103 protein-coding genes (1 of these 103 running past the window's edge) are annotated in these 115,343 nt (G+C 34.0%); 52 read left to right on the top strand and 51 right to left on the bottom strand.

Going from position 1 to position 115,343, the window contains the following annotated elements; translation table 11 throughout:
- From NPX36_RS00515 to NPX36_RS00450, 14 genes are all read right to left on the bottom strand, one after another.
- Positions 1–88 carry the beginning of a rhodanese-like domain-containing protein gene (locus NPX36_RS00515; protein ID WP_257499499.1) on the bottom strand. Its footprint begins 230 nt before the window's first position, so the window shows 88 of its 318 coding nt (coding positions 1–88); its start codon is at positions 86–88; its stop codon lies off the left edge, out of view.
- Positions 89–92: 4 nt separating this feature from the next.
- Positions 93–347, bottom strand: a complete 255-nt coding sequence (locus NPX36_RS00510) for a hypothetical protein (RefSeq protein ID WP_257499498.1) — start codon at positions 345–347, stop codon at positions 93–95.
- 20 nt (positions 348–367) lie between these two features.
- Positions 368–1,786: an MBL fold metallo-hydrolase gene (locus NPX36_RS00505; RefSeq protein ID WP_257499497.1), complete on the bottom strand. Its 1,419-nt coding sequence runs from the start codon at positions 1,784–1,786 to the stop codon at positions 368–370.
- Between the two features lie 82 nt (positions 1,787–1,868).
- A complete protein-coding gene (locus NPX36_RS00500) occupies positions 1,869–2,672 on the bottom strand; it encodes a sulfite exporter TauE/SafE family protein (protein ID WP_257499496.1) in 804 nt (267 codons plus the stop codon).
- A 135-nt stretch (positions 2,673–2,807) separates the two neighbouring features.
- On the bottom strand, positions 2,808–3,437 hold the full coding sequence (locus tag NPX36_RS00495) for a Crp/Fnr family transcriptional regulator (RefSeq protein ID WP_257499495.1): 630 nt from the start codon (positions 3,435–3,437) through the stop codon (positions 2,808–2,810).
- A gap of 10 nt (positions 3,438–3,447) precedes the next feature.
- Positions 3,448–3,861, bottom strand: a complete 414-nt coding sequence (locus tag NPX36_RS00490) for a YeeE/YedE family protein (protein WP_257499494.1) — start codon at positions 3,859–3,861, stop codon at positions 3,448–3,450.
- Positions 3,862–3,878: 17 nt separating this feature from the next.
- The gene (locus NPX36_RS00485; protein WP_257499493.1) at positions 3,879–4,436 is read right to left on the bottom strand and encodes a YeeE/YedE family protein; all 558 of its coding nucleotides are present in this window, start codon (positions 4,434–4,436) and stop codon (positions 3,879–3,881) included.
- Positions 4,437–4,576: 140 nt separating this feature from the next.
- Complete coding sequence (locus NPX36_RS00480; RefSeq protein ID WP_257499492.1) at positions 4,577–5,221, bottom strand: MarR family winged helix-turn-helix transcriptional regulator; 645 nt, start codon at positions 5,219–5,221, stop codon at positions 4,577–4,579.
- Positions 5,222–5,349: 128 nt separating this feature from the next.
- The gene (locus NPX36_RS00475) at positions 5,350–6,048 is read right to left on the bottom strand and encodes an SDR family NAD(P)-dependent oxidoreductase (protein WP_257499491.1); all 699 of its coding nucleotides are present in this window, start codon (positions 6,046–6,048) and stop codon (positions 5,350–5,352) included.
- A 7-nt stretch (positions 6,049–6,055) separates the two neighbouring features.
- On the bottom strand, positions 6,056–6,337 hold the full coding sequence (locus NPX36_RS00470; protein WP_257499490.1) for a TIGR03643 family protein: 282 nt from the start codon (positions 6,335–6,337) through the stop codon (positions 6,056–6,058).
- 128 nt (positions 6,338–6,465) lie between these two features.
- Entirely contained in the window at positions 6,466–7,764 is a 1,299-nt protein-coding gene (locus tag NPX36_RS00465; protein ID WP_257499489.1) for a DASH family cryptochrome, read from the bottom strand.
- Positions 7,716–7,871 (bottom strand): DUF2256 domain-containing protein, encoded by a 156-nt coding sequence (locus tag NPX36_RS00460; RefSeq protein WP_143883645.1) that lies wholly within the window; start codon positions 7,869–7,871, stop codon positions 7,716–7,718. Before NPX36_RS00460 ends, NPX36_RS00465 begins: the two co-directional genes overlap by 49 nt.
- A 306-nt stretch (positions 7,872–8,177) precedes the next feature.
- A complete protein-coding gene (locus tag NPX36_RS00455; RefSeq protein WP_257499488.1) occupies positions 8,178–9,494 on the bottom strand; it encodes an ABC1 kinase family protein in 1,317 nt (438 codons plus the stop codon).
- Between the two features lies 1 nt (position 9,495).
- Positions 9,496–10,155, bottom strand: a complete 660-nt coding sequence (locus tag NPX36_RS00450; protein ID WP_257499487.1) for a TetR family transcriptional regulator C-terminal domain-containing protein — start codon at positions 10,153–10,155, stop codon at positions 9,496–9,498.
- Positions 10,156–10,566: 411 nt separating this feature from the next.
- Here NPX36_RS00450 and NPX36_RS00445 point away from each other — a divergent pair, with 411 nt between their 5' ends.
- On the top strand, positions 10,567–12,969 hold the full coding sequence (locus NPX36_RS00445; protein WP_257499486.1) for a heavy metal translocating P-type ATPase: 2,403 nt from the start codon (positions 10,567–10,569) through the stop codon (positions 12,967–12,969).
- A gap of 72 nt (positions 12,970–13,041) precedes the next feature.
- Entirely contained in the window at positions 13,042–14,124 is a 1,083-nt protein-coding gene (gene gcvT, locus NPX36_RS00440) for a glycine cleavage system aminomethyltransferase GcvT (RefSeq protein WP_257499485.1), read from the top strand.
- A 631-nt stretch (positions 14,125–14,755) separates the two neighbouring features.
- On the opposite strand, the gene pruA is transcribed toward gcvT, so the two are convergent.
- From pruA to NPX36_RS00425, 3 genes are read right to left on the bottom strand one after another with little or no spacing between them, the layout of a single operon-like run.
- On the bottom strand, positions 14,756–16,381 hold the full coding sequence (gene pruA, locus NPX36_RS00435) for an L-glutamate gamma-semialdehyde dehydrogenase (RefSeq protein WP_257499484.1): 1,626 nt from the start codon (positions 16,379–16,381) through the stop codon (positions 14,756–14,758).
- Between the two features lie 14 nt (positions 16,382–16,395).
- Complete coding sequence (gene apaG, locus NPX36_RS00430; RefSeq protein ID WP_257499483.1) at positions 16,396–16,782, bottom strand: Co2+/Mg2+ efflux protein ApaG; 387 nt, start codon at positions 16,780–16,782, stop codon at positions 16,396–16,398.
- 35 nt (positions 16,783–16,817) lie between these two features.
- On the bottom strand, positions 16,818–18,053 hold the full coding sequence (locus tag NPX36_RS00425; RefSeq protein WP_257499482.1) for a type IX secretion system plug protein: 1,236 nt from the start codon (positions 18,051–18,053) through the stop codon (positions 16,818–16,820).
- A gap of 134 nt (positions 18,054–18,187) precedes the next feature.
- Between NPX36_RS00425 and NPX36_RS00420 the strand changes: the two genes are divergently transcribed.
- Positions 18,188–18,691: a hypothetical protein gene (locus NPX36_RS00420; RefSeq protein ID WP_257499481.1), complete on the top strand. Its 504-nt coding sequence runs from the start codon at positions 18,188–18,190 to the stop codon at positions 18,689–18,691.
- A gap of 189 nt (positions 18,692–18,880) precedes the next feature.
- Here NPX36_RS00420 and NPX36_RS00415 read toward each other — a convergent pair whose 3' ends face one another.
- Entirely contained in the window at positions 18,881–19,774 is an 894-nt protein-coding gene (locus tag NPX36_RS00415) for a hypothetical protein (RefSeq protein WP_257499480.1), read from the bottom strand.
- A 189-nt stretch (positions 19,775–19,963) separates the two neighbouring features.
- Here NPX36_RS00415 and NPX36_RS00410 point away from each other — a divergent pair, with 189 nt between their 5' ends.
- From NPX36_RS00410 to NPX36_RS00390, 5 genes are all read left to right on the top strand, one after another.
- A complete protein-coding gene (locus NPX36_RS00410) occupies positions 19,964–21,697 on the top strand; it encodes an aromatic amino acid hydroxylase (RefSeq protein ID WP_257499479.1) in 1,734 nt (577 codons plus the stop codon).
- 120 nt (positions 21,698–21,817) lie between these two features.
- Positions 21,818–24,631, top strand: coding sequence for a M16 family metallopeptidase (locus NPX36_RS00405; protein ID WP_257499478.1), 2,814 nt, complete (start codon positions 21,818–21,820; stop codon positions 24,629–24,631).
- 151 nt (positions 24,632–24,782) lie between these two features.
- Positions 24,783–26,816: an adenylate/guanylate cyclase domain-containing protein gene (locus tag NPX36_RS00400; RefSeq protein ID WP_257499477.1), complete on the top strand. Its 2,034-nt coding sequence runs from the start codon at positions 24,783–24,785 to the stop codon at positions 26,814–26,816.
- Between the two features lies 1 nt (position 26,817).
- Positions 26,818–29,478 carry an adenylate/guanylate cyclase domain-containing protein gene (locus NPX36_RS00395; RefSeq protein WP_257499476.1) on the top strand — a complete coding sequence of 887 codons (2,661 nt, stop codon included), beginning with the start codon at positions 26,818–26,820 and terminating at the stop codon, positions 29,476–29,478.
- Positions 29,479–29,489: 11 nt separating this feature from the next.
- Positions 29,490–30,359 carry a YitT family protein gene (locus tag NPX36_RS00390; protein ID WP_257499475.1) on the top strand — a complete coding sequence of 290 codons (870 nt, stop codon included), beginning with the start codon at positions 29,490–29,492 and terminating at the stop codon, positions 30,357–30,359.
- Between the two features lie 42 nt (positions 30,360–30,401).
- Here the strand turns inward: NPX36_RS00390 and NPX36_RS00385 are convergent, their stop codons facing one another.
- From NPX36_RS00385 to NPX36_RS00375, 3 genes are read right to left on the bottom strand one after another with little or no spacing between them, the layout of a single operon-like run.
- Complete coding sequence (locus NPX36_RS00385; RefSeq protein WP_257499474.1) at positions 30,402–31,133, bottom strand: tyrosine-protein phosphatase; 732 nt, start codon at positions 31,131–31,133, stop codon at positions 30,402–30,404.
- On the bottom strand, positions 31,126–32,250 hold the full coding sequence (locus NPX36_RS00380; protein ID WP_257499473.1) for a lipoprotein N-acyltransferase Lnb domain-containing protein: 1,125 nt from the start codon (positions 32,248–32,250) through the stop codon (positions 31,126–31,128). The genes NPX36_RS00385 and NPX36_RS00380 overlap by 8 nt, the downstream gene beginning before the upstream one ends.
- A complete protein-coding gene (locus tag NPX36_RS00375; RefSeq protein WP_450091405.1) occupies positions 32,243–33,325 on the bottom strand; it encodes a putative type IX sorting system protein PorV2 in 1,083 nt (360 codons plus the stop codon). Before NPX36_RS00375 ends, NPX36_RS00380 begins: the two co-directional genes overlap by 8 nt.
- A 108-nt stretch (positions 33,326–33,433) precedes the next feature.
- On the opposite strand from NPX36_RS00375, the gene NPX36_RS00370 reads away from it, so the two are divergent.
- Complete coding sequence (locus NPX36_RS00370; protein ID WP_257500765.1) at positions 33,434–34,171, top strand: CDP-alcohol phosphatidyltransferase family protein; 738 nt, start codon at positions 33,434–33,436, stop codon at positions 34,169–34,171.
- A 77-nt stretch (positions 34,172–34,248) separates the two neighbouring features.
- Here NPX36_RS00370 and NPX36_RS00365 read toward each other — a convergent pair whose 3' ends face one another.
- From NPX36_RS00365 to NPX36_RS00355, 3 genes are all read right to left on the bottom strand, one after another.
- Positions 34,249–34,941, bottom strand: a complete 693-nt coding sequence (locus tag NPX36_RS00365) for an AIM24 family protein (protein WP_257499472.1) — start codon at positions 34,939–34,941, stop codon at positions 34,249–34,251.
- Between the two features lie 161 nt (positions 34,942–35,102).
- On the bottom strand, positions 35,103–35,498 hold the full coding sequence (locus NPX36_RS00360) for a VOC family protein (RefSeq protein ID WP_257499471.1): 396 nt from the start codon (positions 35,496–35,498) through the stop codon (positions 35,103–35,105).
- A 2-nt stretch (positions 35,499–35,500) separates the two neighbouring features.
- Entirely contained in the window at positions 35,501–35,911 is a 411-nt protein-coding gene (locus tag NPX36_RS00355) for an SRPBCC domain-containing protein (RefSeq protein ID WP_257499470.1), read from the bottom strand.
- Positions 35,912–36,062: 151 nt separating this feature from the next.
- Here NPX36_RS00355 and NPX36_RS00350 point away from each other — a divergent pair, with 151 nt between their 5' ends.
- A complete protein-coding gene (locus NPX36_RS00350) occupies positions 36,063–36,611 on the top strand; it encodes a ferritin (protein ID WP_257499469.1) in 549 nt (182 codons plus the stop codon).
- A 50-nt stretch (positions 36,612–36,661) separates the two neighbouring features.
- On the opposite strand, the gene NPX36_RS00345 is transcribed toward NPX36_RS00350, so the two are convergent.
- The 3 genes from NPX36_RS00345 to NPX36_RS00335 all read right to left on the bottom strand — a co-directional run bounded on the left by NPX36_RS00345 (position 36,662) and on the right by NPX36_RS00335 (position 42,401).
- Positions 36,662–40,312 (bottom strand): ABC transporter permease/M1 family aminopeptidase, encoded by a 3,651-nt coding sequence (locus NPX36_RS00345; RefSeq protein ID WP_257499468.1) that lies wholly within the window; start codon positions 40,310–40,312, stop codon positions 36,662–36,664.
- A complete protein-coding gene (locus NPX36_RS00340) occupies positions 40,312–41,187 on the bottom strand; it encodes an ABC transporter ATP-binding protein (protein WP_257499467.1) in 876 nt (291 codons plus the stop codon). The genes NPX36_RS00345 and NPX36_RS00340 overlap by 1 nt, the downstream gene beginning before the upstream one ends.
- Before the next feature lie 176 nt (positions 41,188–41,363).
- On the bottom strand, positions 41,364–42,401 hold the full coding sequence (locus tag NPX36_RS00335) for a PLP-dependent cysteine synthase family protein (protein WP_257499466.1): 1,038 nt from the start codon (positions 42,399–42,401) through the stop codon (positions 41,364–41,366).
- Between the two features lie 204 nt (positions 42,402–42,605).
- On the opposite strand from NPX36_RS00335, the gene NPX36_RS00330 reads away from it, so the two are divergent.
- Both NPX36_RS00330 and NPX36_RS00325 read left to right on the top strand, forming a co-directional pair.
- Entirely contained in the window at positions 42,606–42,902 is a 297-nt protein-coding gene (locus NPX36_RS00330; RefSeq protein ID WP_257499465.1) for a type II toxin-antitoxin system HigB family toxin, read from the top strand.
- A gap of 12 nt (positions 42,903–42,914) precedes the next feature.
- Positions 42,915–43,271 carry a helix-turn-helix domain-containing protein gene (locus tag NPX36_RS00325; RefSeq protein WP_257499464.1) on the top strand — a complete coding sequence of 119 codons (357 nt, stop codon included), beginning with the start codon at positions 42,915–42,917 and terminating at the stop codon, positions 43,269–43,271.
- 61 nt (positions 43,272–43,332) lie between these two features.
- Here NPX36_RS00325 and NPX36_RS00320 read toward each other — a convergent pair whose 3' ends face one another.
- Positions 43,333–45,396, bottom strand: a complete 2,064-nt coding sequence (locus NPX36_RS00320; RefSeq protein WP_257499463.1) for a S9 family peptidase — start codon at positions 45,394–45,396, stop codon at positions 43,333–43,335.
- A gap of 136 nt (positions 45,397–45,532) precedes the next feature.
- Here NPX36_RS00320 and NPX36_RS00315 point away from each other — a divergent pair, with 136 nt between their 5' ends.
- Complete coding sequence (locus NPX36_RS00315; protein WP_257500764.1) at positions 45,533–45,856, top strand: YbaB/EbfC family nucleoid-associated protein; 324 nt, start codon at positions 45,533–45,535, stop codon at positions 45,854–45,856.
- Between the two features lies 1 nt (position 45,857).
- Positions 45,858–46,559 carry a DUF4369 domain-containing protein gene (locus tag NPX36_RS00310; RefSeq protein ID WP_257499462.1) on the top strand — a complete coding sequence of 234 codons (702 nt, stop codon included), beginning with the start codon at positions 45,858–45,860 and terminating at the stop codon, positions 46,557–46,559.
- 149 nt (positions 46,560–46,708) lie between these two features.
- Here the strand turns inward: NPX36_RS00310 and rplS are convergent, their stop codons facing one another.
- The 3 genes from rplS to trmD form a co-directional block, all read right to left on the bottom strand.
- Entirely contained in the window at positions 46,709–47,065 is a 357-nt protein-coding gene (rplS, locus tag NPX36_RS00305; RefSeq protein ID WP_257499461.1) for a 50S ribosomal protein L19, read from the bottom strand.
- A 161-nt stretch (positions 47,066–47,226) separates the two neighbouring features.
- On the bottom strand, positions 47,227–48,087 hold the full coding sequence (locus NPX36_RS00300; protein WP_257499460.1) for a TraB/GumN family protein: 861 nt from the start codon (positions 48,085–48,087) through the stop codon (positions 47,227–47,229).
- A gap of 16 nt (positions 48,088–48,103) precedes the next feature.
- On the bottom strand, positions 48,104–48,784 hold the full coding sequence (gene trmD / locus NPX36_RS00295) for a tRNA (guanosine(37)-N1)-methyltransferase TrmD (RefSeq protein ID WP_257499459.1): 681 nt from the start codon (positions 48,782–48,784) through the stop codon (positions 48,104–48,106).
- A gap of 73 nt (positions 48,785–48,857) precedes the next feature.
- On the opposite strand from trmD, the gene NPX36_RS00290 reads away from it, so the two are divergent.
- The 7 genes from NPX36_RS00290 (at position 48,858) to NPX36_RS00260 (ending at position 54,652) form a co-directional block, all read left to right on the top strand.
- Entirely contained in the window at positions 48,858–49,226 is a 369-nt protein-coding gene (locus NPX36_RS00290) for a hypothetical protein (RefSeq protein ID WP_257499458.1), read from the top strand.
- Between the two features lie 47 nt (positions 49,227–49,273).
- Positions 49,274–50,131 carry a helix-turn-helix domain-containing protein gene (locus tag NPX36_RS00285; RefSeq protein ID WP_257499457.1) on the top strand — a complete coding sequence of 286 codons (858 nt, stop codon included), beginning with the start codon at positions 49,274–49,276 and terminating at the stop codon, positions 50,129–50,131.
- A 112-nt stretch (positions 50,132–50,243) separates the two neighbouring features.
- A complete protein-coding gene (locus NPX36_RS00280; protein ID WP_397376474.1) occupies positions 50,244–50,585 on the top strand; it encodes a hypothetical protein in 342 nt (113 codons plus the stop codon).
- Between the two features lie 138 nt (positions 50,586–50,723).
- Complete coding sequence (locus NPX36_RS00275; RefSeq protein WP_257499455.1) at positions 50,724–51,575, top strand: MbnP family protein; 852 nt, start codon at positions 50,724–50,726, stop codon at positions 51,573–51,575.
- Between the two features lie 81 nt (positions 51,576–51,656).
- A complete protein-coding gene (locus NPX36_RS00270; RefSeq protein ID WP_257499454.1) occupies positions 51,657–52,721 on the top strand; it encodes a cytochrome-c peroxidase in 1,065 nt (354 codons plus the stop codon).
- Between the two features lie 4 nt (positions 52,722–52,725).
- A complete protein-coding gene (locus NPX36_RS00265; protein WP_257499453.1) occupies positions 52,726–53,673 on the top strand; it encodes a transporter in 948 nt (315 codons plus the stop codon).
- Positions 53,674–53,719: 46 nt separating this feature from the next.
- Positions 53,720–54,652, top strand: a complete 933-nt coding sequence (locus NPX36_RS00260; protein ID WP_257499452.1) for a peptidylprolyl isomerase — start codon at positions 53,720–53,722, stop codon at positions 54,650–54,652.
- Positions 54,653–54,711: 59 nt separating this feature from the next.
- On the opposite strand, the gene NPX36_RS00255 is transcribed toward NPX36_RS00260, so the two are convergent.
- The 3 genes from NPX36_RS00255 to NPX36_RS00245 form a co-directional block, all read right to left on the bottom strand.
- Positions 54,712–56,925: a thioredoxin-like domain-containing protein gene (locus NPX36_RS00255; RefSeq protein WP_257499451.1), complete on the bottom strand. Its 2,214-nt coding sequence runs from the start codon at positions 56,923–56,925 to the stop codon at positions 54,712–54,714.
- A complete protein-coding gene (locus NPX36_RS00250; protein ID WP_257499450.1) occupies positions 56,922–57,836 on the bottom strand; it encodes an ABC transporter ATP-binding protein in 915 nt (304 codons plus the stop codon). The genes NPX36_RS00255 and NPX36_RS00250 overlap by 4 nt, the downstream gene beginning before the upstream one ends.
- Positions 57,837–57,921: 85 nt before the next feature.
- Positions 57,922–60,330: an outer membrane beta-barrel family protein gene (locus NPX36_RS00245; protein WP_257499449.1), complete on the bottom strand. Its 2,409-nt coding sequence runs from the start codon at positions 60,328–60,330 to the stop codon at positions 57,922–57,924.
- Positions 60,331–60,521: 191 nt separating this feature from the next.
- On the opposite strand from NPX36_RS00245, the gene argS reads away from it, so the two are divergent.
- Entirely contained in the window at positions 60,522–62,309 is a 1,788-nt protein-coding gene (argS, locus tag NPX36_RS00240) for an arginine--tRNA ligase (protein WP_257499448.1), read from the top strand.
- A gap of 49 nt (positions 62,310–62,358) precedes the next feature.
- Here argS and drmB read toward each other — a convergent pair whose 3' ends face one another.
- Genes drmB through NPX36_RS00225 form a run of 3 tightly spaced genes read right to left on the bottom strand, consistent with a single transcriptional unit; the run spans position 62,359 to position 70,321 of the window.
- Positions 62,359–64,287 carry a DUF1998 domain-containing protein gene (gene drmB / locus NPX36_RS00235; protein WP_257499447.1) on the bottom strand — a complete coding sequence of 643 codons (1,929 nt, stop codon included), beginning with the start codon at positions 64,285–64,287 and terminating at the stop codon, positions 62,359–62,361.
- Entirely contained in the window at positions 64,288–67,896 is a 3,609-nt protein-coding gene (locus NPX36_RS00230; RefSeq protein ID WP_257499446.1) for a helicase-related protein, read from the bottom strand.
- Complete coding sequence (locus tag NPX36_RS00225) at positions 67,886–70,321, bottom strand: hypothetical protein (RefSeq protein WP_257499445.1); 2,436 nt, start codon at positions 70,319–70,321, stop codon at positions 67,886–67,888. The genes NPX36_RS00230 and NPX36_RS00225 overlap by 11 nt, the downstream gene beginning before the upstream one ends.
- 308 nt (positions 70,322–70,629) lie before the next feature.
- Between NPX36_RS00225 and ffh the strand changes: the two genes are divergently transcribed.
- The 11 genes from ffh to NPX36_RS00170 all read left to right on the top strand — a co-directional run bounded on the left by ffh (position 70,630) and on the right by NPX36_RS00170 (position 81,629).
- Positions 70,630–71,973 (top strand): signal recognition particle protein, encoded by a 1,344-nt coding sequence (ffh, locus tag NPX36_RS00220; protein WP_257499444.1) that lies wholly within the window; start codon positions 70,630–70,632, stop codon positions 71,971–71,973.
- A 105-nt stretch (positions 71,974–72,078) separates the two neighbouring features.
- On the top strand, positions 72,079–72,966 hold the full coding sequence (locus NPX36_RS00215) for a bifunctional 5,10-methylenetetrahydrofolate dehydrogenase/5,10-methenyltetrahydrofolate cyclohydrolase (protein ID WP_257499443.1): 888 nt from the start codon (positions 72,079–72,081) through the stop codon (positions 72,964–72,966).
- Between the two features lie 70 nt (positions 72,967–73,036).
- Positions 73,037–73,768, top strand: coding sequence for a hypothetical protein (locus NPX36_RS00210; protein ID WP_257499442.1), 732 nt, complete (start codon positions 73,037–73,039; stop codon positions 73,766–73,768).
- 97 nt (positions 73,769–73,865) lie between these two features.
- Positions 73,866–75,530 carry a S8 family peptidase gene (locus NPX36_RS00205; protein ID WP_257499441.1) on the top strand — a complete coding sequence of 555 codons (1,665 nt, stop codon included), beginning with the start codon at positions 73,866–73,868 and terminating at the stop codon, positions 75,528–75,530.
- A 71-nt stretch (positions 75,531–75,601) separates the two neighbouring features.
- A complete protein-coding gene (locus tag NPX36_RS00200; protein WP_257499440.1) occupies positions 75,602–77,362 on the top strand; it encodes a MutS-related protein in 1,761 nt (586 codons plus the stop codon).
- A gap of 13 nt (positions 77,363–77,375) precedes the next feature.
- A complete protein-coding gene (locus NPX36_RS00195) occupies positions 77,376–77,924 on the top strand; it encodes a HutD family protein (protein ID WP_257499439.1) in 549 nt (182 codons plus the stop codon).
- A gap of 59 nt (positions 77,925–77,983) precedes the next feature.
- A complete protein-coding gene (locus NPX36_RS00190; protein ID WP_257499438.1) occupies positions 77,984–78,598 on the top strand; it encodes a hypothetical protein in 615 nt (204 codons plus the stop codon).
- Positions 78,599–78,889 (top strand): winged helix-turn-helix domain-containing protein, encoded by a 291-nt coding sequence (locus NPX36_RS00185; RefSeq protein WP_257499437.1) that lies wholly within the window; start codon positions 78,599–78,601, stop codon positions 78,887–78,889.
- Between the two features lie 61 nt (positions 78,890–78,950).
- A complete protein-coding gene (locus NPX36_RS00180) occupies positions 78,951–80,321 on the top strand; it encodes a DUF4153 domain-containing protein (RefSeq protein ID WP_257499436.1) in 1,371 nt (456 codons plus the stop codon).
- A gap of 258 nt (positions 80,322–80,579) precedes the next feature.
- Complete coding sequence (locus NPX36_RS00175; RefSeq protein ID WP_257499435.1) at positions 80,580–80,861, top strand: outer membrane protein assembly factor BamE; 282 nt, start codon at positions 80,580–80,582, stop codon at positions 80,859–80,861.
- Positions 80,862–81,188: 327 nt separating this feature from the next.
- Positions 81,189–81,629, top strand: a complete 441-nt coding sequence (locus NPX36_RS00170) for a hypothetical protein (protein ID WP_257499434.1) — start codon at positions 81,189–81,191, stop codon at positions 81,627–81,629.
- A 27-nt stretch (positions 81,630–81,656) separates the two neighbouring features.
- On the opposite strand, the gene rluF is transcribed toward NPX36_RS00170, so the two are convergent.
- The 4 genes from rluF to NPX36_RS00150 are packed head-to-tail and all read right to left on the bottom strand — an operon-like array spanning position 81,657 to position 85,291.
- Positions 81,657–82,511 carry a 23S rRNA pseudouridine(2604) synthase RluF gene (gene rluF / locus NPX36_RS00165; RefSeq protein ID WP_257499433.1) on the bottom strand — a complete coding sequence of 285 codons (855 nt, stop codon included), beginning with the start codon at positions 82,509–82,511 and terminating at the stop codon, positions 81,657–81,659.
- Positions 82,512–82,520: 9 nt separating this feature from the next.
- Positions 82,521–83,381, bottom strand: coding sequence for an alpha/beta fold hydrolase (locus NPX36_RS00160; RefSeq protein WP_257499432.1), 861 nt, complete (start codon positions 83,379–83,381; stop codon positions 82,521–82,523).
- A gap of 33 nt (positions 83,382–83,414) precedes the next feature.
- Complete coding sequence (locus tag NPX36_RS00155) at positions 83,415–84,194, bottom strand: zinc ribbon domain-containing protein (protein ID WP_257499431.1); 780 nt, start codon at positions 84,192–84,194, stop codon at positions 83,415–83,417.
- A 2-nt stretch (positions 84,195–84,196) separates the two neighbouring features.
- Positions 84,197–85,291: a Nif3-like dinuclear metal center hexameric protein gene (locus tag NPX36_RS00150; RefSeq protein ID WP_257499430.1), complete on the bottom strand. Its 1,095-nt coding sequence runs from the start codon at positions 85,289–85,291 to the stop codon at positions 84,197–84,199.
- Between the two features lie 73 nt (positions 85,292–85,364).
- On the opposite strand from NPX36_RS00150, the gene NPX36_RS00145 reads away from it, so the two are divergent.
- The 5 genes from NPX36_RS00145 to NPX36_RS00125 all read left to right on the top strand — a co-directional run bounded on the left by NPX36_RS00145 (position 85,365) and on the right by NPX36_RS00125 (position 91,578).
- Positions 85,365–86,021 carry a hypothetical protein gene (locus tag NPX36_RS00145; RefSeq protein ID WP_257499429.1) on the top strand — a complete coding sequence of 219 codons (657 nt, stop codon included), beginning with the start codon at positions 85,365–85,367 and terminating at the stop codon, positions 86,019–86,021.
- 3 nt (positions 86,022–86,024) lie between these two features.
- Positions 86,025–87,023 (top strand): tetraacyldisaccharide 4'-kinase, encoded by a 999-nt coding sequence (lpxK, locus tag NPX36_RS00140; protein ID WP_257499428.1) that lies wholly within the window; start codon positions 86,025–86,027, stop codon positions 87,021–87,023.
- A gap of 74 nt (positions 87,024–87,097) precedes the next feature.
- Positions 87,098–88,591, top strand: a complete 1,494-nt coding sequence (locus tag NPX36_RS00135) for a gliding motility-associated C-terminal domain-containing protein (RefSeq protein ID WP_257499427.1) — start codon at positions 87,098–87,100, stop codon at positions 88,589–88,591.
- A 391-nt stretch (positions 88,592–88,982) separates the two neighbouring features.
- Entirely contained in the window at positions 88,983–91,055 is a 2,073-nt protein-coding gene (locus NPX36_RS00130) for a T9SS type B sorting domain-containing protein (protein ID WP_257499426.1), read from the top strand.
- A gap of 127 nt (positions 91,056–91,182) precedes the next feature.
- Complete coding sequence (locus NPX36_RS00125; protein WP_257499425.1) at positions 91,183–91,578, top strand: hypothetical protein; 396 nt, start codon at positions 91,183–91,185, stop codon at positions 91,576–91,578.
- Positions 91,579–91,816: 238 nt separating this feature from the next.
- Here NPX36_RS00125 and NPX36_RS00120 read toward each other — a convergent pair whose 3' ends face one another.
- Together NPX36_RS00120 and NPX36_RS00115 are read right to left on the bottom strand one after the other, a co-directional pair.
- Complete coding sequence (locus NPX36_RS00120) at positions 91,817–93,325, bottom strand: PspC domain-containing protein (RefSeq protein ID WP_257499424.1); 1,509 nt, start codon at positions 93,323–93,325, stop codon at positions 91,817–91,819.
- Positions 93,318–93,656: a PadR family transcriptional regulator gene (locus NPX36_RS00115; RefSeq protein WP_257499423.1), complete on the bottom strand. Its 339-nt coding sequence runs from the start codon at positions 93,654–93,656 to the stop codon at positions 93,318–93,320. The genes NPX36_RS00120 and NPX36_RS00115 overlap by 8 nt, the downstream gene beginning before the upstream one ends.
- Before the next feature lie 284 nt (positions 93,657–93,940).
- Here NPX36_RS00115 and NPX36_RS00110 point away from each other — a divergent pair, with 284 nt between their 5' ends.
- Genes NPX36_RS00110 through NPX36_RS00100 form a run of 3 tightly spaced genes read left to right on the top strand, consistent with a single transcriptional unit; the run spans position 93,941 to position 96,503 of the window.
- Positions 93,941–94,393: a DUF4442 domain-containing protein gene (locus NPX36_RS00110; RefSeq protein ID WP_257499422.1), complete on the top strand. Its 453-nt coding sequence runs from the start codon at positions 93,941–93,943 to the stop codon at positions 94,391–94,393.
- 2 nt (positions 94,394–94,395) lie between these two features.
- Positions 94,396–95,304 carry a TIGR01777 family oxidoreductase gene (locus NPX36_RS00105; protein ID WP_257499421.1) on the top strand — a complete coding sequence of 303 codons (909 nt, stop codon included), beginning with the start codon at positions 94,396–94,398 and terminating at the stop codon, positions 95,302–95,304.
- A complete protein-coding gene (locus tag NPX36_RS00100) occupies positions 95,301–96,503 on the top strand; it encodes a hypothetical protein (protein ID WP_257499420.1) in 1,203 nt (400 codons plus the stop codon). The genes NPX36_RS00105 and NPX36_RS00100 overlap by 4 nt, the downstream gene beginning before the upstream one ends.
- Here the strand turns inward: NPX36_RS00100 and rsmG are convergent.
- Positions 96,500–97,129 carry a 16S rRNA (guanine(527)-N(7))-methyltransferase RsmG gene (rsmG, locus tag NPX36_RS00095; protein WP_257499419.1) on the bottom strand — a complete coding sequence of 210 codons (630 nt, stop codon included), beginning with the start codon at positions 97,127–97,129 and terminating at the stop codon, positions 96,500–96,502. The two genes, NPX36_RS00100 and rsmG, sit on opposite strands and share 4 nt — an antisense overlap.
- Before the next feature lie 129 nt (positions 97,130–97,258).
- Between rsmG and NPX36_RS00090 the strand changes: the two genes are divergently transcribed.
- Together NPX36_RS00090 and NPX36_RS00085 are read left to right on the top strand one after the other, a co-directional pair.
- The gene (locus NPX36_RS00090; protein WP_257499418.1) at positions 97,259–98,506 is read left to right on the top strand and encodes a T9SS type A sorting domain-containing protein; all 1,248 of its coding nucleotides are present in this window, start codon (positions 97,259–97,261) and stop codon (positions 98,504–98,506) included.
- A 132-nt stretch (positions 98,507–98,638) separates the two neighbouring features.
- Positions 98,639–99,835 (top strand): pyridoxal phosphate-dependent aminotransferase, encoded by a 1,197-nt coding sequence (locus NPX36_RS00085; protein WP_257499417.1) that lies wholly within the window; start codon positions 98,639–98,641, stop codon positions 99,833–99,835.
- 209 nt (positions 99,836–100,044) lie between these two features.
- On the opposite strand, the gene NPX36_RS00080 is transcribed toward NPX36_RS00085, so the two are convergent.
- Positions 100,045–100,707 carry a YceI family protein gene (locus NPX36_RS00080; protein ID WP_257499416.1) on the bottom strand — a complete coding sequence of 221 codons (663 nt, stop codon included), beginning with the start codon at positions 100,705–100,707 and terminating at the stop codon, positions 100,045–100,047.
- 178 nt (positions 100,708–100,885) lie between these two features.
- Here NPX36_RS00080 and NPX36_RS00075 point away from each other — a divergent pair, with 178 nt between their 5' ends.
- The 6 genes from NPX36_RS00075 to NPX36_RS00050 all read left to right on the top strand — a co-directional run bounded on the left by NPX36_RS00075 (position 100,886) and on the right by NPX36_RS00050 (position 106,707).
- Positions 100,886–101,419 carry a nucleotide exchange factor GrpE gene (locus tag NPX36_RS00075; protein ID WP_257499415.1) on the top strand — a complete coding sequence of 178 codons (534 nt, stop codon included), beginning with the start codon at positions 100,886–100,888 and terminating at the stop codon, positions 101,417–101,419.
- Positions 101,420–101,428: 9 nt separating this feature from the next.
- A complete protein-coding gene (gene dnaJ / locus NPX36_RS00070; RefSeq protein ID WP_257499414.1) occupies positions 101,429–102,550 on the top strand; it encodes a molecular chaperone DnaJ in 1,122 nt (373 codons plus the stop codon).
- Positions 102,551–102,690: 140 nt separating this feature from the next.
- Positions 102,691–103,614, top strand: a complete 924-nt coding sequence (locus NPX36_RS00065) for an ABC transporter ATP-binding protein (protein WP_257499413.1) — start codon at positions 102,691–102,693, stop codon at positions 103,612–103,614.
- Positions 103,614–104,903 carry an ABC transporter permease gene (locus NPX36_RS00060; RefSeq protein ID WP_257499412.1) on the top strand — a complete coding sequence of 430 codons (1,290 nt, stop codon included), beginning with the start codon at positions 103,614–103,616 and terminating at the stop codon, positions 104,901–104,903. Before NPX36_RS00065 ends, NPX36_RS00060 begins: the two co-directional genes overlap by 1 nt.
- Before the next feature lie 2 nt (positions 104,904–104,905).
- Positions 104,906–106,069 (top strand): sigma-54-dependent transcriptional regulator, encoded by a 1,164-nt coding sequence (locus NPX36_RS00055; RefSeq protein WP_257499411.1) that lies wholly within the window; start codon positions 104,906–104,908, stop codon positions 106,067–106,069.
- A gap of 5 nt (positions 106,070–106,074) precedes the next feature.
- Positions 106,075–106,707: a DEAD/DEAH box helicase gene (locus NPX36_RS00050; protein ID WP_257499410.1), complete on the top strand. Its 633-nt coding sequence runs from the start codon at positions 106,075–106,077 to the stop codon at positions 106,705–106,707.
- 60 nt (positions 106,708–106,767) lie between these two features.
- Here NPX36_RS00050 and NPX36_RS00045 read toward each other — a convergent pair whose 3' ends face one another.
- A complete protein-coding gene (locus tag NPX36_RS00045; RefSeq protein WP_257499409.1) occupies positions 106,768–107,157 on the bottom strand; it encodes a DUF1573 domain-containing protein in 390 nt (129 codons plus the stop codon).
- 192 nt (positions 107,158–107,349) lie between these two features.
- Between NPX36_RS00045 and NPX36_RS00040 the strand changes: the two genes are divergently transcribed.
- Positions 107,350–109,980 carry a valine--tRNA ligase gene (locus NPX36_RS00040; RefSeq protein WP_257499408.1) on the top strand — a complete coding sequence of 877 codons (2,631 nt, stop codon included), beginning with the start codon at positions 107,350–107,352 and terminating at the stop codon, positions 109,978–109,980.
- Between the two features lie 39 nt (positions 109,981–110,019).
- Here NPX36_RS00040 and prfB read toward each other — a convergent pair.
- A protein-coding gene (prfB, locus tag NPX36_RS00035; protein ID WP_257499407.1) for a peptide chain release factor 2 occupies positions 110,020–111,118 on the bottom strand; the annotation gives its coding sequence in 2 pieces (ribosomal slippage) (positions 110,020–111,054 and positions 111,056–111,118; 1,098 coding nt in all).
- A gap of 62 nt (positions 111,119–111,180) precedes the next feature.
- Here prfB and NPX36_RS00030 point away from each other — a divergent pair.
- Positions 111,181–111,582 (top strand): DUF6146 family protein, encoded by a 402-nt coding sequence (locus NPX36_RS00030; protein WP_257499406.1) that lies wholly within the window; start codon positions 111,181–111,183, stop codon positions 111,580–111,582.
- 34 nt (positions 111,583–111,616) lie between these two features.
- Positions 111,617–111,928, top strand: coding sequence for a DUF6787 family protein (locus NPX36_RS00025; protein ID WP_257499405.1), 312 nt, complete (start codon positions 111,617–111,619; stop codon positions 111,926–111,928).
- Positions 111,929–111,947: 19 nt separating this feature from the next.
- Here the strand turns inward: NPX36_RS00025 and NPX36_RS00020 are convergent, their stop codons facing one another.
- The 4 genes from NPX36_RS00020 to dnaA are packed head-to-tail and all read right to left on the bottom strand — an operon-like array spanning position 111,948 to position 115,253.
- Positions 111,948–112,661, bottom strand: coding sequence for an SAM-dependent methyltransferase (locus tag NPX36_RS00020; protein ID WP_257499404.1), 714 nt, complete (start codon positions 112,659–112,661; stop codon positions 111,948–111,950).
- 9 nt (positions 112,662–112,670) lie between these two features.
- Positions 112,671–113,312, bottom strand: coding sequence for a hypothetical protein (locus tag NPX36_RS00015; RefSeq protein WP_257499403.1), 642 nt, complete (start codon positions 113,310–113,312; stop codon positions 112,671–112,673).
- A 43-nt stretch (positions 113,313–113,355) separates the two neighbouring features.
- Positions 113,356–113,814, bottom strand: coding sequence for a low molecular weight protein-tyrosine-phosphatase (locus NPX36_RS00010; protein WP_257499402.1), 459 nt, complete (start codon positions 113,812–113,814; stop codon positions 113,356–113,358).
- Positions 113,814–115,253 (bottom strand): chromosomal replication initiator protein DnaA, encoded by a 1,440-nt coding sequence (gene dnaA / locus NPX36_RS00005; protein ID WP_257499401.1) that lies wholly within the window; start codon positions 115,251–115,253, stop codon positions 113,814–113,816. The genes NPX36_RS00010 and dnaA overlap by 1 nt, the downstream gene beginning before the upstream one ends.
- Positions 115,254–115,343 lie beyond the last annotated feature (90 nt).

Raw genomic sequence — 115,343 nt, 5'->3', positions numbered from 1 at the left:
CATCGACCAAAAACACATCTTTTGACGCAAATAGATCTTTTAAATCTGAATTGTTGTTTCCCAACAAACTTTTAAATATAGTGAACATTGTTTTATTTTTTATTTAATTGAACTTCTTCATAAATTACTGGTTTCTCTGCGGCTTCCTTTTTGTTAATTCTGTGCTTGGTTCCGCATTGTTGGGTTCCGCAACATCCTATATTGAACAAAGCCAAAAGTGAAAACACAACCCCAATGAACACCGCAAACCATGTTTTCGAAGCAATACCCGTTACAAGGAAGTAGATTCCAAAGCCCAAACGAATAATCCGCATGGTATTCCAATTTTGCAAGATGTTTTGTAACATATTGTTGATTTTATTGAAAATTAAAGCATAGTGCTTGGACACACATAATTGCTCACAGCGAATTTTCCGGAAGCTTTAATAGCAGAAAAACCACCTTGAATATCGATTAATTGCTCATATCCACGCGCTTTTAGTATCGAAATAAAAATCATGGAACGGTAACCGCCCGCACAATGCACATAATAGGTTTTGTTTTTATCAACTTCCGAAATGTGTTGGTTGATGTAATCTAAAGCAATGTTTTCCGACCCAATTACGTGTTCTGAATAATGTTCGCTGTTTTTACGAACATCTAAAATGTTTAAATCAGGATTTTGAGCAAGTCTGTTTTCCAATTCATCTACCGAAATAGATGTAATGTGATCAGTTTCTTTACCTGCATTTTTCCATGCATCGAATCCACCTTTTAAAAAGCCAATGGTATTGTCGTAGCCTACACGAGCCAAACGGGTAACAATTTCTTCCTCACGACCTTCATCGGCAATCAGTAAAATAGCTTGTTGAATATTCGGAATCAAAGCTCCAGCCCAAGGTGCAAAATTACCATCAATGCCAATATTTATCGAGTTCGGAATAAATCCTTTTGCAAAAGTTTGTGCATCGCGGGTATCCAATAATAGGGCATCGGTTTCGTTTGCAATCGTTTCAAATGCTTCTGGTGAAAGCGCTTTTGTTCCTTTATCTAAAACGCGGTCAATACTTTCATATCCTTTAATGTTCATTAATACATTTTCAGGAAAATAAGCAGGAGGCGGCATTAATCCATCTAAAACTTTTTCAATAAAAGCCTCTTTTGTCATGGGTTGCAATGCATAATTTGTTTGTTTTTGGTTGCCCAAAGTGTCAAAAGTTTCTTTGCTCATGTTTTTTCCACAAGCCGAACCCGCTCCGTGTGCCGGATATACGATGATGTCATCGGCCAAAGGCATAATTTTGTGGTGCAGCGAATCATACAAATGTGCCGCTAATTTTTCTTGAGTTAAATCGGCTACAACTTTCTGAGCCAAATCGGGTCTTCCCACATCGCCAATAAACAATGTATCGCCAGTAAACAAGCTGGTTTCTTTACCATTTTCATCGATTAGCAAATAACAAGTGCTTTCCATGGTGTGCCCAGGTGTGTGGATAACTTTTATTTTGATGTTTCCAATAGTTAGCATTTCATTGTCGGCAGCAATATGAGCCTTAAAATTAGGTTTGGCAGTTGGTCCAAATACAATGGTAGCGCCGGTTTTTTCGGCTAAATCGAGATGTCCACTCACAAAATCGGCATGAAAGTGGGTTTCTAAAACATATTTAATTGTTGCCCCATCTTTTGTTGCTTTTTCGATATATGGTTGCACTTCACGCAATGGATCAATAACTACTGCTTCGCCATTACTTTCAATATAATAAGCACCTTGTGCTAAACATCCTGTATAAATTTGTTCTATTTTCATGATTGATTGATTTTTAATATTTATAGTAAAGGTATTACTTGTTGATTTTGTGTACAGTAACAAAAGTTACACAATGATAATTTTATAGAAATAATTCTTTGAACAGTATATAAACGCCCATTGCCAATACAAACCATCCGAAAGCTGTTTTTAATTTATTTCCTTCGATTTTTTTAGAAAGATACATTCCTATAAATATACCTATCACGGCAGAAGTTGTAAAAGCAAGTAGCACATACCAATTGATGGGTTGCCCATTTATAAGATCGCCCGAAAATCCCAAAAGAGAATTGAATGCAATGATAAAAAGCGAGGTGCCTACTGCCATTTTCATTGGCATTTTGGCCAACAGAACCAATGCAGGAATAATTAAAAAGCCACCGCCGGCACCTACCAAACCTGTTAATGTACCAACCAAAGTGCCTTGAAGCAAAATCATTGGATAATTATATTTCAAAGTACTATCGTTTGATTCTGTACAATGCGGACAAGGGCGAATCATAGATACAGAGGCTAAAATCATTACAATTGCAAACAACACCATAAGTGCAATAGGCTTTGTAAATTGAAAATTGTTTACCGTGAAAAGAATATCAGGAATTACAGGTAATACAAACGATCGAACAATATAAACAACCACAATAGATGGAATTCCAAAAATGAAAACTGTTTTAAAGTCCACCTTTTTTTGTAAGGCATTTTTTGTTCCGCCCACCAAAGCAGAACTGCCCACCACAAAAAGCGAATACGCAGTTGCCAAAACCGGATGAATTCCCATGATATAGACTAGAATTGGAACCGTTAGAATAGATCCGCCGCTGCCAATTAATCCCAGCGAAATACCTACAAGAATTGCTAAAAAATAGCCCATTAAATCTGTTGCCATATCTTTTTGAATGATTTATACAGCAAAGGTAGATCAGCCTAAAAAGCTGTGCAGTAACAATTGTTACACATCATAAAATAAAAAATAGACCGCAGTGAAAAAACTGGGTCTATTATCTTTTAATCGGTAATATAGTTATTTTATTAATTCAATGGTGTTTCGGTTAAGCTTAATGTGTCCTTCGTTTTCTAAAGCTTTTAGCAACCTTGAAACCACCACGCGTGAACTGTTTAATTCATAAGCAATTTCTTGATGTGTTTTTGAAATAATGTTCGATTGGTTTATTTTGCTTTTTTCATGCAGATAATTCAGTAAACGTTCGTTCATATTCATAAAAGCAATATTGTCTATGGCAGCCAACATTTCATTGAAACGGTTGTTGTAGCTTTCAAAAACATACGCGCGCCAACTTTTGTATTTTGCCAGCCATTCTTCCATTTTGTTTACAGGAATCATTGCCACCATACCGTTGTTTTCGGCTACTGCTCTAATTTCACTTTTTTTATCGCCCAAGCAACAGTTCAACGTCATGGAACACGTGTCGCCTTTTTCAATAAAATACAAGAGAAGCTCACCGGTATCAAAATCTTCGCGCATAATTTTAATGGCACCCCGAATTAAAAGCGGCATGGTTTTAATATACTTGCCAATATCAATCAATACATCACCTTCGTTAAATTCCACTAATTGCGCAACCGACACAATTTCATCTAATAAATCCTTTTCAAAAACACTTCCGTAGGTTTCTTTTATAACATCTTCCATTGTAAAAAAATTAATGAGGCAGCTTGTTTTTTAGCAAACCATAAAACCATGTGCCCAATACTGCACCTAAAATTACAATTAAAATTGGAAAGTATCCAGCACCTGTTAAAACAAACATCGGCCCGGGACAAGCACCAGCTAATGCCCATCCTAAACCAAACAAAATCCCACCAATTAAATAACGAGCGATGCTTTTTTCTTTATCGGCAATAGTGATTTGATTTCCGGTAATATCTTTTATTTTTTTGGATTTAATGTACTGAACAAGCACAATTCCCACAGCTAAAGCACTGCCCATGAGTCCATACATATGGATGGATTGAAAGTTAAACATTTCGTATATTCTAAACCATGAGGCAGCTTCGGATTTATACATTACAATTCCAAAGAAAGTTCCGATGATTAAATAGATCACATTTTTCATTTGAGGGTGCATTTAAGTTAAAAAATAAACGGAAAAATGATATGTACCATAAGCAATCCGCCAATAAAAAATCCAATGGTAGCTATTAATGAAGGCAGTTGTAAATTACTGATGCCCGAAATAGAATGACCAGAAGTGCAACCGCCTGCATAGCGAGCTCCAAAACCTACTAAAACACCACCAATAAGCAATATTGCCAATGTTTTTGGGTTGGATAATGCTTCTGAACCAAAAAGTTCGGTAGGCACATATGCGGTACCAGCACTTTTTATCCCCATTTGATGTAATTGCTCGATGGTTTGTGGATGAATGTTAGGTGTTTGATTTTCAGAAAGATAATTAGCAGCGACAAAACCGCCGATAACAGCACCTAGCATTACCAATAAATTCCAACGTTGATTTTTCCAGTCAAAGCAAAAGAAATCACATGTTTTGTCGGCTCCACACATGGTGCAAAGTGTTCGAAGGTTTGATGACATTCCAAAGTTTTTACCCACATACAGCAAAGCAAACATGGTTAAAGCAATTAAAGGACCACTTACATACCACGGCCAAGGTTCTAAAATCCATTCCATACTATTATTTAGTTTATTTTCGGAACAAATTTCAGAATTATATCTCACAAATTATGTAACAAATGTTACTGAGAAGTCTTTTTTTGATTTGCTAAAGGAATAATAATCGTTTACATCTTATAAATAATCATTTGCAAGCATTACAATAAATTCGTTAGTGCTGAAATATCCTCATTCTTATACTCCAAATAAATATGCGAATGAAAATCATTCAGTTTCTTCAGCAATTCCAGCAGTTCGATTTTTTCTTTGTTTTCAAGTTTTCCGGCGAGAATTCTGGAAGTCATATTCACTTTTTCAACGGAGCGGTGGAAATAATCTTCGCCTTTTTCGGTGATGTTCAAACGTTTGCTTCTCTTATCTTCGTTGTCATTTTTTTCTTCAATTAAACCATATTCAAGCAGACGTTTGATAATCTGCGTACCCGTTTGTTTTTCGTGACCGTTCCTTTCAATCAACTGAATTTTAGTCAAATTCGGCTCATCTTTCAGTCGGTAAAGGTAGGTGAATTCTTCATTGGCGAGTTCAGGGAAATCATTGAGTCCTTTTCTAATCAATTGTTTAGAATACCGTCCCAAAAGCAAAACCTGTTTGCAGATTTCATTCTCTGTAAATGAAACCTGATGCTGTTCATTTTTAAAAAGCTTGGTAGGACTTTCTTTTCTGTATTTTTTATCGTTAAGCCAAAGCCGGAAATCCTCAACTGTGGAGTGAGGTTTATAGGCTTCGGAATTTTCAAATTCTTTGACCTGATGAAGCAAATCAATGAAAAAATCAGTATTCATAGCGCAAATTTAATCTAAGTATTTTAATAATGTATTAATTTATCAGTGTAGCAATGTAACAATTTAACAAAGTCATAATTCAAAAACTCTCAAACCCTCAAACTCTCAAACTCTCCAACTCTCTAACACTAAAGCTTAACACTTCCCATTCCACCATCAATTCCGAAAATCTGTCCGGTAATCCACGAAGATTTATCCGAAACAAGGAAAGCCGTCATTTCCGCAATTTCTTCAGCCGTTCCTACTCTTTGCAACGGATGTCTTTTCGCAGAAGCTTCTCTTTTTTCGGGGGTTGCCAAAAGTTGTGATGCCAGATTCGTGTCCGTTAATGAAGGCGCAATGGCATTGACCCTGATTTTCTGAGCCGAAAATTCTGCCGCCAAGCTTTTTGTAAGACCTTCCACCGCATTTTTGCTCGCCGCAATCGAAGCGTGAAAAGGCATTCCCAGTTTTGCCGCCACCGAACTGAAAAGCACAACTGAGGCACTTTCCGACTTTTTGAGATTCGGCAACAGTTTCTGAATGATTTTTACCGCTCCCAAAACATTAATTTCAAAATCATTCTTAAAATCATCCACAGAAAGTCGGTTAAAAGGTTTCAGATTAATACTTCCCGGTGCATAAACCAATCCGTCCACAACTTCCGGAAAGCTGATTTCGTCTAAATTTCCCGAAAGAATATCCATTGTGTGAAATTCAATATTCGGATGATTCAATTCTGGATTTTCCGTTCTGGAAATTCCGATAATTCTATTTTGTTCTGAAAGGATTTTTGCCGTTTCCAATCCAATTCCTTTTCCGCAACCGATGATGACTATATTTTTCATATTCAATTTATCTTTTAGAAATTTTATTATTGCTGATAACTCGCTGTCTGCTGCATTTAAAACGGTTGATTTCTTCGCTTCTTTTTTTTAGGTGTTTCTGGCTCACTCCCGAATTCACTCTTTTTCGCCAAAGCTTAAAACTCGATTCTTTCAGTTCCGAACGCATCAGTCTAATCACTTCCGATTCACTGACTCCGAACTGAAACTGTATCGCTTCAAACGGCGTTCGGTCTTCCCACGCCATTTCGATGATTCTGTCAATTTGCTGTATGTTGAGGTTTTTATTCATTTTTTTGATTTTAACGCAAAGTCCGCAAAGATTTTTCTTTAAAATTTTAAAAATATTTTTTGTTCGCAAGGGCGTTTCACTAAGCAAAGGATAATTATAATGCGGAAAAATCAATTGGGCGGTATGTTTTACTTTTTTAGCCATAAACGTCTGAATTTTTGATTGGAATCAAACATTTCTGCCTGTTTTTCAGGGTTAAAAGTCCGGTCACGATTGTCATTTCCGACTCCGGCGAGATACACCCAGTTGCCGTAATTGCTGTGAACATCATAATCAATCAGCATTTCCTCAAAATACGCCGCCCCGATTCTCCAGTCCTGTTTCAGAATTTTGCAGAAATAGGAAGCTACATTTTGACGACCGCGATTGCTCATCCAGCCTGTATTTTTCAGTTCGAGCATATTCGCATTCACAAAATCGGAATCCGTTTTTCCATTCTTCCATTTTTGAATCAATGCTTTATTGTTTTCAACGAAATACTTTTGATGATTAATTCCGTTTTTCCAAAAAATCAAATCCTTGTACTGCAAAGAAATATATCTGAAAAAATCCCGCCAAAGCAATTCAAAAATCAACCAATAGGTCGAATCATTGGCTCCGAATTCCTCTTCATATTTCTTAATTTCATAGTAAATCGTGACAGAAGAAAGACTTCCGTCCGACAGCCAAGCCGAAAACTTTGAACTGTAATCTCTTCCCACCAAACCGTTTCGGGTTTGCTTGTATTGACTCAGATTCTGCGTTTCCGAGAAATAATGATGCAATCTTTTCAATGCTTCATTTTCTCCGCCCGAAAAAGGAAAAGCAGTTCTTTCGTCCGTTTCAAAATCTTCAAAACAGAGCGATTTTAACGAAATGGTATCGCTTTTAAAATGAATTTCTGGTTTATCGTACATCAGATCTTCCGATTCAAATTCAGGGCGAATCAGCAGATTTTTTTCAATTTTTTGTCTAAAACTGGTAAAAAGCATCGGAATTTTATCCAAAGTTTTAAAAACAAAAAGCGGATGAACCAGAAACTGTGAATACGATTTTTCCCAAATGGCGTTCGGAATTGCTTTTTCAATTTTAGCTTGTAATTCAACTTCTTCCTTTGTCCATTCTTCCTGACAGAAAATCTTCACGATTTCAAATTCCTCGGAAATTTCTTTGAAAACATCTTCTGTTTTGCCGTATTTGATTAAAAAAGGAATCTTCTGTTTCGCTAAATTCTGCTTTAAATCTTCTACACTTTCCAGCAGAAATTTCGTACGGTATTTTCCGATTTTTCTGAAACCAAACTGTTTTTGAACAAAAAAATCAGCGTCAAAAACATACAGCGCAAGAAAAGGTAAATCTTCCTGCATCGCTTTGTACAAGGATTCTGAATCGCTCGTTCTCAAATCTTTGGTGAACCAGAGGATGTTGATTTTTTGTTTTTCCGGCATCTTTCGCTGCAATATTTTACTTCGTCCCAGTTTTTCTTCCACTTTTTCCGCCAGTTAAAAGGCAGTCCACAGACTTCACAGATTTTGGAGGGTAATTGTGAAGGCATATTTTTTTTATATTAAACTTTAATTCAAATACAATTGTAATATTAACAGGTCGCTCCTACGGAGCTTCCTTTTTACGGCTCTCTACTTTCTATTAACAGTACATTCCTACGGAATTTTGTGATGCTCCGATAGGAGCGAACTGTTAATAAGAAAACATTTTTATAAGATGAGAGCTCCGTAGGAGCGACCTGTGAATGATTCATTCATTCCAACAAAATCGTTTTCAAAACTTTTTTTGCATTTTGAATAACTTGTAAATTCATCAAAATCTTTTGTTACGTTTGATGTCGATTTGCGGTTAAATATCACTTAAAATAGTTTTTAAAATTATTAATTGCTACATCTTTCGCTTTCAAATCGTGCATCATATTATACAAACCGAAAAACGTTCGGTTCAGGTAAATAAAATGTCGGGAACCACGGTTGGTATTCATTCCCTTCATATCACTTGCTTTCGCATATTTTTGTCCCAAATCGGCAATCTCCTGAAAGAAAGACTCATCCGAAAAATCAAATTTTTCCTGATTAAATGGTCTTGTAAATAGTTCCAGCAATTCGTAGAATAATTTGGCAAAAAACTCTTTTTCTTTTTCTGAATCATCTTCACGCAAAATTTCCAGAATAAATAATTTCTCACGGAAAATTTCAGGATTCTTTAAATTTTCTTCTTTTGCCAGCTCAAAATACGGAATGTAAAAATCTTCCGGAATCTCTTTGATACAGCCAAAATCGATAACCAACAATTCCTTGTTTTCAGAAATCAGGAAATTTCCCGGATGCGGATCGGCGTGAACCTTTTTTAGAATATGCATCTGATACATATAAAAATCCCAAAGCGTCTGTCCGATTTTATTCAAATCTTCCTGCGAATTCTGTTTTTTAGTAAATTCCGAAAAATGAATTCCCGACATCCAATCCATCGTAATGATTTTCTCACATGAAAATTCAGGATAATAATGTGGAAAATTTACATTCGGAAGATGACTGCATTCTTCTGCAAAATGCTGACTGCGTTTGAGTTCCAGATTATAATCGGTTTCCTCAAACAATTTGTCTTCCACTTCCTGAAAGTAAGATTCCGAACCCTCTTTTTTGATGTTGAACATCTTCATCGCAATCGGTTTTACCATTTTAAGGTCGCTCGAAATACTTTCTCTTACGCCGGGATACTGAATTTTGACCGCAAGTTTTTTGCCGTCTTTTTTTGCGGTATGAACCTGTCCGATACTCGCTGCATTAACCGATTCGGCGGAAAATTCATCAAAAATATCTTCCGGATTTTTCCCGAAATATTTTCGGAAAGTTTTCTTCACTAAAGCACCCGACAAAGGCGGAACCGAAAACTGCGAAAGTGAGAATTTCTCTACATATTCCACCGGAAGAATATTTTTTTCCATACTCAGCATTTGAGCAACTTTCAGCGCGGAACCTTTCAATTCTTTTAACGAATCGTAAATATCTGTTGCGTTATCTTCATTCAGGATTTTGCGGGCTTCCTCTTCCTCTTTCGTGATTTTATTTCCGTAATATTTCAGGTAATTAACTCCGACTTTTGCCCCTGCTTTCAAAAGGCTGCTTGTCCGCTCAATTTTTCCTGTGGGAATTTTATCTAATGTTTTCATTTTAACTCCTATTAAATTTTTCCTTCCAAAGAAACTTTCCAAGGTCGAAAACTTTTCTCAACGGTTCATTGTCCATCAGTTCAAAACCTGTGTCAATGGTTTTTTCGATGAAAATATCAGTTTTTTCAAAATCCGGAGAAAAGTCATTTTTCCAAAATTCAATGGCAGAAACGAGATGCAACCACAACACATTTTCACGTATTTGCTCATGGGTATTTTTAATGTCCTCCTTGGCTTTCTCTAAGATTTCCCAAGAACTAAAATCCAATGTTTTGATATATTCCTGATGGATTTTTTTCAGTGAAAGCAAATTTTTAGAAAGAGGTAATTTGTGCTTACCTAAAATCATCAAAACCAGCGAACGATTCATGGTAAGGTTTTCAAAAAAGATATAGTAAACATTCAGGAGTTTTTCTTTTGAAGTCATACCCTCTGCATTGTTTACATCTTCTGCTAATTCTATAGATTTACTAAAAAGTTTGACCAAAATATGTTTTTCAACTTGATCAAAACTTGTAAAAAAAGTATAGAATTTTTGCTCTTCAAACTTATTTTCTTTAGCGAATTGATATACACTTTTGGGCTGTTCACCATGGGTAAGAATATAATCCGAATATAACTCGAAAATTTTGTCTTCTGTAATGGAAATTTCTTTTTTCATGATACTTATTGTTTGTTCAAATTTATGAAATATTTTACTTGTTTTTATTTTTTGGTAAAATATTTAACTTTATTAAAAGCTTATTTTTGAGCTTAAATAAAGAGGATAGTAATTATTCTTTAAAGAATTAAAACTTTAAAAGACTATGACTCCAGAAAATGGTTAACGTTCTATATTGTCTTTCCATTAAATGTGGTGGATTCTGCTATAAAGGTAAGTTTTGAATAAATTTTAGAAAATTTTTAGCTTCATTTATTTAGGATTTAAACCTGTTTATGATTCAGGTCAAAAATTCAGAGGATATTTATAAAAAGTGATGTAGTTCAATTTACAAAATAATACAAACCATTTTTGTAATTGTGTAAGTCTGTTTTGTGCTATTCGTTGTAATTTTACATAAAAAGTAAGATTATGAAAACCCGATATAAAATAAACGAGATGACATGCAGCGGCTGCCAAGCAAAAGTTATGGAAGCCTTGCAAACCTTTGCTGATAACGTAGAAGTGAGCCTGCATCCTGCTGAAGCTGTTATAGAATCAAACAAACGAATTGATTTGGAAGATTTGCAGCATGCACTTTCAAAAAAAGGTCCTTATACCATTCAAGAAATTACTATAAGCGCAAATGGGGCTGAAGAACTCTCTGAAATTGCCCATCATGCGGTTCACAGCCACAACAATAATAACGAACCACCAAAACAATTAGAGCATTTGAAGGGTAAATATTATTGCCCAATGCTGTGCGAAGGCGATAAGGTTTATGAAAGCAATGTAGGCTGCCCAATTTGCGGAATGGATTTGGTTCAAATTGGCGGTTCAACCAATAATAACGAGGAACAAAATCATTTAAAAAAGCTATTGATACAATCTGCAATCATAACCATTCCTGTGTTTTTTATTGCGATGTTTGGGATGAGTCACAATAGTTTTATCTACAAAATACTTCCGTACAATGTTGCGCTTTGGTTGCAATTTATTGGTGCAACTAGCGTGTTGTTTTTGGGAAGAAAATATTTAAAACGTGCGTATATATCCTTTAAAACCTGGAATTTAAACATGTTCAGTTTAATTGGTTTAGGAGCAATTGCTGCTTATTTATTTTCGGTTTATGTACTTTTAAATCTGCATACATTTCACACAAACGATCATTTACCTATTTATTTTGAAAGTGTTGCCGTAATTTTTACACTGATGATTTTAGGACAATGGTTAGAAGCCCGTGCGCATCAAAAAACCAAGTCATCATTAGAACATTTATTGCATCTTGTACCACAAAAAGCAACCCTTTTAATCAATGGAAGTACAACTGAAATTGCTATCGATAAAGTACAGATTGGCGATGAGTTGTTAGTGAAACCTGGCGAGAAAATTCCTGTTGACGGAATTATACTGTCTGGGAAAACATCTGTAAACGAAGCATTATTGACAGGCGAACCTTTACCTGTAAACAAAGAAGGAAACGATGAGGTTTTGGCAGGAAGCATCAATACCGATCAATCTTTTACCATGAAAGCAACCCGAATTGGCCAAACAACAACAATTGCACAGATTGTTGAAATGGTGAACAAAGCCAGTCTTTCGCGTGCACCGATTCAACGTTTAGCCGATAAAATATCGGGTTATTTTGTACCAATCGTCGTTTTAATTGCACTCTTAACTTTTATCTATTGGGGATTTATTTCAACAGAAGCATCGCTTTTATTTGGTTTACAAAACGCCATTGCGGTATTAATCATTGCGTGTCCGTGTGCATTGGGATTGGCTACGCCAGTTTCTATTTCGGTGGGCATTGGAAAAGGAGCCGAATACGGAATCCTTATAAAAAAAGCCGAAGCTTTGGAATTGTTGCAGAAAACAAATGTAATTATAACCGACAAAACCGGAACGCTAACCGAAGGAAAACCATCGTTGGAACAAATTATTCCGATGAAAAATTTTTCTGAAGAACAATTGATTAAAATTACTGCCGATTTGAATGCAAACAGCGAACACCCAATTGCCAAAGCATTTACCGATAAAGCAATAGATCAAGATATTGCCTTTAAACCAACAAAAATGGTGGCAAATGTTCAAGGAAAAGGCGTGCAGGGGATGATAAACGGCAAAAAAGTTTTGTTAGGTAACGAAGCATTGCTCAAGCAAAATCGTTTAGAAATATCGTTAGAAATAAAATCGAAAGTAACCGAAATTCAAAATCAAGGAAAAACAGTTTCATACATCGCTATAAACAATGAAGTGGTTGGTTTGGCTGTTATTCACGATGCTCTAAAACCCGAAGTGAAAGAAACCATAGCGTATCTTCATTCAAAAAACATAAAAATCATCATGTTAACGGGCGATCATCAGTTAACAGCAAACGCTATTGCAAACCAAATAGCAATTGATGAAGTTTTTGCGCAACAGCTTCCTCAAGATAAATTAGCCATGATTGAATCCATCCAAAAAGAAGGAAAAATCATTGCTATGATTGGCGACGGAATCAACGATGCGCCCGCACTTGCAAAAGCTGACGTGGGTATTGCAATGGGCAGTGGGTCAGACTTGGCACAAGATTTTGCTAAAATCACGCTGCTAAACAATTCCTTTTCAAATTTAAAAAAAGCATATAACCTTAGCACACACGTTATGAAAAACATTCAGCAAAACCTATTTTTCGCTTTTGTTTACAATGTGGTGGGCGTAGCATTTGCAGCCGGAGTGTTCTATTACGCAATTGGGATGTTGCTTTCACCCATGATTGCTGCTTTGGCAATGTGTTTAAGTTCGGTTTCGGTAATTGCAAATGCGTTGCGTTTGCGAAATGTGAAATTATAAAATCAATAAAATTGTTAATCGTTTAAAATTGATGTAATTTCGCTCAATAAAAAATAATATCAGTCAAAAAATATGAAACAAGTACCTTTAAATGACGTTCACGTTGCTTTAGGAGCAAAAATGGTTCCTTTCGCAGGATTTAATATGCCGGTTCAATACGAAGGCGTAAATATTGAACATGAAACGGTGAGAAACAATGTGGGTGTTTTTGATGTATCGCACATGGGATTATTTAAAATTTCGGGCGATAAAGCTTTAGATTTGGTTCAAAGAGTAACAAGTAACGATGCTGCTGTTTTGGTTCCCGGAAAAGCGCAATACAGCTATTTACCAAACGATAAAGGGGGAATTGTTGACGATATAATCACTTATAAATTAAACGATACGGAATATTTAATGGTTGTAAATGCATCGAACATTGATAAAGATTTTGAATGGATTTCTTCTCAAAACACAATGAATGCTGCATTTGAAAATTTATCAGATCAATATTCTTTATTGGCAATTCAGGGGCCAAAAGCCAACGATGCCATGCAATTATTAACAAATATTGATTTGGAAGAGTTGAAATTTTATACGTTTGAAGTGGGAACTTTTGCAGGAATTGATGACGTTATTGTTTCGGCAACGGGTTACACAGGATCAGGCGGTATTGAAATTTATGCTAAAAATGAAGATATAGTACATATTTGGAACGAGGTGTTGATAGCGGGTAAATCATTCGGCATTAAACCAATTGGATTGGCAGCACGCGATACCTTACGTTTAGAAATGGGTTATTGTTTGTACGGAAATGAAATTAACGATACCACTTCGCCAATTGCAGCAGGATTAGGTTGGGTTACCAAATTCACCAAAGATTTTGTGAACAGCGAAAACATTAAAGCTGATAAAGAAAACGGTGTAGCCACAAAATTGATCGGTTTTGAATTGATTGACCGCGGCATTCCGCGTCACGATTATGAAATTGTTGATGCAGCAGGAAACATTATTGGGCATGTTACTTCTGGAACACAATCTCCGTCTTTAAACAAAGGAGTAGGGATGGGGTATGTAAACAAAGAGTTTGCAAAAGAAGGAACAGAAATTTTTATTCGCATCCGTAAAAACGATGTAAAAGCTCAAGTTGTTAAAACACCTTTTTATAAGAAATAATTAATTTTTATTACAGATATTTAAAGAAACCGTCTCAGTACTATATTATTGAGTCGGTTTTATTATTATATTTTTATTAATTTTTTTTGAGTAAGTATTTTTACTCGTGGATTCAAGTTTTAAATTTTACAAAACTTTTTTTGTTCCGATATGGCTTTACATCGACTTATTCTAATTTTTTTGTATAATATCTTTACTAATTTCTGTAAAACTATCTTTTAATTTGTAATTGCTAAAATTATTGTCCGTCAAATGTCATACAATAGTCTTTCTTATTAACTTGATTTAAATTAATGTTTTATCTGATGAATTATTCTATTTTTAAATAAATATTGTTTATTTAAACATTTTAGCTTTGCTTTAAATAGTGTTTTTTTTTGATAATCAAGATTCTCCTCTTTTACAGTATGTTTTAAAAAAGGTTGAATGTTGTGGAATCCTAGAACTTAATCAACCGTTCAAACAAAATATTTATCAATTCTAAAATAGTCAAAGGAATAAGGTATAATGGGCGTTTAATATTCATTTATGTCTTAAATGTTTGTAAATTATATGTAAAAGAAAGAATATTTATAAGCATGAATATGGTATAAAAAAACCAGCTGAAAATGCTGGTTTTTTTAGTTTTATTTTATCCTAAGAACGGATATCTGTAATCTGTATCAGGTACAAAGGTTTCTTTAATAGTTCGCGGAGACACCCAACGCAACAAATTAATCATAGAACCTGCTTTGTCATTTGTTCCAGAACCTCTTGCACCACCAAATGGCTGCTGACCTACAACGGCTCCAGTTGGTTTATCATTAATGTAGAAGTTTCCTGCTGCATTTTCTAATGCTTTGGTTGCTGTTTCAACTGCATAACGACATCCAGAGAAAATAGCGCCTGTTAAAGCATATTCAGATGTACTGTCAACCAATTTTAAACTTTCTTCCCACTTTGCATCTTCATAAACATAAACCGTTAAAACAGGTCCAAACAATTCACGCTCCATGGTATCGTATTTTGGATTTGTTGTTACGATAACGGTAGGTTCTATAAACCAACCTTTTGATTTGTCATAACCTCCACCAACAATAATTTCTGCTTCGTTTGATGCTTTTGCATCATCGATTGCTTTTGCCAATTTATCAAAAGAAGATTCAGAGATTACTGCCGACATAAAATTACTCATGTCTTCTGGTGATCCCATTTTAAAAGATTTCACGTCTTCAATTACAAAGTTTTTAATTTCTTCCCACAAAGATGCCGGAATATAAGCCCGAGATGCTGCAGAACATTTTTGTCCTTGGTATTCAAAAGCTCCACGAGACAATGCTGTGGCTACTTCCTTAGCATTAGATGATGGGTGTGCCCAAACAAAATCTTTTCCACCAGTTTCGCCTACGATGCGAGGATATGTTTTGTATTTGTGAATATTACTGCCAATGGTTTTCCAGAAATCATTAAAAACGCCTGTTGAACCAGTAAAGTGAATTCCTGCGAAATCTGCAGAATCTAAAACAGTGTTAGTAATCATCGCCGAATCACCATAAATAACGTTGATAACGCCATCTGGCAAACCTGCTTTTTTGAATATCTCTACAATTACGTTTGCAGAATAAATCTGTGTTGCAGCCGGTTTCCAAACCACAACGTTCCCCATCATTGCCACACACGATGGTAAGTTTCCAGAGATTGCTGTGAAGTTAAAAGGAGTAATTGCATAAACAAATCCTTCTAACGGGCGTTGTTCTACGCGGTTCCAAATACCTTTTGCTGAAATGGGCTGTTGTTTGTATATTTCGGTCATGTATTGCACATTGAAACGCAAAAAGTCAATCAATTCGCAAGCTGCATCAATTTCTGCTTGGTGCACCGTTTTTCCTTGGGCAATCATTGTTGCAGCATTTATTTTGGCACGGTATGGACCTGCGATTAATTCAGCAGCTTTTAAAAAAATCGACGCACGGTGTTCCCATGCCATTTGCGACCATTTTACACGAGCTTCTAAAGCTGAATCAATAGCTTCTTGAATTAAATCTTTGCTTGCTGTGTGATATGTTCCCAAGTGATGTTGGTGATCAAATGGTGGAAATAAGTTTTTGGTATTTCCGGTTTTAATTTCTTTACCACCAATATACAATGGAATATCAACTGTAGATTGATACATTTCCTTGAACGCTTTTTGCACTTCTTCACGCTCTGTTGTTCCCGGAGCGTAGGTTTTTACGGGCTCGTTCACTGCAATTGGAACGTTAAAAAATCCTGTAGCCATTAGTTAAATAATTTTTAGTTGAATATATATGGAACACTCATATTAAATAAAGGAATCTTTACATAGAAAATCTGCGAATTGCTAAAATTAACAAATGTAAAATAGCCTTGCATGCTTCCTATAAATCCTAAAATATAAGCACCTGATGTGTATTGAAAGGTTTCGTTGGGATTTACGATTGGTTTTTTTCCAATTACCCCTTCACCATCTACTGTTTCTACTCCGTTTAATGAATCTTTTATAACCCAACAACGTCGCAGAAGTTGCACCACATCGTTTCCTTGATTTTGAATACTTATTTCGTAATTAAAAAAATTCACAAGATTGTTTAAATGCAAACTTTGTTTTACATATTTTACTTTAACGATAATCTTTATTCCTCTTGTGATTTTTGAAACCATTTTTTAGAAATTTATTCAAAATTACAAATAAATTTTTAATTGGTAATAAGTTTGCTGTCTGCTTTTCCTAAACCAATAATGCGATCGTATGGGTCGCTTTCGGTTTTGTAGTAAACCAATGTGTGGTATTGATTTTCTGTTTCAAAAAAATTACCATCGGGGTTTAGTTCTTCCAAAACTTTTCCATTTGTCGTTGTCACTACATATTTGTAATTTGTAAATCCTTGTTTTAAAAGCAATGCCGTTTTATATGCTTTTTCGCTTTCGTTGAATTTTAATTCAGAATCCGCATTTATTTGATAATCGTTAAACATGCCCACGATGTGCAATTCTTGTGAGTCAGGTAACTGCTCTAATTTATAAGTAAAATACACCCAGGCATAATCTGCTTCGGTGATATTGTTTTGTCTTAAAGCATTTCTGGTTTTAAAACCACCGTTTATATCTTGATAAAAAGTGTAGAAATTGCTATTTTTTAAAGGAAATTTAGGTCGAAGATAAACCTGAAATAAATCGGTTCGTGTGATTCGTTCTACATTGTTGTTCACTTGCCGAATGTCGCTATCATCAAAAAACAAATATTCATTTCCAGCCCAAAAATTAGTTTCTTGGTCGTATTGATATTGAAATTGATTTCCAATCATGTATTGCGGTTGCAGATTGGTTAGGGCGTTAAACCATTGTCCATTTTGCAAAATCACTATTTGCACATTTTTTTTAGGGTTTTGCAATTGCATTTCGCCAAAATCAATAGTTAGATATACGTTCTGCTTGGCAGGAGCAACATCCAAATTACGTGTTTTTTTAATTTCCATTGCTACCGTTGTTAAGTCTTCATACAATACAAATCGGCGTTCAATAACTTTTTCGTTGGCATCATTGTAAATTTCCAACATATAATTCCCAGATAGTAAAATTTTGGTATCCCGATTTGGAAACCGCACCGTATAATGAACAAAAGGTTGTAAAGTGTTAAACGATGTTTGATACGACGCAATTCGCAACGGTTGAATACCTCTGATGTACTGAGTTACTTTAAGGTTTGATGGTTTCCAATCTCGTGTATAATGCACAATTTTGTAGTAATAATCAGCTTCAATACCAGTTAAATCATCAAAAGAAAAAACAAAAGATTCATTCAATCTAAAAATGGGAATTAACGACTCGTTTCCTTGATGAAACGAAACCGATTTTATATAGTAAGGGTCAGCGATAGCATAGCTTGTTGTTGTTAAAATGAAGAATAAAAAGAAGAGTATATTTTTTTTCATACCATCAATTTTAGGTGATTGTTGTAAAGATACTAATCATTTACAAATCATGGGTTTAAATTTTTTTAATATTTTTTACGAACACTCGATTAAATTGTTTTATTTTGCAGTTAAATTTAAATAAAATATTTATTATGAAAAAAATCGTTTTATCATTAGCAGTTATTGGTGGATTAGTTTTCACATCTTGTAAAAAAGATGCAGCACAAGAAAACTTAGACAATAAATTAGATTCAATTACAGAACAAGCAAAAGACACATTGAATGAAATTAAAGAAGAAGTTGCTGAAACAGTTGAATCTTTAGAGTCTAAAATCAAGGAAGCGGAAGAAGAATTGAAAAAAGCTGTAACAGTAGAAGAGAAACAAGCAGCTACTAAAAAATTAAATGATGCAAAAGCTGCATTAGCTACATTAAAAGGAGAAGCAATTTCTACAGCAGAAGAAGTGAAACAAGAAGCTACTGCTGCAGCAAACAAAGCTGGGGCTGCTGCTAAAAACACTGTAAAAAATGCAGAAAAGAAAGTAGAAAAAGCTAAAGAAGAAATTAAAACGAAAACAATTACAGTTAAGGATGGTGCTATTAAAAAAGCAGAAAACAAAGCTGTATTGACTAGCGATGATTTAAAAACCAGATAATAGGACGTTTCAACGAAAAAATTGGACTGCTTCAAAATATAATTTTGGGGCAGTTTTTTTTATCAAATAAAAACACTTTAAATTTATCTAAAAATTTTATTAAGCACTACTAAATAAAAAAAGTTGAGTTAGAAAATTATTCTAACCCAACCTTAACTTCAATATCTTTATTTAATTAAAGACTCTTAATTATTTAACAGTAATCGTATTGCTTAAGACAGAAAGTTTCCCAGCATTCATAGAGTTTCTAGATGAAACAAAATTAGCAACACCTTTTGCAGCTGATTTTCCTGAACTATTAACTCGAGGTGTTTTTCCATCGAATGTTAAAGAAAATGGATTTCCGTTGATGTTTCCAGAAGAAGCAGAATATGTTCCTACGAAAAATGGATCAGCAAAAGGAGCGTTAAAGTTAATAACTACATTTTCGTTAGATTGTCCAGCTAATGTAGTACCTTCAAAAACACCTGTAACTGTACCCGTTGTGTTTGTAGTTGTAGGCTCTTCATAAGTGTATTGATCACCACCAGCAGGAGTTGCAGGAGTAGTAAATCTAGCAATTGCAGTTGTGTTTCCTGAAACTGACTCTATTTGCCAGCTAGCAATTACTGCGGTTTGCGTGTTATCTTTGTAAAATAAGCCTCTAAAAACAACAACACTATTGTCAATGTCATACGTAGTTCCATTGTATGTAAAAGTACCTGTTCCTTCAGAAGGTACCACAACAGCTTCTTGAACATTAACTACAACTTCATTACTCATTTTGTCATTATACATAGCACTAAGGGTAACTTCACCAGCAGGTCCATTGATAACGAATGATCCATCTTCTGATTCGATATCTGTTTCTTCTCCATTAGCATATAGAATAGCACCTGTAATTGGTGTGCCGTCAGCTTCTTGAATACTTAATTCAAATGCTTCACCTGCATAAACATCAGCAGGATCAGTTACCAAAGCTAACTTAATATCCTGTGCAACAGGCGTCACTGGTGTAGAATCATCACCTCCACAAGATGTTACTGTTAAAGATCCTGTCGCAACAAACGTAAGAGCTGCTAAAGATAAAAATACTTTTTTCATAATAGATTTATATTATTTTATTGTTAATTTATAAGTGCTAATTTAGGCATTATTTTTTAATAAACAATACTCAAAGCAAAAAAAATACAATTTAACATAAATGAACTAGTGTTTATAACTTAAAAATTGCAGAAAATACTGTACATTTGAAATTCAAAACCTTATAATAACAAACCTTTTATATTAAATATGAACGAGCATTTTGAAACCAATCCGTTACTTGATCGTTTACCAAAGCATCTAAAACAATTTATAAAACCACAAAACTACGAAGATTATACCCCTATAAACCAAGCTGTATGGCGCTATGTAATGCGCAAAAATGTAGATTATCTTTCTAAAGTTGCTCATTCTTCGTATTTAGAAGGTTTAAAAAAAACAGGTATTTCTATTGAAAGCATCCCAAGCATGTACGGTATGAACCGTATTTTAAAGGAAATTGGCTGGGCTGCAGTGGCGGTAGATGGTTTTATTCCCCCAAACGCTTTTATGGAGTTTCAGGCTTATAACGTTTTAGTTATTGCTTCCGACATTCGTCAACTTGAAAACATTGAATATACACCCGCTCCTGATATCATTCATGAAGGTGCAGGGCACGCTCCTATTATAGCAAATCCGGAATATGCAGAATATCTAAGACGATTTGGCGAAATTGGTTGCAAAGCTATTTCCTCTGCCCACGATTATGAAATTTATGAAGCCATACGCGAATTATCTATTTTAGAAGAAGCAGAAGGCACACCTGAAAGTGAGTTGAAACGCATTCGCAATAAAGTAGATGAACTGCAAGCCAAAGCCACCGAGCCATCTGAAATGGCTTTAATTCGAAATTTGCATTGGTGGACCGTTGAATATGGTTTAATTGGGACTGTTGAAAATCCAAAGATATATGGTGCCGGATTATTGTCATCAATCGGGGAAAGCGAATGGTGTATGACAAATAAGGTAACAAAAATACCTTATAGTATCGATGCTGCTTATCAAGGTTTTGATATTACCAAGCCACAACCTCAACTTTATGTGACTAAAGATTTTGCGGAATTGAGTATGGTTTTGGAAGAATTTGCCAATAAAATGGCTTTGAGAACCGGAGGTTTAAGTGGTGTTGAAAAATTGATTCATTCTAAAGCTTTGGGAACTATTGAACTTTCAACGGGTCTGCAAATTTCGGGTGTTTTTACTAATGTGATTGAGCACGACGGCAAACCTGTTTATATTCAAACAACAGGAAAAACAGCCTTGGCTTATCGAGAAAAGGAATTGGTAAACCATGGAACAGCTTATCATTCCGAAGGTTTTGGAAGTCCTATTGGTCGTTTAAAACATATCAATTTAACAATTGAAGATATGGGACCGCGCGATTTGCAAGCATACAATATATATGAAGGAAATTACGTGGAGCTTGAGTTTGAAGGAGATATTAAGGTAGCCGGTGAAATTATTACAGGTTCCCGAAATCTGCGTGGTGAAATCATTTTAATAAGTTTTAAAAATTGTACCGTTACTCATAATGAAACTGTTTTGTTCCAACCTGAATGGGGTACTTATGATATGGCGGTTGGCAAAAAAATTGTTTCTGCCTTTTCCGGACCGGCTGATGTAAACAGTTTTGATATGATCACGCATGTCCCAACCACTCAAACCATTAAATCGAAAAAAACCAATGAACGAGCGGCTTTAGAAAGTTTGTATCAAAAAGTGAGAAGTCATCGCGAACAACAATCATCTGAAAATTTGGAAGCTATTTTAAATGATTTAATCCATGAACATCCGCAAGATTGGTTGCTTACTCTTGAGATAGTTGAACTATCCAAACAGCAAAACCCAACACTACATGAGCGTGCTTTAGCGCATTTGTTGCAAGTAAAAGCAAACAGACCCGAAGTGGCTCATTTAATTGCAAACGGATTGAATTTATTGTAATATTTTATTAAAGACTCTCATAAAAAAGAGTCTTTTTTTATATTTTAACACTTTGTTACCACTTTCTAATTTTATTTTTAGAGAAATGTTTCTATTTTTGAGAAATTTAAAATACTACAAATGAACTTAAAAAAACTTACTTTAGGTCTTTTGATCTTACCTGCATCAATTTGGGCACAAGTTGCAGACTTAAACCAAAAATTACCAACAGACCCTGATGTACGTATTGGAAAATTAGACAACGGATTAACGTATTACATCCGTAAAAATGGAAAACCAGAGAAAAAAGTAGATTTACGTTTGGTTTTAAACGCTGGATCTATCTTAGAAACCGACAAGCAAGTTGGTTTGGCGCACTTTATGGAACATATGGTTTTTAACGGAACCAAAACGTTCCCTAAAAATGAATTAATCAGCTACCTTCAAAGCATTGGGGTGAAGTTTGGGCAACACTTAAATGCCTACACCAGTTTTGATGAAACGGTATATTTCTTGCCAATTCCTTCAGATGATCCTGTGAAATTGGATAAGGGTTTCCAGATTTTAGAAGATTGGGCATTTAATGCCAATTTAGATGGAAAAGATATTGATGATGAGCGTGGTGTGGTTATTGAAGAATACCGTACACGTTTAGGAGCGAATGAGCGAATGATGAAGAATTATTTGCCAAAAATGCTTTACAATTCAATGTATGCGAAACGTTTGCCAATTGGTACAAAAGAAAATTTAGAAACATTTAAACACGAAGAAATTCGTCAGTTTTATAAAGATTGGTACCGCCCCAATTTAATGGCTGTTATTGTGGTTGGAGATATCAATGTTGATGAAATGGAAGCTAAAATTAAAAGCCATTTCGGAAAATACAAAAACCCTGCAAATCCAAAAGAACGCAAATCATTTGATATTCCAAATCACAAGGAAACCTTTGTATCTGTAAACACTGATAAAGAAGCCACCTCTTCAAACGTACAAATTTTTTATAAAGACAACGAAAAGGCAAAACCTTCAACAACGGTTGGCGATTATAAAAAAGATTTAATCGAAGGATTGTTTTCACAAATGCTAAACGCGCGTTTAGAAGAATACACTAACGATGCAAATCCACCATTTGTTTATGGATACAGCTTTCACGGCAGCATGTATGGGCGCGAAAAAGAAGCTTTTCAGTCTATGGCTATGACAGGCGAAGACAAACAATTAGAAGCTTTACGCGTTTTGGCTATTGAAAACGAACGTGCAAAAAGATTCGGTTTTACACAGTCTGAATTAGAGCGTGCAAAAACAGAATATTTAGCGTTTTATGAAAAAGCATTTAACGATAAAGATAAAAACAATTCATCTGCTTACCTTGGCCAATATCAAGGAAACTTTTTAGAAGGTGAAGCGATACCATCTATCGATTATGAATACAACTTGGTGAAAGATTTGTTGCCAACTATCTCATTGAAAGATGTAAACAACGTTATTCAATCATACATTAAAGAAGAAAACCGTGTGATTATCTTAACCGGACCTGAAAAAGAAGGATTAAAAACACCTACCGAAAAAGATGTATTGGCTGCTTTAGATGTATCAAAAGTTGAAATTACACCTTATGAAGATGCTGTAGTTGCTGAATCATTAATTCGCAAAGAAATCAAGCCAGGTAAGGTTACTAATACAACTAAAAATGATAAGTTGGGTACTACTACTTTAACGCTATCAAACGGCGCAAAAGTTACCTACAAAAAAACCGATTTTAAAAATGATGAAATTGTGTTTGGTGCAAGAAGTTTTGGTGGTTTTAACTTGATAGACAATGAAACCTATAAAAAAATACAACACGCATCAGGTTCTGTTCCGCAAGCAGGTATTGCAGGTATGGATCAAAATGCTTTGGCTAAATTCAATACAGGTAAATTGTATCGTGTATCCCCTTATGTGGGTGGCATCACCGAAGGTTTCTCTGGAAATGCAACACCAAAAGATTTAGAATTTTTATTCCAATCAGTACACGCATATTTCACTGATTTGAATTACGATGAAAAAGCGTTTGAATCTGAAAAAAACAAAACAAAATCTTATTTAGCAAACATTATGGCGATGCCGGAAGTATTCTTCCAAATAGAGCTTTCAGATTTTATGTATGGCCACAATGCGCGTTACTCGTCACCAATTCCTACAGAAAAAGATTGGGACAACACCGATTATAAAAAAGCTTACGAATTGTATAAAGAGCGTTTTGCAGATGCAAGCGACTTTGAATTTTTCTTTGTTGGAAATGTTACCGATGAGCAAATGAAATCGATGTCTGAAAAATACATTGCTTCATTACCTGCTTTAAACCGCAAAGAAGCACCTAAAGATACAGGCTTCCGTGCAAAAACAGGAATCCACAAAAAAGAAGTATTTAAAGGTACAGACGACAAAGCTTCGGTTCGCATTTCTTACGGTGGCGAAACTACTTATTCACAAAAAGAAAACTTGGCAATGCAAGCTTTAGGCGAAATTTTAACGATTAAATTGATCGAAGAATTACGCGAAAAAGAAGGCGGTGTGTATGGTGCTGGTGCAAGTGGTAGCTTAAGCAAATTGCCTTATGGTTCTTACGATTTCTCCATTTCGTACCCAACCAATCCAAAAGATGCTGATAAATTAATTGAATTGACTTTGAAAGAAGTTGAAAAAATTCAGCAAAACGGACCAGAAGCTAAAGATTTAGACAAGTTTAAAGAAGGTGAAATGACCGATTACACAAAATCTTTGAAAGAAAACAGATATTGGTTAGGCGTTTTAACAAATGCATTCTCTGAGCAAGAAAACCCAGAAAAAGCTTTAGATTTTGAAAAGAACTTAAAAGCTTTAACGGTGAAAGATGTACAAGAAGTAGCTAAAAAATACTTAACTAAAAACCGTGTGATAGCTGTTTTAAAACCAGAAACTGCTAAAAAATAGTTTTTAAATTGAATGGTATAAAAACTCCGATTGAAATTTCAATCGGAGTTTTTTTATATAATCAATCTTATTTGAATTGAAATTTGTTGATTTTCACAAAATTTTAGTACTTTTATTTCCTTTTAACATCCTTTAAAAATCCAAGTCAAAATTGAAAAATATTCTATGGCTTTTCGTGCTATTTGTTGTAAACACTTGTTTTGCGCAAGACAGCATTCAAACAGAAAAAATCTATTCTCTAAAAGATTTAGAGCAAGAAATAAAAATTAGTGGGAAATGGCGCACCCAAATGGGCAACAATGCTGTATGGAAAAATCCAAATTTTGATCACAGCAGCTGGGATTCACTTCCAAGTGCTTTTTTAAAAAATAAAACACCCCATTTTAAAGGCCAAATGTGGTTTAGAAAGCAAATTGCTATTGATTCATCATTAGTAAATGTACCTATATCACTGCTTGTCTATGCAAGAGGCGATGCAAAGGTGTATCTAAACGGAAAATACTTAGGAGGTTTTGGTAAAGCAAACACACCTGCCGATAGTTTAACAAATCTGCCTAAAATATTTGTCTTTTCACAGCCAGGCACACAAACATTTGCCGTGCATTATACAGATGCACTTTATGAAAAACAAAGTGCTTTTCAGCAAAATGGTTTTAAGTTTTCTTTAGTTTCGGTAGATAAGTATGTAGAAAAGATGGAATTCAACAACTATTTGTGGCTTGTAATTACAGGTGTTGGTTGTATTTTTATCACTTTAGGAGTTATCCATTTTATTTTGTTTGGGTTTTATCGCAAATTCATTGCCAATCTGTTTTTTGGAATTTTTAATATATGCTCTGGTCTAAGTAATCTTTTTGGATATGCACCGGCATTGCAAAATGGTTTTGAAGGAATACAATTTGCGGAAGTGACAAACCCAATTTCTGTTGTATTCTCTTTAATTGGTGCATTGGCAATAAGCGGAACTGTGAACTTTTTATTTAGTAAAAGTAAACTACGTTTTATCATTTTAAGTATTTGTGTAGTTATTATTTTGCTATTAATGTATTTTGTTTCGTTTGATATATCCTTTTTCGCTTCCATCTTAACTACTTTCATTTTTTTAGAAGCCATCATTATTGTATTAATTGCGGCAATCAACAAAAAACCGGGCTCAAAGATCATAGCCATTGGACTTATTTGTAGCTTTGGTTTTGCTATGCTTCTAGGTATGCTGGTTGGAGTAGTTTTCGTTACACAAACCATGAATACGATTTCGCTGAGTATCCTTTTCTTATTAGGAATTTTATCTTTCTTTAGCACTCCTTTTGCGATGTCTGCCTATTTAGCATCAAATTTCGCTGCGGTTAGCCGTAAATTGAAACAACAGCTAAAACATGTACAGCAACTCTCTGAAAAAACCTTGCAACAAGAACAAGAACGAAAAGAACTTCTTGAAAACAAAATGAATTTCTTGGAAACCGAAGTAAAAGAACGTACCAAGGAAATTGAAATTCAGAAACAAGAAATCGAAAAACAACAAAGTGAATTGCTTGCCGAAAAACAAAAATCAGAAGATTTATTATTGAATATCTTACCTAAAGATGTAGCCGATGAATTAAAAGAAAGTGGCGAAAGCAAAATCAAGCAGTTCAGCAGTGTTTCTATTTTATTTTCAGATTTCACCAATTTAGATACGGTTTCCAATCAACTGAATTCTCAAGAATTATTAGACGAGTTGAATCATTGCTTTAAAGCATTTGATGAAATTACAACCAAACATCAAATCGAAAAAATTAAAACAATCAGTTATTCCTACATGGCAGTAAGCGGACTTCCGTTGGTAAATGATAATCATGCTAAAATGATGATCGAAGTGGCTTTAGAAATGTGCCATTTTATCAAAACCTATCAAGAAGAAAGAAAAAAAGAAAACAAACCTTATTTCGAAATTAAAATCGGAATTAATTCCGGTGAAGTGGTTGCCGGAATTGTGGGTATCAAGAAATTTGCTTACGACATTTGGGGCGATGCCGTAAACACCGCTGCCCGAATGAAAGCCAAAAGCGAAAACGGTAAAATCAATGTGGGGCATACCACCTATGAATTGGCCAAAGATTATTTTGAGTTTACTTATCGCGGAGAGCTGGAAATTAAAGGAAAAGGATTGGCAAAAATGTATTTTGTAGAAACTAAAAATGATTAAGATGAAAAAGCTCATACAATTTATAGTGTTTTTGCTGTGCATTTCTTCATTTGCACAAACCAACGATTCTTTGCCGAAGTTTTCTATGAAATCGATAAATGAAAGCGAAAGTTATTTCACAAAACTGCATGGCTGGAAATTTCAGCAAGGCACAAACGACGAATGGAAAAATAGCGACTTTAATGACAACAGCTGGACAATCATTAAAACAGATACTTTTGGGAACACCATTAAAACCAAAATAAATTTTGATAAAATTGGTTGGTTCCGAAATTCATTCGTTGTAGATTCCACAATTGTTGGTGTGCCTCTGGGGTTTTCTGTTAACCTGAGTGGTGCATATTCTATCTATTTAGACGGAAAACTTCTTAAAACGTTTGGTAAATTTTCAAGCGAAAACAACGCAAAAGTAGGCGTTTTTACGATTAATGAATTAAATACACCTTATATTGACTTCGTTTTTGAAAATCCTGGCAAGCATACCTTTGCCATAAAGTATGAAAATGATGAAATAAAAACAACCGATTCATTTTTTGATTTTGAATTTAAAATTACTAAAATTGGAAATGCACTAGGAAACACGCAGTCTAAAAATATGACATCGTCCGTGATTATGATTATTGGAATGGTTTTTTTAACCCTTTCTGTGTTTCACCTGATATTATTCCTTTTTTACCGTGAATTTAAGCCCAATTTGTTTTTTAGTCTGTTTAGTTTTAGTATGGCAGGAATATTTATAGGCCTTTCTTCTATTTTCATGGTGTCAAATGTTATGTATGAAGATGTTCTAAACAAGTTTGTTATTTTTCTGGTATGCTTGGCAGGTTTTGCCTTGAGTGGGTTGGTAAACAAATTGTTTTCCAAAGATAAACGCCGATTTAAAGTTTTCTCTATACTTTCAGCAGTGGCGGTCGTTATTTTGTTTTTTAGTATTGATGTAAGTGGTTTTATGGTTCCTTTCTTGTTTTTCTTTGCTTGCATTGAATCTACAGTTTTGCTTATTAAAGCCATATTAAAAAAAGTGAAAGGCGCACGTATTTTAGCTAGCGGTATTTTTCTTACCATCTTTTTTTTCGTATTAGCAATAATTGTATTTATGATTTTCTCTAAAAACGGCACCTTAAAATTAGGAAATGCACAAAGCGAAACGGTCAACATTTTACTAGTAATTGTATTTTTTGGATTTATCTTATCCATTTTTAGCATTCCGTTTTCCATGTCGGCCTATTTGGCATGGTATTTTTCATATATAAATAAAGAAAACGAAGAAAAACTGCTAGAGGTTGAAGAGCTTAATGCACATCATTTGCATCAAGAAAAAGAAAAATTAGTAATTATTGAAAACATCAACCAAGAACTAGAAACACAAGTTGAAAACCGAAAAAAGGAAATTGAAATTCAGAAAAACGAAATTGAAATTCAAAACGGAAAATTAGATGTAGAACGTTTAAAATCAGAACAATTATTGTTGAATATCTTGCCAGAAGAAATCGCTTTGGAATTAAAGGAAAAAGGAAAAACCCAATCCAAATTTTTCGATAGTGTCACTATTCTTTTTACAGATTTTAAAGATTTTACGAAATTAACCGAAAAAGTTTCTTCTACCGAATTAATTGAAGAATTGAACTATTGTTTTAAGGAATTCGACAGGATTATCAGCAAATACGGCATCGAAAAAATAAAAACCATTGGCGATGCCTACATGGCGGTAAGCGGATTGCCCGCAAAAGACGAAAAGCACGCAGTTAAAATGGTGTATGCTGCGTTAGAAATTCGCGATTTTATGGAAACATACAAACAAAAGCGCATAGCCGAAGGCAAAGAATATTTTGAAATGCGCATTGGGATCAACTCCGGTGAAGTGGTTGCAGGGATTGTAGGTATCAAGAAATTTGCATATGATGTTTGGGGCAGTGCCGTAAATATTGCTGCAGAAATGGAGGTACACGGAGCAATTGGCAAAGTAAACATTAGTGAAAACACCCAAAAATTGATAAAAAACATTTTTGATACTGAATTACGCCCAGAAAAATTGCAAGATTCTCAAGTAAATATGTACTTTGCAGAATATAAACAACCAAGTGTGAATTTTAAGAAAGTACAACAATTTATTGTGGAAAAACAAATAAACGAACTTCCCAAACATTTGCATTACCACAACATTAACCATATTTTAGACGTGCACGACGCCGTAATTCGGTATGCCCGATTAGAAGGTATTGACAGTAAAAACACCGAACTGCTGCAAGTTGCTGCTCTTTTTCACGATTCCGGATTTATTGTGCAAGCCGAAGGGCATGAAGAAATTTCGTGTGATTTTGCAGCACAATACTTGCCCGATTTTGGATACAGTACCAACGAAATTGAAAAAATAAAAGGAATGATTCGCGCTACAAAAATACCGCAAAGCCCTACCAGTCATTTAGAACAGATCATTGCAGATGCCGATTTGGATTATTTAGGAAGAACTGATTTTGAAGAAATTTCAAACGGACTTTTTGAAGAGTTAAAGGCAGAAAACAAAATAGCCGATGTGGATACCTGGAACAACATCCAAGTTTCATTTTTTGAAAAGCATAATTATTTTACCGAATCAGCCAAGAGATTGCGCAACGACAAAAAACAACAAAATTTAGAAACAATTAAAAAACAAATTTCATAGCCACCCTAATAATGGAAAAAATTTTATCAAAAGACCGTTTTAAAGATTACATATTCATGCTTTTGGGAATTCTTTGCATTAGTTTTGCATTGAAAAGTTTACTGATTCCTAACCATTTTTTCGATGGTGGTGTAACGGGTATTGCATTACTGCTTTATAAAAAATACCATATTAATATTGCACTCATATTTGTGGCTTTAAATATTCCGTTTTTGCTTTTAGGCGGAAAATTAATAGGAAAATCATTTGCCATAAAATCAATTATTTCGGTTATAGTTCTGGGGCTTTGTTTGCTATTTATACCTTTTCCTGAAGTATCGCACGATAAATTAATTGTTTCTGTTTTTGGCGGATTTTTTATAGGATTAGGTGTTGGTTTTGGTATGAAAAGCGGCATTGCTTTAGACGGAATAGAAGTTTTGGCCGTTTACACAGGAAAGAAAGTCGGTTTTTCAATGAGTGAAATTATTTTGGGAATTAATATCTTAATTTTCCTGATAGCAGCTATTTTCTTTGGTTTAGAAACAGCGTTCTATTCCATGCTCACCTATTTTGTAGCATCAAAAACGATTGATTATGTGGTGGAAGGTTTTGAAGAATTTACAGGCGTTACCATTATCTCCTCTAAAAGCGAAGAAATTAAAGCCTTTTTAGTGTTACAAATGAGCAAAGGAATTACAGTTTATAAAGGCGAACGCGGTTTTATGAAAGATAGTTTTGATGTGAGTACCGAAACAGATATTGTTTATACAGTGGTAACACGTTTAGAAGTGCGAAAACTGAAAAATGCAATCCATGAAATTGATGATAAAGCGTTCATATTCTCAAGTTCCATTAAGGAAACAGCGGGCGGAATTTTAAAGAAAAAACACGCACACTAAAACATAAATCCTGATATTAATCGAACATATCAGGATTTTTTTTTACATCTTAAAAAATGCATTATTAGGTATTAGTTTTTCTAATTTATCAATGTTTTTAATCTTTAAATCATTGCTAAATGCATCGATATGTTTGCTGTGATGCACATCGCTTCCAACAAAATCGTACATATTTTCTTTTAATAAATAATCGGCTACTTCAGTGATTCCGCTGCCGTAATATCCTGTGCTGCTCAGCAAATTCATTTGAAACAAACATCCTGCACTTTTTAACTTTTTAAAACTTGCATAATCTCTTTTATAGAAATTATAGCGTTCTGGATGTGCCAAAATGGGTTGGTAATTCTGGGATTGAAGTTCCATTATTATTTCGTATAGCTGAATAGGCGGATTTATATAAGACATTTCAACCAACACATAATTGTCTTTTAAACACAATAAACGTTCGTTTTCTAAACGTTTTAAAAAAGAATCATCCATTAAATATTCAGATGCTACTCTGAATTGTGCGGTTGAAAAACCCAATTCGCTTTTCACTTTTTCATATTGCTGTGTAATGCCTTCTTTTGTGTTCTCCCAAACCAAAGGTGTGGTGTGGGGTGTAGTTATAAATTGCTCAAAACCAAACGACTTTAAGTTTTCAATTAATTTTTTTGTATCGTTTAACGATTTGCTTCCATCGTCTAAACCATATAACAAGTGTGAATGTATATCCACAAACGCATCGGGCATTATTTCTTTAAGTGCTTTCTTTTTTTTTAAAAAACTAAACATTGGTTACTTTTAACTTTGGTAATATCTTTCTCATTCTCAAAAATAGTGCCACAATATAGACCAAATGCAGTGTTATCAAGGGTGCAGCAACCTGTAATAATTCTATTCCCATAAAAATCAACCCTATAACGGTTAAAGCTATTGCAATAAACAGCATTTTTATGTTACGGAATTGAAGCGCAAGAAAAAATAATGGATTGTAGAAAAAAATCCACATATTTAAAAATAATTCCTCGTGTTGGCTGTAAAGACTTATTGCTAAAAAAAACAAACTAAAAGCGGCTGTGGCTAGAAAGTAAATTTTTTGAGCTGTATGTTTCAACGCAAACAAAGCAATTAAAAGTACAATGACCCACAATGTGTAAACCGAATTCAGCGAAATTCCTTTTTGCTCTATTTTTTTTGCATACAATATCTTTTCCTTTTGCACAATTTCTTGATTAAATTGAAGGGCATCTTGGAGCTTTACCGGCAAAAAAATCAACTTATTTTGCTGGTTAGTTGGGTATCCAAACAGCAGGTTTATGCCTAATTTTTCAAAATAATGCGCATTTAAACCTTCATTCAAAATAAATCGATAGGAATGATTGTTAGCCGGAAAGTTTGCATTCAAAGGTTTTTGGATTGCATTATTTATCACATCAACCACCTTTGTGGTACAATTGTTTTTAATAAAACCGTAGGTGTAATAACGCTTTGGACCTTTTAACTGACTGTTGATGTTGTTCCAAATTGCCATTTTTTCGTTGTATGACAAACGAAGTTCTTGCTCTATAACCTGTCGATTGTCTAAAGTATAGCTGTTCAAAAAGTCACTGAAAGAAGATACATCAAGATAATAAAGCAAATTGCCTTTTACAAATTTGCTGTAGAAATTGGGCGTTCTAAAATCAAACATTCCCCAATTGTAAACCACATCCAAATTTTGATTAAAATCTTTTACTCGCAACGCCGTGTGCCCAAAAAGGGTGTACATTTCATCGCCTGTTCCGCATGTTAAAACGCTAATTTCTGCTTGCTCTGTTAAATAGGAAGGTTGTGATTGGGTGTATAAAAATGAAAAACAACAAATAATACATAGCATTTGTTGTTTAAACGTGTGAATGAAATTAGTCATTTGATTTTGAAAAAATACCTAGATCTAGTTTTAGTGAAAAGATGTTTGAATACAGCGATGCACTTTGATCACCGATGTCGGTCAATGCGTAATCTACCTGAATTCCTTTGTATTTGAACCCTAAACCAATGTTGGGTTGAAAGGTTACTTTTTCAGAATTATCAATTTGTAATTCGTTTTGGAAATTACCCACACCGGCACGCACAAACACCATTTGATCATACCCAAATTCAAATCCTGCAGAAGGTTGAATACTGAAAGCTGAAGTGGAAATTAAAGCATTTGTTTCGTAAAATTCCGTATGCAAAACTGCAGCTGTTGTAAGGTTAAATTTTTCTGTTAATGCAAAATCTCTTGCCACACCTAGTTGTAGTTTAGGCAACGTTAGTTCGGTAGTTTCAGGGAGTGTTTGGTTTTGACCTTCAACGGCTCCTCTAATTTTTTCAAATTCGGCTTCATTGATATTCCAAACGTTATAAGTGGTCGTGATATCGCGAGCCATTAATCCAAATTTCCATTTTTCGGTATGGTATTGCAGCCCCACGTCTAAGCCAAAACCCCATGATTTTGCAAAATCGCCAATCACTCGTCGCACAATTTTGGCATTGGTACCTAAAGATAAACCCTCTACCGATAATTTGCGGGCATATGAAACATTAAAAGCATAATCTGCAGCAGAGAAAAGTGAAATTCTATTGTAATCAATGTTTCCGTTTTGATCGATTAATTCGGTGGTATTCATAATGTCATCTACCCCAAAGCGAATGGCAGAAAAAGCCAAAGCACTTTTTTCATCGATAGGCATTGCGAAAGCTGCATAATCATACTGGGCAATATTGGCAAAATAACTGGCATGCATTAAACTGATTTGTTTGTCTTGCAAATGTATCAATCCTGCCGGATTCCAATAGCCCGAATTTACATCGCCGGTTTGTGCAATCACACTGTTTGCCATACCAAATGATGCGGCATCAACCCCAATATTTAAAAATTCATTAGAGTATTTTCGTGCAGTTTGTGCCTGCATAAAAGCCGTACCAAAAAGTAAAGGCAATATATATAAAGCTTTTTTCACTTAGATAATTTTTACAAATATTACAAAATTTTACAATATATAAACTCTAAAAACTTAGAAGTTATTGTGTACTTTTGTTTAATAAATAAAAATATAAAATTCATGGCAATAAAAAAACACATTCCCAATGCAATTACACTTTTAAATTTACTTTCAGGATTAATTGCCTTAGTTTATGCTTTTGATGACAATTTGCAAATGGCTTTTTTCTGGGTTTGTTTAGGAATTTTCTTTGATTTTTGGGATGGATTTGCCGCTAGAGTTTTAAAAGTTGCAAGTCCGTTGGGCGTGCAACTAGATTCGTTGGCAGATATGGTCACATCGGGAGTGGTGCCAGGAGTGGTGATGTATCAAATGTTGGCACATATACAGCAAAACAATACCGCGTATATGGTGACCAATGACACATTTTATATGAAATTGGTACCTTTTATTGGCTTTGTAATAACATTAGGAGCATGTATGCGTTTAGCAAAATTTAATATTGATGTTCGCCAAACAAATAGTTTTATTGGCTTGCCAACCCCTGCAAATGCTTTGTTTATACTAAGTATTCCGCTTATTTTGAACACCACAATCAGTGATTTTGTATTTAATTTTTTCAGCAACCCGTATGTTTTGGTAGTAATCAGTTTTTTGAGTGCTTTTATAATGAATGCAGAGTTGCCGTTATTTTCACTCAAAACAAAAAACAAAAATTTAAGCGATAATAAACTCATTTTTTTATTCTTAGGAATTTGCGCATTACTGCTATTGTTCTTCCGTTTTGAAGCTATTCCGTTAATTATTGTTTTTTATATTATACTATCAGTGATTTTGAATAAAACGAAGAAAGTATCTATATAAAATACGCAAAGAATACTGTTAAAAAACTGAAACCCTACTGCAATTAGTAGGGTTTTTATTAAAACATTTTTAAGATTTTATTTTTGTTGAAAATATACTTCTTCATACGGCTGAATTAGAACCCAACCTTCGCCCTGAAACATCATCTGAAATTCCTCTCCGCTACCTCGACCAAGCAAACTTTTAAAGGATACATTTGTTTTTAGTTCAGGCTTTAAATTACCAGCCCATGCCACGGTTGCGTTTGGATCTGTAAAAACAGGTTCGCCGGGTTTCACTAATAATGTAAGAGGATCTCCATGGGTAGTGATTGCCACATGTCCTGTACCGGTTAATCGCACTTGAAACAAACCACCAGACATCATTCCGGCAATACTCTTTAACATTGTTATTTCATTTTTAACGGATTGATCATGTGCTAAAATATCATTTCCATTTACACAAATCGATTCATTCTGTAATTGTAATATTTGTACTTTTTTTCCAGAATCGGCAACATATAAACGTCCGGTTCCGCTTGCTTTCATCAGTTTAGCACCTTCTCCGGTTAAGGTTTTCTTTAGTAAATTACCCAATCCGCCAGAAAGCATACCTTCTCGTTCAAACTTGATATTACCAACATACCCCACCATACTTCCGTTTTTGGTCCAAACAGCTTGGTTGTTTAAATTAATTTCTAGCATTTGAGGCTTTTCCAACTCAAAATAATCGTGTTCTTTTTCGTTTTGTCTGGTTTTTTCTACAAACGAAGCAAGTGAGTATTCTCCCATAATTTCTAAATTTTATTTGTACAATAAATATAATAAAAAAGATGTATTAAACAATGAAAATTGACTTCTCTGATAGACTTTGTAATAGAAAATTTATTTCAAAGTTGAAACACACACATAGCAATGGACAATTAAAGTTTTCATAGCGATTAGTTCATACATTATTGCGCTTTTCCTAAACCAAAAACAGCACCTTCCGGATCTTCAACAATTACATAATTATAAGTTCCGTCTTTCTTTTTGCTTTCTTGGATGAGCTTTCCGCCTAAGCTTAATGCTTTTTTTAAACTTTCTTCTACATTTTCTACGTTAATATACATTACCCATTGGGGTGGAATATTTTTATTAACGCCTCTTTGATGGCAAATGCCACCTGCAGGTGTTTCATTGTTAATCATCATGGCGTAATCAACATAGCTGTCGCCTTGATCATCCATTGTAATTTCTTGTACTTGCCAACCTGTAACCTCTTTATAAAAATCTTTTAAGTTGTTGGCATTTGGCACAGTTAAATCACTCCAAAAAAACTGACCTATTTTGTATTTAGATTCGCTCATAATTAATTGTTTTCTACATGTTTTTTAAAACTATTCAATATGGCTTGCCAACCTGCCTTTTGCAATTCTTCTGAATTTTGATTTTCGGCGTCAAAGGTTTCTGTAACAAGCACTTGGTTGGTTGTTTCTTGAAAGGAAATTTCAACCATTCTACCATCTAACAAGTGGTATTTAATCAACTCATTGGGAATTATGGTGTCATAAATTGCTTCATAATCAAAAGAACTGCTTCCATCTTTGGCAGCCATGGTACTTTTTAACGTTCCACCTACTTTTAAATCATTTGATGCATTCATGCAATGCCAATCGGCTGATGCTTGGTTCCATTGCTCTATATCTTTGGGATTGTTTAGTTGATTCCAAACTTTATCAATAGAGCTGTTTATGATAACTGATACGGTTATTTTTGCCATTTTTTATTTTATGATTTTTATCAAATGTAGTAAATTACTTAATTTAAAATGATTTTATATTGGTTTTAAACCTCCATTTTTTACATTTTTTTTGCAAAAAGCCATTTTAAGATGTGTAACTTTAGGTTGCTAATAGAAAAAATAAATGTATATGAACACAGTAAGAATATCCCCGGCTTTAGAAAAAGCATTAAACGATCAAGTGACATTGGAAGCTTATTCCGCGCAAATGTATTTAATGTTGGCGTGTTGGGCTGATGAAAATCAACTTGATGGAGTAAAAGATTTTATGATGAAGCACTCTCAGGAAGAGCGTATTCACATGGCCAAGATTATTGAATATATTCAAGAGCGTGGTGGAACCGTAACTATTGATGCCATTGCAAAACCTGAACCTAAACCGCAAAATGTTTTAGAATGCTTTGAAAGTGTATTGAAACAAGAAATTGAAAACACCACTGCGATTTATAAATTGGTTAAAATGAGCATGGATGAAGAGGATTGGGCTTCGTGGAATTTCATGCAATGGTTGGTAGCTGAACAACGCGAAGAAGAGAAATTGGCGTTGGATTTATTAGATAAAGTGAAACTTGCAGGAGGAGAAAACATGAGTAATACTGCCAAGTTTGAGTTGAACAAGGCTATTGGAGACACCCAGCAAGATTTTCCTATTGCAGATGATGTAAATCCTTTGCAGTAAGATTAAGAACATAAAAAAAACAGAGCTTAACGGCTCTGTTTTTCTTTGTGTTAATTTGCGTTTTTGCGGTTGTCATTGGAATCGCGATCAATTAACTTGTTGTAAGGATCAACGCCTATTTCAACTGGCTTTTTATCAACAATGATGCGTACTTTGTTGTTTATTTTATTGATTAAGTACTTTTTGTTGTAAAGCTCATTTTCATATTCGTGGTTTCCTTTCAAGGTTTTCTCTCCAAAAACACCCACTTCGATATAATCATTTAAAGGATACGATTTAATTTCTTTATCGCCGTCTTTTCCTACTAAAGTATTTCCTTTAGCATCGGTATAAATTTGTGTACCTTTTGGTGTTGTTCGATATTTTGAAACAATAAACGAAATATCAACCTGATAGGTGCCGTTTTTTAAAGGCGTTACTTCTACTTTATTCACCTTATTGTCATACAGCGTAATGGTTTCAAACATATCGGTAATTAAATACTGTAAATTTGCAGGTGTGTTCGCCTTCAAATGGTTCACAAATTCAATAGAATTGGTATAGGGCGCTTCTTGAAACTTCACTTTGGACACATATTCCTTTAATATATCATTGAAACGTTTCTCTCCTAAATAATCGCTCATGGCATACAATACCAATGATCCTTTGTTGTAATGAATATATTGCTGGTTTTCGTTGTACATTAACGGATTTTCTTCTTTCCATTCCCAAGTTCTTCCTTGTAAATAACTATCTAATGCTTCTTTTAAAAATTTGCGCATTTGGAATTTTCCGTATTCTTTTTCTAAAACTTTTAACGAACTGTATTCCGATAAAGATTCCGAAAGCAAAGTGGCTCCTTTCACATTGGCACCAATCACCTGATGCGCCCACCATTGATGTGCCATTTCGTGTGACACAACCGAGAACGGATAATCAACTCCTTCGGGATCGTCTTCATCCACATTGGCAATAAATCCAATTGCTTCAGAAAAAGGCATGGTGTTAGCAAACGCCTGTGCAAAAGTTCCCATGGTTTTTGGAAATTCAATAATGCGCGCTTGTTTGTGCTGGTATTCGCCAAAGTTTTCGCTGTAATAAGCCAACGATTTTTTCAAGGCATCCATCATGCGGTCTAAATTGTATTCATGCCCTTTGTGATAGTAAATTTCCAGATTCAGATTGTTCCATTTTTCTTTTTTAACTTCATATCTTGCCGAATTAAACGCATAGAAATTCAGCATTTTTTGATCCATTTTGTAATGAAAATAGTTTCTGCCGTCTTTCTGCCATTGTTTTTGAAGGTATCCCGGAGCAATCGCCGTTTGATCGCCTGCAGTGCTCACAGTAGTTTCAAACGTAATCCAATCGGCTTCGTTTGAAATATAAGTGTTTTGGCGTGCTTCCATATCATCGGTAGCAGCCATGCGTTCGCGCGGAGGCAAATTGTACTTTTTCCGCACATCATTATCTTGAATTTCTACACCTTCATTGTATCCAAACGAAGGAAAAATACTGTTGTTGATAAATGTACCGTTTTCAATAATCGGCGAGCGGTCTTTCAGCCAAGTGTTTGGTTGATTTTGTACAACCATTTCCACTTTTAAGGAATCGCCCGGATTTAATGGTTGATTCAATCGGTAAATATCAAAGTCCATCACGGTATCATTTTTCACCAATTGATAATCTTTGTTGAATTGTATCGATTGAAAGTTTTTACCGTAATTAAGAAATAAAGAATCAATCACTTTGTTTGATTTATTCACCATTACATAGCGAACTACTGCTTTATAATCGCGTTCGTTTGGAAAAATATCTATATCAACCTTTACATCAACAATGCGGGGTTGGGCATATTTTTCGTATTTTTTATATTTCTTTTCAAAATCAACCTGTTGTTTTTCAATCTCTTGTGAAGTATAATAAGGTTCTAGTTTTACTGCCTGATAATACAAAGCATAGCCCAAACCAACAAATGCTAAAGTTGTAAATATTAACGGAACTGCAATTGGCATTTTAAAGCGTTTTACAAATAATTGCAAGCGTTCTTTTGCGTTAGACAATATTCCGCGACGCCAAAAAAGCAAGGTTAATCCGTATAAAATAAAACCAAAAAGCAACCAATACAGTTTGTAATAAAAATAATCGCGTACGATTCCAAAACCATTCATGTCTGAATAACTGTAACCAGGATCTGAATTAAAATGGAATACCGATTGTTCAATCCCTAACTTGCTTAATCCCATTGGTAGAAACTTTACAACTATAAAAATCACGAAAAATCCTACAAAATAATTTCTAAAAAAGGATTGTATAAAAAGGGCTAATAGAATAATAATTACATAGTCAATCAATTGAAAAGCAAAGAAATTGGCAATGTATTGTCCTAGTTCGAAGTTGTAGTACCCTAAATAAGCTTGAATTAAAACGCCTGTTAAAATTCCAACTAAAAACACCACACAAACCATTCCTATTAAAGCTATGAATTTTGATAAAAGCAAACTCCAATTTGGAACTGCTGTGGAATCAATCAATAAATTCATTCGCGAAGACAAAGCATTGTTTAGTAATATTCCTGCAAAAAGATAAATTAAAATGGATAGGAAAAAGCCAATGTTGCCGCGTATCATTTCAATTATTTTCCAAGTAACAGGATAGGTGTTGGTGCCATACATTTCACCTAAATTCAGGCTGGATATGGCAATAAAAAGAACAGTGATGATCATTAAGATTATGAAAATCCAGTTTTTAACAATGCTTGCAAATTCAAATTTCGATAAGCGGAAAGCCGTTTTTAGGTTGGATGCAAACGAATAATTGTAAGCTACTTTCGGAAGATTGATTCTAATAATACTGCCAAAATTGTTTTTTATAACTCGTTCTGCTTTTCTTTTCTTGCCCAAAGTGATAGGTGCATGCGAGAAGCTAAATGAGAAATAAGTTACCGCCAATGCCAAAATACCAACACCAATCCAGATCAAACGGTTATAAATAATCACTTTATCCAAAGGAATCAAAAGCGTGTTTTGCTCGTCGATGGTCCAGTATTTTGCAACATAGCTCAGCGCTTGGTTTCCAAATGGTTCAAAAAGTGAAGCTACAAATTTATCATCAACTTTAGCTGTTAAGCTGCTTATGATGCTTGGAACAATCAACAAAATAATGACAAAAATAATCCCAATATATTGATTTCTAGTTAATGTGGTTAACATAAAAATTAGAGCTCCCATAAAGAAAATATTGGGCACTATAAACACTAAATAGCTTTGAAAATATGCCAATAGATTAACCGGCCCTAACAAATCAGGGTTTGCAAAAGGCAATGAAGTGGCTAGTAAAAAACCAAAACCAATAGAAAAGGTGATGATAAAAGTGATTAAAAAGCCACTTAAAAATTTACCCATTAAATATTGAAACTTATTAAAAGGATAAGCAAACAATAGCGTGTGGGTGTTGAATTTATAATCGCGATATACGGTGGAGCCAATTATCACCGGGATGATAAAGTTTATAAAAGTAGCAACTCCGCCCATAATACTATTTATGGCAATAGGTGAATTAACGTAGGTGTTGGAAGATGTGGTTACTGTAAACGCATCAAAATATCCCGAAGCACCAGCCATTAACCCAAACGATAGGGCAAAAAAGAGTATAAAATAGAGGTAAAACTGCCAGTTTTTAAACCAGCGTTTTGTTTCGAATTTAAAAATAGTTCCTAGCATTAGATATCATTTTTTAATGAAACAAAATAAACGTCTTCTAAAATAGGTTCTGCTTCTACAAACGTTTCGTTGGGTTGTGCGTCGTTGTACACACGAATGTTCAGGGTGTTATCCGGATTAAAGTTTGATGAAAGAATGTTGTATTTTTGGTTGTATTCATCATATTCTGCACGATTGATAATACGCACCCAAATTTTACCTTTCAGCATTTCCTCTCCGCTTGTTGGTGTGCCTTCAAACAAAATTTTACCACCGTTTAAAATAGCAATTTCGTTACATAATTCGCGCACATCATCCACAATGTGTGTTGAAAAAATCACGGTGTGGTTGGCACCAATTTCGCGCAAAACATTCAAGAAACGGTGACGTTCCGCAGGATCCAATCCAGCAGTAGGTTCATCAACAATAATTAATTGCGGATTGTTTAAAAGCAGTTGCGCAATACCAAAACGCTGTTTCATACCACCCGAATAGCCGCTTACGCTTTTGTGGCGCACATCGTATAAATTGGTTAAAGTAAGTACTTCGGTAATGATTTTTTTACGTTCTGCTTTATTTGTAATACCTTTTAATTGGGCAAAATAATCTAACAATGTTTCTGCAGACATGTTTGGATACACACCAAATTCCTGTGGTAAATAACCTAAAACTTTGCGCAAGCTGTTTTTATCTTCCAAAACATTGATGTCGTTAAACATAATGGAACCCGATGTGGGGCTTTGTAAACTAGCAATGGTGCGCATTAACGATGATTTACCAGCACCGTTTGGTCCCAATAAGCCAAACATTCCTTTGCCTATTTCTAAATTTACATTATCTAACGCTTTAACGCCGTTTTTGTAGGTTTTTGTTAACCCCGAAATTTTTAGACTCATAACCTATTTTTTTATATTTTTTTTATGTGAAGTTTTTTAAGAATGAATTTTACCGTAAGTACAACTATTTACTTAAATGTTACAAAAAACACCAAGTTTTTGGTTAGAAGTTTTTAAAGTAAAGCAATAAAAAAAGGAAAACCTTCGCTTTCCTCTTTTATCTATTCTTTGATTTCTTACTTAACGTATTCAATTTGGCTTTCTTCCACTTTTTGATTGTCAAAAAAACCTTGTTCGCGCATCCAGTCATCACTGTAGATTTTACTCATATAACGCGATCCATGGTCAGGAAAAATAACCACCACATTACTATTTTCGTTAAATTCACCTGTTTCAGCAAATTGACGAACAGCCTGAAAAGCTGCGCCCGATGTGTATCCAACAAAAATACCTTCGGTTTTAGATATTTCGCGAGCTGTGTGTGCGGCATCTTCATCGGTAACTTTCATAAATTGATCAATTACAGAAAAATCGGTTGCTGTAGGAATCAAATTTTTTCCCATTCCTTCCACTCGATACGGATAAATTTCTTTAGGATCGAATTCATGCGTTTCGTGGAATTTCTTTAAAACCGAACCGTAAGCATCCACGCCCAAAACGCGAATATTGGGGTTTTGTTCCTTTAAAAAGCGTGCAGTTCCCGAGATAGTTCCCCCTGTACCCGAACAAGCCACCAAATGAGTGATTTTTCCTGCGGTTTGTTTCCAAATTTCAGGACCGGTGGTTTTGTAATGTGCATCGATATTCAGTTCGTTAAAATATTGATTGATATAAACCGAACCTGCCGTTTCTTCATGAATGCGTTTTGCTACGCTGTAATACGATCTTGGGTCGTCTGCAGAAACATTTGCTGGGCACACATATACTTTGGCACCCATTGCCTGCAACATATCAATTTTATCTTTTGACGATTTAGACGATACCGCCAAAATACATTCGTATCCTTTAATAATACTTACCATTGCAATGCTGAAACCGGTGTTGCCCGATGTGGTCTCCACAATAATACTGCCTGGTTTTAAAATACCACGGCGTTCAGCTTCTTCCACAATATGCAGTGCAATACGGTCTTTTGATGAGTGCCCCGGATTAAAAGCTTCTACTTTAGCAAAAAAGTTGCCTTTTAAACCTTGAGCTATTTTTTTTAATTTAATAAGCGGTGTATTGCCTATAAAATCTAAAATATGCTCATGCGCCTGGATCTCTTCTTTCATTTTTTTTGTTTTTAGCGATTTTTATCACCGCCCTTTCACCGTGCAAAAGTACTATTTTTTTATTTAATGTTGAAAATCAAAAGGCATATTGTAAAAACTTTCGTTAATTCAATGATTGGCTTGTAGTGTCCTAACCTATAAAAAGTATAATTAGAAGTTCTATATTTGGGAACTTTTTGTGTATTTGTATAAGATTTAAAGTCAATGGAAAGAATTTTTGCGAAAAGTACACTGCGTGAGTTTTGGGAAAAGCATTCGGATTCTGAACAATATTTGAAAACATGGTATGACACTGTAAAAAATTCTGTTTGGAACAATCCAAATGAAGTGAAAAAAACCTACGTGAACGCAAGTATTCTGAAAAGCAACCGAATTGTATTTAACATTAAAGTAAATAGTTACAGATTGATTGCTAAATTTAATTTTGAAAAACAATGGGTTTTCATTCGTTTTATTGAAACACTTACAGAATATGATAAAATTGATGCGAACACCATTTAAAAGATTTAAACCATGAATATAAAACCTCTGAAAACGGAAGCAGATTATATAGAAGCATTGTCAAGATTAGAAGTTCTTTTTGATGCAAAAGTCGGCACGCCTGAAAGTGATGAGGCAGATATTCTTGCTATATTGATAGATGAATATGAAAAGAAAAACTTTCCGATAACAGCTCCCGACCCAATTGAAGCTATAAAAATAAGAATGGAAGAAATGCAGTTGAAACAAGCAGATTTGATTGATAAGATAGGCGGAAAAAGTAAAGTGTCTGAAATATTAAACAGAAAAAGAAAACTTACTGTTAAAATGATTCGTAATTTAACAGTAAAACTAAACCTTTCGTCTTCTTTATTGATTGAAGAATATTAGTTTTTACAACTAAAAATAAAAAAGCCCTTTCGAATTTTGAAAGGGCTTTTTGTTAATTTTTTCACTTCTTAATACCTTCCAAATCTAAGATAAAAGCAAATTCTTTAGCCACTTCCTTTAAAGCTTCAAAACGACCTGATGCACCGCCGTGGCCGGCATCCATATTGGTGTCTAAAAACAATAAATTTTTGTTGGTTCGCAGCGTTCGCAGTTTTGCAATCCATTTTGCTGGTTCCCAATACTGCACTTGCGAATCGTGGAAACCTGTGGAAATATATAAATTCGGATAATCTTGCGCTTTTACGTTATCATATGGCGAATAGGATTTCATATACTCATAATATTCTTTTTCGTTGGGGTTTCCCCATTCATCGTATTCCCCAGTAGTCAACGGAATGGAATCATCAAGCATCGTAGTAACCACATCTACAAACGGAACCTGAGCAATCACACCATTGTACAATTCAGGTGCTTCGTTTAAAACCACACCCATTAACAAACCACCGGCAGACCCACCTTCGGCATACAAATGTTTAGGCGATGTATATTTTTGATCAATTAAAAACTTTGAACAATCAATAAAATCGGTAAATGTGTTTTTCTTTTTAAGCAGTTTTCCGTTTTCGTACCATTCTCTGCCCAAATCTTCACCTCCGCGAATATGTGCAATTGCATAGATAAATCCACGGTCTAACAAACTTAAACGAACGGTTGAGAAATAAGGTTCCATGGTTGAACCATACGAACCATAAGCGTATTGCAGCAGCGGATTGGTTCCATCTTTCTTCAAATCTTTTTTGTAAACCAACGAAATTGGAATTTTAGTTCCATCGGCAGCCGTTGCCCAAACGCGTTCTTCGGTATAATTGTCTTTATTGAATGTTCCGCCTAAAACTTCTTGTTCTTTTTTAACCGTTTTTTCTTTGGTACGCATGTTAAAATCGATTACTGAAGAAGGTGTTGCCAACGATTGGTAGCCAAAGCGAAGAATTTCTGTATCAAAATCAACATTTGTAGTTGTATAAACGGTGAAGGTTTCGCTGTCAAAAGGCAAATAATATACGCCATCGGGGTTTTGCCAAGGCATTATTTTTATTTGTGACAACCCATTAAATCGTTCAGAAACCACTAAATAATCTTTAAAAATATCGATTCCTTCTAGCAACACTTCTTTGCGATGCGGTATTAAATCTTTCCAATTTTCTTTGGTGGTAGCTGTTTCGGGCGTAATCATCAACTTGAAATTGGTAGCATTGTCTTTATTGGTAACGATATAGAAATGATCGTTGTAATGCGAAATCGAGTATTCCAATCCGCGGGTGCGTTTCTGAAAAACGCGAAAATCTCCGTTGGGGTTCGATGCTTCTAAAATCTGATATTCAGATGTAAGAGTGCTTTCAGAAGCAATAATTAAGTATTTACGCGACTTTGATCGATATACATAAGTAGAAAAAGTTTCGTCTTTTTCATTAAAGATTAGTTCATCTTGTGCCACATTGGTCCCTAAGGTATGTTTAAAAATACGGTCGGCACGCAAGGTTTGTTCATCTTTACGCGAATAAAACAACGATTTATTATCGGCAGCCCATGTGCTTCCACCTGTTGTTTTTTCTATTTTGGTAGGCAAAATTTCACCTGTTTCCAAATTTTTAATCTGTATGGTATATTCTCGGCGCGAAACGGTATCCACCCCAAAAGCAGCAAATTTATTATCGTCGCTAATATTTAATCCACCTAATTGAAAATAAGCATGCCCTTTTGCCAGTTCGTTGCAATCAAACATGATTTCTTCCGGCGCATCTAAAGTACCTTTTTTACGTGAATAAATAGGATATCCTTTGTCTTTTTCAAAACGTGTAATGTACCAATATCCGTTTTTAAAATACGGAACAGAAGCGTCATCTTCTTTAATACGGCTTTTCATTTCTTCGAACAAATCTTTCTGAAAATCTTTGGTATGCGCCGTCATTTCATTGTAATAAGCGTTTTCTGCTTCCAAATAATCAATCACTTCTTGGTCTTCGCGCTGATTCAGCCAATAGTAATTATCTGTGCGAACATCGCCGTGTTTTTCTAAATTGGTAGGTTTTATTTTGGCAATAGGTTCTTTTATAGTGTTTTTCATTTTATCTTTTGTTGTTGAACATGCTGCAAAAATACTACAAAAAGCCAGCATAAAAATACTTGAGTGTTTCATAAATTTATAATTAATGATTTCGGTTGAATTTAATACTTTTGTAGGAAATTTTAAAATAAAAAATATGTTTGGAGATTTAATGGGTATGATGGGAAAATTACAGGAAGCCCAGAAAAAAGTAGAAGAAACAAAACAACGTTTAAATACGGTTTTGATTGATGAACAATCGGCCGACGGATTATTGAAGGTTACGGTCACAGCAAACCGACAAATTAGAACCATAGATATCAATGATGAATTGTTAAGCGATAAAGAACAACTAGAAGATTATTTGATTTTAACGTTGAATAAGGCATTAGAAAAAGCCGGAGCAATTAATGAAGCCGAACTCGCTGCTGCTGCAAAAGACGGAATGCCAAATATTCCAGGAATGGATTTATTTAAGTAGAATGAAAAAGTTATTTTTACTACTAATAAGTGTGGCTGCGATGGTTTCGTGTAGCGACAAAAAAGCGGGAAACACACACATAACCGGCGAAATAAAAGGGTTGAAACAAGGAACCTTGTACGTGCAGCAATTAAAGGACAGTATGTTGATAACGCTAGACAGTGTAGTGTTGAAAGGAACTTCTACTTTTGAAACATCATTTGATTTGCAAGAACCCGAAGTTTTGTATTTAGGATTGAACCGTGGAACGACACAGTCTATGGACAACCTGATTTTGTTTTTTGCTGAACCAGGAGATTTAAAAATCAATAGTTCGTTAGATAATTTCTCAAGCGGAGCAGTAGTAGAGGGTTCTAAAAACCAAGATTTATATGCAAAATATTTAGAAACAAGAGCTATTTATACCAACAAACAAACCGATTTGGTTCGATCTATTATTTTGGCTCAACAAAACCAGCAAACAGCTAAAGCAGATAGTTTAGAAAATGTATTGAACCGCACCAAACGCAGGTATTATTGGAATGCAGTGAATTTTGCACTGAAAAATAATAAAAACGAAGTAGCTCCGTACATTACATTGACCGATGTTGCCACTATGAACAATAACCATTTAGATACTATTTATAATAATCTGTCGCCCGAAGTTGCAAAAAGTAAATACGGTGTTATTCTTAAAAATTATTTGGAATTGGTTGGGAAATAACAGTAGCATTGTATAATTTATGTTGTAAAAGAAAATTTTTGTGAATCTGTGAAATCTGTGGTTAATTCAAATAAAAATATTTAAGACAGTTAATAAAACAAAAAACACCATTCAAACGAATGGTGTTTTTTATGATCTTAATTAAAAGATTACTTTCTACGTAATTCTTTAATTTTAGCTTTTTTACCTGTAAGTTCTCTGAAGTAGAAAATACGTGCTCTACGAACTTTACCTCTTTGGTTCAATTCAACTTTTTGCAAAGCTGGCATGTTCATTGGGAAAATACGTTCAACACCAACGTTACCAGACATTTTACGGATTGTAAAAGTTTCAGTAGCGCCAGATCCTCTTCTTTGGATTACTACACCTTTAAAGAACTGCGTTCTTGTTTTTTCACCCTCTTTAATTTCATAGTAAACAGTAATAGTATCACCTGCACTGAAATTAGGAAAATCTTTTTTTGTAACAAACTCGTCTTGTACGAACTTTACTAAATCTAAAGACATTGTATAAATTTTTTAAGTTAATTCAAACCAACATACACGGTTTTCGCCAGAGGTTGATCCAAAAGTGGGGCAAATATAATATTTTTTTGTAATATTAACCAAATTGTTTTTGTGCTATTTTTTTAAAGATTTTTCAATGTAACTGTTTGTTTTAAAACAGTTTATTGTATCTGAATAGGTTTTATGGTATAGCCTTCTTTTTTTAATAGTTCTAAAACGCCATTACTTCCGCTTAAATGACCTGCGCCAACTGCGAAAAATACCGATTGGTTTTTCATAAGCTGTGGCATTTCTTGCATCCAATTGTGGTTGCGTTTGGTAAGTATTTCATTATAAACACTATCGGTCATATAGCTATTTTTTTTCATAAGCTCATATAAACCTTCAATGTTTTGGGCTTTGTAAAATTCAACCATCTCTTTTGTGGAAGAAAAACCATCATTTGCAAGTTCTTTTAGCATTTGAATAATGTTATCTTCATTTAAAGAATTGCTCATAATCTCTATTTGCTGCTCAATTGTTTCTAAACCACCTAGCTTTTTTTGTTGTTTCAAGGCGGTTTGCAACAATTCCATTTCATACATTTTAAAATCTGTACACGGAAACGATTTAACAGTAATCATGCTAATGATCGCTGTGTTTGAAAGGTTTTCAAATTGGGCTATATCTATATCAAGAACATCTTTTAAAAGTCTTTTCATTTCTTGATATTGATTAGCATTTAATCTTTTAGAAAGAGAAACGTTGCTGAACATTGCCTTTTGCATGGTCATCATACCTTCAGGATCGCCTAGATTAATCTCTGCGTAATATGCATCCGCATTTTGTAAAGTATTCTCAATGGTTTCCGTCATCAAATAATCGTCTTGGCAAATTATGTGGATGGTTCCAAAAACATACGATGGTTTTTCTAGACCTTTACCTGAAATTTCCCATAATAGACTGTTTTTAGTTTGGGCAGATGCTACCAGCGAAACAACTGTTAATGTAGCTGTAAAAATGGTTTTTACAATTTTTTTCATGTTTTTATTTTTTATATCAATCGTTTTTTAACAAATCAGGTCTGCGGTTTTGGGTGTGCTCGTAGGCTTTTTCTTCGCGCCATTTTTCAATTTCAGGGAAATTTCCACTCAACAAAACATCGGGCACTTTCCAACCATTGTATTCTGCCGGGCGTGTGTAAATGGGTGGTGCCAGCAAATTATCCTGAAAACTATCGGTTAGGGCAGAGGTTTCGTTCGATAGAACTCCGGGAATCAACCGAATTACGGCATCGCACAAAATGGCAGCACCTAATTCACCACCCGAAAGCACATAATCGCCAATAGAAATTTCTCTGGTTATAAAATGATCGCGCACGCGTTGGTCAACGCCTTTGTAATGACCGCACAAAATAATTATGTTTTTAAGCAACGACATACTGTTTGCCATTTGCTGGTTCAGCGTTTCGCCATCGGGTGTCATGTAGATAATTTCATCGTAAGTGCGTTCGGCTTTCAGTTTGGTAATACATTTATCTATTGGTTCAATACTCATCACCATTCCCGCACCGCCGCCAAATTGGTAATCGTCAACATTTTTATGCTTATTGGTACTGTAATCTCGTAAATTATGAAAATGCACTTCTACCAAACCTTTGGCAATGGCTCTTTTTAAAATCGATGCTTCAAACGGACTTTTGATTAATTCGGGTAAAACAGTTATAATATCAATACGCATAAAAAAATATTTGCTGCAAAATTACACAACATTATTTATATGTTTTGTTTTTTAAAAGAAGTATCTTTGCATTGTGAAAAAAATTATTGTACTATTTGCTTTTTTTATGTTGATAAAACCCATAATTCCGGTAGTGGAATATGTGGTTTTTTACGACTATATTAAAAACGAACTTTGTGTCAATAAAGAAAATAAAGCTTTGCAGTGCAATGGTAAATGTCATTTAAAAAAAGAATTGGCAAAAGCAGCAACCACGGAGGAGAAAAGCTCATCACACAGTTTTTCGGTAGAAAACATACTTGTTTTTTGTGAAGAATTGCTTTTTTTACAATGGAATCATTTTTTTTCGGATGATTTGTTTCAAAACTATTTTGATCGCAGCAATTTATACCAAAGCACTTTTTATCAATTCCTTTTAAAACCGCCGGCTTCTGTAAGTTAAATATCGATTTAATCACATTTTATTTAACTTATAATATACATTTATATATGCAGATAGGTAATATACCCGTTTGTACTATTGACATGTTTGCTGGCAACGCCCACGATTTTTGGATGGGTTCTGTTGATGATGCACTAAAAAATCCGGTGTTTCGGTCGGCACATCAAGCACGGTTTTATATGGTGTTTATCAACGAGAATGCCAGTGGAACAATTGCGATTAACAATCAATCGTATGTTTTAAGCGATTTTCAAATTGCCGTTGTAAAACCAAATAGTATCAACCAAATAGATTGTAAAACAACTTCAAATAGCCAAGTAATTTGTTTTGCAGAAGCCTTTTTTTCGTTGCGTTATCACGAAAATATGTTGGATCAATTTTCTTTTCTAGAAAATGAAAACGCCGCATTTATCTCGGTTTCTAGTCAATGCTTTTATTCATTAAAAGAGATGGTTGGTCTTGCCGAAAAAGAATTTTTATCAAACAAAAAAGACGCTTTAAAAGCGTTGCGTTCATATCTCAATATCATTTTAATTGAAATCAACCGAAACTACAAACCTTTAAAAGTTTCTATATCTCAAGGTTTTGCCAAAGATAAGGCCTTAAAGTTTCAACAGTTAATTAAAAAGCACGCTCATGAAAATGCACTGCCATCGTTTTATGCCGATAAATTGCATATAAGCACTAATTATTTAAACCGAATCAGCAAACAACATTTTGGTGTGTCGGCAGGTGCTTTTATCCGAAATCATATTATTTTAGAATCAAAACGAATTTTACACTTTACTAGTTTAACGGTCAGCGAAATAGCTTTTCAGTTAGGATTTGATCATGTTTCCTATTTCAGTGCATTTTTTAAAAAGGAAACAGGAGAAACGCCAGAACAATTTAGAAAATCAAAATAAGTTTTTGGTTTTCAATCGAATTGTTTAGATAATCGTGCCATAATTTGGAATAAAGAGAAACAAAAAGCAACTTTGCAACGTGAAAACAGCTACACTTATATTATCATTATTTATGCTGCTAAAGCCCGTGCTTCCGGTTTTAGAGTATGTGGTGCTGTATGACTATATTAAAAACGAACTTTGCGTAAATAAAGACAAACCCGAACTAGAATGCAACGGAAAATGCCACCTTAAAAAAGAAATGGCAAAAACTGCTGCAACAGACTCATCAGAAGATAAAAGGCATTCTTTTTCGGTAGAAACATCTGTTGTTTTCTATCAAAACTTATCGGTTTTAGATTTTTTAATTCCTACAGAAATTATTGAACTTCAAAAGAATCTAGAAAACAATCAAGACCAATACCAATTCACTTTTCTTACTCACATCTTCAAACCACCTATTTTTCATTTTTAAGATCAAGATGCTTCAACATCCATTATATTTCTTCTAAACTTTTAGAAGAATAAAGCTGTGTGCCAAAACAAATGAGTATTTACAAAAACACAGCATCAATACCATAAAAAAAAATACCTCTTAAAAATAAAATTAAAAATGAAAAATAATAAAAAAGCAATCATAGCGTTTTTCGCATCTAGTTTATTTCTAACAGCTTGTAACAGCGACGACAGTTCGACAATCATTGAAGAAAACACATTTGGCGATGCCGAGTTGTATTTTGATAACGGTGTGAACGGTGACAAACTTATTTTGGGCAATTCTTACACAAATTCAAACGGCGAAACACTAACTATTAACCGTTTCAACTATATCATTAGTAATGTGATATTGATCAAGGCAGACGGAACCGAATATGTGTATCCAAAAGCAAAAAGCTATTTTGTGGTGAGTGAAGAAGCCGATTTGCACACAATTAGTTTAGAAAACATTCCAGCAGGCGATTACGTAAAAGTAAAATTTGGTTTGGGCGTTGATAACCAACGTTATTTAGAAGGCGAAACCGCTCAGCAAGAGTTTTGGAACTATGCTGCAAGTCATAACTTAACATGGACGTGGAGCACTGGGTATCGTTTTATTAATTTTGAAGGAACATTTACCCCTGCAACTGCTGCAAAACATGAAGAACCAGGAACGGGCGCTCCAGGAATGTATAACTTTCAAATCCATCAAGGCAGCAACACCGCTACCGATAATTACCGTGAAATTACCCTAAATTTACCAACCACAGCACGCGTGCGAAAAGGCGACAAACCAAGCATACACATTATAACTGATGCCAATAAAATTGCAGACGGAACCAATAAAATTGTTTTAAAAGACAATTTAAACGCAGCTGGAACCAATGCAAGCATCATGGGCGGTGAAAACTTAATCAAAATTGCAGAGAATACGCTACAAATGTTTACAGTAGATCACGTGCACAACGGCGGTGGTACACAGCATTAATAGTTTTTAGTTGTTAATTTAATGGTAGCTATTCCGGGTTTTTTTAGAACAACCCGGAATGCTTCTATATAAACCATTTATATGTTTTATAGTAAATTTTTCAAGAAAGCAGCTGGTGTTTTGTTGGTTTGTGTGTTTATGTCATGCAGTGCCGATGAGGCGTATGAAGATATTCCAGCAGACAGTTTATTTCCGTTAGAAATTCCAGCTAATTTTCCTTCGATAAAACAAGATATTTCAAATAATATGCCCACACAAAACGGAGTGGCATTGGGTAGAAAATTGTTTTACGATCCGCGTTTGTCTCGCAACAATACCATTTCGTGTGCTTTTTGTCATGAACAGCAAAGTGCATTTACTCATCACGGACACGATTTAAGTCATGGTATCGATAATTTAACCGGCACACGCAATGCACCATCGGTTCAAAATATGATTTTTCAAACCGAATATTTTTACGATGGCGCTTCAAACAGTATCCAAATGCTGTCTATTGTTCCTATTCACAACCCGGTGGAGATGGATGAGAATTTTCCTGCCATTATTGCAAAGTTAAAGCAAGATCCAACGTATGTGAAAATGTTTCAATCAGCATTTTCTAATGGCGAAGTTAGCTCAGCAAATATGTTAAATGCCTTGGCACAATTCATGACCATCATGATTTCTGCCGATTCAAAATACGATAAATATGTTCGAAATGAACCGGGCGGCGATTTCACAAACCAAGAATTGCAAGGGTTGGCATTGTTTGAAAACAATTGTGCTTCGTGTCATGCAACTGATATTTTTACCGATAATTCGTTTAGAAACAACGGTTTGCCGCCCAATCCTAAATTAGATGATTTAGGCAGAGAGCATGTTACGGGATTTCCTGAGGATCGATATAAATTTAAAGTGCCCAGTTTGCGAAACGTAGCCCTAACAGCACCTTATATGCACGATGGGCGTTTTGGATCGTTACAATCGGTGTTGAATTTTTATACCGATGGCGTTCAAAACACACCCAATTTGGATCCATTCATACAGCAACATCAAAAATTAGGTATTCCGCTCACAGCCGAAGAAAAAGAAGCATTGATTGCCTTTTTAAAAACCTTGACCGATGAAGCGTTTATTACCAACCCGCTTTTTTATCACAAAACTTAAACAAATGAAAAAAATAATTGTATTTCTGTTGCTTGTTCACCAAACGGTTTACAGTCAATTCACTGCCCATTTATTCGATGATTCTCAACAATCAAACACCTATTTCTTAGAAGATTGCGATGCGTGTGGCTGCTCTGCGAGCGGTGGTAGTATGGGGTTTAACTCGTTAATTGGCGAAAAATTTGTTGGTGTGCGTTATATGTTTCAAAGCTACAAAAGCAAAGACGGGGTTTTTAATAATTCTCCGTGGATTGATGAGAATTTCAACACAGTTCAACTCTGGGCACGTGTTCCCGTTACCCAAAAAGCCGAAGTGATGGTTTTAGCTCCGTATCATATTTTAAACCGTGTTAAAACTACTGAAAATCAAAGTTTAAGCGGAGTGGGCGATATTACCATTATGGGGTTTTATAATGTATTGCAAACCAAAAACGATTCGGCAACCATTCAGCAAAAATTATTAATTGGTGCAGGAATAAAAGCACCCACAGGAAGTTTTGATAATAAAAACAACGGCAGTATTAATCCTAGTTTTCAGTTAGGAACCGGCAGTTGGGATTACAGTTTGGCAACCGAACACATCATTCGTTTCAAAAAATACGGACTCAATACCAATTTAAGTTACATTTTTAAGACCGAAAATAAAAAGAATTATCAATTTGGAAATCAATTCAATTATGGCACCTCGCTTTTCTTCAACACCAATTTTAATGATATAGCTTTTGTGCCACAATTGGGTGTTGCCGGAGAAACTTATCAAGCCAACAAAGAATTTAGCGAAGAAGTACCAAGAACCGCAGGCGACATATTCTTTGGAAAAATAGGGGTAGAGGTAGGTTATAAAAGGTTTTCTGCCGGGGTGAATGCCATGTTGCCAATCAATCAAAATTTAACAGGAGGTAGGGTAGAAGCAAATTACCGTTTGGCGTTTAATATCAATTATGTGCTGTAATACAGCTATAATTTTATACCTTTGTAAGTAACAATATTAATTTTTTATGGATAACGGTATATACGCAAAATTCACCACTCCAAAAGGTGAAATAGTAGTAAAATTAACACATGATAAAACGCCGGGTACAGTAGGAAACTTTGTAGCTTTGGCAGAAGGAAACTTAGAAAACACGGCTCGTTCACAAGGAAAACCGTATTACGACGGATTAACCTTTCACCGTGTAATCAGCGATTTTATGATTCAAGGGGGCGATCCAACAGGAACAGGTTCGGGTGGTCCGGGTTATAAATTTGATGATGAATTTCATCCGGAATTAAAACACGATAAACCTGGAATTCTTTCAATGGCAAACGCAGGTCCGGGTACAAACGGTTCACAATTTTTCATTACACACATTGCAACGCCTTGGTTGGATAACAACCATACCGTTTTTGGTCATGTGGTTGAAGGACAAGATGTTGTTGATGCGGTGGAACCAGGTGATAAAATGGATAAAGTGGAAATTATCCGTGTGGGTGCTGAAGCAGAAAAATGGAATGCAGTGGAAGCTTTCAGAACTTTTGAAGGATCTCGTTTAAAAAGATTGGCAGAAGAAAAAGCAAATGCCGAAGCAGAATTGGATAAAATTGCAGCTGGTTTTCAAAAAACAGATAGCGGTTTGCGTTACCAATATATTCAAAGAGGATCAGGTAAACAAGCTGCAAAAGGCAACAAAGTAGCGGTTCATTATAAAGGACAATTAACCAACGGACAAGTTTTTGATGATTCGTACAAACGCAAACAACCTATTGAATTTAATGTAGGCGTTGGTCAAGTAATCGAAGGTTGGGATGAAGGAATTCTTTTGTTAAACGTTGGCGATAAAGCACGTTTTGTAATTCCATCGCATTTAGGTTACGGTTCGCGTGGTGCAGGTGGCGTGATTCCACCAAATGCCACTTTAATCTTTGATGTGGAGTTGGTTGATGTTAAATAATGCGCCACACCCCAAACAATAAACAAAAAAGCGAGATTCTAGAAATCTCGCTTTTTTGTTTATTGTTTTGGAAGGAGTTGGTCTAACATGACTTTAAAATTGGAGTCGTCAGGAAACGGGAAATTACTATTCACAATTTTTCCTTCGGGATCAATAACGATAAAACGTGGAATAGCATTTAATCGATAAAAATTATTCAATGCATTTTGATTTTTTGCAAATAACTGTACCACATTTTTATCGTTTAATTTTACTTTTTTTCGCCAAGCATTTTCCTTTTGGTCAATGCTTAAAGAAATAAACACGACATCGCCCCTTTTGTTGTATTCAATAGCATGTTTTTCAAAATAATCTGCTTGATAAATGCACGGACCGCACCAAGTTGCCCAGAAATCTAAAATGATAAATTTACCTTTAAAGTCGGCAAATGTTTTCGGTTGATTATCAGTAGTGATTGCTTCGAAAGAAAGCGCTTCCTTGCCTGATGTTAATCGTTTTTTATCTTGAATAAATTTAAAATAGTAAGCATTGGTTCGCTGGTCTTTTATTAATGGAAGAAACAAAGTTTCGTAACGATTAATTTCGTTCAAATCATTCACGTTTGGCAGTTGGTCTTCTAAAATAATTTTTGCCAATTGCGTTTCCAATGTTGAATTTTTCAAACCATTCAAACCGTTTTTGTACTTCGTTAAAACATCTTCATCTGATGAATCTTTGCTTAACAATTCGTAAATTTTAAAACGATAATAGGCCACATTTTCTGCTTTTGCTATAAAATCTTCGTTGGGTTTAAAGTCAATATCTAGAACATCTTGAATACTTTTATTTTTATATTCGTTTTTAGGATTAGATCTGGCTAAGGCATCTTTATATTGCATCCAAATTAAATTGTATTTGTAATATAATTCGTTCTTAATAATCTCGGTATAATCATCTCTAATCACATAATTATCGCTTGTGTTAAAACTTTTTAATGTTTTTAAATCTTCTTTGTAATTTCTTTTCAAAAGGAAAATAATGGTTTCTGCATTGTCTTCACTTCCTTGATCGGCTAATTTTTTAATATAATCAACATTGTCACCAAGTTCCACATTTAAAGCGTTTTCTGCTAAACGAGTACCTAAAATTTTAAACGATTGATCTTTTGCTTCATCGGGAAACTGAATTTCTACCACATCATTTTTAGAAAATAAAACAGTTGCTTGCACTTCTCCTTTAGCACTCCACCATGCTAATCTGTATTTTTTCAAAGGCAAATCATCTTTAATTACTTTATGAAAATGGTTATTTTTTACCTCAATAGTTTGTAGCGTATCGTTCATCGTTCCATCCAAAAGATAAACTGTTCGAATCATCTCATTTTCTGGAACGCTGCCTTTTATTACAGTTTCGTTGCTCGATGTCATTTGTGTTGGATGGTTCACGTATAAAAACAAACCCAACAAAAGCAATACAGGCGCAGCATAATTTATAAGAATCGTGTTTTTATTGTTCCACCATTTTTTGTTTTTAAAAACGTACCAAAATGTAATTAAAAACAAAATAATTACGGTTGCAATCACACTTAAATACTCGTTATAGGTGAGCCAATAACCCAAATCGCTCGATGCTTTTAAACTGTTTTCTAATATTGTGGTTGGAAACCATTTGGGCAACAATTTCAGTCCGTTTAGTATAGGTGCAACAAGCAAAGCGCCAACGCCAACTATTATCGAAACAAATAAATTAGAAAACCGTACCGATACCGCATAAATTAGCGCCAACAAAAAACCTGTTCCCAATGATAAACTTATGGTTTTTTTTAGTAAAAACAGCCATTGAATATCTAAAATATACAATTCTGTTTTTGGGGAAATTAGATAATTGAAGGTTGCCAATGCTGCAACGCCTAACATGAATATTAGAATACTGTAGATACAAATTTGATATGCTTTAATAAATTTAGCATTTAGTAAAACAGCACGCTTTAAGGGTTGTGTTTCTATTAATTGCCAAGTGTTGTTTTTGTGTTCTAATTGTGTGATTCTAGACGCAGTTACAATAATAATTAACGGATAAAACAATCCTATAAATGGTAAAATAAGCAGGTTGTAAGTGTCAAAAAAGAAATAAACAGGATTGGTAGCTTCTGTTTTTTCACTAAAATAGCTGTAAATGCTTGCTCCTATACTGATTAAAAATGGAATCAAAGCTAGAATATATGCGGTTGTTTGGATGCCCGAGTGTTTAAGCTTTAGATTTTCGGCTTGAAATGCTTTTATAAATTTTTTCATAGTGTTTTTATTTGTTTTGTTAAATCAATAAACCATTCTTCTAATCCGCCTTGTGGTTGAATTTTATAAACAGGTATGCTATGTTGTGCTAAAAAGTTTACAAACACCGGAATTTCTTCTTTGCTTGAAAACTTAAGCTGCAACTCGTTGGCATTTATTTGCATACAATTTGGATATTGCTGTTGGATAAGATTTAAATGTTGATCTAAATTTCCCACTTCCACCACAATTGATGCTTGACTGTTTTTAGCTTTTAATTCGCTCATTGTACCTTGAAACTGCAATTTGCCGTTGTGTAAAATTCCAACGTGCGTACACAATTTTTCAACTTCGGCTAAAATATGGCTCGATATAAAAATAGTAATGCCTTTTTCGCGATTTAGTTTTTGAAGCAACAACCGCATTTCAATAATACCCTGTGGATCTAAACCGTTTACGGGTTCGTCTAATATTAATAATTTAGGGTTATTAATCAAAGCCATTGCAATGCTTAATCGCTGTTTCATTCCCAGCGAATATTTTTTAGATTTGATATTTTTAGCAGATTCCAATCCTACTAAATCCAACACTTCGCTGAATTTGGAACCATCGGTGTTTTGCAATTTTGCAATAAATTTTAAATGTTCCAATCCGGTTAAATGTCCATACAATGTAGGTGTTTCAATAATACAACCTATTTGCGAAAAAACCTCAGGAAGTTGTGTTTCCAGCGGTTTATCGAATAATGATATTTCCCCCGGATTTTGCTCGCCTAATAATCCTGTTATCAGTCGAATAGTGGTTGATTTTCCCGCTCCGTTTGGTCCTAAAAAACCGTAAATACTTTTTTCGGGAACTTGTATCGATACTTTGTCTAGTAGTTTATGATTTTTATGGAACTGAAAACTCAGCTCATGTGTTTCTATAATCATTTTTAAGAATTTGGTACTTTGCTAAAATAAGATTTTTAATGCAATAAAAAAACCGACTGAATTTTCATTCAATCGGTTGGTATTTTTAGAAAAACCCTCCTGAGTTTTGCACCTCGTTTTTATCGCGGGCTTTACGTTGTAATGCTCGGTTTTTTCCTGAACCAAACATATATTGAAACCCTACGAATAGCGATTGGCTTTCCCAAGTAAATGTACCTGATTGGCGGTAAGGCGCATCGCTTTCAAACCTTGCTCTCATGTTGTTGAACACATCATTAAAACGCAAACTTACATTGGCTGTGTTTTCCCAGAAACTGTAACGCACCCCGGCATCCATTTTATACATGGCTTTCATGGTTCCGTTTACACCTACTGCATCGCCACGGTAAAAACCAAACAACGAAGCACGCAACTGGTTGGTTATCTTGAAGTTGTTGTTTAATCTGCTGTTAAAAACACCGTTGTCCACCTCGCGTAATTGCAATTCACCTTCGTTGGTATCTGGGTTTAAAACGGTTACCACACCACGCTGCACTCTATGATAATATTCTATACTTGGTTGCACATCCCACCATTTAGTGATTTTGTAGTTTGCAGATAATTCGGCACCATAAGCAGTAGATTTGTCAAAGTTTCCAAAACTCATAACCATTCTTCGATCTGCAATTGCATCTTCTGATGAGGTATCTAAATAAAACGTGCGTTCAATTGGATCGTTAATCATGCGGTAGTAGGTGCCTAATGTAGCACTTCCTTTCACACCAAAAATTTTGGTATAGTTAAATTCTACCGAATTGGTAAACTGCGGACGCAATTCAGGGTTACCTATTTGCACCACGCGCGGAGTGCTGTAATCGCGAACCGGTCTGGTTTGCCAAACATTCGGACGATCTACACGGCGGCTGGCACTAATCTGGAAAAAATCGGTTTGTGTGGGTGTGTAACTCAAAAATGCCGATGGATAAATCGTTAAATAATCATCGTTGAATGTCGCGGCTTCGTTACCAATTACATAGTTGGCATTCACATCGTATTTTTCTAAACGTGCCCCAATCTGATAACCCCATTTGTTGAATTTTGATCCAAAAGTAGCGTATGCAGATGCAATGTCCATATTGTATTCAAAATTGGTTTGATTGCCAATAGTATTTGTAGTGGTATAGGTATTGTCTATTGTTGTGGTGCGGTATTCAGCACCTAATTCTAACTTTGTTTTTTCACCAATTGGATGCACATAATCTAAGTTGGCTTGCACTGCATCTACTGTATTGTCGCTGTTATCGTTGTATCGAGTGGGCGAATTTCCGGCAATGCCAAAATCGCCACTTTGGTCGTTGTTTGTTTTGTTATAATTGACCTCAAGATCTAAGGTTTGCCCTGGTTTAGCAAATAATTTTTTCCAAGCCGCATTATAGATTTGCGATTCATTTGTTCCATCGTATTGATCGGTTTGTAAAAACAATGGGGTGTTTGGCGACGAAATGGTATTTGCTACCGTTCCAATTCCATCTGCATAGGTTTGATTGGTGTAAACAGAGAACGTGTTCTTATCGTTTGCATAAAAATCAAAACCCACTTTGAACACATGAGTGATGTTATCGTTCACAATATCAAAAATTTGCTGACTCATATCATCTAATTGCGTCATTGTGCCCCCATTCAGCGTTTTTTGGTCGGAATAATTATAGTTTCCAAAAAAATTGATTTTTCCTTTGCGATAATTCAAATCTAAGCCTTGATTAAACTTTGGAACTCTTGCAAACGTAATGTTTCCGTTATAACTGCCATTAAATCCATCTTTCATATTTTTCTTCAACACAAAATTAATCATACCGCTCATTCCTTCTGGGTTATATTTTGCCGATGGATTGGTGATTAATTCAATTTTATCAATAGCGTTTGACGGAATTTGCTTTAACAACGTTTTTGGGTCTAACTGCGTAGGTTTTCCATCAATCAAAACACGAACATTTTCATTGCCGCGCATTGAGATATTTCCATCTTGATCTACGTTTACCGAAGGAATATTGTTCATAATGTCCGAAGCTGTGGCACCTGCGGTAGATAAATCTTTCCCCACGCGAATCACTTTTCGGTCAACCAACTGTTCCATGGTGCTGCGTTCGGCATTAATCACCACTGCATCAAGCACTTCCTCATCTACTTCCAAAGCAATCATTCCCAAATCTTTTGTTTTTTCGGTCGATAAATTAATCGTGTTTTTATAGGTTTTAAAACCGATATATTCCACCGAAATTTCTACCGAAGTATTTGGCAAATTGGTAATGGTAAACGATCCGTCTTCATCGGTTAAATCGCCCGAAATAATTTGACCGTTTGCCGAAATAGCTACCGATGCAAAACCCACCGCGTTTTTGGTCGATTTTTCGGAAACTTTTCCCTTAATAACTCCATTACCTGCTGGCTGCTGCTGTGCCCAAGAGCTGAACGATACAGCTAAAAGTAAAGATAAACTTACGTATCTCTTTTTCATTTTTTTTTATTTTGTATGATTTTGAAGGAACTTCCAAATAAGTGTTCCTCTTAAATTATTGTTTGATGAATTAGTGTGCAATTGATTTAAAATGTTACACAAAACAAAAAATAATTCTACACCGCATTTTTTGTAAATTAAAAGCCACTGAAAAGTTTTATCTTTGCACCTTAATTAAAAATTTTAAAACAATGTCTTTACAAGAAATTTTAACGCCGTACATTCAGCAAGCAGTTCAACAATTGTTCGATTTAACGATCGACCGAGTAGAATTTCAGGCTACGCGCAGGGATTTTGAAGGAGACATTACCATGGTGGTTTTTCCGTTGGTAAAGCAATTAAAAGGCAATCCTGCCGAAATAGGAACTAAAATTGGCACCTATTTAGTAGAAAATGTTGATGTTGTTTCAAAGTTCAACGTGGTGCAAGGATTTTTAAATATTGTGATTAGCGATAGTTACTATAGCCAATTTTTTAATGCTATTTTAAATCATAAAACCTACGGATACCAACCAACCAACTCCGATGCTAAAGCGGTAATGGTAGAATACGCATCGCCAAACACCAACAAACCTTTGCATTTAGGGCATGTTCGTAATGTACTTTTAGGTTATTCTGTAGCCGAAATTTTAAAAGCTTCGGGCAAAAAAGTATATAAAACACAGGTTATTAACGATCGTGGCATTCATATCTGTAAATCCATGTTGGCTTGGGAAAAATTCGGAAACAACGAAACACCAGAATCTACCGGATTAAAAGGCGATAAGCTGGTTGGGAATTATTATGTGGAATTTGATAAAGCGTACAAAGCAGAAATCAATCAATTAATAGAAAAAGGTCTAACCGAAGACGAAGCCAAGAAACAAGCTCCATTAATTTTAGAAGCTCAAGAAATGCTTCGTAAATGGGAAGCTGGCGATGAGCAGGTTGTGGCGCTTTGGGAAAAAATGAACAATTGGGTTTATGCTGGTTTCGAGTCAACTTATAAAAACATTGGCGTAGATTTCGACTGTAATTATTACGAAAGCAATACCTATTTGTTGGGGAAAGATGTGGTGGATGAAGGTTTGGCAAAAGGAATTTTCTATAAAAAAGAAGATAATTCGGTTTGGATTGATTTAATTCCAGATGGTTTAGATGAAAAATTAGTGTTGCGTTCAGACGGAACTTCAGTTTACATGACCCAAGATATCGGAACAGCCATTCAGCGTGTAAAAGATTTTCCTGATGTGGGCGGAATGGTTTATACCGTTGGAAACGAACAAGATTACCACTTTAAAGTGTTGTTCTTAATCTTGAAAAAATTGGGGTATGATTGGGCAGAACATTTGTATCATCTATCGTACGGAATGGTTGATTTACCTTCGGGAAAAATGAAATCGCGCGAAGGAACCGTTGTTGATGCCGATGATTTGATGAACGATATGACGGTGACTGCCAAAGAAATTTCAGAAGAATTAGGTAAGTTAGATGGATTATCAACCGAACAAAAAGACAATTTGTACCAAATGATTGGTTTAGGCGCTTTGAAGTATTACATTTTAAAGGTAGATCCTAAAAAGCGTATTTTGTTCGATCCAAAAGAATCGGTAGATTTTGCAGGAAACACCGGTCCGTTCATTCAATATACCTATGCACGTATTCAGTCTATTCTTCGCAAAGCCGATTTTGATTATAGTTCTGTCATATTGAACGATAGCAAAGTATCTCTTCACGAAAAAGAAAAAGAGTTAATTAAAATATTGGCACAGTTTCCCGAAGTGATTCAGCAAGCCGCCAAAACATACAGTCCAGCATTAATTGCCAATTACACCTACGATTTGGTTAAAGAATACAATTCGTTTTACCAGTCGGTTTCTATTTTAGGAGAAGCAAATCACGATAAAAAAGTATTCCGTGTGCAATTGTCCAACAAAGTAGGGCAAACGGTTAAAAACGCCTTTGCTTTATTGGGAATTGATGTTCCGAATAGAATGTAAAAAATACGAAAACGCCTCTTTTGAAAGGGGCGTTTTATTGTTAATCTCTTTATAGATTTTTAAAATAACCAAAACCATCATCAATTAGTAATCTTCTATCTAAAAAACTATTAAATAGCTCACATGATGTTTCGGGTAATAAAGAACAACTAAAACAAGCTGACAAATTTAGATTTCCAACTCCTTGACCATTTGTGTGATAACAAATTGGATCTGTGGCACAATCTTTAGCTCTCATAATTGCGGATTGAATTAGTTTACCAATCTTATCATCATCACATAATGAAGTTAAACCACCATAACTCCCTTCGGAACCTGCAATAGTATAAATTAAAACACCATTCATATTAGGGGTTTCACTAACGTAAATTCGTTCTTGAATTGATGTTGAAGGATAACCACATAAATATTCTAATTCTTTTATTATCAAATGTGAAAAAGTATGTATGAGTATCAGTTTAGGGTTTACTTCTATATCTTTATTAAAAGCAGAATCAAAATTATGATAGTTGTTTAAAATTGGTTCAACTCTTGTTTTAATCAATTGTGATGAATTTAACCAATTAGCTAAAATATCATTGTCAAATTCAAAAAATATACCCTCACCAAAACTTTCAATTGCAGGTAAATATTTTGTTGTTAATCCTTTATTTGATGTATATTTTTTTCTTATTGCATCAACTTTATCATTTTCAATATCTTCTTCTTTCAATGCTGTATCAATTGAAATAGGTTCTTGTCTGGTGTAAGATGTTTGAACAGATGTAAATTTTATTTTATCCATTCTGAAAATGGATTTTATTAAGTCATTTTGAAAATAATTTGAATCTACTTTGTCAAAAATCAATAAGTCTTTTATTTCATCATTTCCTTTACTTGTAATGTATTTAAATTCATCAAAACGGTACTCATTCTCACTTTTTGTTATTTCTGCATCTCTTTCGACAAAATCATTATCGATTAGTCTTTGAATAGAATTTACCTCTATTGAAAATGAATTAGTTGCTAATAAAACACTTGAAATAATATCAGCCGAAAGACCATTATCAAATAACTCTCTAATCATCTTGATTTTTGATTTATTTAATTCGTCTTTTGCTGGAATATAAATACTTGATAAAATATTTGGATAATATACACTATTACTAGAACGAATAACTGGTTTAAAGAGTATGTCTTTAATTTCAGCATTTGGTATTAATTCTTGATTCTTAATTCTTAAATTAAACAAACCTGATAATGTTGTAAAGTTTAATGTTTCACCCTCTTTATTTTTTGCAATAATATTAATACCACTTAAATCATCTAATTTGTCTGAGGTGCGATATTCTAAAAATAAATCACTAGGTACTTCTACATTGGATAAAGAGAGAGTTTCGTCATTAGCATCTATATCTTTATTTTCATTGTTAGATTTTTCTCTTTTTTCTCTTTTTAACATTGACCATTTATCCCAAGGAATATCAGCAATCTCTCCATTAGGAGCAGTTAAAATAAAACGTACTTGTTCTAAGTCAAAGAATTTTCGTCTACTATTTCTATTTTTAGTATAACACTTATAACATTTAGGAGGAAAAAAATTATCTCTATGATTAATTTCTACATTATTTAACCAATTGTATTTCCAATTTGAAATTTTATCAAATTTATTACAACTACTACAATAAAACCATTCTGGAAAATAGGATGCAGCAATTGTATTATCATCTCCATTTTGCAGTTGAAAACCATTTTTTATATCATTCACAGGGATTTTTACTAATCGTTCAAGATTGATAAAATATTTACTTAATCTGTTCTTGAAACGAACATCTTCAATATTATTATGGTCTTGAAAATCACCATCAACACTTTTAAAAAAAGGCCATTCGTCAAATGGTTTTATTATTATTGAACCGTCTCTAGTTTCAATAATAGAACCTACACCTCCATAAGCACTTATGGTATTTCTAGTTTGTATTTGTTCGTATTTACCCATTTAATTTGCTAATTTTATTATACTATTGGTGTCTATTTCCCTCATTGACATCATTAAGCTCCATTCATCGAGGTCTGCAATTTTTTGAATTAATAATTTGTATGTAAGTCCTTCCTCTTTTGTCGTCCATTTTTTTACATATTCATCAAGTTTATTTATTGCATAATCACGTTGCTTTATGTTTTTAATTCTTTCAGATAAAAATGTTTTTAACTCATAAATATTACCATCGAAATCATTTGCTTGATTGTTTTTGTACAACCCTTTTTTATGTCTAACATAAGCAACTAAAAGACTTGCCATAACTTTATCTACTGCAATTTCAGTAAATGGTGTTACACTTAATGGTTCCACATATTTGTAGTAAGCATTGTGGAAGCTAACATAGTTCTCGAAATATGATTTATCTCTTGAACGGTTTGCATCTAAGAGATTTATCACTATACCCATATCTTCACGACCAACTCTACTGGATGCTTGGATATACTCCGCTACATTTTTAGATTGCCCATTCATTAACATCACATTTAATCTTTTTATATCAATACCAACAGAAAACATATTAGAAGCTAATACTAAATCGACTGTCTTTTGAACATAATCCCTGCCTTCATATCTATTCAAAGTAAATGATTGTTCTAATTCATCTAACAGTTTTTTAATTGAATTACTTTCAATTCTACTTGTTAGTTCTTTTGTTCTTGATGGTAAACCAATCCAATTAAAAGCATATTTATCTCTACTAATATTATATCTGCTGTGAAGTAATTTTATCAAGGAAAGTATTTCAGCTGGAACTTTATTGTATATTTTACCAACGTCTCTTAAACTATTATAGAATGAAACAATTGTCCAGAAGTAGTTCATTTTATTTATGCATTCTTCATGGGATAAATTTTCATTTTCAATTAAATATTTGAATAATTCAATACGAGCTATGAAAAGATTACCTAGTATTTGAATTTGTGAATTTAGACCTGTTTTACCTGTTGGCATGAAACCTATGTGCTTTCTTTTACTATCATTTGATACAAACGAGAAAAAGTTGTCGTTATAGCTTAATCCCATTGGTGGGAATATATTTAACTTTCTATTTCCATACAACATTTCAATTTGATGAGCCGTATTTCTTGTTGTAGCTGTTGAAGCAATAATTTTTGGTTTTCTATTTCCTTTTGTAGATAGTAACTCGACAATAGATTCGTAAATGCCAGTTATAGAACCAAGTGGACCACTAAGCAAGTGCAACTCATCTTGAATAATTAAATCAGGAGTTAACTTATCTTTATCAATAGAATTAAATAACTTATGTGCTTCTTCTCTGTGTGAAATCATAGCAAATTTATCTACTGTAGCGAAAAGTAAAGTTGGTGGTGTATCATAGATTTTATCATCTACAAAATATATTGGCAATTCATTACTGAATGTACAAGTGTTATTTATACATTTTATTTTAAATGAATTTGTAGTTGCATGATAACCTTGTTCAAAAAAATTAAATTTGTTTTTTGATATTATTTTGCAACCACACCACGAACAATTCTCAATTGGGAATTTATTTGCTTTTTGAAAATCGTAATTTTTACTAGTGTTTGCACGAACTAAATTTTGAGAAATGTCATCAAATATTTTTTTTGCATCTTTAAATGAGTTAGGTGTTGATGAAGCACCAACCCACATACCTATTGAAATAGGAGTGTCACCAAAATAATAATCATCTTTATATTTATATTGTTTTCTTAGAAAATCTAATGATAAGATAAGTTTTGTAGCACGTTCAAACTGTTGGGCTGTTAGAAGTCTTAATGTATAACGCATTATTACTGCTACACCGTCAGCTTCATCTTCATTTAAGATTCTTCTGCTAATGATGGTAAATGCTGTTAAAGCTAAGTAAGCTTCAGTTTTACCACCACCAGTAGGGAACCATAATAAATCAACTATATTATTTCTATCCTCCGAATCGGGATTAATTAAAGATTCTAGATTTAAAAGAAAAAAAGCTAATTGGAAAGGTCTATATTTTGGATTGAAAGTTGAATTTTCTCTGAAATAATCAAGATTATTATAATTTATATTTTCATCTATTTCTGTTAGTTCTATATTCTTTTTACCAAACTGTTTTTCATTTGAAACAAACATTTGAATATACATTGCAGTGTTTGCTAACTTAAATGATTTGAATGCTTCTTCGTTTTCTTTTAAAAATTTAATATTCTTTATTAGTCTTTTGAAAGTTTCAGATTGTTTTCCAATTATATTACTTTTAATATTTTGAAAACTATCAGCTGTTTTAATGGTAATTTGTTTATCAATCCATTTTTGATATTCATTAACAAATAAATAGAGTTTATCTATAATTTCATCATTATTTAGATCTGACCAAATAGATAATTTTCTTAATTCTGTAATTGATTTTAAATCTTCTGGAAAATCTTCTTTAAATTCATTGCTATAACTCTTAATGTCTACTTCTGGCAAGAATGTTGTGTTTAGTTCTGTGGGTTGTTTATCGTCATTCCATTTTACAGCACATCCATGTCCAATAGCAAATGAAAATTCTTCTCTATATTGGAAGTTTATTGTATTTAATTCTTCATCAAAAGGATTGTTTTCACTAAATTGTTTATAAGGTAAGAAAGTTGTTCCATTCACTTTTATTTGTGCTTGAAACATAGCTTTGGAATTTAATCTCTCATTGCTAAATGAAAATTTCTTTTTTGAATGTTGTAATCTATTAGCTAGTAAAATTTTAATGAACTTTCCGTGATTTGTTTGTAAAACCTTTTTAAAAAAACAAGTGATTGTATCTTTTGTTTCTTCTTCAATTTCTAAAGGTATTGGTGTAGCTTCATTTGAATAATTATCTTCAAGATTAATTTTGATTATTTTTTGTTCACAAGGAAAACGTTTCCATAGACGCCCTAATAGTAACTCTACTTTTTTATAACCAACTGAATCTATTAATTCCCTTTGTTGTTCTTGTTCTTGAAATGTTTTTTTATAGTTTCTTACATTTAATCCGCTTTTACCAAAAGTTTCTTTATTGAACATTAGAAAGCCATTTTCAAAAATCAAGTGTTGTTTAATTGGATTAAATGGATGATTGTAAAATTTTTCAAAATCTTCTTGAGAGATTTCTACTTTGCCTTCAAGAGGTTTTAATTGTTTGTATTTAGCATAAATAAACTCTACTGTAATTTCCTTTTGTTCATTAGGAACACAAAAAGTTAAGCCAAAATTTGTTGGAAAATATTGATTAGCTTCGGAATATTCGCTATCAGTATTTATTTGAGCTTTCTTTTCTGTATTATCATCTTCTGCTAGAATGGAATCATTGTTATCTACTAATCCATTTGTAATTAAATCATTATTATCTATTGTTTCAGCATTCGCATTTGATTCATTTTCAAAACCAAAACTATCTTGAACTGGGTCAACAATTTTTTCTGGAAATACAATACCTGAAAAGTATCTACTTAAAGGATAATCGGATATGATTTCGTTATCAGCATCACTAATTAAAATATCAGAACCTGGTCCAATCAAGTTCTTTTGAATTGTATCTCTAAAAATTAATCTTGGTTCTTCTATATACTTATCCTTCATTATAAATCTTTTTTTGTTTTATAACTTTCTCGACTATTGTTCCGATTAGTTTTTCTATTATTTCATCGTTAAGCTTTGTTAGAGCATCGCTTTTTTCAGTTTTATCAGAAGTAACATAATCTAATAAATCACTACCGAGTAATCTACCAGCTTGTTGTCTAATTGAATGGTCTTTTTTTGAAAAAACAATAAATTTATCATAATCGGTAACAATTAATTCATTATCTAAACCAATGCTTATACAATGATTTTTAATAGCATTTAAAACCTTAATTCTAGGAAATCTTGTACTTGAATTTTTATCAAAGTAATTTTTAAATGTTACTAGATTGATTCTATTTGAGTTGTCAAATAACTTTGAATGTAAATCTTCAATACTTCTGTATTTGGATAATAACTTCATTAAAGTTGTTTTCCAACTTTGAGAATAACTATCAAATGATTTTAATAAACCCTCTGAATCAAATATTTTGAGAATTTTTTTAAATACTTCTGGGTTATTGTTTTGATAAAACCTGATTTTAGCACCTTCGTATATTTCCCCAATTGTTGTTTTAATTTGTTCACTATTTTCAATTAAGAAAATACCTTTTGTTGATTCAAATTTTTCAATAGAACCATCGGTAAAGACTATTTCATAAAGAATTTTATCTTTAGGTAATTCTAATTCTTCATTTGTTGTATTCGATTTATGGCGAAAATTATTTTCTAAATCAAAAAGACTATCTAGTGGGTTTGGTTTTAAATATTCTTCTTTTAGGTTATATCTTGTTTTAATAAAACTATTTCTATCCTTATGACTAATTCTTGAATTTTCGTTAGCTAATTTATTTTTAATAAGCTTGTCAAACACAATTTCATCAATGTTTTCATAGCATAAAATAATAGTTTTTCCTTTCAATTCATATAATCTATTTAAAGTGTCATAATTGCTTAAATAAGGAATGATAAATGTTTTATCTTCTGAATTAAACTCATCATTAAAACATTTTTCCCAATAAAGAACTTTATTGTCAATTCTTTTATCACTTACTAATACAACATTATTAATACGAAACTTTTGTAATTGGTTTAGTATAATGTCATAACTTTTCTTCTCAACTAATAAATAGAATTTTTGTAATTCCCGACTTTTACGAACTATTGTTTCCCATTTAGGATTTCTTTCTTGTAGAGTATTAGATATTGATTTAAAATGTTGAATGATATTTTCTTTACATTCATTTATTTCGGTAGGATTATATACATCATTTTTATAGAAATTATTTTTTAGTTCTTCATCAAAATTATCACTAGAAAAATAATGTAATAGCCTGTCAGCATATTCTTGATACATTCCTTTCGAAATATTAGAATCAACAACGATTATCTTATAAAAAAAGTTTAAATATCTAAATACGAATGAAAGATTGATATTTCTTTCAGTTTTGTATTTTTCTATTAAAGTTGAAAATTTTTTTAATTCATTATAGAGATCCTCAAATTTTACAACTTCTTTACTTATTATTTTTAAATTCTCATTGTTAGAAAGTCTAATTTCTTGATTTGACCATAACCATTTTTTAAAAGGATATTCGTTTGAAGGTTCGTTTGTTCCTATAATGATGATGTTTTTTGCTTTCCCTTTCCATTTGCTTTCTTGCAATAGTTCTGTGAAACAATCCCTATACTTTGTATCTCCAATTACAACAACTTCATCAAAGGTATAATCATTGTCTAATAGATAATTTTTAGCGGTTTTGAAATCGTTGCAACACTCAATTAGATAATTAAAAAATGGAAGTTCATTTTTGTTTTTACCTTTTTTATTTGTGTAGTTTACGGGTAACGAGTCATTTTCTTTAAAAAATTTAGTTTCTGAAATAACTAAAGTTCTATTTCGAAAATCTGAAATAAATGGAAAATCTAAACCAAAGTTCAATTCTAAGAAGGTTTGATAATTTTTTATGTTCTCTTGAGTTGTTTTATTGATTATTAGATTTGAATTTAATTTAGTGTAGTTTTTTTTATATATGCGTGTTTTTAAGGAGCTATTAATCTCAAATTTAGGTCTAATATAATATCTATCTTGTGTTATGTGGTATATTTCAAAAATTCCATTTAAGTCTCCATGGTTTACAAAAATTAAATCATCTTGAGTTAGCAGAGGCTTTACTTTTTCAAATGAATAGTAATTTTGAAACAATTTTATTAACACTAATGAATGAAAAATAGAAGCAAAGAAATTTGGTCTATATTCATCTTCAGGTATGCTAATAAAAAAATCATCCTTTTCTTCATTTAAAATATATTTATAAATCAAGTAGAAATTAATATAATCAAAACTGGAAAAGTTTTTAAAAGCTATATTATTTAGGTTAAAATCATTTTGTATGTTTGATTTTACTTCTTCAGATAATAGATTAATATATTGATAAATTTTCATAAATATTTTCTTGATAATATTATTAATCGAATATGAAACTTTTGGTTATCGTTCTATAAAAAATATGTTTTTCTCAAAAATAAAAAAATTAACATAAAAAGCACACAAGTGTCAAAAAAATATTAATCGTTGTATGCGTATTTTTTTATTAAGTCGTTTAATTTAAAATTAAATTCTTTTTTTGTCGTTATTTGTCGTTCTCATTTGTTTTTGTACTTCATAGATAAAAAAATAGTAACTGAAACAAAATCTTGATACATCTTTTACTTTATTGTATATTTGCACTTTAGTTATAATACCAAAAAAGTATGTTTGATAATTTAAGCGATAAATTAGACAAAGCCTTTCATATATTAAAAGGTCACGGAAAAATCACCGAAGTTAACGTTGCCGAGACTTTAAAAGAAGTGCGTCGCGCGTTGCTTGATGCCGATGTGAACTTTAAAATTGCCAAAGAATTTACCAACAGAGTAAAAGAAAAAGCGATTGGTCAAGACGTTTTAACCACGTTGCAACCAGGTCAATTAATGGTTAAAATCGTTAAAGACGAATTAATCGAATTAATGGGTGGCGATGCTGTTGGGGTCAATCTTTCGGGCACGCCGAGCGTTATTTTAATGTCGGGTTTACAAGGTTCGGGTAAAACCACTTTCTCGGGCAAATTAGCAAACTATTTAAAAAACAAGAAAACCAAGAAACCTTTATTGGTTGCGTGTGATATTTACCGTCCGGCGGCTATTAATCAGTTGCATGTGGTGGGCGATCAAATTGGTGTGGAGGTTTATTCTGAACCAGAAAACAAAAATGCGGTTTCTATTGCAACAAACGCAATTGAATATGCAAAGAAAAACGGTTTTAACGTAGTAATTGTCGATACTGCCGGTCGTTTAGCCATTGATGAAGAAATGATGAACGAAATTGCAAACGTGCATGCGGCTATCAAACCACACGAAACCTTGTTTGTGGTAGATTCTATGACCGGGCAAGATGCAGTGAATACGGCAAAAGCGTTTAATGACCGATTGAATTTCGATGGGGTAGTGCTTACCAAATTAGATGGTGATACGCGCGGGGGAGCTGCTATTTCTATTAAATCGATTGTAAATAAACCCATAAAATTCATTGGTACGGGCGAAAAAATGGACGCAATTGATGTGTTCTATCCAGACCGTATGGCAGACCGTATTTTGGGAATGGGCGATGTAATATCGTTAGTAGAACGTGCACAAGCACAATACGATGAAGAAGAAGCTAGAAAAATTCAAAAGAAAATCGCCAAAAACGAATTTGGTTTCGATGACTTCTTAAGTCAAATCCAACAAGTAAAAAAAATGGGTTCGATGAAAGATTTAATGGGAATGATTCCAGGTGTGGGAAAAGCTTTAAAAGATGTTGAAATTGAAGATGATGCTTTTAAACATATCGAAGCAATTATCCATTCCATGACACCAATAGAGCGCAAAAGACCATCGCTTCTAGATGCCAAACGCAAACAACGAATTGCAAAAGGTTCCGGAACCGATATTCAGCAAGTAAACCAATTGTTGAAACAGTTTGAGCAAATGAGCAAAATGATGAAAATGATGCAAGGTGCTCAAGGCAAAAATTTAATGCGCATGATGGGGCAAATGAAAGGCATGGGCATGCAATAATGTGCACCCAACAACTAAAAATCAGCTTCACTGATATAAAATAAACCTGCAAGACGCTCTTGTAGGTTTTTAAATTCATACAATAACTACAAACAACAACACAACATGCAATTATTAGACGGTAAAAAAGTTTCGGAAGAAATTAAAAACGAAATTGCAGCCGAAGTAGCTCAAATGAAGCAACGTGGCGAAAAAGTTCCTCACTTAGCGGCTGTTTTGGTGGGAAGTAATGGGGCAAGTTTAACCTATGTGGGCAGCAAAGTGAAAACCTGCGAAAAAATTGGTTTTGATTCTACTTTAGTTTCATTGCCCGAAGAAACTACTGAGGAAGAGCTATTGGCAAAAATCAACGAATTAAATACCAATGATGCTATCGACGGATTTATTGTTCAACTGCCTTTACCCAAACACATCGATGAACAAAAGGTTTTAAACGCGGTTGATCCAGATAAAGATGTAGATGGTTTCCACCCTGAAAATTTTGGTAGAATGGCATTGGAGTTAGAATCTTTTATACCAGCAACACCTTTTGGAATTTTACAATTGTTAGAACGCAACAAAATCGAAACAAAAGGTAAAAATGTGGTGGTGATTGGTCGATCTAATATCGTTGGTAAACCAATGAGTTTGTTAATGAGCCGCAAAGCGTATCCGGGAAATGCGACCGTTACTTTAACGCACTCTGCAACGCAAAACATAGAGGAGATTACACGCGAAGCGGATATTGTGATTACTGCTTTAGGAGTTCCTGAGTTTTTAAAAGCAGAAATGATTAAAGAAGGTGCTGTGATTGTTGATGTTGGAATTACCCGCGTTGCCGATGAAACCAATCCAAAAGGATACGTAATTAAAGGCGATGTAGCTTTTAACGAAGTTGCCGAAAAAGCTTCATGGATAACGCCTGTTCCAGGTGGCGTTGGTCCAATGACTATTGCGATGTTAATGAAAAACACGCTGATTGCAAGAGAACGCAGAGCAAAGAAAAATAACTAAATCATAAAAACCATCTTTTTAAAGGTGGTTTTTTTATTGAAAAACAGTATTTTAGACTAAAAAAGGTATAATGAAAAAAATAATTGTATTTATTTTTCTCTTTTTAGCACAGGTTATTACTGCTCAATTTGCTTTAATTAAAGATAAGGATGGGATTGTAAATGTACGCGAAAAAGCTGATATTAAAGGTGGAATAGTTGGTACAGTAGCAACAAACGAATTAGTTTATCTAACATTGACAGATGCAATTACGCCTAATCCTAATTGGGAATATGTGTTTTACGAGAACCTTGTCAACAAGGAAAGTGTTGTGGGATATATTCACCGCTCAAGATTGCAAAAAATCGACGATTTTTTAAAGATTAATTATTTTAAAACAATCAATAATACTGTTTATTTTAGGAATGATATCGAAAAAATTGAAGTTGAGATTACTATTCAGTCATTTAATTCCATCAAACAAATTAATAAGTTTAAGATAAAAGATGGTTTTTACTATGCTTATAAGGAAAAGCAGATTTGGGGAACCGATGGCGGCTTGCCCAATAGCTGCTATAAATCAGTAAAGTATAAAAAAGGTAATCAAAAGGCAGAAGTTCCACAAAGCGAATTAGAAAATTTATTCCAACCAACAATTATTGCTAATTCTTCTGATTTTGAGTTTATTAAAGTAAACTATGATAAAGAAAATGATGTGCTGTATATTAGTTCTTTAAATTCTGATGGAGCAGGAGGATATTTGGTTTTATTTGTTTTTGAAAAGGGAAATTATAAGGAAATAAAACCAATTATTCCTTTTTAATGAAGTGCTTTTTTTAAGCTGCGCATAAACTACCTCATAAAATGTAAGGTCAATCAACTTTATTTGTACTTTTGCAGAAATTTAGAATTTGTTTATTATGAAAAAAATAGCAGTTTTATTGCTAGTTGTTGCTGGGTTTTCGGGTTACTCTCAAAATCGGAAAGGGCAATTTGAATTGATGAATCAAGAAAAGCATCAATTATTGGTTTCTTTTGAAATTCCTGAACAAACAGAGGAAATTTATAGTTATTATTACAATTCCAATCAAGATTTTAAAAGCTTTGTAGATGCGCATAATCTGCAAATAAAAGAAGCTTTTACTTGGAATGAAGAACATTTCCAATCATTGCGTGAAAGCGCTATTAAATATTCTAAAACAGATGAGGCTGTATTGGTTTTAAAAGGAATGTATGTTATAAATAATGAGTTGCCCAACGAGCAATTGTATCAATTAGCAGAACAATTGGAACGCTTTTCATTTGTAAGATATGCCGAATTAAATGCTCTTACACCTATTCAACCGCCTTTTATAGACATTCCGCCAACAACACCAAATTATTTTCAAAATCAAGGGTATATTCAAGCAGATCCTGGGGTTAACATGCAATATGTATGGAACCAAGGAATAACTGGGCAAGGCATCCGGGTGCGCGATGTGGAATTCGGAATGAATGTATCGCACGAAGAGTTGACTGATCCCAAATTTTCAAATCAACCTTCATTGAGCTCTGCTGGTGACCCTTCATGGATTGATCACGGTACAGCTGTGGCAGGAGTAGTAGCTGCGCATGACGGAGCTTATGGCGTGACAGGAATGCAACATGGTATTCCAGAGTATAAACTTTTTACCGAATTTACTTCTGCAGGATACAACAGGCTTCTTGCTATAAATTCTGCTATTAATCAATCAGTAGCTGGTGATGTAATTATGTATGAATTACAAACTAATGGGGCGAATTCTACTTCAAGTTCCCCAAATTTTGTGCCAGCAGAATATGTTAATAGTGTTTGGGATGTTACAAAGGCAGCAACAGATGCAGGAATTCATATCGTGGCAGCAGCCGGAAACGGAAATCAAAATTTAGACAGTAGTAGTTATAGTGCTTATATGAACCGCGGCGACTCCGGAGCTTTGATGGTTGGTGCAGGATCAAGTACTACCACTCACAGCCGATTGAGTTTTAGTACTTATGGGCAGCGTGTAAATGTGCATGGCTGGGGTGAAAATGTACTAACAACAGGCTATGGAACATACTCTAAAATAGGAAACGACTCCAATCAATCTTATATCTTATTTGCCGGAACTAGTTCGGCTACACCTGTAGTTGCTAGTTGTGTGGTTGCTTTATTGGCGCGTGCAAAGGCTTCAAATTATGACTTGTCTCCTGCGGAAATCAGAACAATATTAGTTGCAACAGGTATTGCTCAAGGTGGCGACACCACAAAACCAATTGGTCCTTTGCCCGACATGCAAGCAGCTTTTAATTATTTAGACAACTATTTACTTTCAAACAATAAGATTGATGCAATACCAATAAACGTTTTTCCAAATCCGGCAACAAGTGAGTTATTTGTAACTTTCCCAGAGCAATTTGCAGATAATGAACTAGCACTTTTTGACACCGTTGGAAGAAAAGTACTTTCGCTTAAAAATTATACAAGCAACACACCGCTTCACATTGCCACTTTAAAAAGCGGAATGTATATTTTGAAAATGAAATCAAATAATGCAGAACAGTCTAAAAAAATTATCATAAAGTAATCAACCTAAAACCATCTCATTTGCGAGATGGTTTTTTTGTGCGTATTTTTATTCCCACTTAAAACCACATTATGTATTCAAAAATAAGCCAAGAACAAGAGGTCATCTTAAAAAAGTTATTAAATCAAAAAAACGCTATCAGCTTTGCACGTATTGTTTTATTAGCAGCTTCGGTTTATTTTTTATATTTAATGCTCTACCGCAAACAAGAAGTTTTTGGCTGGGTGGCATTGGTTTTTATTGTTTTGTTTATATTAGTGGTAACGGTTTACTTAAAATTGCAAAGCAAAGTTGCCTATCACAAAACGTTAAAGCAAATCAATACCAACGAACTTGCATTTTTATCGGGAACTTATCAGTTTACCGATGGTTTGGCGTATCAAAATCCGCAACATGCTTTTTCTTATGATTTAGATTTGTTTGGATCGCATTCTATTTTTCAGTTCATCAATCGAACGGGAACATTTTTAGGAGAAGAAGCTTTGGCCGAAAGTTTACAGCAAATTCCCACTGCCGATTACATCCTTCAAAAACAAGAAGCAATTAAGGAATTAGCTCCGAATTTAACATTTCGCCAGCATTTTCAAACCTTATCACACTTGGCTGATACTGCAAAAGAAGATGATTTGGCCATAAAAAAATGGAGCGAATCATCCATTCAAACCCCACCAAAAAGCAATCAAATTTTAGCAATTGCTTTTCCTGTTTTACTATTTCTATCGGTTCTTGGCTGGATTTTTAATCTGCACGCAGTTTTTCCAAAATTGGTATTCTTGTTTTTTACCCTGAATTTAATTGCCATGGGAAGTTTTAGCAGATTCATCATGAAAGAAATCGGTAAAAGTGACAAAATTTCCAACGCATTAATGCAATATTCCAAAATGCTACAAGCTTTTGAAAATCAATCTTTTCAATCAAAACACCTTCAATTGCTGCAAAATCAACTAAAATTCAAACAAAATACAGCTTTCGAAATTGTAACCCAATTGGCCAATCACTTTGAAAAATTGAACACAATTGCCAATTTATTTGTTTTTATAGCGTTTAATGGTTTGTTTCAGTATCATTTTTGGGTGTATAAAAAGTTGCAAAACTGGAAAAATAACCATCAAAAACAATTGTGGGAGTATATGAAAATTCTAGGTGAGGTAGAGGCGTTAAACAGTTTGGCAAATTTTGCCTATAACAATTCCGATTATCAATATCCCAACATTTCTTCAGACCAAATTGCTTTTGAAAATTTAGGTCATCCATTAATTCCAAAAGACAAAAGAGTCCGAAATTCGATAGATTTTCACAAAAAACGCTTTGTGATTTTAACAGGAAGCAATATGAGCGGTAAAAGTACTTTTTTGCGAACCATTGGTATTAATTTGGTTTTAAGTTATTGCGGTGCGCCAATCGATGCGCAACAAGCAAGCGTTTATCCTTTGCCATTGTGGGTTTCGATGCGATTAACCGATTCGCTTTCAGATAGTGAATCGTTCTTTTTTGCCGAAGTAAAACGATTGAAACAAATTGTTACCGAAGCAGAAAAACAACCCATTTTTGTTTTACTAGACGAGATTTTAAAGGGCACGAATTCCAATGACAAGCAATCGGGAACCATTGGCGTGATTGAAAAACTGCATCAGATGAATGTGTTGGGAATGATTGCAACACACGATTTGGAAGTGTGTGAAACCACAAATAAATATCCCGAAACTATGGAAAATAAATGCTTTGAAGTGGAAATAATTGCCAACGAATTGCATTTTGATTATTTGCTGAAAAACGGAATCTGCCAAAATAAAAATGCTACTTTTATCATGAAAAAAATGGAAATTATTTAAAAATTGCTGCGAAATGAAAATTACTAAAGTTTCAAAAAATGCTTTAAATCCAACAATTTGGGACGGAGGCGAAACCTTTGAATATTTCATATATCCAGAAAACGCCTTGTATGTCAACCGCAATTTTTTGTTTCGAATAAGCGTGGCAACCATCACAAAAGCACCATCTATTTTTACTCGGTTTGAAAATTACCAACGTTTTTTGTTGATGTTAAATGGCGATTTGCATGTGTATCAAAATGGAACAGAGGCATTTTACAATCCAAACACTATTTTTAAGTTTGATTCCAACGATACCATTCAATCGTTTTCCGAAGGCGCTGATTTTAATTTTATGGTGCACAAAAACGCAATTGCCCACATGATACAGGCTAATAACACGCAGGTTTTATCAAACAGTTTTGTATTTATCTTTGCCAAAGAATCCATGAATTTAAGCATAAACAATCACGAATACCACCTTCAACCCAATGATTTATTGGTCATCAATAATGAGCAGCAGCAAGAAATACAGATAAATCTGCATGCAATGGCAATTATAGGATATTGCAACAAAATTTAATGAAAAAAAATTGGAATAATTAAAATTTCAAATAACTTTGTATTTCAAAGTGAATTACAATGAATCAAAAAGTTTCTGACGATTTAGCACATATCCGTTCTATGATGGAACGTTCATCCAGGTTTTTATCTTTAAGCGGATTATCTGGAATAGGAGCAGGCATTGTTGGTTTGGTAACTGGATGTTTGGCAATGTATTTAACCAATGGAAAAATGCAATACGTTAGGAGTAATCATGTGCAACCTTACGAAAGTTACATGGTAAACCTTCTTTTAATTTTGGGAATATCAGCCTTAGTATTAGCCATTTTTTGTGGATGCTATTTTACAGTCCAAAAAAGCAAAAAGTTGGGTTTACAAATTTGGACGGCTACCACCAAGAAAATTCTGGTTCAATTGGCAATTCCATTACTCGTTGGCGGTGTTTTTGTTTTGGCGTTGTTGCACTATCATTTATATGGATTGGTTGCTGGCACCACGTTAATATTCTATGGATTGGCTTTGGTTAATGCCGAAAAATATACGTATTCTGATATTAAATATTTAGGATTTCTTGAAATAATCCTCGGATGTTTATCTTTATTTTTTATTGGCAAAGGATTGATCTTTTGGACAGTTGGTTTTGGGATTTTACACATTGTTTATGGGGCAATTTTATACCGAAAATATAAGTAAATGAGTATTATTAGCGGTTTAAATAAGGAATTTGAAAGCAGAGTGCGCTTGGGAATGATGTCGGTTCTTATGGTGAACGATTGGGTAGATTTTACCGAAATGAAAAATCTGCTACAAGTGACCGATGGCAATCTCGCAAGCCATTCTACCGCCTTAGAAAAACACGAATATATCGAAATTAAAAAAGAATTTGTGGGTAAAAAACCGCGAACATCCTATAAAATTACAGAAACAGGCAAGTTGGCATTTCAGCAACATCTTGCTTTCCTCGAAAAAATAATGAGACAGTAAACCAGTCTTATTTTTTTACGAATTAACTTTGAAATACAAAGTACTTTTAAATTAATATATTATGAAAAAACAATTTTTAATTTTTGGCAGCGCTATTTTGTTTACCATTTTGTTCTACGATCAAGAATTGGGGTTAAATCTATCTGTTTTTGCCCTACTTTTGGTAGTGACACAATTGGTAATGCACCCTAAGTTGATTCACAATAAAAAAGCGTTAGTGTTGGCAGCATGTGTTGTCGCAGCAAGTGTTTCAAATGCTTGGTTACTTTCGGTTGTAACTGTTTTTACCGTTGTAATCACCTCGTTTGTGTTTCGCTATTTCGTGGTGGATCCACAAATGAAATTAATTTCCAATGCGTTTAATTTTGTATTGAGTTGGCCGGCGTTTGTGGTTCGGTTTTTTAAGGTAGATGAATGGTTGGATTTTAAAAAAGATGATTCCAAGAAAACAATTATCAAGCTGTTTTCCTATGTGGTTATTCCTTTGGTTATTCTTTCGGTTTTCTTCGGATTATATGTTTCATCAAGTGAATGGCTTAGTAAATGGTATAATCGGTACGAATGGAACATTAACGGATTAATTATTTTCACCATATTATTGGGGTTTTATATCAGTTTTGTTTTTTGGCACATCAAAAGCTTCAACTTTATAAAAGTGATTGATAAAAACCTGAAATTTCACTTTTCACGCACCGAGCAAACTGCTTTAAAACCCACATTCAATTATATTCCTGTAGCTTTTGAAATGCGAAGCGGTGTTATTACACTTGCTAGTTTAAATGCAATGCTTTTATTTTTCATTGTGGTTTTCAATATAGAAAATGCACAGCAAAGCATCCAACACATTTCCGAATACAGCAGTCGTACGCACAGCCAAATCTATTTAATCATTGTATCGGTTTTTCTGGCAATGGCAGTTGTTTTGTTTTTCTTTAAGAATACTTTGAATTTTATTAAAAACAATAGGTGGTTGTTGCAACTTACAAAAATTTGGATTGCATTGAATGCACTGCTTATTTGTTCCGCATTTTATCAAAATTCAGTTTATATCAGCTCACTGGGGTTGACCTATAAACGATTAGGTGTGTATTTGTTTTTAATTATTTGCTTTGTAGGATTGCTTTATTCCTATCTAAAAGTGCAGCATAAAAAAACTAATTTTTATTTAATAGACCGTATGTCGTGGGTGCTTTTTTACAGTTTGGTTGGTTGTTCGCTTTTTAATTGGGGCAATATTATGACCCATTACAACTTACAAAAAGACACAGCCGATTTGAATTACCTCATGTACTTGTCAGGAAACGAAAAAGCATTGATTGATTATTACAAAGAACAAAATAGGGAAATCCCTGAGTTTCTGTTAAACAGAATAAGATATCATGAAGACTTACCACTTTTATCGAAGCAATTGTATTATAGTTCTATAAAATAATAGCAATGTATTTGAATTACTATCTTATAATCGATACTAAAATGATGATACCACTTTATATACCTACATTTTTTGGAATAAGTATTGAAGTTTATTTCATTCTTTTAATTCTTGGTTTTCTGCTTTTTTTTATTTGGCGTTGGCTTTTAAAAAAAACTTATTAAAACTGACAATACAAGAAAAATTGCAACATGGATTGCAACCGTTCTTACTGCACCACTAATTTACATTGGAATAATTATGTTGTGGCTTTTTAGTATGAGTTATAACCCCAACTATCCATTTGACAAAGAAAAGTGGTTGACAAACAAGGATAAACGCTATGAACTATCTGCTGATATTATTGAAAGTAAAATGTTAATAGGAAAAACGAAATCAGAAATTAAGCAATTGTTAGGTGACGAAGGAAATTCAGACAATAGTGATTATTGGAACTACTATCTTGGTTTTAGATCTGGTTTCGCTATCATTGATGCAAGTGTTCTTTACAATGAATTTGAAGACGGAAAAGCAGTAAAAATTGGTCAGCGCGAAACATAAAAAGTTTGTTAGATTTTTACAAAAAGCAAAATAGGGAAATTCTCAAATTTCTTTTAAACAGCATAAAATATCATGAGGATATACCATTTTATCGAAGCAATTGTATTACAGTAATTTTTAAGACGTATGATTAAGGCATTTATTAAAAAATTCAATATAAAGGGATATCTAACTTTATTAGTTGTTTGGGGGCTTATTCAAATATTCACATTTTATCTCTTTCCGTTTTTTGTAATTCCGTTCATTTGGTTGTTAGTGATACTATTTTTTTTAGTAATAATAATCAGAAACTTAATTATTTCGATTAAAAACAGAAAAGTTGCTAAAATGTTCAATCAAAGGATTTTAAAATTAGCGGTTGTATTGATTTTGTTTAGTTTAACTTTTTTTAAAGCAAATCATATTCCGCAGATGCTTATAGAACAGATGGATTGGTACCTTCTATTTAAAAAAAGAACACATATTATAGAGCAAGTAAAGAACAAAGAGTTGCAACCAAATGTTACATATAATGGTTTTATGTGCGAGCTTCCTTTTGAATTTCCAATAGTTTCGAATGGAGGAAATGACATTGCGATTTATTATAATGATAAAAAACAATATACCATTCTATTTTTTGTATTTAGAAATTTTTTTGAAGCACCATCCACTAAAATAATATATACTGAAAATCCAGAGAATATGAATTATTTCGAAGAAAAGACTAAACGAAACCCTGATGATAATTGGAAAATTAAAGAAAATTGGTATCGAATTTATGGCGATTAAAAAATCCGAGCATTTACTCGGATTTTTTTATTTTCTATTCCCTCTGCGTTCGTTTCTTAAGGGGCGCTGCTCGGTAAATTTCTTTTTAAAATCTTTACGGTCTTTGGTTGGCGCTGGGTTTTTATTGACCAAAGGTTTATTGGGTTTTGGTAAACTTCCTTCTTCGGTTTTAGTACTTTCGCTAATTAATCGGTTGAGTTCGTCCATTTCTTTTTTTGAAATTTCACGGTATTTCCCAACGGGAACATCTAACGAAATATTCATAATACGGATACGCTTCAATGCCACTACTTCATAATCAAAATATTCGCACATTCTACGGATTTGACGATTTAAACCTTGTGTAAGAAAAATTCTGAAAGTGGTACTACTGATTTTTTCCACCCGGCATTCTTTAGTAACGGTATCTAAAATGGGTACACCGGCACCCATTCTGCTAATGAAACGATCGGTGATTGTTTTGTTTACCGTTACAATATACTCTTTTTCATGGTTGTTTCGTGCTCGTAAAATTTTGTTTACAATATCGCCATCGTTGGTCATGATGATCAAACCTTCTGAATCTTTATCTAATCGTCCTACTGGAAAAATGCGTTCTGGATAATTCACAAAGTCAACAATATTCCCCTTTACCGATTGGTTGGTGGTGCATTCAATACCCACAGGTTTGTTTACAGCCAAATAAATTTTAGGATCTTCTTTCTCGTGAATCAATTTTCCGTTGACGCGTACTTCATCAGTTGACAACACTTTTGTTCCCAATTCAGGTATTTTTCCATTGATGGTGATACGTCCTTGTTCCAATAATTTGTCGGCCTCACGACGCGAGCAATAGCCAACTTCCGACAAAAATTTATTAATACGAATTCCTTCTTGTTCCATAGCACAAAATTACGACTTAAACCGGTTGTTTTCTAAAAAATAAACAATTTGTTGGTTCACTGTATCGTCATACAAACTGTGGCCTAAATTGTGGGTAGTGTGTATGGGAATTTCGGGATGTGTTTTTAAAATTTCCCTAGCATCGCTGTATGGCACCACTTTGTCTTCTTTATCATGAATGATACCAACAGGAATTTTAATCGATTTAATAAACGTGCTGCTGTTAAAATCGGTAGGGTCAATTGCAAATCGTTTGGTGAATTCTTTCAAAAAAGCATTGTATGATTGATTGCTTAGTGAGATTAACTTCTTATAATTCTCGGTGATTCGCAAAAAGCGATTGGGCGCACCCAACGATACTATTTTTTTTACAAAATTGGGTTGATAGGTTGCCATATAATACAACATGGTCATTCCGCCTAAACTATGCCCTACTAAGAATTTGGGCTTAAAGTGGTTGCTCACGGTATTTACAAATTGACTGTACAAAACAGCATTTAGTTCTTTACCATCGCTTAAACCCTGCCCCGGCGCATCTAATGCAATAATGTGGTAATTCAATTTTTTAAGATAATGAATCACACCTTGCCAGCGATTGGCGTTGCTTTCCCAACCGTGAATCAGCAAAATGGTTTCCCGTTCGCCATACCACTCATAGGTTTGGATATGGTACTGCTCAAAAGTTAACTTTTTCATGGAACTTGATCCTAAAAAAGTGGGCAGCGATTTTAAAACACCATCTCGCGGCACTGAAAATAAGGTGTACGCAGTATTTGCTGCAAACTTTGCGTTTAAATAATGCAGTAAATTAATGTACACACCAAAACCTTTGGTGAGCAGTTTATATTTTAAATTGTTCCAAAAAGCCATAAAAAAAGCCTCTTTTTTAATAGAGGCTTAAATTTATTTTATTTTTTTGATAATTGCATCAATTTTTTCTCTTTCTTCTGTTGCCAAAGCAGCATCAACCAAAATACGACCACTGTGCTCGTCGGTCATGATTTTTTTGCGAGCGGCGATTTCAACCTGAACTTGAGGCGGAATGGTGAAAAATGAACCTGCCGATGCGCCACGCTCTATCGAAACTACTGCCAAACGGTTTTTTACACTGTTTCTAATTCTTTTGTAGGCATTCAACAAACGGTCTTCGATTGCTGCTGCAAATTCTTCCGATTTTTCTAACAACGCTTTTTCCTCGCGCTCTGTTTCGGTTAAAATACCATTCAACTCGTTTTCTTTGTGCTTTAAGTGTTCTTTCTTAAGCGCTAATTTATCAGAAGTTTGATCAATGATGTTCTTTTTATACTCGATATTTGCCTTAAACTCTTTGATGTGTTTTTCAGCCAATTCAATTTCCAATGTTTGGTATTCAATTTCTTTTGTTAAAGAGTTGAATTCACGATTGTTGCGAACATCTTTTTGTTGATCGGTATATTTTTTAATTGCAGCTTTGTGTGATTCAATTTCGTTTTTCTTAGCTTTAACTTGTTCTTCGATTGATTCCACTTCGTTGGTAAGCTTTTCCAAACGGGTTGTAAGCCCGGCAACTTCATCTTTTAGATCTTCTACTTCAAGAGGTAATTCGCCTCTCATGTTTTGAATTTCATCTATTCTAGAATCAATTAATTGTAAGTCGTACAACGCTCTTAATTTTTCTTCAACAGTTTCTGCTTTCTTTGCCATACTTATATGTAGTTAACCGGATTTGTTTTAATGTTGGATAAAATAATTGCAAAAGTAGGAATTTTTTTGGAAAGATAATCAAAAATATAATTTTTTACATAACGTTCACTTTCAAAATGTCCCACATCTGCCAATAAAATGCTGTTTTCTGCTTGAAAAAAATCGTGGTATTTTAAATCGGCAGTTACCAATATATCAGCATTTTTGGCTTTTGCAGCAGTAATTGCAAAGCTGCCTGATCCACCCAAAACGGCTACTTTTTTTATTTTTTTATTTAAAAAGTTGGAATGACGAATGCCGCCTGTTTGTACTTTTTCTTTTACAAAATGCAAAAAATCAATTTCGGAAATTTCATGCTCTAATTCGCCAATCATTCCCAAGCCAATGTTTTGATGCTGGTTTTCTAATTTTGTAACCTCATAGGCTACTTCTTCGTACGGATGATTATCAAACAATGCTTTTAAAATCTTGTTTTGCAGGTGTTTCTCAAAAGTAACTTCCAATTTTGTTTCTTCTACTTCGGTATAAACATTTTGCGAACCAATTACGGGGTTGCTTTCGTTATTTCCTGTAAAACTGCCTATTCCTGTAGATTGAAAACTGCAATCGTAATAATTTCCAATGGCACCTGCACCCGCTTTGAACAACGCTTTTTGAACTTGGTGCGCATTTGCTGTTGGTGCAAAAGTGGTGAGTTTATAGATAAAATCTTGTTTTGGAAGTAGAATTTTTGTGTTGATCAAGCCTAAAGCATCACACAAAATTTTATTTACACCCATTTGGTGATTGTCCAAACCTGTATGAACGGCATAAATCGCAATGTCGTTTTTAATGGCTTTTATAACGGCACGTTCCACATAATTTTTGCCAGTGATTTTCTTCAAGCACGAAAAAAGAATCGGATGGAAGCACACAATTAGGTTGCAATTTTTTTCAACAGCTTCGGTAACAACGCTCTCTAAAGCGTCGTGACAAACCAAAATGCCTGTAATTGTGGCGTTAGCATCGCCCACAAGCAAGCCTACATTGTCAAAATCTTCGGCAAAGGCAGTAGGAGCCATTTCTTCTAAAATCGGAATAAGTTGTTTTAACTGCACAATATCATTTTTAATGTATTCAAAGATAAAAATAATCGTTATTTTCGTACAAAATCTTATGAAATAATTATTAATGAAATATTTACTCCTAATTTTTATTGCTACACTCGTTATAAATTGTGCAAAAGAAAAAGATACGATAGCTGAAATGAATGCCGATGATTACACCATTGAATGGGTAACTATAAACTATGATTCAGTGGAAGGTTTAAACAAGAACTACGAATTAGTTGAACTATTTATTCCTAAGGATAAAAGTAAAGATACTTTGTATAATCAAACACAATTGTATGTAAATGGTAGTTTGAGCAAAAAGCATAGTCAATATTATGATATTGATGTTACAGCTACAAATAAAAAGCATATTTATTTAGCAAAGATTAAAGTATATTCAGAATATTCAAAGTTGATGACAGATCAACATAACGAAAGAAAAATATCGATATTTTATATGAATTACTATAAAGATAGCTTATGGTTTCAAATAAAAGATTTTGAAGATACTAATGTTTTTGAAATTGAATTTGAGAATCATCATAACGATAGATTTACTGGAAGAATAACTGAAGGAGTTTATCGCGATACTATCGTTAATGACAAAGAAATGCTAAATGCAAGAATTACCAAAATGATTTTGACAAATAAAAAAATGATTTCGAGTTCATTTATTGAGAAGGATTCAATTCTTGAAAGACAGAAATTTAGTGCAAAAGAGTTAATTAGAAATTGATAAATGAAAATCCTACGCAAAATATTAGTTCCTTTTTCGTTGATTTATGCGGCTGTAACCGGTTTGCGGAATTTTTTGTACGATAAAGGTATTAAAAAATCAACAGGTTTTAATTTACCAATTATTGCTGTGGGAAACTTGTCTGTGGGCGGAACGGGCAAAACCCCAATGATTGAATATTTGGTGCGTTTGCTTTCGGTTGATAAAAAGTTGGTTGTTCTAAGCCGCGGTTACAAACGTAAAAGCAAAGGATTTTATTTAGCAAATGCTGCAACAACCATAGAAGAAATTGGTGATGAACCTTTTCAGTATCATTCCAAGTTTAAAAACATTCGTGTGGCTGTAAATGCAGACAGGGTAGAAGGAGTGAATACTATTTTAAAAACATTGCCAAAAACCGATGTTGTTTTATTAGACGACGCGTTTCAGCACCGAAAAATAAAAGCAGGTTTTTATATAATGTTGACTGCTTTTGACGATTTGTTTTACAACGATTTGGTGTTGCCTGCCGGAAATTTGCGCGAATGTAAAAGTGGAGTGAAAAGAACCGATATTGTGGTGGTTACGAAATGCCCCAAAGATTTATCGGAACAAAAAATGCTTGAAATAAAAAAGAAAATAGCCATTGATAGTGATAAAATTTTCTTTTCAACGATTAGTTATCATCATTCCATTACAAATAATACAGAGGAAATTGCGATTACCGATTTAAAAAACGATTTTATTGCCGTTGCCGGAATTGCAAAACCCGAGTATTTTTATGCGTTTTTGCAATGCCACACAACAGACTGTTTGACCTTTCCCGATCACCACTTTTTTTCAAATAAAGATATAAACAATATCCTTCAAAAGGCAAACGGACGAAAAATCATTACCACCGAAAAAGATTATATGCGCTTGCAAAATTTACTACCCAAAAATCAGTTGTTTTATTTACCAATTGAAATGTTGTTTTTGAAAAATCAAAAAACTTTTCTAAATATAATAAAAAACAGCATCTAAATTCTTAGCAGAAATGTTGCTTTTTTTAAGATTTTTAATATTTTTGTGCGATTGTAAAAAAATAACCAAATAATATGTTAAAAACATTTTTTCTCTTTGCGATAACGCTTCTGACTTCATCAATTTATGCTCAAAAAGTATCGTTTTATAAACAGTTTTACGGTAGTTACGATTACACGATGCTTGGTAATACTATGAATGTTCAAGCAAATGGTCAAGGTTTATGTGATATTTTGACAGCGTCTTCAGCAACACTCAATATTCCTGGAACTAAAGAAATAGAAGCAGCTTACTTATATTGGTCTGGAAACGGAAATCAAAAAGAAGCTGACTTAAATGTTAAATTAAATGGAGTTGATGTTCAATCTGAGCGCTTATATTTTTTAGTAGCAGATGCGGTTGCAGAATTTGGTTATTTTTCTGCTTTTGCAGATGTTACTAATATTGTAAAACAATTTGGTGAAACAGAATATACGTTGTCTGAATTAGATTTAACTAAAAACATTCAAAAATATTGTGGTGGCAACTATGTTGGTTGGGCAATAGTTGTAGTTTACAAGGATGAAAATATTGAGAATAATCTAGTGGCAATTTATGATGGGTTTGAAAATTTAGACACGGGTAATCCGCTCGTGAATATAGTTTTAGATGGTTTTAGAATTACCAACGCGGCCAACTCTAAGATTTCATTTTTAGCATGGGAAGGAGATGAAATATTGGCATATGGCGAACAGCTTTTGATTAATAACATAGTGGTTTCCAATGCCTTGAACCCAGCTAACAATGCCTTTAATTGTACAAACAGCTACTCAAACTCCACTCAGATGTGGAATATGGATTTAGACCAATACGACTTAAGTACTTATGTAGAAGTAGATGATACTGTTTTAGATATTAAAGTAACAACGGCTGCCGATGTGGTTTTCTTAAATACCATTGTGCTTTCGGTTTACAGCGTTTTTCCGGACGCCACCATAAAAGCGGTTGATTATCAAAACTATTGCCACACAAGAACGGTTGATATTGATTATATAGTTGGTAATTATAACGGAAACCATCCTTTAAAAGAACAAACCCCTGTTGCTTTTTATATAAATGATGAATTAGTAGGGAAAGCAACAACAAATGATGAAATAGCAATAGGAGCAGAAGCAAAATATACCACCACATTAAATATTCCAGCAAAATTTGGCTACCGTTTTGACTTAAGCATGAATATTGATGACGATGGCACCAAGAAAGGTGTTGTATATGAAATTGACGAAGAAAACAACAGTACCCAAATGCATGTGAACTTAGTCAAAGATTGCCCTATTCAAAAAGGTGTTTCTGCAAATTTTGATGGAAAAAACGATGGATTTGACCTTAGTATTTACGATCCAGATGAACTTAAAATATTCAACCGCTACGGAAAAGAGGTGTATAAACACGGAAAAGGATACACCAACCAATGGGTAGGAAAAGATGCAAATGGCAGAGATTTGCCATCAGGAACATATTTTTATGTTTTTAAAACACCTTATGAAACCATTTCGGGCTACATTTATTTGATTAAAGAAGTAATGTAATCAAGAAAATTCTTTTTGAGAATTACTGCTACCAACATTTTTTTTGTAGCGATGAGATGGACGATATTTTGAAGACTATTAAAGCAAGCCAAAGTCTGAGGATTTAATGCGATTTTGGCTGTTAAAAGGCTTTTACTTGGTTGATACATCTGTATAATAAGCAATAATTTATAAAACTGGTCTTTGAAGAATTATCATTCCATGAGATTTCAAAGCAATACAGCGTATCAATTGCTCTATAAATTACTTCTTGAAAAAGTTACGTTAATTGTTCAAATCAGCGAAATGATTAAATGCCTGTTCAGAACTTATAATGTTAAAGTTTTGAAGGGTGCATTTGATTAACTAATTGATAATGATTTTTTTGTATTTTTATTGAAACTACTTGGTTATGATAAAAATACTACAATTATTCGTATTATTATTTGGTTTTTTAACATATAGCCAAAACCAATCCGTTAGTTTATTCAAGCAATATACCGGTCAGTATGATTTTTTCATGATGGGTAATACCATGAATAGTGCACCAAACGGAACCAACGCCCCATGTACTATTTTAACTCAATCTAGTGCCATGTTAAATTTAAACACCACTCAAGAAGTTCAGGCGGCATTCTTATATTGGTCTGGTTCAGGTGATTTAAGTCAAGCAGATTTAGACGTAAAATTAAATGGTACGCCCATTCGAGCTGAAAGAACATTTACAGCAAATGGTCCTACAGGTTTGCCCTTTTTTAGTGCATTTGCAGATGTGTCTAGTTTGGTAAAAGCCACTGGCAATGTTCTATACACACTATCCGATTTAGATTTAACGGCAATTATCGCACCTTATTGCCCCACCGGAAGTAATTACGCCGGCTGGTCGATGGTGATTGTTTATGAAGACCCATTTTTGCCCAACAGAGTAGTGAGTATTTATGAGGGTTTTGAACTGGTTGACCATACCGGATCAAAAGTAGCAATTACCTTAAACGGATTAAATGTAACTAATTTAAACAATGCTAAGGTAGGTTTTTTGGCGTGGGAAGGTGATGAAAACTTGGCTGTAACAGAAGAACTGCGCATCAACAATCAAATTATTGGAAATCCACCGTTGAATCCTATAAACAATGCGTTTAATTGTACCAATACTTTTACAGGAGCAACTAATTTGTGGAACATGGATATTGATTATTACCAAATTGGCAATTATCTGGCTATTGGTGATACTGAAATCACGGTAGAAATACAAACAGGGCAAGATTTGGTAATAATAAATAATATTCTAGTTGCTTTAAGCAGTTTGTTTGCTGATGCCACCATCACGATAGATGATGTAACTGTTTCATGTGATAACAGAGAAATAAATGTTGAATACACGGTATATAATAGCAATGGAACGGGTAAATTAGTTGCCAATGTGCCTATAAATTTCTATGCAAACAATGATTTAGTAGGAAGTACTGCTACAAAAGCAATCATCCCCATAGGAGGCTCTGAAACCGGATTTATGAAACTAACAATTCCTGAAACAATTCCCGAAAATTTCATTCTCACTGCAAAAGTTGATGACGATGGTACCGTAAATGGCACGGTGGTAGAAGTAGATGAAACTAATAATTCGGCAAATAAAATCGTACAATTAATTGTTTCGCCAGTAGCAAATAAGCCAACAGATATGATTCTTTGTGATTATGATGAGGATGGCTATATTGTATTTAATCTTACACCAAAATTACAAGAAGTTACCAATAGTTCAAATGTTGCAATCACTTTGCATGAAAGTGAAAGCGATGCCCAAAATGGAATAAACCAACTAACAAAAATTGCTTATTATGAGTTGAAAACATACAAGTCTAACACCATTTGGGTGCGTGTGGAAGACCAAAGCAATGGTTGTAGTGCGTTTACATCGTTTAGGTTAACAGCACAGATGAAACCTTTTACCGAACTAAAAGACCCGTTGATGATTTGTAACTATAAAGACAATCCGCAACAGGTAAATTTAGCGATTGCTTCTATTTTATTAAAAAGGATGTTTGATTATGCCGATTTAGTGCAACTGCAGTTTTACGAGACAAAAAGTGATGCGGAGAACCAAGTAAATGAAATAACTAACATTCAAAAATATGAACCGCCTAGATTCCCGTACATAGTATGGATTAAAGCAACAGGAACTAATAGATTGTTGTGTGATCACGTTATTTCAATACAAGTGAATGATTGTGTAGTTCCTAAAGGCATATCTCCTAACGGCGATGGTTTGAACGATGGCTTTAATTTGGAAATTTTTAACTTAATCGATCTTAAAATTTACAATCGCTATGGTAATCTCGTTTATGAGCATGGTGTGGGTTATATTGATCAATGGAAAGGTCAGGATAGAAATAACAGAGAATTACCTTCTGGTACTTATTTTTACCTATTTAAAACTTCATTTGATACCTATTCAGGATGGGTCTATTTAATGAAAGAGCTTCCTTAAAAAAACAAAATGCAAGTTTCGCTTTTAAGACGCACTTCGAAATAAATCAAAATCCCGTTACAAAAAACAAACACACATTGAGAAATAGGGCAGGTATATAGTAAATCCACGTAAATAAATTCAAAAAATGATAAAAGACGAAATAGGAGGGAAAAAGGTTAAAGCATTGTATTATTATAATGGAAAAGGAAGTTATGACTTAAAACTATTAATAGAATTAGAAGAGAACGTTTTTTTATTTTTCAATTCACTTCAATTTAAACTATTGCATGGCAATGAAATATTTACTCAATATAATTGGAAATTGCATCCCGTAACTTTCGATTTTGCGATCACAAGCATTAAAGAAGAGGAGTTAACGACCTACTTTGTTTTATTTGAAAATGGAACAATTCTGTATATTTATCAAAGAATTATTGATTTAGAAAATTGGTATCAAGATTTCGATATTGTCAATAAACACTCTTCTGACTATAATGATGTTAAAGAACACATGGAAGAGGAGTGGGTAGAAGAGGTGTAGGTATTGTATTAAAAATGTTGATGGCAAACAAAACGCTCCCTAAATCATGATTACGCAAATGTAATTTCGTTCAAATCCATCGCTCAAAATTCGAAACTAACCTAAAAATACATCACAAAACAAAAAAAACACTCTCCTTATTGGGAAAGCGTTTATCTTTTTAAAACAAACTTTTGATGAGATCAATTAAAGTTTGACCGATTAATAATAATAAATAAAACATAAGCTTTAAAAGTTTTTAGTTTATAATATTGTTTGTGTGCTCTAATTCGCCTTCTTTGTTAAACTTGTAGTAATTTCTACCTTTTTCAACACGCAAATTCCAAAAATAATGATCATCGTTACCGTTGATTTTAAGTGTGTGATTCGGCGTAATGTATAATTTGATACGCACTTTAGAATCTTCAGTAAAATCGTTCAATGTGGTCAAAATCGCATTTGAAAGCACTAAGGTATCACTTTTTATTGAATAATTATAATTTAATGTGTTACTAAATTTACTAGATTCAATTTCAATGTTGAATTTTCCTAGTTTTTTAAGGTTCAAATGTTTACTGTTAAAAATCTTTTCATCGATTTCTAAATACGAATTTCCTGTACTTGATTCTAAAACTTCAATGCGTACATCATCAACTTCGCTGTATTTGTAAGCACTAGTGATGGTGTCATTTATTGTAAAAATGCGTTCATCTTTCTGAAAAATTATATTTAAGGTATCGTTATCGCTCAACAATAAATCGGTTTTTGAAATTTTTTGTTCAAAATGATCTTCCAAAAGCGACTCAATTTTATCTTTCTGAATATCTAAATTGATCATCACGTATGAAAATATAAAAATAGATACCAACCAAATGAATCCTAAAATAGCCGAAACCCATCCAATGTGTTTTAACTTACTGTTTAACAATTTAATACCTAACAATAACAAAACGATAAACGGTACGGCACACATTATGAACAAGCTTAAGCCAATTCCCCAAAAAGGAATACCAATTTCGACTTCGTTATAGCTTACAAATTCGTTGGCCAAGTTGATTTTGTCAGAGCTAAAAGCAATTGGTACAAAAAAACTGCCAAAAAGCCCCATTACACTAATCACAATAAGAGCTATGCCCACAATGCGTTTTAAAACCGATGCTGCCGAACTTCCTGTAGCTCTTATTTTTTGATAAGAATTGTTCACACCGTCTCGAAATTGTTTTTCAATATTCGATATATTCACAGGTTCGCCTTTCATTTCTAAAATATCGGCAACAGTAACTGCTTTTGGAATTATAACCCATAGAATCAAGTAAATTACACAGCTTAATCCGTATGCAAAAAACAACAAAATGAAAAGAATACGCACCCAAACCGGATCAATATTAAAGTAATGTCCTAATCCAGAACACACACCGCCTAAAATTCTTTTTTCTCCATCGCGGTAAATTTTTCTGTATGTTTTAGAGGTTGTTTTGAAGTGATTGCTTCGGATAGGTTCGTCGTCTTCAATGATATAATCTTCGGGTTTGCCCATAATATCTATGATTTCATCTACGTTGTTCATACGAATCACGCCTGTTTTGGGATCGATACGCTCTGCAAAAAGCTCTGCAATTCTCGATTCTATGTCCGAAATAATTTCTTCTTCACTTTCTTGTTGAATAGAATTTCTTACGGCGTTAATGTAGGTGTCTAACTTGTTATATGCATCTTCGTCGATATGAAAAACAAGTCCTGCTATGTTGATTGTTACGGTTTTATTCATGGCTGTTTGAGTTTGTTATAATGTGAACGGCATCGCTTAATTCTTTCCAGGTTATAGACAATTCTTTTAAAAAGTCGTTGCCCTGCTCGGTTAATCGGTAATATTTTCTAGGCGGACCCGATGTAGATTCTTCCCACCGATAACTTAATAATTGATCGTTTTTTAAACGAGTAAGCAAAGGGTAAACGGTTCCCTCTACTACTAGCAATTTGGCATCTTTCAGTATTTCTAAAATCTCAGACGTGTAGCAGTCTTTGTCTTTCAATACCGATAGAATACAAAACTCTAGAATTCCTTTACGCATTTGCGCTTTTGTGTTTTCAATATTCATAGAACGTATTTGTTTTTAAAAGCAGTTGGCGGATGTTTCCAAATGGTGATCGAGTAAACTTAAATTCAAATTAATAAACCGTATGAGAAATGTGCTGCTTATTGTATTTGTATGGTTACATCCGCATGTGCTTTATTGTTTTTATTTTTTTGACATAACAAAGATATATATAAAAGCTTGTACTTTGTATTACATAGTACTTATAATTAACAATTATTTAACAAATATATTTCTGTGCTTTGGTTGAATATTTTTTTGTAAATTAGCTAAAAAGCTAGCGAATTATGGATTTCAACACCAAAAACTTAAATCTTTATTTATTAAAAAATCTACCCTCGGCATATATATGTGGGGTGCGAGTTTATGCACTTACCGATGCATATTGCACCGTGCGGGTAAAACACAAATGGTTCAATCAAAACCCTTTTCGATCCATGTATTTTGCTGTTCAAAACATGGGAGCTGAACTCACAACGGGCGTTTTAGTAATGAAAGCCATTAAGGAAAGCAACAAAAAAGTATCGATGTTGGTGCTCAATCAAAAATCGCAATTCACTAAAAAAGCCACAGGTGTGATAACCTTTAAATGCGAAGAAGGGCTGCAAATTGCCGAAAAAGTGAATGAAGCATTGCAAAGCAAAGAAGGCATCTCGTTTTGGGTACGTTCGGAAGGATTCGACGAAAAAGGAGATAAAGTAGGAATTTATGATTTTGAATGGACATTAAAAGCAAAATAGTTATGAAGATTTTAGTTACGGGTGCCACCGGATTTATTGGAAGTGCATTGTGCCAATTCCTTTTAGAAAATAAGCATTCAGTGCATTATTTAACCACTTCTGAAGATAAAATAAACAACACTATTCCCAATTACACTGGTTTTGTTTGGAATCCTTCCAAAAACCAAATCGATTTGGATTGTTTAAAAGATGTAGATGCCATTGTAAACCTGGCGGGACATACGATAAATTGTGCATGGACAGAAGAAAACAAAAAAAAGATTCTTGACAGTAGAATCAATTGTTCTAACAAACTTTTTAACGCATTGAAAGATAATCAACATCAAGTAAAATCTATTGTAAACGCATCGGCAATTGGTATTTATCAATCCAGTGAAACAATGGTTTATGATGAAAGTTCCATCGATTTTGGTACCGATTTTTTGGCCGATGTATGCAAACAATGGGAAGCTGCAAATGCACGATTTGAAACCCTAGGAATACAAACAGCCATTACGCGTTTTGGTTTAATTCTATCAAAAGACAATGGGGTGTTGCGCGAATTGGCACGAGTGGTGTCATTGGGAATGGGCGCCAATTTAGGCAACGGCAAACAATGGATGAGCTGGGTACATTATCAAGAAGTAGTGCAAATTATTTACAAATTATTAATGCAGCAACAAGCTGGACTTTTCAATGTTGTAGCACCCAACGCGGTTCGGCAAGAACAATTTTTAACACTTTTAGCAGCCGAACTAGATAAACCCTTGTGGTTGCCAAACATTCCCGAGTTTGTCATTAAATTTGGTTTAGGCAAACGCTCTGCTTTGGTTTTAAGCAGCCAACATGTACAGCCCAAAAACCTGCAAGAAAACAACTATATATTTTCGTATCCTCATTTATCAGGTGCTCTGAAAGATTTGTATAAATGAGATCTATTCAAATAATCATATTTTTCTTGCTTTTTAATTATGGTTTCTCACAAAACAAACAAATTGTGGGCGATACGGTTTTTTGGTATAAATATGCAAAAGAACTTGAGCATAAAATAGAACTAACAGATTTTGAAAAATCTAAAAATGATTTTTCTTTTCGATTTAGAAGCTATGGTCAAGTTGTTGAAATTATTAAAGACAGTACAAATATTTCAGGTTCTGTAACAAACTACATATATTATAGAAGGAAAGAAAACAGTGAACGGAAAACTTTATTTAAAAAAGAATTTTTGTCTGTAGCGCAAGCTCAAAATATTTATGATATTATTCAAAATGCTGAAATTTTAAACCTACCATCTGATGAAGAAATTAAAAATTGGTCGCAAGAATTTGATGGTATTACTTATATATTTGAGTATGCAGATAAATCAACGTATTCTTTCAAAAATTATTGGGCACCTAAAGTTCAAGAAGTACCTGAAGCTCATAAAGTCAATAAGTTTGTAAGAAATATTTCTGACTCTTTAAAATTAAAAGAGCGTTATGGACTTTTTAAAGAAAGTTTACCAAAGCGTAATGGATTCTATGATTCAAATGGTGGAGTTGTAGCATACCATATTTACTCTACAACATATTTAGGTTATAGCGGTGCAACCAAATTACCTTTAGGTTTTTTTGCATCACATTTTACGTCATATTTAGGTAAGAAAAAAGTGAATGTTGGAGGATTAGTTCAATATAATTTTGATACGAATGGGTTTTATCATTTGAAATTACGCGCATCAAAAAGTGTACTATTTATTAAGGAAGAAAAATTACGAGATTTTGTTTCTTACATTTATCAAAATAGAAAAATCGATATAAAACCAATAAATAATCACTTCAAAAATCATCAGTTTTTATATGGATTGTATTTTGATAATTTTGGAATTGGCGCAGGTATCGAATATCTAAAGCAACCACATTTCAACAAAACAGGATTGGTATTTTATGCAAGCAACTATTTTCAAAAGCCAAATATTAGTACAACAGCTTCTTCGTCGATATTTAATAATCAAATCAATTACAAAATTGATTTTGAAAGAAATTTTAATTTAGGAGATCAATCACCGATAGATAATATCTCAGTAAGTATAGGATACGAAGATTTTATGAACTATAAAGATGTATATTTTAATATAGTTACTCGCTTTTAACTCTTAAACTTCAACGGTAAATGCACCACTTTTTTGGTTTCAAAAAATTCATCGGTAAAAAAATCGCTTAAATTATATAAGGTTGCTTTTGGGAAATCTTTTAATTCTTCCGACAAATCGCCGCCTTTTAAATACAAAATTCCGTTTTCTAAATCGTGAACCGATTGTTTTTTGGTTTTTCCTTTTACCCATGTTACAAAATCGGGCATATTGGTAACCGCTCGGCTTACAATAAAATCGAATTTATCCGTAACCAATTCGGCTCTTTTTTGCTCGGCTTTTAAATTTTTTAATTGCAAAGCAGTTGCCACTTCGTTTACCACTCTTATTTTCTTTGCAATCACGTCAATAGCATAAAAGTTGGTTTCCGGAAATAAAATAGCCAAAGGAATCGCAGGAAAACCACCACCTGTACCCACATCCATCACATCGGCATTTGGTTTAAATTCCATAATTTTTGCAATTCCCAATGAATGTAAAACGTGTTTGGTGTACAATTCATCAATATCCTTTCTAGAAATTACGTTGATTTTTGCATTCCAATCTTGGTATAAATCATTTAACTGTTCCAATTGATTGATTTGTACCTCGCTTAAATGAGGAAATTGTGCTAAAATTTCTTCCATGACTAAAATTTTTAGCAAAAATACATTTTTAACAACAGGAAAAGAAGTATATTTAATTTTGAATGAATTTATTTTTTTAATAACCTATCGGTTACATAGATTTCATTCCTTTTTTTAAACTTGGGCAATATGAGAAAAACAATTACACTTCTTTTTTTATGTGTTTCGTTGTGCGGGTTTTCGCAAGAAACAATCAACGCAATGTTCTACAATTTGTTTAAATTTCCTAATTCGTTGCCGCAAAACCGTCAACTTATTTTAAAGGATATTTTAGATGAATACCAACCCGATTTATTCATGGTGTGTGAATTGGCAACCGAAAATGCCGCCGATTTAATTTTAAACACATCGCTGCAAAACCAAACCGATCCTTTCGCACGCGCATTGTTTACCCCCGATTTATCTGACCCGGCAGACCCGCTGCAAACAATGGTTTTTTACAATACCCGAAAACTTACTTTGGTATCACAGCAAAAACTTCCAACGGTTTATCGCGACATCAACCAATATTCTTTTAAAATAAATGTAGCCAGTAATAATCCTATTTATTTAGAAGTTTTTGTGGCACATTTAAAATCAAGTACCGGCACTGCCAACCAACAAACCCGTCTGCAAATGGTGCAAGCAGTTACTCAGCAGTTACAAAATTTAACCCAACCCGATACTTTTGTACTTTTTGCGGGCGATTTTAATTTTTACAGAGCCACTGAGCCGGGCTATCAAGAAATTTTAAACCCTGCGAATGCCATACAATTGATCGATCCAATAAATGCACCCGGAACTTGGCAAAACAATGCTGCCTTTAGTTATTTACACACTCAAAGCACAAGAGTATCAAATGCAGGTTTTGGTGGTGGTGCAAACGCGGGCGCATCGGGCGGTTTAGATGATCGCTTTGATTTCATTATGATGAGCGAAAATTTTAACACCAGCACCCGTTTAGCTTATGTTACAGACACTTACAAAGCTTTTGGAAACAATGGAAACTGTTTTGATAAAAGCGTAAACGATACCGATTGCTCTGGAATTTTTTCGCAAAATCTCCGCAATAATCTTTATAATATGAGTGATCATTTACCGGTTGTGATGCAATTTCAGCTCAACGAAAGCTTGTCGCGAAGTACTCAGGTTTTAAAACCAACTATTTGGTTTGAATCTGCGAATGTGCATGATAAAGAAATAGTTTTGGGAATAGATTCTTCTAAAGCGATGGTGCCAACAAAATTGTATGTGTACAATGCAGTAGGGCAGATGGTTGAAACCGTGGCAGTAAACAATCAATCATCTATTGTGATCAATATCGAACATTGGGCAGCTGGCATTTATTTTGTTAAAACCAATGCCCATGCATCCACCTTAAAATTCATTAAAAAATAGCAATTTTTGATTTAGTTCTTCAAGTGTGTCGATAAGTTCTCGGAAGATATTAGAAATATGTTAAAAATCAGAAAATCATAAGTAAAATGTGTAGCAATATCGTTACCTTTGATACTATAAAATAGGATAAAAATGAGTGTAAACGCGTTATCAGATCGAATAAACAATTTATCGGTTTCACAAACCTTGGCAATGGCTGCAAAAGCTCGTGAATTAACTGCATTGGGCAAAGACATTATCAGTTTAAGTTTGGGCGAACCCGATTTTAATACTCCAGACTTTATTAAAGAAGCAGCCAAAACGGCTATCGATGAAAATTGGAGCACTTATCCACCAGTTGACGGATATTTGGAATTAAAACAAGCCATTATAAAAAAGTTTCAACGCGATAACGGATTAACCTATCAACCTGCAAATATTGTGGTTTCAACAGGTGCCAAACAATCGTTGTATAATATCGCCCAAGCAATGATTAACGAGGGCGATGAGGTGATTTTACCAGCGCCTTATTGGGTTAGTTATTATGAAATCATCAAAATGGCAGGTGGTATTCCTGTGGTTGTTCCCACTTCTGTAGCTACCGATTTCAAAATCACAGCTGCCCAGTTGCAAGAAGCAATTACTCCAAAAACCAAAATGATGTGGTTTAGTTCGCCTTGTAATCCATCGGGATCGGTTTATAGTAAAGAAGAGCTTACCGGTTTGGTAGAAGTGTTAAAAAACCATGAACAAATATATGTAGTTTCTGATGAAATTTATGAACACATTAATTTTTCAGGAACCTATTGCAGTATTGGGTCTATCCCGGGTATGTTTGATCGAACAATCACCGTAAACGGCGTTGCAAAAGCTTTTGCCATGACGGGCTGGCGAATTGGATACATTGGCGCACCAGAGTTTATTGCCAAAGCTTGTACCAAATTGCAAGGGCAAGTAACCAGCGGCGCAAACTCTATTGCACAGCGGGCAACTATTGCAGCATTAGAAGCAGATCCTTCCGAAATAAAATATATGGTAGATGCTTTTCACAAACGCCGCGATTTGGTAATGAAATTGGTAAACGATATTCCCGGATTAAAAGTAAACGAGCCAGAAGGAGCTTTTTATGTGTTCCCTGATGTTTCGTATTTCTTTGGAAAAACATTAAATGGCACATTGATTAAAGATGCTGATGATTTGGCTTTGTATTTATTAGAATATGCAAACGTGGCAACTGTTACCGGTGCAGCATTCGGAAATCCAAACTGTATTCGCTTGTCATATGCCACCAGCGAAGAGATTTTAACAGAAGCATTTAAACGCATAAAAGAGGTTTTAAAAGAGCAATAAAGAATTTCCTACCATTCTAAACAAAACAGAGTGTAGGGAAGACCCAAGCTTGCGAACTGGCATAGCAATCTCATTTTTAAAGATTCTCCTTACCGTCGGAATAACAAAAAGATAAAAAACTTTTTTTTAAAGATTAAGAAGAATCAATATACCATAAAAAATCCCGAAGTTTTCACTTCGGGATTTTTATTTAAGCTATATAAACTTGATTATTTTGTTGCTTTAACATTAATTTTCAATTTAATGTTATCGTTAATTACTTTATCGCCTAAATCTTTAAAAACCGATCCAGAACTGTAATTAACAGCCCATTTTGTTCTGTCAATTTCAAATTCGTCTGATGCAATTGTAACATCACCTTCCGTCACAGTAATAGCAGCAGGGAATTTAATTCCGTGAGTAGTTTCTTTAATAGTTAAGTTACCTTCCACCATTTGTTTACCGTTTTCTTCAGCAACTTTTGTAATTTCAAAAACTGCCGTTGGGTATTTAGAAACATTAAAGAAGTGGTCAGCGTTTTCAGCAGTAGCACCTTTTAAGTGACCTTCTAAACCAGCTTTCTTTTCAGCATCAGTTAAATCGGTAACAGTGATAGAATTCATATCAATAGTGAATTTACCACCAGTTACAGCGTTGTTTGCAACTAACACAGAACCTTCTTTCAAAGCAATTGTTCCAGTGTGTTGATCACCCGATAATTTGCTTCCTACCCAGTCAATTTTAGATTCCGCAACATTTGCGTTATATGCTACAGCATCTGCTGCTGTTGTAGTAGTTTCAACTGCATCTGTTTCAACAGTTGTGTTTTCTTTTTTACAAGCCGTTAATGATAAAGCTGCCAAAGCAACTAATGCAAATACATTTTTTTTCATAATTAAATTATTAATTTGTATTGCAAAGATATTTAAAATCTATTATCAAAAACATAAAAATGCATGCAGTGGTTATTTCTTAATATAGATTAATTTTGCAGTTTCCTGCCAATTTGTCTAAAATACAACAATGGCTTTAAATTTGTTTAAAAAGAGATGATAGTAATAGTAATGAACAATGGAAAACGAAGAATTGAAAGAAAACATACAGCAAAATGCTGCACAAGAAATAGCAAATGAACCAGCAGATACAACCGAGCAATTGTCTGAAACAGAACAGTTACAAGAGCAGTTGGTTGCCGAAAAAGACAAGTTTCTAAGACTTTTTGCAGAATTTGAAAATTTTAGAAAGCGAACTGCACGCGAACGTATTGAATTGTTTGCAACAGCAAGCGAAGATGTTATGAAAGGAATTTTACCTGTTTTAGACGATTTCGACAGAGCCATTTCACAGATGGAAAAACTGGGCGAAAGCGAACATTTGACAGGTTTTAATTTAATAGCAACAAAGTTGCGTGACAATTTGTCGGCAAAAGGATTAAGTTTGGTAGAAATAAATCCAGGCGATGCTTTTGATGCAGACAGCGCAGAAGCAGTAACACAAATCCCAGCTGGTGACGATTTAAAAGGAAAAGTGGTCGATGTGATTGAAAAAGGATATAAATTAGGAGAGAAAATCATCCGCTTTCCAAAAGTTGTTATAGGTCAATAAAAAACTACAATGAAGAAAGATTATTACGAAATATTAGGTATTGATAAAAGTGCCGATGCAAGCGCTATTAAAAAAGCATACCGCAAAAAAGCGATAGAGTTTCACCCCGACAAAAACCCGGGCGACAAAGAAGCCGAAGAAAATTTTAAACTAGCTGCAGAAGCCTACGAAGTTTTAAGCGACCCTGATAAAAAAGCACGCTACGATCAATACGGTCATGCTGCTTTTGAAGGTGCTGGCGGTTTTGGCGGCGGCGGTTTTAATAATATGGAAGATATTTTTAGTCAATTTGGCGATATCTTCGGTAGCGGTTTCGGTGGCTTTGGCGGATTTGGTGGCTTTGGCGGTGGCGGTCAGCGCCGTGTAAAAGGTTCTAATTTGCGCATAAAAGTTAAACTTACTTTAGAAGATATTGCAAACGGTGTAGAGAAAAAAGTAAAAGTAAAACGCAAAGTACAAGCCGATGGCGTTTCGTATAAAACCTGTGGAACTTGTAATGGTTCTGGTCAGGTGATGCGCGTGCAAAATACCATTTTAGGACGTATGCAAACTTCTTCACCTTGTCCTACTTGTCAAGGTTCAGGACAAACAATTGATAAAAAACCGCAAGGCGCTGATGCAGACGGAATGGTAACTGCAGAAGAAACCGTATCAATTAAAATACCTGCGGGTGTTTCAGATGGTATTCAGTTAAAAGTTTCGGGCAAAGGAAACGATGCTCCGGGGGCCAATAGCATTCCCGGCGATTTAATTGTTGCTATTGAAGAAGTGGAACATGAATTTTTAAAGCGCGAAGGCGAAAACATACATTATGATTTATACCTAAACATTGCCGATGCAGTTTTAGGTGGATCTAAAGAGGTTGATACCGTAAATGGAAAAGTACGTATAAAGATTGAAGAAGGTATTCAGTCGGGAAAAATTTTGCGTTTAAAGGGCAAGGGTTTACCAAGTTTAAACGGTTATGGAAATGGTGATTTCTTAATACATATCAATGTTTGGACGCCTAAGAAATTAACAAAAGAACAAAGAGAATTCTTTGAAAAAATGAAAGAAGACGAAAATTTTGTGCCACATCCTCAAAAAGGAGATAAAAGTTTTTTTGAAAAAGTAAAAGAAATGTTTTCGTAATTAAAAAATGTTTTTTAGTTTTGTATTACACTTATAAAACGGTGGATTTTCTTTTTCATAGCAATTTTTCCCATCCTTGTGCAAACAAGGATGGGTTTTTTTTAACTACTTCGTATATTTGTACTAATTTTTAAAAAATCATGAATCATATTTTACAGGTAAATAATGTTGTTAAAAAGTACGGCGATAAAACCGCTTTAAACAACGTTTCATTAGCCATTCCTAAGGGTAGTGTTTTCGGATTGTTGGGTCCAAACGGTGCCGGAAAAACTTCATTAATACGCATTATCAATCAAATTACGTTTCCGGATGGTGGCGAAATTTTGCTCGACGGCGAAAAATTAAGTTCTCACCATGTAAAAAATATTGGTTATATGCCCGAAGAACGCGGTTTGTATAAAAGTATGAAAGTGGGCGAGCAGGCTTTGTATTTGGCGCAATTAAAAGGAATTTCTAAAGACGAAGCCAAAAAGCAATTAAAATATTGGTTTGAAAAATTAGAAATTGGAGACTGGTGGAACAAAAAAATTCAAGAACTTTCAAAAGGAATGGCACAGAAAATTCAGTTTGTGGTAACTGTATTGCATCAACCTAAATTATTGATTTTTGATGAACCATTCTCTGGATTTGACCCTGTAAACGCTAATATTATTAAAGACGAAATTCTTGAATTAAAACAAAAAGGCAGCACCATTATTTTTTCCACACACCGCATGGAAAGCGTTGAGGAAATGTGCGATGAAATAGCCTTGATTCATAAATCTAATAAATTGTTAGATGGTTCGGTGGTCGATATTAAAAAAGAGTATCGTTCCAACACCTACGATTTAGGAATAAATGCTTTAAATCCCAATCAATTAAAAGATTTTCTAAGAGCTAAATATCAAGTAGAAGAAACTTTCTTTAAATCATTAGACAACGATTTAAAATTATCTGTAAAACTTCATGATCGATCAGCAAACGAGTTGTTAAATGATGTGCTGCCATTTGGTCAAATCACTCATTTTTCTGAAAAAATACCGAGTATCAACGACATTTTTATTCAAACTGTAACCAATAACTAATGGGCGTTTTATCTTTAATTATCAAAAGAGAATTTATTTCCAAAGTGCGAAATAAATCATTTATTATAATGACCTTCGTAAGTCCACTTATTTTTGTAGCAGTTGCTGCATTAATTGGCTATTTAAGTTCCATGAAAACCGAGGTGAAACATATTGGAATTCACGATGAAAGCGGAATGTTTGTAAACGAATTTAAAAATTCCGAAAGCTATAAATACCACGATGTTTCCAAAATTGATCCAAAAATATTAAAAGACAGCGTTTCGCAGGCAAATTACGAAGGTGTTTTGTTTATTCCCAAAAAAGAAGATTTAAAAGCGTATGAAAACGCCATTGAATATGTTTCAGAAGAAAGCCCCAGTTTTGGATTTATCGCAAATATCGAATCAAAGCTTTCAGAAAAACTAATGCGGAAAAACTTAACCAATAAAGGCGTTGATACCGTTTTGCTTGATCAATCAAAAATCGATGTAACCATGCATCTTACCAAAGCATCGGGCGAAGAAACGATTAAAGGTTTAAACGAAATGAAAGTAATTATTGGATCTGTATTTGGATATTTAATTATGATGTTCATTATTATTTATGGAAATATGGTCATGCGCAGTGTGATTGAAGAAAAAACAAGTCGCATCATCGAAATTATCATTTCATCCATCAAACCCATCCAACTAATGATGGGGAAAATCATCGGAACCACTTTGGCCGGAATTTTACAGTTTGTAATTTGGGCAATTGTTGGCGGTATTTTATTAATAATTGCAAACTTTGTATTTGGTTTACACACTTCTACTCCAACCACAGAAGTGGCTATGGAAGCATCGAAATTAGCCGATATTCAAGTATATTTTACCGAACTTTTAAAATTGCCATTAATAAGTATGCTGATTTATTTCCTAATATATTTCATTGGCGGCTACTTTTTGTACAGCTCTTTGTATGCAGCAATCGGCGCAGCAGTTGATAACGAAACCGATACACAGCAGTTTATGTTTCCAGTGATTATGCCGTTAATGTTGGGCGTTTACATTGGCTTTTTCACAGTAATGAACGAGCCCCACGGCACGGTAGCCACTATTTTCTCCATGATTCCGCTCACATCGCCCATCGTAATGCTTATGCGCATTCCGTTTGGTGTACCTTTTTGGCAAATTGCACTTTCAATTGCACTATTATTTGCTACCTTTATAGCTATTGTTTGGGTGGCGTCGAAAATTTATCGTGTAGGAATTTTAATGTACGGCAAAAAACCCACATGGAAAGAACTTGTAAAATGGCTTAAATATTAAATATGGCTAAAATTTTAATTATAGAAGACGAAGCTTCCATCCGCAGAGTATTATCAAAAATATTGGCAGAAGAAAACGATAGTTATTCGGTGACCGAAGCAGCCGATGGTGAAGAAGGTTTAGAGAAAATAAAAAACGAAGATTTTGATTTGGTGATTTGCGATATTAAAATGCCAAAAAAAGATGGAGAAGAAGTGTTGCAAGAAGCAAAAAAAATAAAACCTGAATCTACATTCATCATGATTTATGGTCATGGCGATTTAGAAACAGCGGTTAATACCATGCGTTTGGGTGCATTTGATTATATATCCAAACCACCTGATTTAAACCGATTACTTACAACTGTTCGCAATGCGTTAGACAATAAATCATTGGCAGTAGAGAACAAGCGCTTAAAGAAAAAAGTAAGCAAAAACTACCAAATGATTGGCGAAAGTGAACCCATTCAACAGATAAAAGATATGGTTGATAAGGTAGCCGAAACCGATGCCCGCGTGTTGATTACCGGACCAAACGGAACAGGAAAAGAATTAGTAGCTCATAATTTGCATGAAAAAAGCAACCGGGCACAATTTCCTTTGATTGAAGTAAACTGTGCGGCAATTCCGTCAGAACTGATTGAAAGCGAGTTGTTTGGGCATGTAAAAGGCGCATTTACATCGGCGGTTAAAGACCGTGCCGGTAAATTTGAAGCAGCCGATAAAGGAACCATTTTCTTAGATGAAATTGGCGATATGAGCTTGGCGGCACAAGCCAAAGTGCTACGTGCATTACAAGAAAATGTAGTTACCAGAGTAGGAGCAGATAAGGATATTAAAGTAGATGTGCGTGTAATTGCAGCAACCAACAAAGACCTACGAAAAGAAATCGAGGAAGGACGATTTCGGGAAGATTTATACCACCGTTTGGCTGTTATTTTGATAAAAGTTCCGGCATTAAATGATCGCAGAGACGATATTCCGTTATTAATTGAACATTTTACCAAAAAAATTGCAGAGGAAAACGGCAGTGCACAAAAAGTTTTTTCAACTGAAGCAATAGAACTTCTTAAAAAATATGATTGGACAGGAAATATTCGGGAGTTGCGAAATGTGGTTGAACGCTTGATTATTTTAGGCGGAAAAGAAATTTCAAAATCAGATGTTGAATTGTTTGCATCAAAATAAACAAGATGAATTTAAAAAAAATCAATCCAAATTTAAAGCAAGCTTTAGCCGAAAAAGGTTTAACCGAAGCACCTGCCGTTATTAAAGAAGCTTTCGGAACCATAAAATCAGGTAATGATGTGGTTTTGGTAATAGAAAATCAAGAAGAAAGAGCTGAAGCTATTGCCATTTCGGTGATTCAACGATTAGAAAAAGCCTTTATGTTATCGCCGCGTGCGTTGGTAATTGTGGAAGATAAACCGCAGGCGTTAGAAATGGAAGCTTTGTTTAAAGAATTGGCAAAATATACCAATTTGCGTATTTTCATGACCCATGATAAAACCGATTTAGACGAAGATAAAAATCAAATATCTCTAGGAATTGATGTGCTAATTGGTACACCCGAACGCCTGAGTTTTATGTTTGGAAATGCAGGTTTCGATGTAAATCAGCTAAAAATGTTGGTTATTAATAATACCGATGAACTGTTGCGTTTGCGACACGATAGCCGTTTATATCGTTTGTCAGAAAGTATTGGTAAAACCCAAAGAATGTATGTAACCCAACAAGAAACCGAACGTTTAGAAATTTTTGTAGATAAAACCATGCTAGACAGTTATTGGTTTTCTGATGATGATTTTGAAGAAGATGTAGATTAAGAACATAAAAAAAAAGCTGCTTTGGTTAACAAAGCAGCTTTTTTATGAGTAATTCGTTTTTTAGCTTTCAACAACTTTACCTTTAATAAATAAAGCTACTGTTCCACCTTCCACGTTTTTAGCGTTTGATTCAACAGTAATTGTTTTAGAAATTGTACCTGGATTCATGTTGTATTTCACTTCAATTTTATCTGATTTTCCAGGCATAATCGGCGCTTCTGGCTTAGAAGGCACAGTACAACCACATGATGAACGTACGTTGGTAATAACCAAAGGCTCATCGCCAGTATTTGTAAACTCAAAAGTTCTTACACCTGTGTCAACACCTTTAACAACTGTACCATAATCAATGGTATTGTTCTCAGCCTTAAACTCAATTTTTGGACCAGTTTGTGCGTATGAAGCAGCTCCAACCAATGTCATCGCTACTATTCCTAAAAATTTTTTCATTGTTTTAAATAATTTTAATTATGTAAATTTAATTAGTTTCAAGTGAAATCCAAATATTTATAATTATTTTTTGCATTTCATTAACATGTGTTTCAAAACGTGTGCCAAACTTAACAAAAAAAACTTTAAGTAATATTTTATTTAAAGATTATTGTATTTTTGTTGTATAAAACACGATTTAAATAATATTATATGATGATTCCAGCACAATTTGATGCACAACAAGTTGAAAAAAAATGGTATGCATACTGGATGCAGAACCAATATTTTAAATCAACTCCTGATCATAGAATTCCTTATACCATAGTAATTCCTCCACCAAACGTAACCGGGGTTTTGCACATGGGGCACATGCTGAACAATACCATTCAAGATGTATTAATTCGCCGCGCTCGTTTGAAGGGATTCAACGCTTGTTGGGTACCCGGAACCGATCATGCTTCTATCGCAACTGAAGCAAAAGTTGTAGCTAAGCTAAAAGCAGAAGGCATCAATAAGTCAGATTTAACTCGTGAAGAGTTTTTAAAACACGCATTTGATTGGACCGAAAAATACGGTGGTACTATTTTAGAACAACTCAAACAATTAGGGTGTTCATGTGATTGGGATAGAACTAAATTTACAATGGATGAAGATATGTCAGCTTCTGTCATTCGGTCATTTGTTGATTTATATAATAAAGGAATGATTTACCGCGGATATCGCATGGTGAATTGGGATCCTGAAGCAAAAACAACCTTGTCTGACGAAGAAGTGATTTATGAAGAACGCCAAGGTAAATTGTATCATTTAAAATATCAAATCGAAGGTTCTAATGAATTTGTAATCATTGCCACCACAAGGCCTGAAACCATTTTAGGAGATACAGCGATTTGCATCCATCCGGAAGACGAACGTTATTTTCACCTAAAAGGAAAAAAAGCAATTGTGCCTATTTGCGATCGTGTAATTCCCATCATTTTCGATGAGTATGTGGATAGGGAATTTGGAACAGGTTGTTTAAAAGTAACCCCTGCACACGATGTGAACGATAAAGCATTGGGTGATAAACATGGATTGGAAATTATTGATATATTTAATGAAGACGCTACTTTAAACTCATTTGGATTACATTACGAAGGAAAAGACCGCTTTGAAGTTCGTAAGGAAATTGAGAAAGAATTAGCAACCATTGGCGCATTGGAAAAAGTAGAAACACATATTAATAATGTAGGCACATCCGAGCGAACCAAAGCCGTAATAGAACCCCGACTGTCCGATCAATGGTTTTTGAAAATGGACGAGTTGGTGAAGCCCGCTATTAAAGCTGTTTTAGAGTCAGAAGAAGTAAAATTATATCCTTCTCGCTTCAACAATACTTATGCGCATTGGTTAAACAATATCCGCGACTGGAATATTTCGCGCCAGTTATGGTGGGGACAGCAAATTCCTGCTTATTATTATGGCGACGGAAAAGAGGATTTTGTTGTTGCCGAAAATATAGAAGATGCTTTGATATTAGCCAAAGAAAAGACCAATAATCCGCAGTTAACAACTCAACATTTAAAGCAAGATCCGGACGCGTTGGATACATGGTTTTCGTCGTGGTTATGGCCTATTTCGGTTTTTGGTGGTATGATGGATCCAGAAAACGAAGAATTTAAGTACTATTACCCTACCAACGATTTGGTAACTGGCCCCGATATTTTATTCTTTTGGGTGGCACGTATGATTATTGCAGGATACGAATATACCGGTGAAAAACCATTTTCGAATGTGTATTTAACAGGATTGGTTCGCGACAAACAAGGCAGAAAAATGTCTAAATCGCTAGGAAACTCTCCTGATCCTCTTGGATTAATTGAAAAATTTGGTGCCGATGGTGTTCGTGTGGGATTATTGCTAAGTTCTTCTGCAGGAAACGATATTTTGTTTGATGAAGAATTGTGTAATCAAGGAAAAGGGTTTGCAAATAAAATTTGGAATGCGTTCCGACTGATAAAAGGTTGGGAAGTGGCCGATTTAGAACAACCACAATCGTCTAAAATAGCTATTGATTGGTATGAAGCAAAATTGCAAAAAACTTTATTAGAGATTGAAGATAATTTTGAAAAATACAGAATTTCAGATGCTTTAATGGCTATTTACAAATTGGTTTGGGACGATTTTTGTTCATGGTTTTTAGAAATGATAAAACCTGGATACCAACAACCAATTGATCGCCAAACATTCCACAAAGCAATTGAAATGTTAGAAGCAAATCTAAAATTGTTGCATCCGTTTATGCCTTTCTTAACCGAAGAAATTTGGCAACACATTACGGAAAGAACACCTGAACAAGCTTTAATTGTTTCAGAATGGCCAACTATAAAAACTTTTAACGAAGAATTAATCAATGATTTTGATTTTGCTGCGGATGTAATTTCAGGTATAAGAACCATTCGCAAAAACAAAAATATTTCGTTTAAAGAAGCCATTGAATTAAAAGTAATAAATAAAGAAAATACTTCTAAAGCTTTTGATGAAGTTATTAAGAAATTAGGAAACGTCTCGGCTTTAGAATATGTAAACGAATCAGTTTCTGGTGCTTTATCATACCGTGTACATTCAAACGAGTATTTTATTCCTGTTTCAGGAACGGTTAATATCGATGAAGAGGTAAAAAAAATAGAAGAAGAATTGACGTATTTGCAAGGATTTTTACGATCAGTTCAAGCAAAATTGTCAAACGAAAAATTTGTTTCGGGCGCACCAGAGCAAGTAATTGCAAATGAGCGTAAAAAAGAAGCAGATGCTTTAGCCAAAATTGCTACTTTAGAACAAAGTTTGGCAACATTACAATAAACAAAAAAACCAGCTTTTTAGCTGGTTTTTTTATAAAAATTATTCGGTGTCTTTTTGCCCCATCATCATCAAATAGGCTTTTAAGAACGGATCAATACCGCCATTCATTACATTGTCCACATCGCTGGTTTCAAACTGTGTGCGCACATCTTTTACCAATTTGTATGGATGCATCACATAATTTCTGATTTGCGAACCCCATTCAATTTTCATTTTGTTGGCTTCGATTTCATCGCGTTTCGCCTGACGTTTCTTTAACTCAATTTCGTACAATTGTGATTTAAGCAACTGCATGGCTTTGGTTTTATTGTCGAGCTGCGATCGTGTTTCCGAATTCTCGATAATAATTCCCGTTGGGTGGTGGCGTAAACGTACCGCCGTTTCCACTTTATTTACGTTCTGTCCGCCAGCACCTGAAGAGCGCATGGTTTCCCATGAAATATCAGATGGATTGATTTCAATTTCAATCGTATCATCTGCCAATGGATATACATATACCGAAGCAAATGAAGTGTGGCGCTTTGCATTGCTATCAAACGGAGAAATTCGAACCAAACGATGCACGCCGTTTTCACCTTTTAAGTAACCAAACGAAAATTCGCCTTCAAACTCTAAGGTAACTGTTTTTATTCCAGCCACATCGCCTTCCTGAAAATTCAGTTCTTTAATTTTGTAACCGTTTTTTTCGCCCCACATTAAATACATTCGCATAAGCATGGCAGCCCAATCACAACTTTCGGTTCCACCAGCACCGGCAGTAATTTGCAAAACCGCACTCATGCTGTCGCCCTCGTCTGAAAGCATGTTTCTAAACTCTAAATCTTCAACAATCGCTACTGTTTTTTCGTATTGATTTTGAACTTCTTCTTCCGAAACATCACCTTCATTAAAAAACTCAATCAAAATTTGAAGCTCTTCGAGATTGGTTTCGGCACTTTGATAACCTTCTACCCATTTCTTTTTTGAACGAATATTTCTAACAATGATTTCGGCTTCTTTGGCATTGTTCCAAAAATCAGGATCAAATGTTTTTTCTTCTTCGTTTTGTATCTCAATTAATTTCTGATCGATGTCAAAGATACCTCCTTAACGCACCAAGGCGATCAATAAGACCTTTTATTTGATCTGTTGTAACCATTTTTGTATGATTTTTGTTAGATTTATAAAAACAAATGTACATCTATCTTAAACAATAAAAAAATGAAAAAGTGGCATTGGTATTTATATATGATATTTTTTGGAATGATGGGCTGCGTGGCTCAAACCAAAACAGGGGCTGACAAAAGTGCAACTAAGATTGAAAATGGAAAAGTAACACTTTCAAACCCCGATTTAGAGTATGAAGTAATTATTATGGATAATGGTTTTGAGCGGTGGTTTAATACTAATCGCATGCCAAAAGGTCATTATTCGATAGATTATTTAGAAAACAAAAACCGAAGATGGGTGCAGCAATGGAATGCGAAAGCACTGCAACCAAACAGCGGAATTGATTATACAATTGATTACAACAACCAAACGCATTATGGATATGAAGTGAATTATATGCTGTACCACTATTTGTTGTATTATCAACGGATGAATAATTTAAAATTAGATTAAATAATGTAAATTTGCAACGAGAAATAATTGCACTATGGCATCATTAAAGGAAAAGTGGGGAATAACTTCTAATTTTCAATTTATTATAATTTTGGTGGTTTTTGCTATAACCGGAAGCACTTCGGCTTATATTACAAGACCTATTTTAGAAATGATTGGTATTACAAAAGAAAGTTTGCACCCGTTGATCTATTGGCCGTTGTCATTAATTTTAATTTTGCCTGTTTACAAGGTTTTATTGATTATCATAGGAACCTTATTTGGGCAACATAAGTTTTTCTGGAATTTTGTAAAAAAAATGCTCATCCGTATGCGGTTAGGATTTTTATATGGAATAAAAAAATAAGCAAAACTTTATGTTTTGCTTATTTTTTATGAATGATAAAGATACACGGACGTTTGTGCAAATCTATTTTATGTTTTTTCCAGAAACTGACTGGTTTGGTAAGCATGATTTCTTTGGGTAATGTTAAGTCGCACGCAACGCACAGCGAAGTGTTTGGATGCAATGTTTGAACCATTTCTTCCATCAATTGATTGTTTCGATAAGGCGTTTCAATAAAAAGTTGCGATTGGTTTCTTTCAAACGACCATTTTTCCAAATTTTTCAACATGGTTTTTTTATCAGATTTATCAATAGGAAGGTATCCGTTAAAAGTAAACGATTGTCCGTTCATACCCGAACCCATCAACGAAAGTAGAATGGATGACGGTCCTGTAAGCGGCACCACTTTTATGCCTTTTTCATGTGCCATAGCCACAATCACTGCACCCGGATCTGCAACACCTGGGCAACCGGCATCGCTCATTAATCCCATGTTTTTTCCTTCCAATAAGGGCTGAATAAATGTTTTTAGTTCTTTGGCATCGGTATGTTTGTTCAGTTCAAACAAATTTAAACTAGCCTGAACTTTTTCCGGATCAATTGCTTTAATAAACTTGCGGGCAACTTTGCTGTTTTCCACAACATAATCGTCAATTAGCGAAACCGTACGCATTACACTTGCTGGTAAAACTTCGTTAGCTGCTGTATCGCCTAACATTACAGGAATTAAATATAAGGTGCCTAATGTTGTCATAAAATATAATTAAGGAAGTATATGCTTTCCAAATAAAATCAACCAGAAATAAAAACCTAAAATTCCTCCGATTAGTCCTGAAATAATAAATGTAAATCTTTGGTTGTATGGAATGTATTTAAAAATAATATAAAACGCTACTAATAATCCGATGAATGCAGTTGGTATTAAAATACTAAAATCATGTATATCTATATTACGAGCAAGTTTTATCTCGTCCATTTGTTTTGAGTAACGTCCTTTTATGAAATACTTTGTTATTAAAGTAATAAAGTTAAATGTTTGTCGTAACCAAAATAAAGAAAGAAAAATATAAAACCAGTGAATAATTTTTATATTTCTTAGGTATATAATTTTTTTTCGATTGTAAAGTAAAAGTAATAATCCAAGCGTTCCTGTAAAAATAGTTTGTAAAGGACCACCTAAAGTGACTAAAAAAAGCTCTGATTTGGTAATAATACCATCAAAATCATCAGGAATAATTATGCTTGTTGAACCATAATGTACAATGGCGTCTAAACCTACAATTTTTGCTGCTATGTAATGACCAGTTTCGTGTGAAACTGTTCCTATAATTGTGAATAAAACAAAGGTTATTATTAGGGGAAATAATAATTTAAAATCTATTGTAAAAGAAAAATATTTTTTCATAATCAATAACCATGAATTATCATAGAAATATAAAAAAACGCCTTTAAGCGTTTTCTAATTTTATCTTTATTTTTTCGCAAGCTTCGTTCAGCATATTATAAACATCCTCAAAACCATTGTCGCCCCCGTAATATGGATCGGGAACTTCTTTGTTTTGGTCGGGATACAATTCATTTAAAATAAACTGCACTTTGTTAATTGCTTCGTTTGTAGGAGCCAAGCGGCACACATTTTTATAGTTGCTTTGATCCATCACATAGATATAATCAAAGTTGTCAAAATCCTCTAAAGTAAATTGTCTTGCACGTTGGGTAGTTAAATCCACACCATACTTTTTTGCAACAGCAATTGAGCGTTTGTCGGGTAATTCACCCGAATGCCAAGCGCCTGTTCCAGCAGAATCTACTATAAACCGATCAGAATTTAGCTTAGATTTTAAAATACCCTCAGCCAAGGGCGATCTACAAATATTTCCTAAACAAACCATTAAAATTTTGGCCATTACATAGATAATTTTTTGTTGATATCTTCAAAATGTACTTTAAACTCTTTGTCGGTTTCCAATAAATTATCAACCGTTTTGCAAGCATGTAAAACCGTTGCATGGTCGCGATCACCTATTTGTGAGCCTATATTTGCCAATGATGATTTGGTGTATTTTTTTGCAAAAAACATGGCCAATTGTCTTGCTTGCACAATGTTTCGCTTGCGTGATTTGGAACATAGTGTTTCAATATCTAAATCAAAATAATCGGATACAATTTTTTGAATGTAATCAATCGAAATTTCTTTGCGTATGTTTTTAACGAATTTTTCAATTACATTTTTCGCAAGTTCTATTGTTACTTCTTTTTTATTGAAAGAAGATTGAGCAATTAACGAAATGATTGCACCTTCTAATTCGCGAACATTTGTTTTAACATGCTTTGCAACATATTCCACCACATCGTTTGGAATTTCAACTCCATCGCGGTATAAAATATTCTTTAAAATATTCACACGTGTTTCAAAATCGGGATGCATAATTTCTGCTGAAAGCCCCCATTTGAATCTTGATAACAAGCGTTGTTCAATATCTTGCATGTCAACGGGTGCTTTGTCTGAAGTTAAAATAACTTGTTTTCCGTTTTGATGCAGATAGTTGAAAATATGGAAAAATACATCTTGCGTACCCGATTTTCCAGATAAAAATTGGATATCATCAACAATTAATACGTCAATTAATTGATAAAAATAAATGAAATCGTTGCGTGTTTGTTTTCTAACCGAATCCACATATTGCTGCGTGAAAACTTCGGCTGAAATATATAAAACCGTTTTTTCTGGATGTTTCTCTTTAATTTCTACTCCAATTGCGTGCGCCAAGTGTGTTTTTCCTAAGCCAACACCTCCGTAAATCAACAACGGGTTAAAAGCGGTTCCGCCGGGTTTGTTGGCAACAGCCATACCTGCACTGCGTGCCAAACGGTTCGATTCGCCTTCCAAAAAGTTATCAAAACTGTAGTTAGAATTTAGTTGCGATTCAATCTTAACATTTCGTATGCCAGGAATTACAAACGGATTTTTTAATTCGGGGTTTTTGGTTTGCACAGGAACATCTAACTCCTGCGTTTTAACAGGCTCTCTCTGCGTACTAGGTAATTGTTCGGTGAACGGTTGTTTGGTTCCCGAAGTATTTTCCATTTTAATTTTATACAATAACTTTGCTTTAGGACCAAGTTCCTTAGTTAATGCAGATTTTAATACCTTTACATAATGTTCTTCTAACCATTCGTAGAAGAATTTGCTAGGAACTTGAATATACAAAGCATTTTCTGTTAACTCAATAGCCTCAATTGGTTCAAACCAAGTTTTGAACGCCTGATCGCCAATGTTGTCTTTTATGTATTGAAGACAACGATTCCAAACAGATATTGCGGTTTCTTGTGTATAGTCAAGCATTTTTATTAAAGATAATAGTGTTTAATAATAGTGTTTTAGAGAGTTACATAAAACACATTTACGTTTACAAATATGTGAATAAAAATCATC

The organism is Paenimyroides aestuarii (assembly GCF_024628805.1).
In the GTDB taxonomy this organism is placed as follows: domain Bacteria; phylum Bacteroidota; class Bacteroidia; order Flavobacteriales; family Flavobacteriaceae; genus Flavobacterium; species Flavobacterium aestuarii_A.
This window is presented reverse-complemented; position numbering and strand designations above follow the sequence as displayed.

Excerpts from the sequence above, each read along its gene's own strand:
- ffh (WP_257499444.1), top strand. The coding sequence starts at position 70,630 with ATGTTTGATAATTTAAGCGATAAATTAGACAAAGCCTTTCATATATTA.
- NPX36_RS00185 (WP_257499437.1), top strand. The coding sequence starts at position 78,599 with ATGAGTATTATTAGCGGTTTAAATAAGGAATTTGAAAGCAGAGTGCGC.
- NPX36_RS00255 (WP_257499451.1), bottom strand. The coding sequence starts at position 56,925 with ATGAAAAAATTTATAAAAGCATTTCAAGCCGAAAATCTAAAGCTTAAA.
- NPX36_RS00080 (WP_257499416.1), bottom strand. The coding sequence starts at position 100,707 with ATGAAAAAAAATGTATTTGCATTAGTTGCTTTGGCAGCTTTATCATTA.
- drmB (WP_257499447.1), bottom strand. The coding sequence starts at position 64,287 with ATGGGTAAATACGAACAAATACAAACTAGAAATACCATAAGTGCTTAT.
- dnaA (WP_257499401.1), bottom strand. The coding sequence starts at position 115,253 with ATGCTTGACTATACACAAGAAACCGCAATATCTGTTTGGAATCGTTGT.
- NPX36_RS00325 (WP_257499464.1), top strand. The coding sequence starts at position 42,915 with ATGAATATAAAACCTCTGAAAACGGAAGCAGATTATATAGAAGCATTG.
- NPX36_RS00215 (WP_257499443.1), top strand. The coding sequence starts at position 72,079 with ATGCAATTATTAGACGGTAAAAAAGTTTCGGAAGAAATTAAAAACGAA.
- NPX36_RS00160 (WP_257499432.1), bottom strand. The coding sequence starts at position 83,381 with ATGGCTTTTTGGAACAATTTAAAATATAAACTGCTCACCAAAGGTTTT.
- NPX36_RS00110 (WP_257499422.1), top strand. The coding sequence starts at position 93,941 with ATGGATTTCAACACCAAAAACTTAAATCTTTATTTATTAAAAAATCTA.
- pruA (WP_257499484.1), bottom strand. The coding sequence starts at position 16,381 with ATGGCTACAGGATTTTTTAACGTTCCAATTGCAGTGAACGAGCCCGTA.
- NPX36_RS00465 (WP_257499489.1), bottom strand. The coding sequence starts at position 7,764 with ATGCCGGAAAAACAAAAAATCAACATCCTCTGGTTCACCAAAGATTTG.
- lpxK (WP_257499428.1), top strand. The coding sequence starts at position 86,025 with ATGAAAATCCTACGCAAAATATTAGTTCCTTTTTCGTTGATTTATGCG.
- NPX36_RS00025 (WP_257499405.1), top strand. The coding sequence starts at position 111,617 with ATGGCATCATTAAAGGAAAAGTGGGGAATAACTTCTAATTTTCAATTT.
- NPX36_RS00470 (WP_257499490.1), bottom strand. The coding sequence starts at position 6,337 with ATGAATAAAAACCTCAACATACAGCAAATTGACAGAATCATCGAAATG.
- NPX36_RS00415 (WP_257499480.1), bottom strand. The coding sequence starts at position 19,774 with ATGAAAAAAGTATTTTTATCTTTAGCAGCTCTTACGTTTGTTGCGACA.
- NPX36_RS00085 (WP_257499417.1), top strand. The coding sequence starts at position 98,639 with ATGAGTGTAAACGCGTTATCAGATCGAATAAACAATTTATCGGTTTCA.
- NPX36_RS00360 (WP_257499471.1), bottom strand. The coding sequence starts at position 35,498 with ATGAGCGAATCTAAATACAAAATAGGTCAGTTTTTTTGGAGTGATTTA.
- NPX36_RS00485 (WP_257499493.1), bottom strand. The coding sequence starts at position 4,436 with ATGGAATGGATTTTAGAACCTTGGCCGTGGTATGTAAGTGGTCCTTTA.
- NPX36_RS00335 (WP_257499466.1), bottom strand. The coding sequence starts at position 42,401 with ATGAAAGAAGAGATCCAGGCGCATGAGCATATTTTAGATTTTATAGGC.
- NPX36_RS00230 (WP_257499446.1), bottom strand. The coding sequence starts at position 67,896 with ATGAAGGATAAGTATATAGAAGAACCAAGATTAATTTTTAGAGATACA.
- NPX36_RS00195 (WP_257499439.1), top strand. The coding sequence starts at position 77,376 with ATGAAAATTACTAAAGTTTCAAAAAATGCTTTAAATCCAACAATTTGG.
- NPX36_RS00175 (WP_257499435.1), top strand. The coding sequence starts at position 80,580 with ATGAGTTATAACCCCAACTATCCATTTGACAAAGAAAAGTGGTTGACA.
- NPX36_RS00395 (WP_257499476.1), top strand. The coding sequence starts at position 26,818 with ATGAAAAAGCTCATACAATTTATAGTGTTTTTGCTGTGCATTTCTTCA.
- NPX36_RS00010 (WP_257499402.1), bottom strand. The coding sequence starts at position 113,814 with ATGGCCAAAATTTTAATGGTTTGTTTAGGAAATATTTGTAGATCGCCC.
- NPX36_RS00505 (WP_257499497.1), bottom strand. The coding sequence starts at position 1,786 with ATGAAAATAGAACAAATTTATACAGGATGTTTAGCACAAGGTGCTTAT.
- NPX36_RS00205 (WP_257499441.1), top strand. The coding sequence starts at position 73,866 with ATGAAAAAAATAGCAGTTTTATTGCTAGTTGTTGCTGGGTTTTCGGGT.
- NPX36_RS00390 (WP_257499475.1), top strand. The coding sequence starts at position 29,490 with ATGGAAAAAATTTTATCAAAAGACCGTTTTAAAGATTACATATTCATG.
- NPX36_RS00200 (WP_257499440.1), top strand. The coding sequence starts at position 75,602 with ATGTATTCAAAAATAAGCCAAGAACAAGAGGTCATCTTAAAAAAGTTA.
- NPX36_RS00100 (WP_257499420.1), top strand. The coding sequence starts at position 95,301 with ATGAGATCTATTCAAATAATCATATTTTTCTTGCTTTTTAATTATGGT.
- NPX36_RS00015 (WP_257499403.1), bottom strand. The coding sequence starts at position 113,312 with ATGAAAAAATATTTTTCTTTTACAATAGATTTTAAATTATTATTTCCC.
- NPX36_RS00040 (WP_257499408.1), top strand. The coding sequence starts at position 107,350 with ATGATGATTCCAGCACAATTTGATGCACAACAAGTTGAAAAAAAATGG.
- NPX36_RS00405 (WP_257499478.1), top strand. The coding sequence starts at position 21,818 with ATGAACTTAAAAAAACTTACTTTAGGTCTTTTGATCTTACCTGCATCA.
- NPX36_RS00510 (WP_257499498.1), bottom strand. The coding sequence starts at position 347 with ATGTTACAAAACATCTTGCAAAATTGGAATACCATGCGGATTATTCGT.
- NPX36_RS00190 (WP_257499438.1), top strand. The coding sequence starts at position 77,984 with ATGAATCAAAAAGTTTCTGACGATTTAGCACATATCCGTTCTATGATG.
- NPX36_RS00135 (WP_257499427.1), top strand. The coding sequence starts at position 87,098 with ATGTTAAAAACATTTTTTCTCTTTGCGATAACGCTTCTGACTTCATCA.
- NPX36_RS00330 (WP_257499465.1), top strand. The coding sequence starts at position 42,606 with ATGGAAAGAATTTTTGCGAAAAGTACACTGCGTGAGTTTTGGGAAAAG.
- NPX36_RS00130 (WP_257499426.1), top strand. The coding sequence starts at position 88,983 with ATGATAAAAATACTACAATTATTCGTATTATTATTTGGTTTTTTAACA.
- NPX36_RS00345 (WP_257499468.1), bottom strand. The coding sequence starts at position 40,312 with ATGCTAGGAACTATTTTTAAATTCGAAACAAAACGCTGGTTTAAAAAC.
- NPX36_RS00365 (WP_257499472.1), bottom strand. The coding sequence starts at position 34,941 with ATGGGAGAATACTCACTTGCTTCGTTTGTAGAAAAAACCAGACAAAAC.
- NPX36_RS00055 (WP_257499411.1), top strand. The coding sequence starts at position 104,906 with ATGGCTAAAATTTTAATTATAGAAGACGAAGCTTCCATCCGCAGAGTA.
- rluF (WP_257499433.1), bottom strand. The coding sequence starts at position 82,511 with ATGGAACAAGAAGGAATTCGTATTAATAAATTTTTGTCGGAAGTTGGC.
- NPX36_RS00225 (WP_257499445.1), bottom strand. The coding sequence starts at position 70,321 with ATGAAAATTTATCAATATATTAATCTATTATCTGAAGAAGTAAAATCA.
- NPX36_RS00495 (WP_257499495.1), bottom strand. The coding sequence starts at position 3,437 with ATGGAAGATGTTATAAAAGAAACCTACGGAAGTGTTTTTGAAAAGGAT.
- NPX36_RS00385 (WP_257499474.1), bottom strand. The coding sequence starts at position 31,133 with ATGTTTAGTTTTTTAAAAAAAAAGAAAGCACTTAAAGAAATAATGCCC.
- NPX36_RS00450 (WP_257499487.1), bottom strand. The coding sequence starts at position 10,155 with ATGAAAAAAGAAATTTCCATTACAGAAGACAAAATTTTCGAGTTATAT.
- NPX36_RS00065 (WP_257499413.1), top strand. The coding sequence starts at position 102,691 with ATGAATCATATTTTACAGGTAAATAATGTTGTTAAAAAGTACGGCGAT.
- trmD (WP_257499459.1), bottom strand. The coding sequence starts at position 48,784 with ATGCGTATTGATATTATAACTGTTTTACCCGAATTAATCAAAAGTCCG.
- NPX36_RS00060 (WP_257499412.1), top strand. The coding sequence starts at position 103,614 with ATGGGCGTTTTATCTTTAATTATCAAAAGAGAATTTATTTCCAAAGTG.
- NPX36_RS00280 (WP_397376474.1), top strand. The coding sequence starts at position 50,244 with ATGCTGCTAAAGCCCGTGCTTCCGGTTTTAGAGTATGTGGTGCTGTAT.
- NPX36_RS00285 (WP_257499457.1), top strand. The coding sequence starts at position 49,274 with ATGCAGATAGGTAATATACCCGTTTGTACTATTGACATGTTTGCTGGC.
- NPX36_RS00125 (WP_257499425.1), top strand. The coding sequence starts at position 91,183 with ATGATAAAAGACGAAATAGGAGGGAAAAAGGTTAAAGCATTGTATTAT.
- NPX36_RS00420 (WP_257499481.1), top strand. The coding sequence starts at position 18,188 with ATGAAAAAAATCGTTTTATCATTAGCAGTTATTGGTGGATTAGTTTTC.
- rplS (WP_257499461.1), bottom strand. The coding sequence starts at position 47,065 with ATGTCTTTAGATTTAGTAAAGTTCGTACAAGACGAGTTTGTTACAAAA.
- NPX36_RS00480 (WP_257499492.1), bottom strand. The coding sequence starts at position 5,221 with ATGAATACTGATTTTTTCATTGATTTGCTTCATCAGGTCAAAGAATTT.
- dnaJ (WP_257499414.1), top strand. The coding sequence starts at position 101,429 with ATGAAGAAAGATTATTACGAAATATTAGGTATTGATAAAAGTGCCGAT.
- NPX36_RS00475 (WP_257499491.1), bottom strand. The coding sequence starts at position 6,048 with ATGAAAAATATAGTCATCATCGGTTGCGGAAAAGGAATTGGATTGGAA.
- NPX36_RS00380 (WP_257499473.1), bottom strand. The coding sequence starts at position 32,250 with ATGACTAATTTCATTCACACGTTTAAACAACAAATGCTATGTATTATT.
- NPX36_RS00245 (WP_257499449.1), bottom strand. The coding sequence starts at position 60,330 with ATGAAAAAGAGATACGTAAGTTTATCTTTACTTTTAGCTGTATCGTTC.
- NPX36_RS00490 (WP_257499494.1), bottom strand. The coding sequence starts at position 3,861 with ATGAAAAATGTGATCTATTTAATCATCGGAACTTTCTTTGGAATTGTA.
- NPX36_RS00315 (WP_257500764.1), top strand. The coding sequence starts at position 45,533 with ATGTTTGGAGATTTAATGGGTATGATGGGAAAATTACAGGAAGCCCAG.
- NPX36_RS00090 (WP_257499418.1), top strand. The coding sequence starts at position 97,259 with ATGAGAAAAACAATTACACTTCTTTTTTTATGTGTTTCGTTGTGCGGG.
- NPX36_RS00075 (WP_257499415.1), top strand. The coding sequence starts at position 100,886 with ATGGAAAACGAAGAATTGAAAGAAAACATACAGCAAAATGCTGCACAA.
- argS (WP_257499448.1), top strand. The coding sequence starts at position 60,522 with ATGTCTTTACAAGAAATTTTAACGCCGTACATTCAGCAAGCAGTTCAA.
- NPX36_RS00020 (WP_257499404.1), bottom strand. The coding sequence starts at position 112,661 with ATGACAACATTAGGCACCTTATATTTAATTCCTGTAATGTTAGGCGAT.
- NPX36_RS00250 (WP_257499450.1), bottom strand. The coding sequence starts at position 57,836 with ATGATTATAGAAACACATGAGCTGAGTTTTCAGTTCCATAAAAATCAT.
- NPX36_RS00455 (WP_257499488.1), bottom strand. The coding sequence starts at position 9,494 with ATGAAAACATTAGATAAAATTCCCACAGGAAAAATTGAGCGGACAAGC.
- NPX36_RS00120 (WP_257499424.1), bottom strand. The coding sequence starts at position 93,325 with ATGAATAAAACCGTAACAATCAACATAGCAGGACTTGTTTTTCATATC.
- NPX36_RS00270 (WP_257499454.1), top strand. The coding sequence starts at position 51,657 with ATGTTTTATAGTAAATTTTTCAAGAAAGCAGCTGGTGTTTTGTTGGTT.
- NPX36_RS00105 (WP_257499421.1), top strand. The coding sequence starts at position 94,396 with ATGAAGATTTTAGTTACGGGTGCCACCGGATTTATTGGAAGTGCATTG.
- NPX36_RS00445 (WP_257499486.1), top strand. The coding sequence starts at position 10,567 with ATGAAAACCCGATATAAAATAAACGAGATGACATGCAGCGGCTGCCAA.
- NPX36_RS00300 (WP_257499460.1), bottom strand. The coding sequence starts at position 48,087 with ATGAAAAAAATTGTAAAAACCATTTTTACAGCTACATTAACAGTTGTT.
- NPX36_RS00145 (WP_257499429.1), top strand. The coding sequence starts at position 85,365 with ATGAAATATTTACTCCTAATTTTTATTGCTACACTCGTTATAAATTGT.
- NPX36_RS00350 (WP_257499469.1), top strand. The coding sequence starts at position 36,063 with ATGAACACAGTAAGAATATCCCCGGCTTTAGAAAAAGCATTAAACGAT.
- gcvT (WP_257499485.1), top strand. The coding sequence starts at position 13,042 with ATGAAACAAGTACCTTTAAATGACGTTCACGTTGCTTTAGGAGCAAAA.
- rsmG (WP_257499419.1), bottom strand. The coding sequence starts at position 97,129 with ATGGAAGAAATTTTAGCACAATTTCCTCATTTAAGCGAGGTACAAATC.
- NPX36_RS00310 (WP_257499462.1), top strand. The coding sequence starts at position 45,858 with ATGAAAAAGTTATTTTTACTACTAATAAGTGTGGCTGCGATGGTTTCG.
- NPX36_RS00500 (WP_257499496.1), bottom strand. The coding sequence starts at position 2,672 with ATGGCAACAGATTTAATGGGCTATTTTTTAGCAATTCTTGTAGGTATT.
- NPX36_RS00155 (WP_257499431.1), bottom strand. The coding sequence starts at position 84,194 with ATGGCAAAGAAAGCAGAAACTGTTGAAGAAAAATTAAGAGCGTTGTAC.
- NPX36_RS00180 (WP_257499436.1), top strand. The coding sequence starts at position 78,951 with ATGAAAAAACAATTTTTAATTTTTGGCAGCGCTATTTTGTTTACCATT.
- NPX36_RS00410 (WP_257499479.1), top strand. The coding sequence starts at position 19,964 with ATGAACGAGCATTTTGAAACCAATCCGTTACTTGATCGTTTACCAAAG.
- NPX36_RS00275 (WP_257499455.1), top strand. The coding sequence starts at position 50,724 with ATGAAAAATAATAAAAAAGCAATCATAGCGTTTTTCGCATCTAGTTTA.
- NPX36_RS00170 (WP_257499434.1), top strand. The coding sequence starts at position 81,189 with ATGTTCAATCAAAGGATTTTAAAATTAGCGGTTGTATTGATTTTGTTT.
- NPX36_RS00265 (WP_257499453.1), top strand. The coding sequence starts at position 52,726 with ATGAAAAAAATAATTGTATTTCTGTTGCTTGTTCACCAAACGGTTTAC.
- NPX36_RS00340 (WP_257499467.1), bottom strand. The coding sequence starts at position 41,187 with ATGAGTCTAAAAATTTCGGGGTTAACAAAAACCTACAAAAACGGCGTT.
- NPX36_RS00425 (WP_257499482.1), bottom strand. The coding sequence starts at position 18,053 with ATGAAAAAAAATATACTCTTCTTTTTATTCTTCATTTTAACAACAACA.
- NPX36_RS00460 (WP_143883645.1), bottom strand. The coding sequence starts at position 7,871 with ATGCCTTCACAATTACCCTCCAAAATCTGTGAAGTCTGTGGACTGCCT.
- NPX36_RS00045 (WP_257499409.1), bottom strand. The coding sequence starts at position 107,157 with ATGAAAAAATTTTTAGGAATAGTAGCGATGACATTGGTTGGAGCTGCT.
- NPX36_RS00030 (WP_257499406.1), top strand. The coding sequence starts at position 111,181 with ATGAAAAAGTGGCATTGGTATTTATATATGATATTTTTTGGAATGATG.
- NPX36_RS00210 (WP_257499442.1), top strand. The coding sequence starts at position 73,037 with ATGAAAAAAATAATTGTATTTATTTTTCTCTTTTTAGCACAGGTTATT.
- NPX36_RS00115 (WP_257499423.1), bottom strand. The coding sequence starts at position 93,656 with ATGAATATTGAAAACACAAAAGCGCAAATGCGTAAAGGAATTCTAGAG.
- NPX36_RS00260 (WP_257499452.1), top strand. The coding sequence starts at position 53,720 with ATGGATAACGGTATATACGCAAAATTCACCACTCCAAAAGGTGAAATA.
- NPX36_RS00050 (WP_257499410.1), top strand. The coding sequence starts at position 106,075 with ATGAATTTAAAAAAAATCAATCCAAATTTAAAGCAAGCTTTAGCCGAA.
- NPX36_RS00355 (WP_257499470.1), bottom strand. The coding sequence starts at position 35,911 with ATGGCAAAAATAACCGTATCAGTTATCATAAACAGCTCTATTGATAAA.
- apaG (WP_257499483.1), bottom strand. The coding sequence starts at position 16,782 with ATGGTTTCAAAAATCACAAGAGGAATAAAGATTATCGTTAAAGTAAAA.
- NPX36_RS00320 (WP_257499463.1), bottom strand. The coding sequence starts at position 45,396 with ATGAAAAACACTATAAAAGAACCTATTGCCAAAATAAAACCTACCAAT.